The organism is Pseudomonas sp. 14P_5.3_Bac1 (genome assembly GCF_025466135.1).
In the GTDB taxonomy this organism is placed as follows: domain Bacteria; phylum Pseudomonadota; class Gammaproteobacteria; order Pseudomonadales; family Pseudomonadaceae; genus Aquipseudomonas.
The window spans coordinates 109823-220080 of record NZ_JANLOF010000091.1 but is presented as its reverse complement, the minus strand read 5'-3'; the positions used below and the strand labels follow the sequence as shown (position 1 = coordinate 220080).

General features: G+C 61.4%; 110 protein-coding genes, 1 tRNA gene and 5 pseudogenes (2 of these 116 running past the window's edge). 51 read left to right on the top strand and 65 right to left on the bottom strand.

The genetic code is table 11. The annotated features are described in order from the left end of the window. The 3 genes from NTD89_RS29240 to dctM all read left to right on the top strand — a co-directional run. Positions 1-105, top strand: partial view of a TRAP transporter substrate-binding protein gene (locus NTD89_RS29240; RefSeq protein WP_262211008.1) — the end only. The gene continues 879 nt to the left of window position 1, outside the view; 105 of the gene's 984 nt are visible here — the last part of the coding sequence; its start codon lies beyond the left edge, outside the window; the stop codon is at positions 103-105. A 193-nt stretch (positions 106-298) separates the two neighbouring features. Next, the gene (locus NTD89_RS29235) at positions 299-931 is read left to right on the top strand and encodes a TRAP transporter small permease (protein WP_262211007.1); all 633 of its coding nucleotides are present in this window, start codon (positions 299-301) and stop codon (positions 929-931) included. Further along, complete coding sequence (gene dctM / locus NTD89_RS29230; RefSeq protein ID WP_071487261.1) at positions 931-2211, top strand: C4-dicarboxylate TRAP transporter large permease protein DctM; 1281 nt, start codon at positions 931-933, stop codon at positions 2209-2211. The genes NTD89_RS29235 and dctM overlap by 1 nt, the downstream gene beginning before the upstream one ends. Before the next feature lie 132 nt (positions 2212-2343). Here dctM and ampC read toward each other — a convergent pair whose 3' ends face one another. Next, positions 2344-3498, bottom strand: coding sequence for a class C beta-lactamase (gene ampC / locus NTD89_RS29225; protein WP_262211004.1), 1155 nt, complete (start codon positions 3496-3498; stop codon positions 2344-2346). Between the two features lie 127 nt (positions 3499-3625). Between ampC and NTD89_RS29220 the strand changes: the two genes are divergently transcribed. Next, positions 3626-4504 carry a LysR family transcriptional regulator gene (locus NTD89_RS29220; RefSeq protein WP_262211002.1) on the top strand — a complete coding sequence of 293 codons (879 nt, stop codon included), beginning with the start codon at positions 3626-3628 and terminating at the stop codon, positions 4502-4504. 49 nt (positions 4505-4553) lie between these two features. Further along, positions 4554-5447 (top strand): LysR family transcriptional regulator, encoded by an 894-nt coding sequence (locus tag NTD89_RS29215; RefSeq protein ID WP_262211001.1) that lies wholly within the window; start codon positions 4554-4556, stop codon positions 5445-5447. On the opposite strand, the gene NTD89_RS29210 is transcribed toward NTD89_RS29215, so the two are convergent. Genes NTD89_RS29210 through NTD89_RS29195 form a run of 4 tightly spaced genes read right to left on the bottom strand, consistent with a single transcriptional unit; the run spans position 5448 to position 8838 of the window. Then, positions 5448-6023, bottom strand: coding sequence for a DUF1349 domain-containing protein (locus tag NTD89_RS29210; protein WP_262211000.1), 576 nt, complete (start codon positions 6021-6023; stop codon positions 5448-5450). Between the two features lie 57 nt (positions 6024-6080). Further along, positions 6081-7583, bottom strand: a complete 1503-nt coding sequence (locus tag NTD89_RS29205; protein WP_262210999.1) for an APC family permease — start codon at positions 7581-7583, stop codon at positions 6081-6083. After that, positions 7580-8575, bottom strand: a complete 996-nt coding sequence (locus NTD89_RS29200; protein WP_262210998.1) for an aminotransferase class III-fold pyridoxal phosphate-dependent enzyme — start codon at positions 8573-8575, stop codon at positions 7580-7582. The genes NTD89_RS29205 and NTD89_RS29200 overlap by 4 nt, the downstream gene beginning before the upstream one ends. Further along, positions 8530-8838 (bottom strand): aminotransferase class III-fold pyridoxal phosphate-dependent enzyme, encoded by a 309-nt coding sequence (locus tag NTD89_RS29195; protein WP_262210997.1) that lies wholly within the window; start codon positions 8836-8838, stop codon positions 8530-8532. The genes NTD89_RS29200 and NTD89_RS29195 overlap by 46 nt, the downstream gene beginning before the upstream one ends. Positions 8839-9093: 255 nt before the next feature. On the opposite strand from NTD89_RS29195, the gene NTD89_RS29190 reads away from it, so the two are divergent. Then, entirely contained in the window at positions 9094-10278 is a 1185-nt protein-coding gene (locus NTD89_RS29190) for a DUF2252 domain-containing protein (protein ID WP_145161167.1), read from the top strand. Between the two features lie 367 nt (positions 10279-10645). Here NTD89_RS29190 and yghX read toward each other — a convergent pair whose 3' ends face one another. Continuing rightward, positions 10646-11533 (bottom strand): YghX family hydrolase, encoded by an 888-nt coding sequence (gene yghX, locus NTD89_RS29185; protein WP_262210996.1) that lies wholly within the window; start codon positions 11531-11533, stop codon positions 10646-10648. Between the two features lie 44 nt (positions 11534-11577). Next, positions 11578-12072 carry a PaaI family thioesterase gene (locus NTD89_RS29180; RefSeq protein WP_262210995.1) on the bottom strand — a complete coding sequence of 165 codons (495 nt, stop codon included), beginning with the start codon at positions 12070-12072 and terminating at the stop codon, positions 11578-11580. A gap of 121 nt (positions 12073-12193) precedes the next feature. On the opposite strand from NTD89_RS29180, the gene NTD89_RS29175 reads away from it, so the two are divergent. Then, positions 12194-12760 (top strand): YceI family protein, encoded by a 567-nt coding sequence (locus tag NTD89_RS29175; protein WP_262210994.1) that lies wholly within the window; start codon positions 12194-12196, stop codon positions 12758-12760. Here the strand turns inward: NTD89_RS29175 and NTD89_RS29170 are convergent. Continuing rightward, positions 12757-13647, bottom strand: coding sequence for a DMT family transporter (locus tag NTD89_RS29170; RefSeq protein WP_262210993.1), 891 nt, complete (start codon positions 13645-13647; stop codon positions 12757-12759). The genes NTD89_RS29175 and NTD89_RS29170 overlap by 4 nt on opposite strands. Positions 13648-13736: 89 nt before the next feature. On the opposite strand from NTD89_RS29170, the gene NTD89_RS29165 reads away from it, so the two are divergent. After that, the gene (locus NTD89_RS29165) at positions 13737-15062 is read left to right on the top strand and encodes a PLP-dependent aminotransferase family protein (protein WP_262210992.1); all 1326 of its coding nucleotides are present in this window, start codon (positions 13737-13739) and stop codon (positions 15060-15062) included. Positions 15063-15091: 29 nt separating this feature from the next. Here NTD89_RS29165 and NTD89_RS29160 read toward each other — a convergent pair whose 3' ends face one another. Further along, on the bottom strand, positions 15092-15523 hold the full coding sequence (locus tag NTD89_RS29160; RefSeq protein WP_106578990.1) for a nuclear transport factor 2 family protein: 432 nt from the start codon (positions 15521-15523) through the stop codon (positions 15092-15094). 258 nt (positions 15524-15781) lie between these two features. Between NTD89_RS29160 and NTD89_RS29155 the strand changes: the two genes are divergently transcribed. Genes NTD89_RS29155 through NTD89_RS29145 form a run of 3 tightly spaced genes read left to right on the top strand, consistent with a single transcriptional unit; the run spans position 15782 to position 17212 of the window. After that, positions 15782-15991 (top strand): DUF6434 domain-containing protein, encoded by a 210-nt coding sequence (locus tag NTD89_RS29155; RefSeq protein ID WP_145161156.1) that lies wholly within the window; start codon positions 15782-15784, stop codon positions 15989-15991. Positions 15992-15996: 5 nt separating this feature from the next. Then, positions 15997-16467 (top strand): RidA family protein, encoded by a 471-nt coding sequence (locus NTD89_RS29150; RefSeq protein WP_119740019.1) that lies wholly within the window; start codon positions 15997-15999, stop codon positions 16465-16467. Positions 16468-16474: 7 nt separating this feature from the next. After that, on the top strand, positions 16475-17212 hold the full coding sequence (locus NTD89_RS29145) for a CPBP family intramembrane glutamic endopeptidase (protein WP_262211057.1): 738 nt from the start codon (positions 16475-16477) through the stop codon (positions 17210-17212). A 539-nt stretch (positions 17213-17751) separates the two neighbouring features. Here the strand turns inward: NTD89_RS29145 and NTD89_RS29140 are convergent. Continuing rightward, the gene (locus NTD89_RS29140; protein WP_262211055.1) at positions 17752-19461 is read right to left on the bottom strand and encodes an amidase; all 1710 of its coding nucleotides are present in this window, start codon (positions 19459-19461) and stop codon (positions 17752-17754) included. Between the two features lie 55 nt (positions 19462-19516). Next, positions 19517-20305 (bottom strand): helix-turn-helix domain-containing protein, encoded by a 789-nt coding sequence (locus NTD89_RS29135; RefSeq protein ID WP_262210991.1) that lies wholly within the window; start codon positions 20303-20305, stop codon positions 19517-19519. An 83-nt stretch (positions 20306-20388) separates the two neighbouring features. On the opposite strand from NTD89_RS29135, the pseudogene NTD89_RS29130 reads away from it, so the two are divergent. Further along, a pseudogene (locus NTD89_RS29130) lies at positions 20389-20691 on the top strand (DUF2834 domain-containing protein); the annotation flags it as partial. A 173-nt stretch (positions 20692-20864) separates the two neighbouring features. Here the strand turns inward: NTD89_RS29130 and NTD89_RS29125 are convergent. Both NTD89_RS29125 and NTD89_RS29120 read right to left on the bottom strand, forming a co-directional pair. After that, positions 20865-22031: a GGDEF domain-containing protein gene (locus NTD89_RS29125; protein WP_262210990.1), complete on the bottom strand. Its 1167-nt coding sequence runs from the start codon at positions 22029-22031 to the stop codon at positions 20865-20867. A gap of 111 nt (positions 22032-22142) precedes the next feature. After that, complete coding sequence (locus NTD89_RS29120) at positions 22143-23354, bottom strand: MFS transporter (protein ID WP_262210989.1); 1212 nt, start codon at positions 23352-23354, stop codon at positions 22143-22145. 97 nt (positions 23355-23451) lie between these two features. Here NTD89_RS29120 and NTD89_RS29115 point away from each other — a divergent pair, with 97 nt between their 5' ends. Together NTD89_RS29115 and NTD89_RS29110 are read left to right on the top strand one after the other, a co-directional pair. Continuing rightward, on the top strand, positions 23452-24273 hold the full coding sequence (locus tag NTD89_RS29115) for an AraC family transcriptional regulator (RefSeq protein ID WP_145161142.1): 822 nt from the start codon (positions 23452-23454) through the stop codon (positions 24271-24273). A gap of 117 nt (positions 24274-24390) precedes the next feature. Continuing rightward, a pseudogene (locus NTD89_RS29110) lies at positions 24391-24513 on the top strand (AraC family transcriptional regulator); the annotation flags it as partial. On the opposite strand, the gene NTD89_RS29105 reads toward NTD89_RS29110, so the two are convergent. Beyond that, a complete protein-coding gene (locus NTD89_RS29105; protein ID WP_145161140.1) occupies positions 24488-24994 on the bottom strand; it encodes a GAF domain-containing protein in 507 nt (168 codons plus the stop codon). The pseudogene NTD89_RS29110 and the gene NTD89_RS29105 overlap by 26 nt on opposite strands. 52 nt (positions 24995-25046) lie before the next feature. Beyond that, a complete protein-coding gene (gene proP / locus NTD89_RS29100; RefSeq protein ID WP_242198223.1) occupies positions 25047-26549 on the bottom strand; it encodes a glycine betaine/L-proline transporter ProP in 1503 nt (500 codons plus the stop codon). A 153-nt stretch (positions 26550-26702) separates the two neighbouring features. On the opposite strand from proP, the gene NTD89_RS29095 reads away from it, so the two are divergent. Together NTD89_RS29095 and NTD89_RS29090 are read left to right on the top strand one after the other, a co-directional pair. Next, positions 26703-27233 (top strand): GNAT family N-acetyltransferase, encoded by a 531-nt coding sequence (locus NTD89_RS29095; RefSeq protein WP_262210988.1) that lies wholly within the window; start codon positions 26703-26705, stop codon positions 27231-27233. 143 nt (positions 27234-27376) lie between these two features. Then, entirely contained in the window at positions 27377-28780 is a 1404-nt protein-coding gene (locus NTD89_RS29090; protein WP_262210987.1) for an MFS transporter, read from the top strand. A gap of 39 nt (positions 28781-28819) precedes the next feature. On the opposite strand, the gene NTD89_RS29085 is transcribed toward NTD89_RS29090, so the two are convergent. Both NTD89_RS29085 and NTD89_RS29080 read right to left on the bottom strand, forming a co-directional pair. Further along, entirely contained in the window at positions 28820-29737 is a 918-nt protein-coding gene (locus tag NTD89_RS29085; RefSeq protein WP_262210986.1) for a helix-turn-helix domain-containing GNAT family N-acetyltransferase, read from the bottom strand. A 119-nt stretch (positions 29738-29856) separates the two neighbouring features. After that, positions 29857-30879, bottom strand: a complete 1023-nt coding sequence (locus NTD89_RS29080) for an EamA/RhaT family transporter (protein WP_262210985.1) — start codon at positions 30877-30879, stop codon at positions 29857-29859. Between the two features lie 92 nt (positions 30880-30971). On the opposite strand from NTD89_RS29080, the gene NTD89_RS29075 reads away from it, so the two are divergent. Then, positions 30972-31880 (top strand): LysR substrate-binding domain-containing protein, encoded by a 909-nt coding sequence (locus tag NTD89_RS29075; protein WP_262210984.1) that lies wholly within the window; start codon positions 30972-30974, stop codon positions 31878-31880. A 30-nt stretch (positions 31881-31910) separates the two neighbouring features. Here NTD89_RS29075 and NTD89_RS29070 read toward each other — a convergent pair whose 3' ends face one another. From NTD89_RS29070 to NTD89_RS29060, 3 genes are all read right to left on the bottom strand, one after another. Continuing rightward, a complete protein-coding gene (locus NTD89_RS29070) occupies positions 31911-33203 on the bottom strand; it encodes a PQQ-dependent sugar dehydrogenase (protein WP_242198212.1) in 1293 nt (430 codons plus the stop codon). Then, a complete protein-coding gene (locus NTD89_RS29065) occupies positions 33200-33625 on the bottom strand; it encodes a DUF2231 domain-containing protein (protein WP_262210983.1) in 426 nt (141 codons plus the stop codon). Before NTD89_RS29065 ends, NTD89_RS29070 begins: the two co-directional genes overlap by 4 nt. Positions 33626-33712: 87 nt before the next feature. After that, on the bottom strand, positions 33713-34036 hold the full coding sequence (locus NTD89_RS29060) for a hypothetical protein (RefSeq protein ID WP_262210982.1): 324 nt from the start codon (positions 34034-34036) through the stop codon (positions 33713-33715). 253 nt (positions 34037-34289) lie between these two features. Here NTD89_RS29060 and uvsE point away from each other — a divergent pair, with 253 nt between their 5' ends. From uvsE to NTD89_RS29040, 4 genes and pseudogenes are all read left to right on the top strand, one after another. Further along, positions 34290-35318 (top strand): UV DNA damage repair endonuclease UvsE, encoded by a 1029-nt coding sequence (gene uvsE / locus NTD89_RS29055; RefSeq protein ID WP_262210981.1) that lies wholly within the window; start codon positions 34290-34292, stop codon positions 35316-35318. Positions 35319-35358: 40 nt separating this feature from the next. After that, positions 35359-35838, top strand: coding sequence for an AAA family ATPase (locus NTD89_RS29050; RefSeq protein WP_262210980.1), 480 nt, complete (start codon positions 35359-35361; stop codon positions 35836-35838). Then, positions 35835-36608 (top strand): nucleotidyltransferase domain-containing protein, encoded by a 774-nt coding sequence (locus NTD89_RS29045; RefSeq protein WP_262210979.1) that lies wholly within the window; start codon positions 35835-35837, stop codon positions 36606-36608. Before NTD89_RS29050 ends, NTD89_RS29045 begins: the two co-directional genes overlap by 4 nt. 107 nt (positions 36609-36715) lie before the next feature. Then, positions 36716-36820, top strand: a pseudogene (locus NTD89_RS29040) (alpha/beta hydrolase); the annotation flags it as partial. Here the strand turns inward: NTD89_RS29040 and NTD89_RS29675 are convergent. Together NTD89_RS29675 and NTD89_RS29670 are read right to left on the bottom strand one after the other, a co-directional pair. After that, positions 36817-37584, bottom strand: a complete 768-nt coding sequence (locus NTD89_RS29675) for a methyl-accepting chemotaxis protein (protein WP_370004774.1) — start codon at positions 37582-37584, stop codon at positions 36817-36819. The pseudogene NTD89_RS29040 and the gene NTD89_RS29675 overlap by 4 nt on opposite strands. A gap of 87 nt (positions 37585-37671) precedes the next feature. Then, positions 37672-38676: pseudogene (locus NTD89_RS29670) on the bottom strand (cache domain-containing protein); the annotation flags it as partial. Between the two features lie 305 nt (positions 38677-38981). Here NTD89_RS29670 and NTD89_RS29030 point away from each other — a divergent pair. Beyond that, positions 38982-39134 carry a hypothetical protein gene (locus NTD89_RS29030; protein WP_262210978.1) on the top strand — a complete coding sequence of 51 codons (153 nt, stop codon included), beginning with the start codon at positions 38982-38984 and terminating at the stop codon, positions 39132-39134. On the opposite strand, the gene NTD89_RS29025 is transcribed toward NTD89_RS29030, so the two are convergent. Then, positions 39126-39593: a MarR family winged helix-turn-helix transcriptional regulator gene (locus NTD89_RS29025; protein ID WP_262210977.1), complete on the bottom strand. Its 468-nt coding sequence runs from the start codon at positions 39591-39593 to the stop codon at positions 39126-39128. The two genes, NTD89_RS29030 and NTD89_RS29025, sit on opposite strands and share 9 nt — an antisense overlap. 79 nt (positions 39594-39672) lie before the next feature. Here NTD89_RS29025 and NTD89_RS29020 point away from each other — a divergent pair, with 79 nt between their 5' ends. The 3 genes from NTD89_RS29020 (at position 39673) to NTD89_RS29010 (ending at position 42325) form a co-directional block, all read left to right on the top strand. Beyond that, positions 39673-41175 (top strand): FAD-dependent oxidoreductase, encoded by a 1503-nt coding sequence (locus tag NTD89_RS29020; RefSeq protein WP_262210976.1) that lies wholly within the window; start codon positions 39673-39675, stop codon positions 41173-41175. A gap of 257 nt (positions 41176-41432) precedes the next feature. Continuing rightward, positions 41433-41879, top strand: coding sequence for an HIT family protein (locus NTD89_RS29015; protein WP_262210975.1), 447 nt, complete (start codon positions 41433-41435; stop codon positions 41877-41879). Next, positions 41879-42325: a bleomycin resistance protein gene (locus tag NTD89_RS29010; protein WP_262211053.1), complete on the top strand. Its 447-nt coding sequence runs from the start codon at positions 41879-41881 to the stop codon at positions 42323-42325. Before NTD89_RS29015 ends, NTD89_RS29010 begins: the two co-directional genes overlap by 1 nt. An 8-nt stretch (positions 42326-42333) precedes the next feature. On the opposite strand, the gene NTD89_RS29005 is transcribed toward NTD89_RS29010, so the two are convergent. Beyond that, on the bottom strand, positions 42334-43128 hold the full coding sequence (locus tag NTD89_RS29005) for an oxidoreductase (RefSeq protein WP_410017239.1): 795 nt from the start codon (positions 43126-43128) through the stop codon (positions 42334-42336). Between NTD89_RS29005 and NTD89_RS29000 the strand changes: the two genes are divergently transcribed. Together NTD89_RS29000 and NTD89_RS28995 are read left to right on the top strand one after the other, a co-directional pair. Next, on the top strand, positions 43033-43593 hold the full coding sequence (locus NTD89_RS29000; protein WP_262210974.1) for a TetR/AcrR family transcriptional regulator: 561 nt from the start codon (positions 43033-43035) through the stop codon (positions 43591-43593). The two genes, NTD89_RS29005 and NTD89_RS29000, sit on opposite strands and share 96 nt — an antisense overlap. Before the next feature lie 5 nt (positions 43594-43598). Next, on the top strand, positions 43599-44054 hold the full coding sequence (locus tag NTD89_RS28995; protein WP_262210973.1) for an NUDIX hydrolase: 456 nt from the start codon (positions 43599-43601) through the stop codon (positions 44052-44054). Here NTD89_RS28995 and NTD89_RS28990 read toward each other — a convergent pair. Beyond that, positions 44051-44611, bottom strand: coding sequence for a cysteine hydrolase family protein (locus NTD89_RS28990; protein WP_262210971.1), 561 nt, complete (start codon positions 44609-44611; stop codon positions 44051-44053). The genes NTD89_RS28995 and NTD89_RS28990 overlap by 4 nt on opposite strands. Positions 44612-44622: 11 nt before the next feature. Here NTD89_RS28990 and NTD89_RS28985 point away from each other — a divergent pair, with 11 nt between their 5' ends. Then, positions 44623-44991, top strand: a complete 369-nt coding sequence (locus NTD89_RS28985; RefSeq protein ID WP_262210969.1) for a hypothetical protein — start codon at positions 44623-44625, stop codon at positions 44989-44991. A 5-nt stretch (positions 44992-44996) separates the two neighbouring features. On the opposite strand, the gene NTD89_RS28980 is transcribed toward NTD89_RS28985, so the two are convergent. The 3 genes from NTD89_RS28980 to NTD89_RS28970 form a co-directional block, all read right to left on the bottom strand. Further along, positions 44997-46310 carry an NAD(P)/FAD-dependent oxidoreductase gene (locus tag NTD89_RS28980; protein WP_262210968.1) on the bottom strand — a complete coding sequence of 438 codons (1314 nt, stop codon included), beginning with the start codon at positions 46308-46310 and terminating at the stop codon, positions 44997-44999. A gap of 305 nt (positions 46311-46615) precedes the next feature. Beyond that, positions 46616-47431: a suppressor of fused domain protein gene (locus NTD89_RS28975; protein ID WP_262210966.1), complete on the bottom strand. Its 816-nt coding sequence runs from the start codon at positions 47429-47431 to the stop codon at positions 46616-46618. Between the two features lie 28 nt (positions 47432-47459). Beyond that, complete coding sequence (locus NTD89_RS28970) at positions 47460-48092, bottom strand: TetR family transcriptional regulator (protein WP_262210964.1); 633 nt, start codon at positions 48090-48092, stop codon at positions 47460-47462. Between the two features lie 111 nt (positions 48093-48203). Between NTD89_RS28970 and NTD89_RS28965 the strand changes: the two genes are divergently transcribed. Genes NTD89_RS28965 through NTD89_RS28955 form a run of 3 tightly spaced genes read left to right on the top strand, consistent with a single transcriptional unit; the run spans position 48204 to position 50925 of the window. After that, positions 48204-48860 (top strand): O-methyltransferase, encoded by a 657-nt coding sequence (locus NTD89_RS28965; protein WP_262210962.1) that lies wholly within the window; start codon positions 48204-48206, stop codon positions 48858-48860. Between the two features lie 13 nt (positions 48861-48873). Next, positions 48874-49740, top strand: a complete 867-nt coding sequence (locus NTD89_RS28960) for an SDR family oxidoreductase (RefSeq protein ID WP_262210961.1) — start codon at positions 48874-48876, stop codon at positions 49738-49740. Positions 49741-49752: 12 nt separating this feature from the next. After that, the gene (locus tag NTD89_RS28955; protein ID WP_262210959.1) at positions 49753-50925 is read left to right on the top strand and encodes an arabinose transporter; all 1173 of its coding nucleotides are present in this window, start codon (positions 49753-49755) and stop codon (positions 50923-50925) included. Here NTD89_RS28955 and NTD89_RS28950 read toward each other — a convergent pair. Beyond that, positions 50912-51532, bottom strand: a complete 621-nt coding sequence (locus NTD89_RS28950; RefSeq protein ID WP_145161091.1) for a LysE family translocator — start codon at positions 51530-51532, stop codon at positions 50912-50914. The genes NTD89_RS28955 and NTD89_RS28950 overlap by 14 nt on opposite strands. 134 nt (positions 51533-51666) lie before the next feature. Here NTD89_RS28950 and NTD89_RS28945 point away from each other — a divergent pair, with 134 nt between their 5' ends. Next, positions 51667-53865: an OsmC domain/YcaO domain-containing protein gene (locus NTD89_RS28945; RefSeq protein ID WP_262210957.1), complete on the top strand. Its 2199-nt coding sequence runs from the start codon at positions 51667-51669 to the stop codon at positions 53863-53865. Positions 53866-53992: 127 nt separating this feature from the next. Here NTD89_RS28945 and NTD89_RS28940 read toward each other — a convergent pair whose 3' ends face one another. The 9 genes from NTD89_RS28940 to NTD89_RS28900 all read right to left on the bottom strand — a co-directional run bounded on the left by NTD89_RS28940 (position 53993) and on the right by NTD89_RS28900 (position 62898). Next, positions 53993-55159 carry a cystathionine gamma-synthase gene (locus NTD89_RS28940; RefSeq protein ID WP_262210955.1) on the bottom strand — a complete coding sequence of 389 codons (1167 nt, stop codon included), beginning with the start codon at positions 55157-55159 and terminating at the stop codon, positions 53993-53995. Continuing rightward, complete coding sequence (locus NTD89_RS28935; RefSeq protein ID WP_262210953.1) at positions 55156-56532, bottom strand: cystathionine beta-synthase; 1377 nt, start codon at positions 56530-56532, stop codon at positions 55156-55158. The genes NTD89_RS28940 and NTD89_RS28935 overlap by 4 nt, the downstream gene beginning before the upstream one ends. A 141-nt stretch (positions 56533-56673) precedes the next feature. Beyond that, positions 56674-57537 (bottom strand): 4-hydroxy-tetrahydrodipicolinate synthase, encoded by an 864-nt coding sequence (gene dapA / locus NTD89_RS28930; RefSeq protein WP_262210951.1) that lies wholly within the window; start codon positions 57535-57537, stop codon positions 56674-56676. Between the two features lie 283 nt (positions 57538-57820). Continuing rightward, positions 57821-58798, bottom strand: a complete 978-nt coding sequence (locus NTD89_RS28925; protein WP_262210949.1) for an alpha/beta hydrolase — start codon at positions 58796-58798, stop codon at positions 57821-57823. 224 nt (positions 58799-59022) lie between these two features. Next, a complete protein-coding gene (locus tag NTD89_RS28920) occupies positions 59023-59484 on the bottom strand; it encodes a hypothetical protein (protein ID WP_106579039.1) in 462 nt (153 codons plus the stop codon). A gap of 110 nt (positions 59485-59594) precedes the next feature. After that, positions 59595-60632, bottom strand: coding sequence for a helix-turn-helix domain-containing protein (locus NTD89_RS28915; RefSeq protein WP_262210948.1), 1038 nt, complete (start codon positions 60630-60632; stop codon positions 59595-59597). Positions 60633-60647: 15 nt separating this feature from the next. Then, positions 60648-61034, bottom strand: coding sequence for an ester cyclase (locus NTD89_RS28910; RefSeq protein ID WP_145161078.1), 387 nt, complete (start codon positions 61032-61034; stop codon positions 60648-60650). Between the two features lie 51 nt (positions 61035-61085). Then, positions 61086-62195, bottom strand: a complete 1110-nt coding sequence (locus tag NTD89_RS28905) for an SEL1-like repeat protein (RefSeq protein WP_262210946.1) — start codon at positions 62193-62195, stop codon at positions 61086-61088. Positions 62196-62277: 82 nt separating this feature from the next. Further along, a complete protein-coding gene (locus tag NTD89_RS28900; RefSeq protein WP_262210945.1) occupies positions 62278-62898 on the bottom strand; it encodes a LysE family translocator in 621 nt (206 codons plus the stop codon). Positions 62899-63164: 266 nt separating this feature from the next. Here NTD89_RS28900 and NTD89_RS28895 point away from each other — a divergent pair, with 266 nt between their 5' ends. From NTD89_RS28895 to NTD89_RS28880, 4 genes are all read left to right on the top strand, one after another. Beyond that, on the top strand, positions 63165-63902 hold the full coding sequence (locus NTD89_RS28895) for an SDR family oxidoreductase (protein WP_262210944.1): 738 nt from the start codon (positions 63165-63167) through the stop codon (positions 63900-63902). Between the two features lie 94 nt (positions 63903-63996). Beyond that, the gene (locus NTD89_RS28890; RefSeq protein WP_262210942.1) at positions 63997-64908 is read left to right on the top strand and encodes an enoyl-CoA hydratase-related protein; all 912 of its coding nucleotides are present in this window, start codon (positions 63997-63999) and stop codon (positions 64906-64908) included. A 138-nt stretch (positions 64909-65046) separates the two neighbouring features. Then, entirely contained in the window at positions 65047-65457 is a 411-nt protein-coding gene (locus NTD89_RS28885) for an ASCH domain-containing protein (protein ID WP_262210941.1), read from the top strand. 252 nt (positions 65458-65709) lie between these two features. Beyond that, positions 65710-66189, top strand: a complete 480-nt coding sequence (locus tag NTD89_RS28880) for a DUF2867 domain-containing protein (protein WP_262210940.1) — start codon at positions 65710-65712, stop codon at positions 66187-66189. A gap of 9 nt (positions 66190-66198) precedes the next feature. On the opposite strand, the gene NTD89_RS28875 is transcribed toward NTD89_RS28880, so the two are convergent. Next, positions 66199-66417 carry a DUF4287 domain-containing protein gene (locus NTD89_RS28875; protein WP_262210939.1) on the bottom strand — a complete coding sequence of 73 codons (219 nt, stop codon included), beginning with the start codon at positions 66415-66417 and terminating at the stop codon, positions 66199-66201. Positions 66418-66596: 179 nt separating this feature from the next. Here NTD89_RS28875 and NTD89_RS28870 point away from each other — a divergent pair, with 179 nt between their 5' ends. From NTD89_RS28870 to NTD89_RS28855, 4 genes are all read left to right on the top strand, one after another. Then, on the top strand, positions 66597-66878 hold the full coding sequence (locus tag NTD89_RS28870; protein ID WP_262210937.1) for a hypothetical protein: 282 nt from the start codon (positions 66597-66599) through the stop codon (positions 66876-66878). Continuing rightward, complete coding sequence (locus NTD89_RS28865) at positions 66875-67114, top strand: hypothetical protein (protein WP_262210936.1); 240 nt, start codon at positions 66875-66877, stop codon at positions 67112-67114. The genes NTD89_RS28870 and NTD89_RS28865 overlap by 4 nt, the downstream gene beginning before the upstream one ends. Further along, positions 67114-67680: an FAD-dependent monooxygenase gene (locus NTD89_RS28860; protein ID WP_262210935.1), complete on the top strand. Its 567-nt coding sequence runs from the start codon at positions 67114-67116 to the stop codon at positions 67678-67680. The genes NTD89_RS28865 and NTD89_RS28860 overlap by 1 nt, the downstream gene beginning before the upstream one ends. A gap of 189 nt (positions 67681-67869) precedes the next feature. Beyond that, entirely contained in the window at positions 67870-68196 is a 327-nt protein-coding gene (locus tag NTD89_RS28855; RefSeq protein ID WP_242198143.1) for a helix-turn-helix domain-containing protein, read from the top strand. Between the two features lie 2 nt (positions 68197-68198). Here NTD89_RS28855 and NTD89_RS29420 read toward each other — a convergent pair whose 3' ends face one another. After that, complete coding sequence (locus NTD89_RS29420) at positions 68199-69692, bottom strand: methyl-accepting chemotaxis protein (protein ID WP_315975625.1); 1494 nt, start codon at positions 69690-69692, stop codon at positions 68199-68201. 181 nt (positions 69693-69873) lie between these two features. Beyond that, a complete protein-coding gene (locus tag NTD89_RS28845) occupies positions 69874-72033 on the bottom strand; it encodes a TonB-dependent siderophore receptor (protein WP_262210933.1) in 2160 nt (719 codons plus the stop codon). A 208-nt stretch (positions 72034-72241) separates the two neighbouring features. Here NTD89_RS28845 and NTD89_RS28840 point away from each other — a divergent pair. Continuing rightward, a pseudogene (locus tag NTD89_RS28840) lies at positions 72242-72493 on the top strand (molybdopterin-binding protein); the annotation flags it as partial. A gap of 153 nt (positions 72494-72646) precedes the next feature. Here the strand turns inward: NTD89_RS28840 and NTD89_RS28835 are convergent. The 20 genes from NTD89_RS28835 to NTD89_RS28740 all read right to left on the bottom strand — a co-directional run bounded on the left by NTD89_RS28835 (position 72647) and on the right by NTD89_RS28740 (position 97021). Then, positions 72647-73678, bottom strand: coding sequence for an alpha/beta fold hydrolase (locus NTD89_RS28835; protein WP_262210932.1), 1032 nt, complete (start codon positions 73676-73678; stop codon positions 72647-72649). Between the two features lie 140 nt (positions 73679-73818). Next, entirely contained in the window at positions 73819-74580 is a 762-nt protein-coding gene (locus NTD89_RS28830) for a PIG-L deacetylase family protein (RefSeq protein ID WP_262210930.1), read from the bottom strand. A gap of 178 nt (positions 74581-74758) precedes the next feature. Continuing rightward, positions 74759-75418: a glycosyltransferase gene (locus NTD89_RS28825; protein ID WP_262210928.1), complete on the bottom strand. Its 660-nt coding sequence runs from the start codon at positions 75416-75418 to the stop codon at positions 74759-74761. Beyond that, positions 75415-76014 carry a nodulation S family protein gene (locus NTD89_RS28820; RefSeq protein ID WP_262210926.1) on the bottom strand — a complete coding sequence of 200 codons (600 nt, stop codon included), beginning with the start codon at positions 76012-76014 and terminating at the stop codon, positions 75415-75417. Before NTD89_RS28820 ends, NTD89_RS28825 begins: the two co-directional genes overlap by 4 nt. Continuing rightward, a complete protein-coding gene (locus tag NTD89_RS28815) occupies positions 76011-76769 on the bottom strand; it encodes a PIG-L deacetylase family protein (protein WP_262210924.1) in 759 nt (252 codons plus the stop codon). Before NTD89_RS28815 ends, NTD89_RS28820 begins: the two co-directional genes overlap by 4 nt. Next, positions 76766-77764, bottom strand: coding sequence for an acyl-CoA dehydrogenase family protein (locus NTD89_RS28810; protein ID WP_262210922.1), 999 nt, complete (start codon positions 77762-77764; stop codon positions 76766-76768). The genes NTD89_RS28815 and NTD89_RS28810 overlap by 4 nt, the downstream gene beginning before the upstream one ends. A gap of 1 nt (position 77765) precedes the next feature. After that, complete coding sequence (gene glgX / locus NTD89_RS28805; RefSeq protein ID WP_145161049.1) at positions 77766-79922, bottom strand: glycogen debranching protein GlgX; 2157 nt, start codon at positions 79920-79922, stop codon at positions 77766-77768. A 133-nt stretch (positions 79923-80055) separates the two neighbouring features. Then, a complete protein-coding gene (locus NTD89_RS28800) occupies positions 80056-80325 on the bottom strand; it encodes a DUF2934 domain-containing protein (protein WP_106579064.1) in 270 nt (89 codons plus the stop codon). A gap of 24 nt (positions 80326-80349) precedes the next feature. Next, positions 80350-83106, bottom strand: a complete 2757-nt coding sequence (locus tag NTD89_RS28795; RefSeq protein ID WP_262210919.1) for a malto-oligosyltrehalose synthase — start codon at positions 83104-83106, stop codon at positions 80350-80352. Beyond that, positions 83103-85187 (bottom strand): 4-alpha-glucanotransferase, encoded by a 2085-nt coding sequence (gene malQ / locus NTD89_RS28790; RefSeq protein ID WP_262210918.1) that lies wholly within the window; start codon positions 85185-85187, stop codon positions 83103-83105. Before malQ ends, NTD89_RS28795 begins: the two co-directional genes overlap by 4 nt. Then, positions 85184-86929: a malto-oligosyltrehalose trehalohydrolase gene (treZ, locus tag NTD89_RS28785; protein ID WP_262210916.1), complete on the bottom strand. Its 1746-nt coding sequence runs from the start codon at positions 86927-86929 to the stop codon at positions 85184-85186. The genes malQ and treZ overlap by 4 nt, the downstream gene beginning before the upstream one ends. Before the next feature lie 19 nt (positions 86930-86948). Next, positions 86949-88505: a glycogen synthase GlgA gene (gene glgA / locus NTD89_RS28780; protein ID WP_145161041.1), complete on the bottom strand. Its 1557-nt coding sequence runs from the start codon at positions 88503-88505 to the stop codon at positions 86949-86951. 508 nt (positions 88506-89013) lie between these two features. After that, a complete protein-coding gene (locus tag NTD89_RS28775) occupies positions 89014-89967 on the bottom strand; it encodes a D-2-hydroxyacid dehydrogenase family protein (RefSeq protein WP_262210915.1) in 954 nt (317 codons plus the stop codon). Positions 89968-89993: 26 nt separating this feature from the next. After that, on the bottom strand, positions 89994-91007 hold the full coding sequence (locus NTD89_RS28770) for an alpha/beta fold hydrolase (protein WP_262210913.1): 1014 nt from the start codon (positions 91005-91007) through the stop codon (positions 89994-89996). Between the two features lie 102 nt (positions 91008-91109). Beyond that, entirely contained in the window at positions 91110-92123 is a 1014-nt protein-coding gene (locus NTD89_RS28765) for an alpha/beta fold hydrolase (protein ID WP_262210912.1), read from the bottom strand. Positions 92124-92337: 214 nt separating this feature from the next. Further along, positions 92338-92778, bottom strand: a complete 441-nt coding sequence (locus NTD89_RS28760) for a YqaA family protein (RefSeq protein WP_262210911.1) — start codon at positions 92776-92778, stop codon at positions 92338-92340. Between the two features lie 3 nt (positions 92779-92781). Then, positions 92782-93228, bottom strand: a complete 447-nt coding sequence (locus NTD89_RS28755) for a DUF411 domain-containing protein (protein WP_214246805.1) — start codon at positions 93226-93228, stop codon at positions 92782-92784. A gap of 111 nt (positions 93229-93339) precedes the next feature. Further along, entirely contained in the window at positions 93340-93798 is a 459-nt protein-coding gene (locus tag NTD89_RS28750) for an SRPBCC family protein (protein ID WP_262210909.1), read from the bottom strand. Positions 93799-93888: 90 nt separating this feature from the next. Then, a complete protein-coding gene (locus NTD89_RS28745; protein WP_145161025.1) occupies positions 93889-95880 on the bottom strand; it encodes a methyl-accepting chemotaxis protein in 1992 nt (663 codons plus the stop codon). Between the two features lie 145 nt (positions 95881-96025). Beyond that, positions 96026-97021 (bottom strand): aldo/keto reductase, encoded by a 996-nt coding sequence (locus tag NTD89_RS28740; RefSeq protein ID WP_262210907.1) that lies wholly within the window; start codon positions 97019-97021, stop codon positions 96026-96028. A gap of 119 nt (positions 97022-97140) precedes the next feature. Here NTD89_RS28740 and NTD89_RS28735 point away from each other — a divergent pair, with 119 nt between their 5' ends. Next, positions 97141-98055: a LysR family transcriptional regulator gene (locus NTD89_RS28735; RefSeq protein ID WP_262210906.1), complete on the top strand. Its 915-nt coding sequence runs from the start codon at positions 97141-97143 to the stop codon at positions 98053-98055. On the opposite strand, the gene NTD89_RS28730 is transcribed toward NTD89_RS28735, so the two are convergent. After that, on the bottom strand, positions 98046-98951 hold the full coding sequence (locus NTD89_RS28730; RefSeq protein WP_262210904.1) for an AraC family transcriptional regulator: 906 nt from the start codon (positions 98949-98951) through the stop codon (positions 98046-98048). The genes NTD89_RS28735 and NTD89_RS28730 overlap by 10 nt on opposite strands. Positions 98952-99053: 102 nt before the next feature. On the opposite strand from NTD89_RS28730, the gene NTD89_RS28725 reads away from it, so the two are divergent. Genes NTD89_RS28725 through NTD89_RS28705 form a run of 5 tightly spaced genes read left to right on the top strand, consistent with a single transcriptional unit; the run spans position 99054 to position 103471 of the window. Beyond that, positions 99054-99614, top strand: a complete 561-nt coding sequence (locus tag NTD89_RS28725) for a carboxymuconolactone decarboxylase family protein (protein ID WP_242198095.1) — start codon at positions 99054-99056, stop codon at positions 99612-99614. Positions 99615-99665: 51 nt separating this feature from the next. Then, on the top strand, positions 99666-100727 hold the full coding sequence (locus NTD89_RS28720) for an acyl-CoA dehydrogenase family protein (RefSeq protein WP_145161015.1): 1062 nt from the start codon (positions 99666-99668) through the stop codon (positions 100725-100727). Then, positions 100724-101527 (top strand): ABC transporter ATP-binding protein, encoded by an 804-nt coding sequence (locus tag NTD89_RS28715; protein WP_262210902.1) that lies wholly within the window; start codon positions 100724-100726, stop codon positions 101525-101527. The genes NTD89_RS28720 and NTD89_RS28715 overlap by 4 nt, the downstream gene beginning before the upstream one ends. Continuing rightward, positions 101514-102713, top strand: a complete 1200-nt coding sequence (locus NTD89_RS28710; protein WP_145161011.1) for an ABC transporter substrate-binding protein — start codon at positions 101514-101516, stop codon at positions 102711-102713. Before NTD89_RS28715 ends, NTD89_RS28710 begins: the two co-directional genes overlap by 14 nt. A gap of 11 nt (positions 102714-102724) precedes the next feature. Further along, positions 102725-103471 (top strand): ABC transporter permease, encoded by a 747-nt coding sequence (locus tag NTD89_RS28705; RefSeq protein WP_370004772.1) that lies wholly within the window; start codon positions 102725-102727, stop codon positions 103469-103471. A 41-nt stretch (positions 103472-103512) separates the two neighbouring features. Here NTD89_RS28705 and NTD89_RS28700 read toward each other — a convergent pair whose 3' ends face one another. Beyond that, positions 103513-103650, bottom strand: a complete 138-nt coding sequence (locus NTD89_RS28700; protein WP_164487942.1) for a hypothetical protein — start codon at positions 103648-103650, stop codon at positions 103513-103515. A gap of 173 nt (positions 103651-103823) precedes the next feature. Between NTD89_RS28700 and NTD89_RS28695 the strand changes: the two genes are divergently transcribed. Next, complete coding sequence (locus tag NTD89_RS28695; protein WP_053255884.1) at positions 103824-104018, top strand: hypothetical protein; 195 nt, start codon at positions 103824-103826, stop codon at positions 104016-104018. A 9-nt stretch (positions 104019-104027) separates the two neighbouring features. Here the strand turns inward: NTD89_RS28695 and NTD89_RS28690 are convergent, their stop codons facing one another. Next, positions 104028-104411, bottom strand: coding sequence for a fe2+ zn2+ uptake regulation protein (locus tag NTD89_RS28690; RefSeq protein ID WP_262210899.1), 384 nt, complete (start codon positions 104409-104411; stop codon positions 104028-104030). Between the two features lie 239 nt (positions 104412-104650). Between NTD89_RS28690 and NTD89_RS28685 the strand changes: the two genes are divergently transcribed. The 3 genes from NTD89_RS28685 to NTD89_RS28675 all read left to right on the top strand — a co-directional run bounded on the left by NTD89_RS28685 (position 104651) and on the right by NTD89_RS28675 (position 109882). Next, a complete protein-coding gene (locus NTD89_RS28685) occupies positions 104651-106930 on the top strand; it encodes an acylase (protein ID WP_262210897.1) in 2280 nt (759 codons plus the stop codon). Between the two features lie 212 nt (positions 106931-107142). Beyond that, a tRNA-Cys gene (locus tag NTD89_RS28680) sits at positions 107143-107216 on the top strand. 497 nt (positions 107217-107713) lie between these two features. After that, the gene (locus NTD89_RS28675; protein WP_262210896.1) at positions 107714-109882 is read left to right on the top strand and encodes a PAS domain-containing protein; all 2169 of its coding nucleotides are present in this window, start codon (positions 107714-107716) and stop codon (positions 109880-109882) included. Positions 109883-110041: 159 nt separating this feature from the next. Here NTD89_RS28675 and NTD89_RS28670 read toward each other — a convergent pair whose 3' ends face one another. Then, on the bottom strand, positions 110042-110258 hold the 3' end of the coding sequence (locus NTD89_RS28670) for a tyrosine-type recombinase/integrase (RefSeq protein WP_262210895.1). Its footprint extends 848 nt past the window's final position; the window shows 217 of its 1065 coding nt (coding positions 849-1065); the start codon falls outside the window, past its right edge; it ends in the stop codon at positions 110042-110044.

The window sequence follows — 110258 nt, the reverse complement described above, 5'->3', positions numbered from 1 at the left end:
GAGCAACGCCAGCTCTGGCGCGAAGCCATGCGCCCGGTGTGGCAGAAGTTTGAAGGCGAAATTGGCGCCGACCTGATCAAGGCGGCGGACGCGTCCAACCAGTAGTTGGGCCAGCACCCAAACCTGCTTTGGAAACCGCTTTAGGTGGGCGCTGGCTTGCCTGCGATGCAGGCAACTCGGTGTATCTGCAGAACCGAGCTGCTCCCATCGCGGGCAAGCCCGGCTCCCACAGAGGTTCGCTCCCACAGGTTGAGCCGATTTCCACCCCGACATCATTCCCGCTTCGCGAGGTTTTGCCATGCAAACGCTAAGGCGCGTCTGGGAGCACCTGGAGGAAGGTTTTATCGCCTTCCTGCTGGCCGCCATGACCCTGGTGACATTTGTCTACGTCATGCTCAACAACATCTACACGCTGTTCTTTTCCCTGGCGGACAAGTGGGCGTGGAGCAGCCACTTCTTCAACGCCCTGGGCGACCACACCATGACCTGGGCCCAGGACATGACCTGGAGCGTGGCGCTGACCAAGGCCATGTTCGGCTGGCTGATTTTCTTCGGCATCTCCTACGGTGTGCGCACCGCCGGCCACCTCGGCGTGGACGCGCTGGTCAAGCTGACCAGGCGGCCGGTGCAACGCTTGCTCGGCATGCTCGCGTGCCTGTGCTGCCTGGCCTACGCGGGGCTGTTCATGGTCGCCAGCTACAAGTGGGTGAGCGCGGTAATGACCGCCCATATTGGCGCCGAAGACCTCGACCAATACGGCGTGGACGTGGGCGATATTGTGATCATCGTGCCCATCGGTTTCGCCCTGGTGTTCATCCGCTACCTGGAAATTTTCTACCGCATCTTTACCCACCGTCAGGTCGGCTTGGGGCTGGCCGATGAGGCCGGCGAGGCCAGCAAGTTGGCCGGCAGCCATGAGGAGCGTCACTGATGGCCGTGCTCTGTCTGTTTTTGCTGCTGTTCGTGTTCATGTTCCTCGGCGTGCCGATTGCGATTTCCCTCGGGCTGTCCGGCGCGGTGTCGATCCTGATGTTCAGCCAGGACTCGGTGAGTTCGCTGGCGATCAAACTGTTTGAAACCTCTGACGCCTACACCTTTCTGGCGATTCCGTTCTTCCTGTTGTCCGGTGCGTTCATGACCACCGGCGGCGTGGCGCAGCGCTTGATCGACTTTGCCAACGCCTGTGTCGGCCACATCCGTGGCGGCCTGGCGATTGCGGCGGTGTTGGCGTGCATGCTGTTTGCCGCGCTGTCGGGCTCATCGCCGGCGACGGTGGCAGCGGTGGGTTCGATTGCCGTGGCGGGCATGGTGCGCTCCGGTTACCCGAAGGAATTCGGCGCGGGGATCATCTGCAATGCCGGGACCCTGGGCATTCTGATTCCGCCCTCGATTGTGATGGTGGTTTACTCGGCGGCCACCGAAACCTCGGTGGGCAAGCTGTTTATGGCCGGTGTCATTCCGGGCTTGCTGCTGGGCCTGATGTTGATGGTCGCGATCTACATCGTTGCGCGCATCAAAAAACTGCCGGCTCAACCGCGTGCGACCTTTCGTGAGTGGCTGACCTGTGCGCGCCGGGCATTCTGGGGCTTGCTGTTGCTGGTGATCATCCTCGGCGGCATCTACAGCGGCATGTTCACCCCAACGGAGGCCGCGGCGGTGGCGGCGGTGTACTCGGCGTTCGTGGCGTTGTTCATCTACAAGGACATGAAATTTCGCGACTGCCCCAAGGTGCTGCTGGAGTCCGGGCGCCTGGCGATCATGCTGATGTTTATCATCGCCAACGCCATGCTGTTCGCCCACGTGCTGACCACCGAGCAGATCCCGCAGGAAATCACGGCCTGGGTGATCTCTGAAGGCCTCACGCCGATCGGCTTTCTGATCATGGTCAATATCGTGTTGCTGGTGGCGGGCAGCTTTATGGAGCCCTCGGCCATCGTGTTGATCCTGGCGCCGATCTTCTTCCCGATTGCCATGAAGTTGGGCATCGACCCGATTCACCTGGGGATCGTGATGGTGGTGAATATGGAAATCGGCCTGGTGCACCCACCCGTGGGGTTGAACCTGTTCGTGACCTCGGCGGTGACCGGCCTGACCCTGGGGCAGACCATCCGCGCGGCGTTGCCGTGGCTGATGATCCTGCTGGTGTTCCTGATTATGGTGACTTACTTGCCGTTCATTTCGCTGGCGTTGCCGCACTGGCTGGGGATGTAACACTCAACAACACAGTAATACTTTGTGGGAGCCGGGCTTGCCCGCGATGAGGGCGTGCCAGACGCTGCATTTGGCGACTGGCGCACCGCTACCGCGAGCAAGCCCGCTCCCACAGTTGATGTGTGCGAGGCTTTAGTGACCTATCGCGCTCAAGATCGCGTGCGCCACCTTGACCCGTTCAGCGTTGGGGTAATTCTTGTTCGCCAGCATCACCACGCCCATGTCCTTGCTCGGCACGTACACCACGTACGCCCCGAAACCGCCAGTCGAGCCGGTTTTGTTGTACAGCACGTTGGCCGGTTGCGGCTGTGCGGGCGTCAGCCAATTGACCTTGTGCGGCTCCATTGCCATAGGCGTGGAGTTGCCCTCCAGCAAGGCTTGCAGCGTGATCGGGTAAGGGTAGCGCTCCCAGCCCAGGCCCTGGGTCATGCCGTTCACGGTGTAGTAGCCCGCGTGGGTGGTGGCAATCGCCTGTTGCAGCGGCTTTTCCAGGGTTTGCGGGTGCAGGTTGACCATCACGTAGTGAGCCAGGTCGTGGGCGCTGGTCTTGATGCCGTAGGCTTCGCTGTCCAGCGCGCCGGGGCTGACGCGTACGGGCTTCTGGTTGTTGTCGTAGCCTTGGGCGTACAGCGCGGATTTGTCCGCGGGCACGCTGACGTGGGTGTTGGTCAAGCCCAGCTTGGGCAGCAGGGTTTTTTCCATGGCCACGTTGAACGGCTGGCCGAGGCTTTGCGCCGCCAGATAGCCGAACAGCCCGATGCTCGGGTTCGAATACAGGCGTTGTGCGCCCGGTGCGTAAGTCGGCTTCCAGTGCTGGAAGTAGCCGAGCATGGTCTCGGCGCTGTCGGCCGCGTCGGGAAATTGCAGGGGAAGGCCGCCGGCGGTGTAGGTTGCCAGCTGCAGCAGGCTGATCTTGTCGAAGGCGCTGCCGGCCAATGCGGGCAAGTGCTGGCTGGCGGTGTCCGAGAGCTTGAGCTTGCCGGTCGCCTGGGCGTAACCGCCGAGGGTGGCGGTGAAGGTTTTACTCACCGAGCCGACTTCAAACAGGGTGTTTTCGCTGACCGGCTGCTGGGTTTCTTTTGAGGCCGTGCCGTAGTTAAAGTATTGCACCTTGCCGTTCTGGACCACGGCGACCGCCAGGCCCGGAATGGCCTGTTGTTGCATCAACGGTTTTACGCTGGCGTCTACCACGGCCTGCAGGTCAGTTGCCGCCACGCAGTTGCCGGCAGCGATGAATACGGCCAGGGCGGTTAAATTACGCACTCCAAACAGAGAAAGTTGGGGCATGATGTCGCTTCCATGAGGTGATCGATTAAGTAGAAAGCCTGCGCAGGCGGGGCAAATGTAGGCAGTTTGCCGGTCGCGATCAAACGATCATATCTCGCACCAGCCATTAGAAAATCTAGGGTCAAGCATGCTGCGTTCCCATCTGCCGCTCAATGCCTTGCGCGCCTTCGAGGCGTCGGCCCGCCACTTGAGTTTTACCCGGGCCGCCATTGAGCTGTGTGTGACCCAGGCTGCGGTCAGCCATCAGGTGAAAAGCCTTGAAGCTCAACTCAATGTCACCTTGTTCAAGCGCCTGCCACGCGGCTTGATGCTCACCCGTGAGGGCGAGACCCTGCTGCCAGTGGTGCGCGAATCGTTTGACCGCATTGCCCAGACGCTCAGCCAGTTCGAAGGCGGGCATTACCGCGAAGTGCTCACCGTAGGCGCGGTGGGCACCTTTACCGTGGGTTGGCTGCTGCCACGCCTGCCGGACTTTCAGGCGCGCTACCCGTTTATCGACCTGCGCCTGTCCACCCACAACAACCGTGTGGACGTGGCCGCCGAAGGCCTGGATTACGCGATCCGCTTCGGCGCTGGCGCCTGGCACGGCACCGACGCCTGTGAATTGCTGGCGGCGCCGTTGACCGTGCTGTGTACACCCACGCTGGCCGAGCAATTGCGCACGCCGGCCGACCTGTTGAAACACACGCTGCTGCGCTCGTACCGCGCCGATGAGTGGACCCAATGGTTCCAGGCCGCAGGCCTGCCCGCCGACACCGTCGTACCGCGCAGCATCGTTTTCGATTCGTCGCTGGCAATGATGGAAGCGGCGCTGCAAGGCATCGGCGTGGCGCTGGCCCCGGCGATGATGTTCTCGCGGCAATTGGCGACGGATGTGATTCGCCAGCCGTTCGACGTTGGCATTACCACCGGCAGTTATTGGCTGACGCGTCTGCAGTCGCGGGCCGAAACCTCGGCGATGCTGGCGTTCAAGGGCTGGCTGCGAGCCGTATCCGCCGACGCCTGACTCGTGCCATTCTCGACCTGGGCCATCGAACTGATCAACAGGAGAGCCGATGCAGACTTCCGGCGTGGACATCCGTCAACTCAAGGCCTTTGTGGTGGTGGCCGAAGAGCTCAGCTTCGTGCGCGCCGCCACGCGCCTGCATGTGTCGCAACCGGCCTTGTCGCAGACCATTCGCCAGTTCGAGGCGCTGCTGGATGTGCAGCTGTTCGAACGTAATACCCGCAACGTTGCGCTGACTGGCGCCGGCCAGGCGCTGTTGCTGGAGGCGCGGGAAGTTGTGAATGGCGTCGGCCGCTTGGTGCAAACCGCCCGCGAGCACGCGCGCGGTGTGCGCGGTTGCTTGAACGTGGGCTTCCTGATCGGCGCCGGGGTCGACCTGATGCCGCAGATCCTCAGCGTGTTCGCCAAGCGCTACCCCGAGGTCGAACTGGTGGTGCGCGAGTACGACTTCGCTTCACCTCTGGCCGGCATCGATGCCGGCATGGACGTCGCGGTGCTGCGCCCACCGTTGGGGCTGCCGGCAATCGAGTTGCACACGTTGGTCGCCGAGCCTTGCGTGGCCTGCCTGGCATCCAGCCATCGACTCGCGGGCGAAAGCCGCGTCAGCGTGCATGACCTGCTCGATGAGCCGATCATTGCCGCGCCGGGCAGTGGCGTCTGGCGCAGTTACTGGACCGTCGATGCCTACCGCAACGGGCAGCCGGCGCGGATCGTGCACGAAGCCTCGACGGTGGAAACCGAATTGCAGGCGGTAGCGTCGGAGCGCGGAATCAGCATCACGGCACTCTCCACCGCACGTTTTTACGCACGGCCCGGCCTGGCGTTCCCGGTGATCAGCGACATGCCGATGTGCGAAGTGGCGGTGGCCTTGCCGCCGCACCCGAGCATGGCCGCGCGCAACTTCGCCGAACTGGCCGTGGAAGTGGCGAGCAGTCGCACCTAGTCAGGACAGGTCGTGCAGCGATTTGCCGTTCGGCGCGCTGACCTGCCATTCGCAAAAGCGCACTTCCAGGCCGCCGCGCTCAGGCGTGCAGCAGTACGGCCCGACCTGATACGACGGCGCGACAGGGAAGGGTGCCAGCCGCACCAGCGGCCAGCTCACGCCGTCCACCGAGACCTGCACGCGTAATACGCCGTTGGCCACGGTTGCGCGAATCCAGAAGGCTTGCGGGTCACCGGGGAACACGCCAGTGGCCCAGTCCGACACGCCATCGGTCAACACGCTGCTGAGCAGCGTCACGCCATCGGACAGCTCGGCGCCGACCTTCACCCACTGCGTTTCATCAATCCGCACCATCAGCCCGGCCTGATCGTACAAGTGCGCAAAGCCGCCCTGGATTTTCACCTGGGCGGTGAATTCCCCCGGCGTTTGCACAAACAGAAAATGGCCGTTGTCACGCACGAAGCCGTAGTGGGTTTCGCGCCAGAAATCGGTGTGGGCATCGGTGGTGACCGTCAGCCTGTCGTCTTCGCGGGTCCACTGTTGTGGCGGGTTGAGCCAGGTAGCCTGGGCAAACATCGATAGACCTCCTTGAGAGTGACAAGCAAAACCCCGTTGCCGGGGTTTTGTTTGTGGCTAGTGATCGAGCAACTGACTGTTCGGCCCCGCGCTGCCATTGTTGAGGCGCGTACGCAGTGAGAACAGCCACCACAGCACGCCGACCCCCAGTGTAACGCCGGTGGTGATCGCGCCGGTGCGGCTTTCTTCAGGCACGCTGAGGGTGAGGATCACCGCGATGGCCCAGGCGCCGCCCAGCAGGATCATCGGCAACAGCCAGCGGCCCAGGCTGAACACACCGTCCGGGGCGCCGGGCATGCGGCCGTTGCGGTAAGCGAGGAAGGCGGCGATCAAGGTCAGCAGGTAGGTGCAGTAGTAGGTCAGGCCGACCATCGAGTAGATCGCCGTGACAAACCCGCCGCTGGCCAGGTTGAGCAGCACGGCGATGGCGGTGATCAGCACGATGGCCGCCACTGGCGTGCCGAAGTGCGGGTTGATCTTCGCCAGCACCTTGGAGCCCGGCAGCATATTGTCCCGCGACAGCGCGAAGGTCATGCGCGTGGCCACTGCCATATTGGCGATCAGGCACGCGAGGATCGAGGCGAAGGCAATCACGATCATGCCGATGCCCGCCGCGTCGCCCAGTTGCAGGCGCACGATATTGATCACCGGGTTTTCACTGTGGCTGAGCAACTCGCTGACCGGGCCCGGTATCGCAATGCTCAGCAGCGCAAACACCACGAAACCCAGCACGCTGGACACCAGCACCGCGCGAATCATCGCCCGGGGTGCGGCGCGGCGCGGGTCTTTGGTTTCTTCGGACAGGTCAGCAGCGCCTTCCCAACCCAGCAGCACCGACACTGGCAACAAGGTGGCGAGGGCGAGGGTGGTGAAGCTGATGTCGCCGCCACTCACGGGCTTCGCCGAGGTCAGGATCGCCACGCCTTGGGTGTGTTCGAAGAAGAAAAACACGCCAAAGAACAAGGCAATCGCCAGCAGCACCGTGCCGATGATTTCGATGATCGCGCCGATGTCATTGATCCGTGTAGCCAGGCGAATCCCGCAGATATTCAGCAGCCCTACCACCAGCGTCGCGCCGATGCTCAGGCCCTGGATCTGGCCTTGTGTAGGGTTGGCCCAAATCTCGGGGGCGAACACCGTGCCGATGGCGGCCGAAGTGGCCGCCGTGCCGGCGACAAACGAGGTGAACGCTACCCAGCCAGTGAACCAGCCGAAGTGATTGCCGGCCAGGCGGCTCGACCACTGATAGGCGTAACCGGTAAGCGGGATACGCCCGGCCAAATGGCAGTAGACCATCACGATGCAGCACACCAGCGGGATCACCAGCAGCCATAGCAGGATGCCGATGCCGCCGACGCGGTTGAACGGGTCGGCAAACAGCGTGACCACGCCGGTGTTGATCGAGACCATGGAGAAGGCCAGGGCAAACGAGGTGAAGGCACTCATGGTGCGGTGCATCTTTTGCTCGTAGCCAAGGCTCGCCAGGTCGGCGTCGTCGCTGGACAGCGTGGCTTGGGTATTCGGTGGGGCGGTGACGGGGCTTTCGACAATTGTGCTCATGGCCGCTGCTCCTCGATGATGCCGATCACTTCATCCAGCACGTCGAGTGCCTTGGCCAGCAGTGGGCGCTCGATGTCCAGCGGCGGCTTGACCTTGATCAGGTTGCCCAGGCCCGCGTAACGGCTCTCGCCGAACAATACGCCGCGCTCCAGCCCAAGGCGATAGACCTCTTGGGACTCACGGCATGCGGGCTCTTTGGTGGCGCGGTCCTTGACCAGCTCAATGGAGGCCATCAGGCCCGGGCAGCGCACGTCGCCGATCAGCGGGTGACGGGTTTGCATCTCTTTGAGCCGTGCGGTGATGTATTCGCCCGAGTCGCGCGCCTTGTCGCACAGACCGTCGGCGACGATGGCTTCGACGGCGGCGTAACCTGCGGCCAGCGAAACGGGAAAGTGGCCAAAGGTCAGCGCTTCTTCACCTTCGTCAAACCACTTGAGTGTGTCGTCGGCCAGGATGCCGGCCAGCGGAAAGCCGCCGCCCACGCCTTTGCCGAACACGATGATGTCGGGCAGTACGTCGTAATAGTCCGCCGCCCACATCGTGCCCATGCGCCCGAAACCGGTTTGCACTTCATCGAAAATCAGTAACACGCCGAGGCGATCACAGATCTCGCGCACGCCTTTGTAGTACGAGCGCGGAAACTCGATGTGCCCGCCATTGCCCTGAATGGGCTCCATCATCACTGCTGCCACACCGCCGTCGACGCCTTTGAGAATGGTGTCTTCAAGCAGACCCAGGCACAGCTGGGACTCGGTTTCCGGGTCCAGCCCGAGTCGGGTGCGATACGGGTTCGGGTGCGGCACGCGGGTAAAGCGCGGCTGAATCGCCAGGAATGGGTTATTCGGGTGCGGCCAGCTGGCGCCGAGGGTGGCCAGGGAGCGGCCGTGGTAACCGTCTTGCAGCACCAGCAGGTTCTGCGCGCCGGGACGGTTTTTGAACGCCAGTTTCATCGCCATTTCACCGGCGAGGCTGCCATGCAGGGCAAAACCCATTTGGTTGAGCGAGACCGGCGAGACTTCGCGCAGCTTCGCCACCAGCCGGGTGTGGGCGGGGAGCCGAAGTTGGGGCGGATGTGGGTCATGTCGCGCAGTTGCGCAATCGCCGCCTCCACCACGCGCGGGTCGTTGGCCCCCAGGTTGTTCGACCATGCCTGGGCGGTGCAGTCGATGTATTCCTTGCCTTGGTCGTCCCACACCAGCGAGCCACGGGCCTTGACCAGGTTGATCTTGGTGGGCGCCTGGAGTGCAGTGTTCATCACGTCATTCATCTGCTTTATCTCTTTTTTTAGGGCGGCAGTGTTTGTGGATGTGTGCAGTTAGGGTTGTGACTCGCTGCATCGAGTAGGCCGATGCTAGCGCGCAGGGGCGGGCGATTAGAAAGACGGATTAGCGACGGATTATTTGGTGTGGCTTATGAATTGAAACAGGCTTTTTGCCAGTTTTTTTGAAACATAATGAAACATTCCTTGTGGGGCTACGCTCTACCGCATCTCCCCGTACTGAGTTCATCCATGAAAACCCCGCGCCCCGCCGACCGCATGCCCCACCTCACGCAACTGCGCAACTTGAAGATGGCGCGCTCCGCCCACGCCTATGTGCGCGGCAGCACGGTGCAGTTTTACGAATGGCTGCACAGCCAGCCAGGCCGCCGCTTGCCGCACGGCCCGGCGATCTGGATCTGCGGCGATTGCCACGCCGGCAACCTGGGCCCGACCGGCGATATCAAGGGCCGTATCGACATGCACATCCGCGACCTTGACCAGACCGTAATCGGCAACCCGGCCCACGATCTGGTGCGCCTGGCCTTGTCGTTGGCCACCGCCGCACGCGGCTCGGACCTGCCCGGAGTGACCACCGCGCGCATGCTTGAAGAGATGATCGGCGGCTACGAACAAGCCTTCAAAGACAAGCCCGACGAAGTGCCGCCACGCCCATCCCAGGTCAAGGCCGGCATGCGCAGCGCGGTGGAGCGCACCTGGAAAAACCTGGCGCGTGAACGCATTGAAAACGTGCGGCCGACGATTCCACTGGGCAAGCACTTCTGGGCATTGTCGCGGGCAGAAAAGGGCGCCCTGCAAACCCTGTGCGCCTCGGATGAAATCCACCAGTTGGTCACCTCGCTCAAAGGCCGGCCCAAAGACGCCAAGGTTGAACTGCTGGACTCAGCCTATTGGGTCAAGGGCTGCAGCTCCCTCGGCTTGCTGCGCTATGCGGCACTGCTGGGCGTGGGCGACAAGGATGATCAGGAATATTGCCTGATCGATATCAAGGAAGCCGTCGGCGCCGCTGCACCGCGTACACCACGCGCGAAGATGCCCCGCGACAATGGACGACGGGTGGTGGAAGGCGCGCGCCAGCTGTCACCAGGCTTGGGTGAGCGCATGCTGGCGACGCGCTTTTTGGATCACGGATTCTTCATCCGCGAGCTGCTGCCCCAGGACATGAAGCTGGAGCTGGATGAGCTCAGCGAAACCGACGCCATGCACGCCGCCGGTTACCTGGCCCGCGTGGTCGGCATCGCCCATGCCCGGCAAATGGACCGCGATACGCGCAAGCAGTGGATGGCGGTGCTGCAGGAAAACCGCTCGAAACAGCTGGATGCGCCGTCGTGGTTATGGACCAGTGTGGTGCAGTTGGTGGGGAGTCATGAGCAGGGTTATCTCAACCATTGTCGGCGGTATGCGCTCGAACACTGATCTGGAAAACTGCGCGTACCCAATGTGGGAGCTGGCTTGCCTGCGATAACGGTGGGTCAGCCAGCCTATTGGTTACTGAAAGACCGTCATCGCAGGCAAGCCAGCTCCCAAAGTTTTTGCTGTGAAAATTGAAAATCGGGATCAGACCACGGTTTTGGATTAAGCGTGGTCTGCCCCTTATTTCTAAGCTGAGAGCTGGCTTGATGTGGCGAGCGGGCTTGCCCCGCGTTGGGCTGCGCAGCAGCCCCAGAACAGTCACCGCGCCTTTCCAGAATGATTGAGTCGTCAGGTTTTAGGGCCGCTCCGCGCCCCAACGCGGGGCAAGCCCGCTCGCCACGGCAAGACAGCTTCCAGATTTAGAGTGGGGTCAGGCCAGGTATTTGTGGAACCAGCCGAGGGTTCTTTCCCACGCCAGATTCGCCGCCGCCTCGTCATACCTGGGCGTTGAATCATTGTGAAACCCGTGGTTGGCGCCCTTGTAGATGTACGCCTCGTACGTCGTGCCCGCCGACTTCAAGGCCTTCTCATACGCCGGCCAACCTTCGTTGATCCGCGTATCCAGCTCGCCGTAGTGCAGCATGATCGGCGCCTTGATCCGCGGCACATCTTTTGCCTCCGGCTGCTTGCCGTAAAACGACACCGCCGCGCCTAATTCGGGGTAAGCCACCGCCGCGGCATTGGTCACGCCGCCGCCGTAGCAGAAGCCGGTAATCCCGACTTTGCCGGTGCTGTTGTCGTGGTGCATCAGCCATTCGATGGCGGCGAAGAAGTCGTTCATGAGTTTTTCGGGGTCGACTTTCTGTTGCAGTTTTACGCCTTTTTCATCGTTGCCCGGGTAGCCGCCCATGGAGGTGAGGCCGTCCGGCGCCAGGGCGATGAAGCCGGCTTTGGCCAGGCGGCGGGCGACGTCTTCGATGTAGGGGTTCAGGCCACGGTTTTCGTGAACCACCACCACGGCTGGCACCTTGCCGCTGGCCTTGGCCGGGCGTACCAGGTAGCCGCGCACCGTGCCGTTGCCTTTGGGCGAAGGGTAGGTGATGTAGTCGGCGATGATCTCCGGGTCGGTGAACTTGACCTGTTCGGCCAGCGCATAGTCGGGGCTCAAGGCCGCCAGCAGCGCAGAGGCGGTGAGGCCGCCGAAGGTGAACAGCGCGGCGCGGTCGAGAAATTCGCGGCGGTTGAGCTTGCCGTGGGCGTAGCCGTCGTAGAGTTCCAGCAGTTCGGGGGCAAAGTCTTTCGCGGTGAGACGAGTCATCGGTGCATTCCTCGATTAGCGGTGGCAATCAATGTAGACCAGGATCAGCCCGCGCGACCATGCGCGGCAGCGGCCAGTTGCCCAGTGTCGACGCGCACGAACACCGAGTCACCGATGGCAGTGAGCACGTCACCTGCGTACACCTCGCAGACCACGCGGCTTTTGCGTCCCACCTCGCCCTCAACCCACGCGCGCAGGCTCAGCGTGACGCCCATGGGCGTGGGCTTGATGAATTTGATGCCGAGGTTGCCGGTGACGCAATCGATGCGCGGCAAGCTGCCGGGTGCACGTTGCTCGGCGCGGTAGTGATAAGCCATGGCCGTCCAGTTGGAATGACAGTCCACCAGCATGGCGATCAGGCCGCCGTAGACCAGGTCGGGCCAGCCGCTGTATTTGGCCTCGGGTTGATGCTCGGCGATGACATGGACGCCATCGGCGTCCCAACGGCTTTTGATGTGCAGGCCATGCGGGTTGCTGCCACCACAGCCGTAGCAGATGCCTTCGGGGGCGGTGGTGTCCTGCAGAGAAGGGGTGGGCATGAAAAGTCCTTATTGTTTTTCGCGACTACTCTGTTTAGCAGGACGCGCGCCCGATGGGAATAAATCCATGCCATGGCGTGTTAGCTCAGCACGTGTGTCCTTTTCTCTCGCGGAGCGTTTCATGAAGCGTCGAATGTCCAAGGTGTTTTTGCTGGCCCTCGTCTTCTGTTGGTTTTCCAGCGCGCAGGCCGCGGAATACAAAGACGTCAACCGCACCGCCAGCCAGATCAGCTTTACCTTCCAGCAGTTCGGGCAGCGGGTGTATGGCACCTTCAGCGACTTTGAAGGCACCCTGACGTTCGATACGCAAAAGCCCGAGGCGGCGCATGCGTTGCTCAAAATCCAACTCGCCAGCATCGACGCCGGCAGCCCGGACGCCAATACCCAGTTGCAACAACCGGCGTGGTTCGACACCACGGCCTATCCGGTCGGCGTGTATGAGTCCAGCGGCGCCACCGCGTTGGGCGACAACCGCTACACGATCAACGGCAACCTGACGATCAAGGGCATCACGCGGCCGGTGGACATCACTGTGCTGCTCAAGGAGCAAAGCGGCATCGGTGTGTTCGACGGTGAGTTCGTGCTCAAGCGCGATGACTTCAAGATCGGCGAAGGTGAGTGGGCGGGCAACAGCGTGGTGTCCAACGACATCACCGTCAAGTTCAAGATGGTTGCGCCGCAGCGTTAGCGCGCGAAGCGCTTCGCGCCGGCCACGCAGCCGATCACCGCAACCGTCACCAGCACCATGCCCAGGCTGACCTGCTCATGCAGCAGGCCCGCTGCCAGCGCCAGGCCAAAGAAGGGTTGCAGCAACTGCAACTGGCCGACGGCGGCGATGCCCCCCTGTGCCAGGCCGCGGTACCAGAACACAAAGCCGATGAGCATGCTGAACAACGCCACATAGCCCAGGCTCAGCCAGGCCGGCAGGCTGATGCCGGTCAAGGTCGCAGGGGCGAGGATCAGACTCAGCGGCGCCACCACTGGCAGCGACACCACCAGCGCCCAGCAGATCACCTGCCAACCCCCCAAGGTGCGCGACAATTTGGCGCCCTCGGCATAGCCCAAACCGCATGCCAGCACTGCCAACAGCATCAGCACGTCACCCACGGGCGCGGCGCTCAAGCCTTGGGCGACGGCGTAACCCATCACCAACAGGCTGCCGAGCGTCGAAAACAGCCAGAACACCGGGCGCGGCCGCTCGCCGCCACGCAGCACGCCGAATACCGCCGTGGCCAGCGGCAGCAGGCCGATGAATACGATCGAGTGCGCCGAGGTGACGTATTGCAACGCCAACGCCGTCAGCAGCGGGAAGCCAATCACCACACCGAGCGCGACGACTGCCAGCGGCATCCACTGCGCGCGCGCGGGGCGTTTCTCCTTGAACACACCGAGCAGGCACAGCCCCAGCGCGGCGGCCAGGGTGGCGCGGATCATGGTCAGAAATACCGGGTCGAACTCCATCACCGCCAGGCGCGTGGCCGGCAGTGAGCCGCTGAAAATGAGCACGCCAATAAAACCGTTGATCCAACCTTGAGTGCTGCTGTCGAGGCTGTTGAGGCGAAGGGTGCGTTCCATGAGGGTGTGCCTGAAAAGGTTAGGTTGCGTTCGGCCATCCTAGGATCGAAGATTAAGACAATCAAAAAATTGTCATGGATACATCACCTATGCCACGTGCTCGCTACAAGTCGTTGGTCGATGCTTTTGCCGCGGATATCCGCAGCGGTGCGCTGCCACCCGGCACGCGTCTGCCCACCCACCGGCAATTGGCCGCCGACCATGGCCTGGCGCTGGTCACGGCCAGCCGGGTATACAGCGAGCTTGAGGCGATGGGCCTGGTCAGTGGCGAAACCGGGCGCGGCACTTTCGTGCGCGAGATCTCGTTGCCGCCGGGGCAGGGCAGTGGGCAGATGACGGTGGCGACGGGCATGCTCGACCTCAATTTCAACTACCCGTCGCTGCCGGGCCAGGCCGATTTGCTGCGCACGGCTTTGCGCCAACTGGCGCTGTCGGGCGACCTGGAGGCGCTGCTGCGCTACCAGCCCCATGCCGGCCGCCTGCACGAGCGCGCGGCGGTGGCGCGGCACCTGTTGAGCCGAGGGCTGGTGGTGGAGGCCGAGCAAGTGCTGGTGGTCAGCGGTGCCCAGCACGGCTTGGCGGTGACGATGATGGCATTGCTCAAACCGGGGGATGTGATTGCCGTCGATGCCCTGACGTATTCAGGCTTTAAAGTGCTGGCCGAAACCCTGCACCTGGAAATCGTCGCGATCCCGGTCACTGCCAGTGGCCCGGATCTGGACGCCCTGCAACGCCTGTGCAGCAAACGCCCGGTGCGCGCGGTGTACAGCATTCCGACCCTGCATAACCCGTTGGGTTGGGTGATGAGCCTGGAACAGCGCGAGGGATTAGTCGGCATTGCTCGACAACACAACCTGATGATCATCGAGGACGCGGCCTACGCGTTTCTGGCAGCAGAAGCGCCGCCGCCATTGGCAACCCTGGCGCCTGAGCGCACGGTGTACGTCGGCGGGTTTTCCAAGAGCGTCGCGACCGGGTTGCGGGTCGGCTTTATTGCCGCGCCCCCGGCCTGGGTAAAGAAACTGGAACGCACCATCATGGCCACCACCTGGAACGTGCCCGGTGTCATGAGTGCGATGGCCGTGGCCTGGATCGAGGACGGCACGGTCGACCGACTGGAAGCGCAGAAGCGCCAGGATGCCAGCGCGCGACAGGCCTTGGCGGCGCACGTGCTCAAGGGCGTGCATTACATCAGCCACCCGTCATCGTATTTTCTGTGGCTGCCACTGGGTGAAGAGGCCAGGGCCGATCAGATCGCCATGGCCTTGCAGCGCGAGGGTATTTCGGTGTCGACCGCCGAGCCGTTTGCGGTCTCGGCAACCGTGCCCCACGCGCTGCGTTTGGCGTTGGGCTCGGTGAGCATGTCGGCGCTGCGCGAGGCGCTGGTGAAGGTTCGCGAGGTGGTGCAATGGTGAGCTGAGGCGCGCCCGCTCACCGCCAGCCATCAGTATTTGTAAGCCTGACGCCCGATCAGCAGCCATTTGCCTTTTTGCTTCTGCCAGACCTGGAAGTTGTCGATGTCGGTTGGCGTGTCTACGCCGCTGTTCACCGCCAGTGCGTGAAAGTGGTTACGCACCAGGGCGGTGTCGCCGTCGAGGGTAATGGTCTGGTTCTGCATTTCGAGGGTCTTGAACGCGCTGGTGTGGGTTTCCAGATCAGCAATGAATTGCGCTTTGTTCTGCACCTTGCCGCTGGAGTGGCCGTAGGTGAGTTTGTCGGAGGTCAGCGCATGAAGCTGCTTGAGGTCCAGGTGCAACATGGCTTGGGTCAGTTGGTCGACCGCTTGGGCCACATCCTTTTCGGCGGGGGCAGGCGCAGCTGCAACGTAGCCGGTGAACAGGCACAGAAAACCGATCAGCACTTTGACGTTTTGCATGGGTGTTTCCTTATTGTTGTTGGGGGCGGGCACGATGATTTAAGTCGTCGTACAACCATGCAATATTTCTGATGGGGAAAGAAAGTGAAATTTCGAAATATCTTGAAAAGGTTGGGCATTGTTTCGTTATGAATCCGGCGAGGGCTTGTACGACATCTCAACACAGAAACTGATGGTGCGAGTTTTGCCTTGACGCTTCCTGCTCAAGTAGCACATCGCTATGCTACTGCCGACACACCATAAGCGCCCGAGGGGAAAATGGATTTCAACTGGCACAGCGACGTCATTACCCGCGCTACTCCCGTCACCCCCCACTACAAAAATACCCAGAACGTTCGCCGTTTCATGCTTGAACACTGCGGCCCGGGATTCAAGTTCGACCGGCCTTTCATGGCCTGGATTCGCAGCGACATCCCCAAGACCCTGGGCGATGTGGTGGATGAGTGGCAACGTCGCAACGAGGTTTGACGAGCATGACAGCAGACGAAAAATACCAGGCGGCCCAGCAGCGTCTCGGCTATCAACTGGATGAGTTCAAAATCGGCGGCAACTACACACCCTTGGTGCGCGATGGTCACCACCTGTACATCAGCGGCCAGATCCCGCGGGTTGGCGACACGATCGTGCTGCCTGGCAAAGTCGGCGAAAGCCTGACCCTGGCCCAGGCACAAATCGCCGCCGGCATCAGCGCGCTGCGTTGCCTGGGCTTGCTCAAGCAGGCATTGGGCTCGCTGGATCAAGTCAAGGCCATCGCACGTATCACCGTGTACGTGCGCAGCGCCGAAGACTTTGATCAGCAAAGCGAGGTGGCCAACGGTGCGTCGGACCTGCTGCATGAAATCCTCGGCAGCGCCGGCACGCACACCCGCACCTCGGTGGGGGTGATGCAGTTGCCGAAGTCGGCAGCGGTCGAGATCGACATGATTGCCGTCGCCCACGGTTGAAGCCGGCATGATCAGCCAAGGCATGGGCGTACTGATCAACTACGGCATTCACCTGGCCCCGGGGCTGGTGCTGTTTGGGCTGTGGTTTGCGCTGACGCCCAGAGCAATGCAGGCGATGCGCATCCTGATCCTGCTGACGGCATTTGTGTTGATGCGTGACGCGATGACGCCGCTGGGGATGTGGTCGCTCAGCAGTGAGGTGCAGATTGCGTTCAGCGCGAATGCCTTTGTGTTGGCGGCGCTGGGCGGGATGTCAGTGCTGCTGATCATGTTGCTTGCACGCACGGCGCCGCAGTTATGGCAGCTGATGCGCTGGACCATCGGCAATCCTGTGCTGGGCCTGGCCGTGGGGCTTGTGGTGGGCTGTTTGCTCGGTGTGCCGCTGCGGGTTTACCAGGGCATCGAGGCGTTCGAGATTCACGGCTACTGGGTCTGGCTGCCGGGTATGGTGGTCCTGGCTTATGGCGCGAATGCGTTGGAAGAGGTGCTGTTTCGCGGGTTTTTGCAGGGCTACCTCGAACAGCAAGTGACGCCATTGCGCGCGGCATTGATCAGCGGCGTAGCCTTTGCGGCCTGCCATGCGTTCCTGGCATTGAGTGTCACCCAACTGGGCTGGCCGGTATTGCTGTTCACCCTGATCGAAGGGCTGGCCTGCGCACTGGTGCGCATGCGCTACGGCGTGTTGCCAGCGACCGTGGCCCATGGCACGACCATCCTGCTGATTGCCGTGCCCTACCTGGCTTGATGTGAATGCAGGAAATGGCTTGCCTGCGAAGGCGGTCTGTCAGTGAGAAATAGGTTGGCTGATCCACCGCTATCGCAGGCAAGCCAGCTCCCACAATTGGACTGTGTTTAGCCAGCTGCTGATCGGCGTGGACTGAAATGCAATTAAAACTGTGGGAGCGGGCTTGCCCGCGAAGGCGGTCTGTCAGTGACAAATGGGCAGGCTGAACCACCGTAATCGCAGGCAAGCCAGCTCCCACATTTTGAGCGTGTTTAGTCTGCTGCTGATCGGCGTGGCCTGAAATGCAGCCAAAACTGTGGGAGCGGGCTTGCCCGCGAAGGCGGCCTGTCAGTGACAAATAGGTTGGCTGAACCACCGCTATCGCAGGCAAGCCAGCTCCCACATGTGGAGCGCGTTTAGGCTGCTGCTGACCGGCGTGGCCTGAAATGCAGTCAACACTGTGGGAGCGGGCTTGCCCGCGAAGGCGGTCTGTCAGTGACAAATGGGCTGGCTGACCCACCGCTATCGCAGGCAAGCCAGCTCCCACATTTGGAGCGTGTTTAGCCAGCTGCCAGCGGCGGCGTACGCGGCGGGATCAGGCGTTTGCTGCCGGTGGCTTCATACGCCGAGGCAAAACGCAGCAGCGCCGAATCGTCATAGGCGCGCCCGGCGAAGGTCAACCCCACTGGCATGCCGATGTCCGCCATTACGCCCATCGGCACGGTGACGGTCGGCACGCCCAGGTGGCGGATCGCGAGGTTGCCGTTAGCCACCCAGACGCCGTTGCTCCAGGCGATATCCGCCGAGGCTTCGTTCACGTCGGCATCGGCCGGGCCGACATCGGCCACGGTCGGGAACAACACCGCGTCCAGGCCCCGTGCGTCCATCCAGTCTTCCAGGTCGATGCGCCGGGTCTGTTCCAGCCCGCGCAGGCCATCCGGCACCGTGCTGATTTCGTTCCACGGTGTGATGCCGCGCTCGGCCATGCGCACGTACTCGTCCATGCCGGCGGCCAAGTCGTCTTCACGGTTGGGCAGGGTGCCAGGGTCGTGCGGGAAGATTTTCGGCCCGTCGACATCCGCCAGGCGGTTGAGCGCCGGGTCGTCGTTGGCGCGCAGGAAATCATCGAACGCCCAGGCCGACAGCTCCCACAATTCGTCGTGCAAAAATTCCTTGGAGACCAAGCCACGGGTAAACACCGTCGGCGCGCCAGGGCGGTCGCCTTCACAGTTGGAAACCAGTGGGAAGTCGACTTCAATCACTTCGGCGCCAGCCGCTTCCAACGCCTGGCGCGCGGCGTGCCACAGGTCGATCACGCTGGCGCGGGTGTTGATCTTTTGCCCGGTCGGCCCGCCGATCCCGGGTTTCTCGCTGGTGCCGGCCTCGGGGTCGGCATTGATGTACATGCGCGGCACGCCGAAACGCTTGCCGGCCAGGGATTCGCTGCCCACAGCCAGGTCAGCGTAAGAGGCCGGGCGCACCGACGCCACGCTCGGAATCGGCACCCACGGTTGCAGGCGCCAGAGGTCGCCGCGCGTGTCGGTGTCTTCGGCGACCACGACGTCGAGCACTTCAAGCAGGTCGGCCATGGTTCGTGCGTACGGCACCACCACGTCCATGGTTGGCGTCAGCGGCCAGTTGCCGCGTACGGAAATAATCCCGCGCGACGGCGTGTAGGCACACAAGCCATTGTTGGACGCCGGGCCGCGCCCGCTCGACCAGGTTTCCTCGGCCAAGCCGAAGGCGGCGAAGCTGGCAGCCGTTGCGGTGCCCGCGCCGTTGGACGAGCCGGAGGCAAACGGCGCCGTCAGGTAGTCAGCGTTGTACGGGCTTTCTGCACGGCCATAAACGCCGCGCTGCATCCCGCCATTGGCCATTGGCGGCATGTTGGTTTTGCCCAGGCAAATAGCGCCGCCGGCGCGCAGGCGTTCGATGGTGAAGGCGTCGCGCTGCGCCACCAGCGCGGCGAAGGCCGGGCTGCCGGAGGCTGCCGTCAGGCCTTTGACCAGGTAGCTGTCCTTGGCGGTGTAGGGAATGCCGTCCAATGGCCCCAAGGTTTCGCCCTTGGCCCGGCGCGCATCGGCGGCCTGGGCTTCTTCAAGCGCTTGGGGGTTACGCACCACCACGGCGTTCAACTGGGTCGCGGTCTGCGGGCCGTCATAGGCCTCGATGCGTGCCAGGTAAGCCTTAACCAGTTCAACGGCAGTGGTCTGGCCGCTTTCAAGCGCAGCGCGCAATTGGGCAATGGAGACTCCGGTAACTTGCATCAGGTTTTTTTCGCCGCCTTCAGGTGGGAGGTATGGCGGCAGTCTACGTACAGATATTTCACAAAACCAGCGCCGCATACTCCGCGTAAGCGGCGCGCATCACTTGCCACGTGGGCCCGTCAGCAGGAATCAGATGTTCGATGCGCAGTGACGTGAGGGTGATGTCCTGGGGCATGCCGAAGGTGGTGAAGGTCGACAGGAAATTCAGTTCACCGCGATGTGAGCGGATGCGCGTGAACACCAGCGGCGTCATTTCATTGGGCAACTCGGTGCTGCTCGGCACCGGCAAACGGGCCAGTAACCCCGCCAATGCAGGATTCCCCAGCGCTTCGCGGGTTGCGCGTTGCCAGGCGACGGTGCGGATTTCTTCGGCGTTGATCAGGTGATCGCCCAGGCCGCCGGTTTGCAACAGCGTGGTCAGCAGGTTCAGCCCATCGGCGGCATTCGGCTCAATCCCAACCAGCTCAAACAACAGGCCGGTGCTGGCGTTGGCGGCGAGCACTTGCCACTCGCTGCCCAGCAGAATCGCCGGGGCGGGGTTGTTGGCGTGCAGCACATGGCTGACGGCTTCACGGACGGCGGCCATGGCGGGTGCGGCGAGTGGGGTGGCGGTGTAACGCGGCGCGTAGCCGGCGGCGAGGAACACCTGGTTGCACTGCTCCAGCGGGGCTTCCAGCGCCGTCAGCAGGGTATGCAAAGTACCCGGGCCTGGTTTGGCCCGGCCGGTTTCGATGCAACTGAGGTGGCGCTGGGAAACGCCCGTGATCAAGGCCAGGTCCAGCTGGCTGAGCTTGGCCTGTCGACGCAGTTGGCGCAGGTGCTGGCCGGCAGTTAAAGGGGTGTCCATGGCCTGATCATGACCTCCGAGGTCATTGCGAGAGGCGCAACCTTATCACTATGTTGAGCCTCGATCCTTTCAAGGAAGGCACCATGCGCAGACCTTATTTCGCCCTGGCCGGTTTGCTGGGCTTTTCGTTGTACACCTTGGCTACGATGCTCACGGCCGAGCAATCACTGTTGGCATTTGGGCGGGAATTGATGTCGCGGCCGGACACCGCGCAGGTGGTGATTGACCTGTACCTGATGGCGCTGCTTGCGTGTGCGTGGATGTACCGGGATGCGCGCGGGCGAGGGCGCTCGGTGGCTTCGCTGGTGCCGTATTTTTTGCTGACGGCGGTGTTTGTGTCGGTGGGGCCGTTGCTTTACATCGTCGTGAATGGGGTTGCACACCGTCACCACCAAACCTTAGGCGAGCGGACTTGCAGTGGCGAGCGGGCTTGCCCCGCGTTGGGTTGCGCAGCAGCCCCAAAAAACTGCCGACGCGGTGTCCCTGAAACAATGCGGCGTCCTTTATGGGGCTGCTGCGCAGCCCAACGCGGGGCAAGCCCGCTCGCCACAGGACGCCATTAACCGTACGAACCGGTTCCCGTTCGGTCCACCAGCCGAATGCTGTCACGCCCGCCGCGTTTGCTTTCATAGAGCGTGGTGTCGCCTTGTTCGATCAGCGCCGTCAGGCTCGGCGGTGGCTGGTCGAACAGGTTGGCGCCGATGCTCAGGGTGACCGGTGCCGGGGTGGTGAAGGTGTGTGCGGCCAACTGCCGGAACTGCTCACGCAAGCGGCTGCCCAGCTCGACAATCTGGGCGGTCGAGGCCTTGGTCAACAGGATCACAAACTCATCCCCGCCCAGGCGAGCCGCCAGCGCGCCTTCGGGCACCACCGTGCGGATCATCTCGCTCAGGGCAATCAGCAACCGGTCGCCGGCGGTATGCCCGTAGAGGTCGTTGACCAGTTTGAAGTTGTCGATATCGATTAACAGCAAAGCGCCTGGGTGTTGCGGCGATACCTGGGCAAACAGCTGCGGCGCACGCACATCCAGGGCGCGGCGGTTGTACAGCGCCGTCAGCGGGTCGCGGGCCGCCAGCCGGGCGATCTGCTGTTCGCGCCGATAGCGCTCGGAGCCGGTCATCGACAACGCGATCAACATGATCGCCATTGCGCCCTCCACCAACGAAACCTGGATGATTTCGCCCTTGAACGCGGCAAGATCGATCAGCGTGCCGGGGATGATTACCGACAGCGCCTTGGCCACATAAAACGCGCCGTGAAGCAGCAATACATAGCGCAATTGCACCGCGCCGATGCTCAGGGATTTACCGTGGGGGCGCAGCAGGAAACTGGCGCGCAAGGTCGGCAACGCGACCAGCAATGAGTTGACCATCAGCATGGCTTTGGACCACGCCAGGTCGCCGGGCAACAGCAGCATGCCGAGCCAGGCGGCCAGCATCAGCAGCCACGCGCGCGACAGGCGCACGTGGGTAAAGCGGGCCACGCCGAGCAAAAACAGCCAGTGCGCGCTCACCAGCAAGCCGTTGGCAAACCAGATACCGATCATCAACAGGCCGCTGCTGCGCAGCAGGGCCAGGGTGGAGCCGACGCTGATGATCGCGAAACCTGCCGCCCAGAACAGCAGCGACGGCTCGCGCACGCTGCGCCATTCCACTGCCAGATACAGGGCAGCAGCAGCGGCCAGCGCGATGGTCAATATCAGAATCGTAGGAGGGTCGAGCGTCATGTCGTGCCGGGTCTGCCTGGGTGTGCGCTTGAATATCCGGATTGTAAGCGCACACGCAGGTTTTTCAGAGCACTCCGTGTAATAGCATACGGCCAGCCGATGATTGGCCGGTCAGACGCCTTTGGTTGAAGGCAGCAAGATCGTCAGGATGCCCGCCAGTGGCAGGAACGAACAGATTTTGTAGACGTACTCAATGCCATGGTTGTCGGCGAGCAAGCCCAGCAGCGCGGCGCCAATCCCGCTGAAGCCGAACATCAGGCCGAAGAAGATCCCGGCGATCATCCCCACGTTGCCGGGCACCAGTTCCTGGGCGAAGACCACGATGGCCGAGAAGGCCGAGGCGATGATGAAACCGATCACCACGCTGAGCACGGCCGTCCAGAACAGGTCGACGTAGGGCAGGGCCAAGGTGAAGGGCGCGGCGCCGAGGATCGAGAACCAGATGACTTTCTTGCGGCCGATCTTGTCGCCAATCGGGCCACCGGCAAAGGTGCCGACGGCCACCGCGCCGAGGAACAGGAACAGGTACATCTGCGAGCTGGCCACCGACAGGTGGAATTTCTCGATCAGGTAAAAGGTGAAGTAGCTGGTCAGGCTGGTCATGTAGAAGTATTTGGAGAACACCAGCAGCGCCAGCACCACCAGGGCAAATGTCACGCGGCCCTTGGACAAACCGTGGGTGGCCTTGCCGCCTTGCTTGAGCTTGAACAGGTTGAGGTGGTGGCGGTACCAGCGGCTCAAGCCATACAGCACCATGATCGCGAACACGGCGAACAGCCCGAACCAGGCGATATGGGTTTGGCCGTAGGGAATGATGATCGCCGCCGCCAGCAACGGGCCAAACGCGCTGCCGGTGTTGCCGCCGACCTGGAAGGTCGATTGTGCCAGGCCATAGCGCCCGCCCGAGGCCAGGCGTGCCACGCGTGAGGTTTCCGGGTGGAAGGTCGACGACCCGACCCCAACCAGCGCCGCCGCCAACAGGATCAACGGGAAGGTGCCGACAAACGCCAGCATCAGGATGCCGATCAGCGTGCACACCATGCCCGCCGGCAGCAGCCAGGGCTTGGGATGGCGGTCGGTGTGGTAGCCGATCCAGGGTTGCAGCAAGGACGCGGTCAACTGGAAGGTAAGGGTGATCAGGCCGACCTGGGTAAAGCTCAGCCCGTAGTTGGCCTTGAGCATCGGGTAGATCGACGGCAGCACGGCCTGAATCAGGTCGTTGATCATGTGCGCCAGGGCACAGGCGCCCAGGACACGCATGACCAAGGGGCTTATTTGCGGCGTAGCGGTTGCAGTGGCGGGTGGCGCGGTCAGGCTCGACATGCAGGCATTCCATACAAGGCAGCGAACAGGGGCAGTGCGTACTTTAGCGCGCTGCCCGTTTCTAAATGTTGCGGCGTTTATGCTAGATTCGCTGAAAATGCCTGTCTCGCGTAATTCGGGCGCCAACCATCGCAAAAAGGGCGAAATCATCAAACCACTGGATGTATTTCTGCGGGAGATCGACGAGGGCGACTGGGCTGTCATCAGTTCTGCGACCGATTACCCCGAAAACTGGGTGATCCCCGACCACAGTCACGAAAAGCATCAGCTGTTGTACGCCGTCGAAGGCGTGATGGTGGTGTATTCGGCGTTGAACCAATGGACGGTGCCGCCCAATCGCGGGTTCTGGATGCCCAGCGGGCAAGTGCATTCGCTGCGTTGCGTGGGCACGTTGAAGATGCGCAGCGTGTTTGTGCGCCCGGACTGTTTCCCCAACCTGCCGAGCGAGCCCAAGACCGTCAGTGTGTCGCCGTTGTTGAGCGAGCTGATCAAAGCCTCGGTGAGTTTGAAGCCGCCGTACGCCGAGGACTCGCGCGAGGCGAGGATCATGCACCTAATCCTCGACGAACTCGCGATCCTGCCGGCCTTGCCGTTGTCACTGCCCCAGCCGGCCGACCTGCGCATCAACCGTATCTGCCAGGCGCTGCAGCAGGAACCGGGTGATGCCTCGACGGTCGCCGATTGGAGTGATCGCCTGGACCTGGACCAGAAAACCATCCAGCGCCTGTTCCGCAAGGAAACCGGCCTGACCTTCGGCCAATGGCGCCAGCAGGCGCGGTTGCTGCTGGCGCTGGAGCGCATTGCGGTGGGGGAGAAGATCATCGATGTGGCCATCGAGCTGGGCTATGAAAGCCCAAGCGCGTTCACCAGCATGTTCAAGAAACAGTTTGGCAAAACCCCGAGTCAGTTTTTCAGGTAGCGCTGGGGGTACGTAGGTCGCTGTGGTACGCCGCGGGGTCAGGTAAGCCACGAGGCCTGCGATACCCAGGGTGGCACCCGAGGCGATTGCCGATTGGAAAGCTAAATCCACCAGCCTGCGGGCGCTGTGGGCTATGAAAGCACTTCACAGTTCAGCCGATTGTTTGGCATGCCGCCAAAGCGCGAGAGTGCTGCACGGCGGGGCAGGGCGGTGGTTACTGATCAGCTGTTGTCAGGTTAGCGAAAAAAATACAGCCAATCAGCCGCGCAAACAGGCTCAGGGTTTCCGGCAGGTTGGGGTCGTCAAACAGCATCGCCCGTGAGTCCAGTGCACACAGCGCGCCGAACAGGCGGCCGTCGGGCAGGAAGATCGGCGCACCGGCGTAACTTTCGATGGCGTACTGCTTGACCACCGGGCGGGTGGCGAAGCGGCCATTCTGGCTGATTTGCGGAATAAACAGTGCCTGCGGGTCGACGCAGAATTCACTGCACAAGGTAGTTTCCAGGTCGAGTACGTCGTCGACATGAATCCCCATGTGCAGCGGGTCATAGGCCGAGCACACCACCCATTTCAGGTCAGTGAATTTGGCAATGCCGGCAAAGCGCATGCCGGTCAGGCGGGTTACCAGTTGCAGGATGCTGGTAGTGGCTTCGATTTCGGCGATGGCGGCGCGTTCGTCCGCGCTGAGTAACGAGTGGGCTGCGGTGACGCTTGGAACCATGCTTGGGCACTCCAGTGGCGTGGCGGCGGGGGCCACCACGCATGGTCAGGTATCAGTTGATTCGCGGATGCTGTTGCACCAGGTTCTGGCGCTTGGCTTCCAGGGCGGCAATTTCGGCATCGATGTCTTCGATCTTCTGCTCGATATTGTCATGGTGCTCTTGCAGTATTTCCTTGGCTTCTTCCATATCGGACGCTGCTGGCGCCGCGCCGCGCAACGGCTTGTTCGCGGTTTCCTTCATGGTCAGGCCGGTAATCAGGCCGACCACCGCAAACACCATCAGGTAGTAAGCGGGCATGTACAGGTCGTTGGTGCTTTCCACCAGCCAGGCCACCGCGGTGGGTGTGAGGCCGGCGATCAGGACCGAGACGTTGAACGCGCTGGCCAGCGCACTATAGCGAATGTGGGTCGGGAACATAGCCGGCAGCGTCGAGGCCATTACGCCGATAAAGAAGTTCAGCACCACGGCCAGAATCAAAAGACCGGCGAAAATCAGGCCGATTTTACCGCTGGTAATCAACATAAACGCCGGGATAGACAGCAACAGCAGCCCGACGCTGCCGGCGATGATGAAGGGTTTACGGCCAATCTTGTCGCTGACAAAACCGATGAACGGCTGCACGAACAGCATGCCGACCATGATCGCGATGATGATCAGCACGCCGCTGTTTTCTTTGTAATGCAGGTTGTGCGACAGGTAGCTCGGCATATAGGTGAGCAACATGTAGTACGTCACGTTGGTAGCCGCGACGATACCGATGCAGGTCAGCAGGCTGCGCCAGTGCTGGGTAGCCACCTCTTTGAACGACACCTTGGGGCCGTGGGTCAGGCCCTGGCGGTCGCCTTGTTCAAGTTTGTCCATGTGCTGCTGGAACGCCGGGGTTTCTTCCAGCGCGTGACGCAGGTACAAACCGATGATGCCCAAAGGCAGGGCGAGGAAGAACGGCAGACGCCAGCCCCACGCCTCGAAATCGGCCTCACCGAGGATCGTCGAAATCAGCACCACCACACCGGCGCCGAGCACGAAACCGGCAATCGAACCAAAATCCAGCCAGCTGCCGAGGAACCCGCGTTTACGGTCCGGGGCGTACTCGGCGACGAAGATCGAGGCGCCGGTGTACTCACCGCCTACCGAGAACCCTTGGGCCATCTTGCACAGCAACAGCAGGATCGGTGCCCAGATGCCAATCGAGGCATACCCGGGAATCAGGCCTATGGCAAAGGTGCTCAACGACATGATGACGATGGTTGCGGCGAGGACTTTCTGCCGTCCGTATTTGTCGCCCAGCGCACCAAAGAACAGGCCACCCAGCGGGCGAATCAGGAAGGGCACCGAGAAGGTGGCCAAGGCGGCAATCATTTGCACGCTCGGTGAGGCGTCCGGGAAGAACACCTTGCCAAGCACATAGGCGACGAAACCGTAGACACCAAAGTCGAACCACTCCATGGCGTTACCCAGGGCGGCGGCGGTAATCGCCTTGCGCACCTTGGCATCGTCGACGATGGTGATGTCTTTCAATCCGATGGGTTTGACGCTTTTCTTACGTAATTTCATGCGGGCCACTCTAAAACAGAACAGGGGAGGTGCCATCGTTGCGATGGCACCGCTCTGTCAGTTCAGATACAAGCGGACATGAAATAATTCACCGCTATTTACCTTTTTTTGCAGATGAATTGAACTTCACGACCTGACCAGGGAATTATCAGAATGCCCGCCACCGCCTCACGCTTGATCTATCGCACGCCAGAGCCCAGCGATGTGCACCGATTGTTCGCGATCTTCGGCGACCCGCAGACAAACCTGTTCAACCCAAGTGGCCCAATGGCCAGCCTCGACGACGCACAGCGCCTGCTCAACCACTGGCTCGAACAATGGGCCAGCCAGGGCTATGGCTGGTGGGCCATTGCCCGTCGCGAGGCGCCCGATCACCTGATCGGCTTTGGCGGCGTGGCGCCGCTCAATTACCTGACCGAGCGGCGCATCAACCTGGGCTATCGCTTCGCGGTCGATGCCTGGGGGCAGGGCTATGCCACCGAGCTTGGCCACGACGCGCTGACGATGGCGTTTCAAACGCTGGGATTGCCTCAGGTATTCGGGCTGGTGCGACCGGATCACGCCGCGTCGATCCGTGTGCTGGAGAAGCTCGGCATGCAGCCCTTCGGCCTGCTTGATGATGTGCCCGGCAAAGCACCCAGCCGAGTATTCAGGATTTGTCATCCTACAACTGCGCGTAGTTAAGCATTTTCAGATCTGCGTAATCCCCTGTTAAAAGGCAATTTTGGAGATTGACACCGGGTAGGCGGCCCGATATAAAAGTCATAGTTGTACGACGACATATGACGTTACATATGTCTTATCTAACAAAAATAAAAAGTGATGCCATGAATTTGAATGAGCCCATCAACGCCCATCGCGTCGGCACGGCCGTCGGCAACTATCGCTGGACCATCTGCGCGATGTTGTTCTTTGCCACTACCGTCAACTACCTCGACCGCCAAGTCCTCAGCCTTCTGGCGCCGCAGTTGTCGACGCAATTTGGCTGGAGCAACACGGACTACGCCAACATCGCGGCGGTGTTCCAGTTTGTCTACGCGATTTCCATGCTGTTTGCCGGACGCTTTGTCGACAAGATCGGCACCAAGGCCGCCTACGTGGTGGCGATTGGCATTTGGTCCACCGGCGCCATCCTGCATGCGTTCTCGGTGCCGATGGGTGAGGGCATCGCTGCGGTGAGCGGCGCTATCGGCCTGGCGGTGATTCCGGTGTCGATTGCCGGTTTCATGCTGTCGCGCGCCGTGCTGGCGATTGGCGAGGCGGGCAACTTCCCCATCGCGATCAAGGCCACTGCCGAATACTTCCCGAAAAAAGAACGCTCGCTGGCCACCGGTATCTTCAACTCCGGCGCTAACGTGGGGGCGATCCTGGCGCCGATCTGCGTGCCCTTGATTGCCGGCATCTGGGGCTGGGAAGCGGCCTTTATGGTCATCGGCATGTTGGGCTTTGTCTGGGTGGCGGTGTGGGCGGCGGTTTACGAAAAACCGGAGCAGCAAAAACGCTTGTCGGCCGAAGAGCTGGCTTACATCCGTAGCGACCAGACGGTGCAGCCGTTCACGCCAGAACCTGCGGGTGCTGTTGCGAAAAAAGTCTCGTGGTTCAAACTGCTGACCTACCGCCAGACCTGGGCATTTGCCTTCGGCAAGTTCATGACTGACGGCGTGTGGTGGTTCTTCCTGTTCTGGCTGCCCACTTACCTGTCGGCGCAATACGGCATGAAAGGCGCGGACATCGTGATGCCGCTGGCCGTGCTGTACAGCATGACCATGGTCGGCAGTATCGGCGGCGGCTGGTTCCCCAGCTACTTCATGGCCCGTGGCGATGCACCCTACGACGGGCGCATGAAAGCCATGCTGGTGATCGCGCTGTTCCCGCTGGTGGTGTTGCTGGCGCAGCCCTTTGGCTACCTGAGCTTCTGGGTGCCGGTGCTGCTGATCGGTGTGGGCGCCTCGGCGCACCAAGCGTGGTCGTGCAACATCTTCACTACGGTGTCCGATATGTTCCCGCAAAAAACCGTCGCCTCGGTGGTTGGCATCGGCGGCATGGCCGGGGGCTTGGGCGGTGTGGTGATGACCAAGATCGGTGGCTGGGTGTTCGACTACTACAAGTCCATCAACGACATCCACACCGGCTACATGATCATGTTTGCGATCTGTGCCCTGGCCTACCTGGTGGCGTGGAGCGTGATGAAGGCGCTGGTGCCGCGCCATAAAGAAATCACTGACCTCTAACCGCGCAAACGCCCGCGCTGGCGACAGCGCGGGAACGCCTTACAGCTCGCGGGCCCAGGTTTCACTGATCAACGATTTGCCGAAGCTCACCGTCGCTTCTTGGTCTACCAGGCGGAACCCGGCTTTCTGATACAGCTTGCGCGCATCGGTCAGCGCGTCGACCGTCCACAACAGCATGCTTTTGTAACCGGCATTGCGCGCAAAACGCAGGCATTCTTCCACCAGCCGCTGACCGATGCCCATGCCCCGCGCACTGGCGTCCACGTAGAGCATGCGCAGCTTGGCGGTGGTTTCGTCATGGCGCACCACGAAGATTGACCCCACCACTTCACCGTCCTTTTCGGCGATCCAGCAGCGCTCGGCGCTCGGGTCGAATTCGCGCAAATACTTGGCGACAATCTCCGACACCAACGCTTCAAACTCCCAATTCCAGTGGTACTCACGCGCATACAGCGCCGATTGCTGTTGCACCACCCGGCCCATGTCGCCGGGCTGCGGATCGCGCAGCAGGTAACCTGGCGTGCCGCCTTGCAACAGTGTCTGGATACGCTGCATCGACGCCGTGAGTTGCTGCTGTTGCTGCTCGGGCAAGGCTTCGAGCAAGGCGATGACTTCCTGTTGGGTCTGGTTTTCCAGCGGCGCCAGCACTGATCGACCGAGGTCGCTGAGGTGCAGTTGCACCGCACGCGCATCGGTGACGGAGCGCACTTTCTGGACCAGACCTTTCTTTTCGAAGCCGCTGATCAGCCGGCTCAGGTAGCCCGCATCAAGGCCGAGCATCTGGCACAGGTCGGCGCTGGTCAGGTCGCCACGGGAGGAGAGTTCGTACATCACGCGGATTTCGGTCAGCGAGAAATCGCTTTGCAGCAAGTGTTCCTGCAGCACGCCGATCTGATGGGTGTAAAAACGGTTGAAACCACGAATGATCGCGGCGCGTTCGACAAGGGTCGTGGTCATGGCAGTGCTCGGTTGGTTGCCTTAAGCAAATATATAGTTGCCTAAGGCAATCAGGTCAACCGTTTTAACGCCCGACGATGGCTCTTCGCTGCTTTCACCAGACAGCCAGGCCGTGACACTCAAAGGTCTCGATGGGTGCAAGTGAGCCGATGCTGTGGGTCATCCTCGGCGCTCCCGTCAGTGTCGGGCGTTGCGGCGGGCTTTGTGCCTGTCAGGATAATACGCACCGCCATGACCACGCCGATCAGCACCGCCGCGAGGCCGGTGGCTTCCATCCAAGAAGGGCCGCGACCGTGGAACCACAGGCCGAGCAGGGTCGCGAAGAGCGATTCGAGGGCAATCAATTGGCCGCTGAGCACCATCGGCAGTCGTCGGGTGGCAGCATTCCAGGCCCAGGCGCCGACCACCGTGGACATCAGCGCGATGATCAGGCTCCAGGCATACAGTGCACCGGCCTGGGCGAAGCCAAATCCCAGGGTTGGCAGGCGCAGCAGGTTGAATACACAGAGCAACGGCAGCAGGCAAAGGGCAGTGCCGCCGGCCCCCACCAGCATCAACGCGGTCCAGAGGCCGGTGGCGGTTGCCGGAAGGGTTGTCAGGTGTTTTTGATTGATCACGCTGAATCCCAGCCACAAGGCAACGGCACTGAACGAAAAAAACACACCGGCCAGCCACGAAACGGTACTCAACGCCGGTTGGTGCAGGCTGCTGATGTTCGACAGCAAAAGCCCCAGCGTCAGGCACGCTAAAGGCGCCGCCAGCCGGCCCCACGCCATGGTCTTGTTCCGGGCATTGCCAACCAGGGCCAGTAGCACTGGCACCATGCCGACACACGCGGGCGTCAATACCGGGCCGCCCAACATCACGCCTGCGCCGATGCACACGCCGTACGCCAGGCAACCTGCCGCGCCAAGCGCTGCGGCCAGCCAGCATTGCCTTGGGCTGAGCCATTTCAGTTGGGCCCGGCACAGGATCACTCCGCCCACGCCCAGCACGCCGACACCCAGAAACCGTACGGCCATCAGGTCATAGAGGCTGTAGTCACCAGTGACATAAGGGGCGATGAAGTTCAGCGCCCAGCCCAATGTGGCGACACCCGCGAGCAGCACGCCGACAAAAACAGAGGTTCGTAGTGAGGTCATCCGAGGCATCCGTGAAGTCATGGATGAATGGTGCACACCCGCCGGGCTGTGCTACAAACGAGTTCTCGGCCCCGGATGCATAACCTCAGATTATGAATACGCTTGGTAAAAACCTGCCGCCGCTCGCCAGCCTGCTACCGTTTGAAGCGGCAGCCCGCCTGGAGAGTTTCTCCAAGGCGGCGGATGAACTGCACATCACCCAGGCGGCGGTCAGCCGGCAAATTCGTGGGCTGGAAGACAACCTCGGGGTGAAGCTGTTCTATCGACGTAATCGTGCGGTTTTCCTGACCCAGGAAGGGCGTGAATTGGGCCAGGTGGTCAGCCAGGCGCTGCACAGCATCAGTGACGGCGCCGCGGGTTTGCGTGCGTCCACGGCGCAGCGCCGTGTGGTGCTGCTCTGCCAGCTCTGCGAGGCGTTTTATTGGCTGATGCCACGTCTGTCGACGTTTCACCAGCAATACCCGCACATCGAAATCCAGGTGGTGACCTCGACCCGGCCCCTCACGGAGTTCAAGGACCACTTCGACGTGGCCCTGCAAAGTACCCGACGCCCCAGTGGCGCCCACCCGTTGATGCTCACCGCCTCTGACGAGGTATTTCCGGTCTGCAGTCCTGCGTACCTGAACGCTGAACACCCCTTGCCACTCACCGAATTGCACGCCCATACGTTTTTGCACCACAGCGCCGCGCCACCGCATTTGATGGAGTGGGACGAGTGGTTGCAGGCATTCGGTCAGGTCTTGGCCGCGGATGCGCGTGGCGCCACCTTCGATAGCTACCCGTTGATGTTGCAGGCCGCTGTGGAAGGGCACGGTATCGCCATGGGCTGGCGTCGCACCGCCAGCCGTTTGATTGAAAGTGGGGCGCTGGTAAGACCCTGCGCCGAGAGCGTGCAGCTACCCGAGGCGATTTCGGTCTACAGGCAGCAAGGCGCAGGCCCGCGCAGCGAAGTTGCGGCGCTGCTGGCCTGGCTTGAAATGCAATTGCACGGTGAGGGCTGACAGGGGCGAATCGCCCCTGTCATGCACGGGCTAGCGATTACGTGTTACGCGCCAAATGGTATTGGCCAGGTCATCGGCAATGATCAGCGCACCTTTGGGGTCCACCGTCACACCCACTGGGCGCCCACGTGTCTTGCCGTCATCGCCACGAAAACCGGTGGCAAAATCAATCGGTTCACCCGCCGGTTTGCCATTGCTGAAGGGCACGAAGATCACTTTGTAGCCCACCGGGTTATCGCGGTTCCAGCTGCCGTGCTCGCCGACAAACGCACCGTCGGCGAATTTCTCACCCATCGCAGGGCTGGAAAAGTCCACACCCAACGCTGCAACGTGGGAGCCCAGGCTGTAATCGGGCTTGATGGCGGCGGCGACTTTCGCCGGGTTCTGCGGTTGCGCGCGCGGGTCGACGTTCTGGCCCCAGTAGCTGTAGGGCCAGCCATAGAAGGCGCCTTCACGCACCGAGGTCAGGTAGTCGGGCACCAGGTCCGGGCCGAGTTCATCGCGCTCGTTGGCCACCGCCCACAATTGCCCGGAGCCGGGTTGAATCGTGAGCGCGGTCGGGTTGCGAATGCCGGTGGCGTAGGGTTTGTGCGCGCCGGTGGCGGCATCGATTTGCCAGACCATCGCCCGGTCGATTTCCACTTCCATGCCGCGCTCGGTGATGTTGCTGTTGGAGCCGATGCCCACGTACAGCTGGCGCCCGTCCTCACTCACCGCCAGCGACTTGGTCCAGTGATGGTTGATCTGCGCCGGCAGGTCGGTGATTTTGGTCGGCGGGCCACTGGCTTTGGTCTGGCCGTCGGCGTAGTCAAAGCGCACCAGCGCGTCCTGGTTGGCGACGTAGAGTTTGCCGTCGGCGTAGGCCAGGCCATAAGGCGCATTGAGGTTGTCGGCAAATACCGTTTTCAATTCATAGGTGCCGTCACCGTCGGCGTCGCGCAGCAGCGTCAAGCGGTTGCCGCCCTTGACCTTGGTGTTGCCCTCGGCCTTGATCACGCTGGCGATCACGTCCTTGGGCTTGAGCTTGGCCGCGCTGCCGCCACGGCCTTCGGCGACGAGGATGTCGCCGTTGGGCAATACCAGGGTCTGGCGCGGGATAGCCAGGTCGGTGGCAATGGCGGTAACGCTGTAGCCTTCGGGCACCTTGGGTTTCTGCTCGCCCCAGGGCGCGGGCTCGGCAATTTTCATGCTCGGCAACAGGCTGCTTTGTTGCTCGGGCAATTTCGGGTCGGGGCCGCGGGCCTGGGTTTTGTCGCCTTCGCCACCACAGGCGGTCAGCAACAGGGCGGCGCTCAATACGCTCAGGGTGTGGAATGGTTTCATTGGGCAACTCCCGAGCGCAGGTTAGTCAGGCCGATCCACGTTGCGGCGATGGCCAGCACCGTGACGATCACCGACAGGATCAGGCCGCCAGGCATCATCGCGTAGGCGTCCTTGGCGTGCTGAAAGGCGTTGACCAGTCCCAGCACCCAGGTCGCCAGCAGCAGCAGGAAATAAGCCGCTGGGCGCCCGGCCTTGCGTTCGGCGCGCAGCAGGTTGAACAGCGCAAACAACAGCGCAAAGCCACTGAACACCAGCGCGCCGGCGATCAGCCAGGACGCAAAGTTGGCCCACTGGATCTGGTAGGTTTGGCCGTAGGCAATGTCACTGAGCAAGGCACCCAAAAACAATGGCACGGCGCCGGCCAGCAAGATCGAGTGCAGCGGGCCAGGTCTGACGGTGGGATAGGCGGGGAGGGTAGTCATGCGGTGGCGGCTCCTTATCGTTCAGCACCCTGGGATCAGGGCACGGTGACTTCGCATAGGAAAGGAGCCTGGCATTTGTAAGAAAGTTCAGTGGGGCTTCGTGTCGAGATGTTTTTCAAACCACGCCGCATACGGCGTATTGGCCACCCGGTAACGGTTGTAGTCCGGGCTGCCATCACGCCACCACACCGGGCCACGCTCACCGAGTGCGACCTTGGCCTGCTGCACCTGCTGGCGAGCCGCCCGCAATTGGCTGGCGTCGCCGCTGGCCTTGGCCGACTTGACGGCGCGGCGCGCGTCCATCAAAGCGTTGACCCAGCGCTGTCGCGTGGCTTCATCCAGCTCGGGGTTGGTGCAACGCCACAGCTGACCCTTGACCACAAAGTAGCGCCCGTCGGGGGTGCTAAGCATGGTGCCAGCGCAGGACGCGCAACAGGCCCCACGTCATGGAAAACACAATTGCCATCCAGCCGGCAAACAGGCTGCAGAGTGTCATTGCAAGGTTCATCATCACCTCCATTGCGTTATCGTTCCTTATAGGTGACCGCCAGGTGAAACCGGGATTCAACTTGATTCACGCACGACGCGGGTTGAATGAACCCTTAGCGGCGCCATGCGCCTAACATTCTGTTGCCCTCACGCTCACTCATTACCTGGCCTTTCCATGACCCATCCTCGCATCGGCTTTGCCTGCCAGTACAAGCACCCTGAACGCCTGCCGTCAGCCAGTGCGCTCAAGTTAATCGAAGGCCCCTACAACCCGCGTACCACCACTTTGCGCTGGATGGAGAGCGTCGAACCTCAGGTCGCGCGCAGCAAATTGGTCGAGGTGGTGACCCACAACCTCGCAGCGCAATTGCGCCTGCTGACGTATGTCGCCGAGCTGCCTGCGACGCTGCGCATGCTGCGCTTGAGCAGTGACCTGCTGCCGTTTTACAGCCACCCGAAAGTGGCGGATGTCTACAAAGACCCGGCCCTTGTGCGTCAGTTGAGCGAGGGGTTCGCCGCCATCGGCGACCTGGCTCGCGCCTCGGATATCCGTTTGTCCTTTCACCCTGGGCAATATTGCGTGCTGGGCTCGGACAATCCCGGCGTGGTGGAAAACAGCGTGGCCGAGTTCGAATACCACGCCGACATGATCCGCATGATGGGCTACGGCCGCCGCTTTCAGGACCTCAAGTGCAACGTCCACATCGCCGGCCGCTTGGGCGTTGAAGGCACCCGCGCGGTGTGGTCACGCTTGTCCGAGGTGGCGCGTAACTGCATCACCTTTGAAAACGACGAAAAAACCTACGGCCTGGACCACTGTCTGCAAGTCGCCGACCTGGCCCCGGTGGTGCTGGACATTCATCACTGCTGGATCAACGAAGACGAATACATCGACCCCGATTCGCCACGGGTTGCCCGCGTTATCGAAAGCTGGCGCGGCGTACGCCCGACGATGCATTACTCCCAGCCCCAGGAAAGCCTGCAAGCGCTGGGGTTTGACGCCGAGCACAAGCTGGAAATGGACGCGCTCCTGAAGGTGGTCGCCAAGCGCGATCTGTACGCCCACAGCGCGCAAATGTGGAACTGCTGGACCAATGACTACGCGCTGCAGTTTCTCGAGCGCTTCGACATCATGCTGGAAGCCAAAGACAAGAACGTCGCGGCGCTGGCATTTTATGAGTATTGGCAGCGTCGTTCGGCGTGAAAAATGGCATGCTGCGTGGCCCGACATAACGAACCGTTCCATGCCAACCCTGCATCTGTTGTGCGGCAAGATTGCCTCCGGCAAATCCACCCTGGCTCAAACCCTGGCCGCCGAGCACGCCGCCCTGGTGCTCAGCGAAGACCAGTGGCTGGCGCAGCTCTATCCGGGTGAGATTCTGTCGATTGCCGATTACCTGCGCTGCGCCCAGCGTGTTCGCGCGGTGGTGGGGCCGTTGGTGATCAAACTGCTGCAATCAGGCATCAATATGGTGCTCGATTTCCCGGCGAACACACTGGCCAACCGTGAATGGTTGCTGGGCCTGGCGCAAGCGGCTCAAGCGGCGCACCGCCTGCATTACCTGGAACTGGACGACGCCACCTGCCGCGCCCGCTTGCATGCGCGCAATGCTCAGGGCGAGCATGATTTTGCCGCCACGGACGCCGAGTTCGACCTGATCACGCGCCATTTCTGTGTGCCCAGTGAGTCGGAAGGCTTGGTGATTGAGGTGCATCGCCCATGAGCGCGCCTCCAGGTATCGATGCCAATGGCTGTGTGCTGACCATTGCCAATGCGCCCATTCAAACTCAATTCCAACCGCTGCTGGCCGACGTGTGCGAGTCTCTGGCAGGCGCAGGGCTGGGCTTGCACAGCCTTTACCTCTACGGCAGCGTCGCGAGGGGCGATGCCAGCCCAGGCGAGTCCGACCTTGATGTGACGCTGGTGCTGACTAATCCGCCGGATGCGCACGTACTCGAGGCGTTGGAGCAGCTGCGCCAGGCCCTGGAGCAACGGCACGAGGTGGTGAGCAAGATCGACTTCGACATCGGCCACCGCGCCGCGGTGCTGGCGCCCGAGAACCGCAACCGCTGGGGCTTCTGGCTCAAGCACCATTGCCGTTGCGTGTGGGGCGATGATCTGTCGCTGCGCTTCGAGCCGTTTCGGCCCTCACGTGACATCGCCTTGGCGCTCAATGGTGACTTCGAGCCGGTGTTGAGCGGTTACCTCACACGCATCGAACACGCCAGCTCGCCACCCGAGCGACTTCGCCTGCAACGCGAAGCGGCGCGCAAGTTGATTCGGGCGACGCACACGTTGCGCGCGGCGGACGCGTCAGGCTGGCCGCAAACCCTGGAAGAGCATGTGGCTTTGTTCGTGCAGCATTACCCGTCGATGCGTGTCCAGATCGCCTACTTCCTGTTTGAGGCGCGTAACCCGAGTGCCGAATGCGCGGCGTTTTCCGCGCGCCTGCAGGCCTTTGTCAGCTGGATGGTTTCACCGCAGGCTAGATAGGTATATTGGCGCTGAGCCTATGATGAACTTTCGCCTGATTCGCCACCTCTGGCTGTTCCTTGCCGTTGCCGAAGAACAGCATTTCGGCCGCGCAGCCAAGCGTCCATGGCGTGCGGCTGGCGCCGATTGCCCGGTGCGGGCACTTCCCGATGTATTCCAACCCGGCGGCGATGTGGCACCAGATTGCAGACTTCCAGCGCCGCACGCTTTAGGACTTGAAGCGTCCCACCAAGGCGTTCAACTCATCCGACAAACCTGCCAATCGCCCCGAATCATCCTGGGCTGAGTTGGCCAGGCTTTCGACCAATCGCGCCTCGTCGTAAATCTGCTGGATGTGCCGGTTGATCTCTTCGGCGACGCTGTGTTGCTCCTCGGCGGCGGCGGAAATTTGCAGGTTCTGGTCGCGGATTTCATTCACCGACAGCTGAATGCCCTCAAAGCTGTCTCGCGCGCTTTCAATCGACGACACGCTGGCGCGTGACAGGTCCAGGCAACTGCTCATCTTTTGCGTGACTTCCTCGGTCTTGCTGCCCAGGGTGCCGAGCAGTTGCTCGATCTCGCCAGTGGAGTCCGAAGTGCGCTTGGCCAACGCGCGTACCTCATCGGCCACCACGGCAAATCCTCGGCCTTGATCACCGGCGCGGGCCGCTTCGATCGCCGCGTTGAGCGCGAGCAGGTTGGTCTGTTCGGCGATGGCGCGAATGGTGCCGAGGATCTGGTTGATGCTTCGGCTGCCGGCTTCCAGCTCGACCATCGCCTGGGACGATTCGGTCAGGCGGCGGCCCAGTCGATTGACGTTATCGGTGGTGACTTCGATCTGTTGCTTGCCCTCGGCCACGCGGCGATGGCCGTTCTCGGCAGACTCGGCAGCGCCACTGCAGGAGCGCGCGACCTCGTTGGCGGTGGCGACCATTTCGTTGAACGCAGTGGACACCAGTTCCACTGCCTCACGCTGGCGCCCAGCGGCGTCGTTCATGTTGTGCGCCACCTGGCTGTTGACCCGTGACGCGTCCTGCAAGTTGGTCGAGGCCGCGCCGATATGCTGGATCAGCTGACGGATAGCGGCGAGAAACTTGTTGAACCAGCCAGCCAGTTCGGCGGTTTCATCCTTGCCCTGCACCTGCAATTCATGGCGCAGATCGCCTTCGCCTTGGGCAATGGACTGCAAACCGGTGCTGACCTGGCCGATCGGTTTGACGATCACCTTGGAAAACGCCGCTGCAATCAGCCCGAAGATCAACACCAGCACCGCCACAATGGCTGCGGTCAGGTACGTCATGCGCGTGGCAGCCGCCATCACCTCGTTGTATTCGATCAGCCCGACGTAGCGCCAGCCGAGGCCGGGCGAGGTCCAGACGTTGGCCATGTAGCGCACGCCGTCGATGACCACCTCGGTGGAACCCTGGGCCGTTTCGGCCAGATGCGCGTAAGGCGCGCCGAGCGCTTTGAGCGGCTTGAAGTTGTGCGCGGCATCGCGCGGGTCGACCAGCACCACGCCGTCTTCGATCAGCATCACGTAGCCGCTTTCACCCAGCTTGATACTCTTGAGCAATTCGGTGAGGTTCTTCAGCGACACACTCACCACGAACACGCCCTTGGCCTTGCCGGTGGTGTCCAGCAGCGCGCGTGCGGTGCCCACCAGGGCCACGTCATCCTTGTCGTAATAGTAAGCGGGGGTGCGCACGGTTTTGTTGGGGCTGGCCATCGCGGCCTTGTACCAGGGGCGGGTACGAGGGTCGTACTGGGACAGTTGCGGGTCATCGGGCCATTTGGCGTAGGTGCCGTCTTCCAGGCCGATGGACAAAATGGCCGCCGAAGGGTGGGTGGCGCCGAAGCGCGCGAATTGGTCGATGACCTGCTGAGCCTGGGCCGGCAGCGGTTGGCTGGCCGCATTGGCAGGCCGGTAATCCTTGAGCGTGTTCAGCGAAGTGTATACAGGATCAGCGGACATCTGATCGACGTTTTGCAAGGTGCCATCGAAGAATTGCCGGATGTTGCCATCGATCTGGCGTATTTCACGGGTGCTGCCGTCGATGAATTGCTCCACCGCCTGGGTTCGTGTGTTCATCACGCAGATCAGCGCGACCAGGCTGACCGGGATAAAGGCCACGGAGACGAACGCGAGTACCAGCTTATTTTTTATCTTCATCGAGACGACCATCGGCAGGGAGGGCGACCAAATCATCGTCTCTATCAGCGAGACGGCGATTTGCTATCACTGCTTGTTTCGGCTCGGAGGCGGTAAATCTTTAGAAATATTTTGTGTACAACAAAAATAGCTTTTGTTCTGGGATTGCGAGCGGCAGCGCCCGCTCACTCGATTGATGGCGCGGTAGCTATCTGCTGGCCGCGCCCGGCGGGGGGCGCACGCGAATGGGCGGCCCCGGTGCGCGGCTCGAAATCGGCGAACGCAGCCCGCTGGTGGTGGAAATCGTGGAAGCACGCCGGTGTGCCGGGCCTGACGTTCACGAATCGTCACGGCGTGACGTTACCCTGGTGACCCTTGCCCGTGGGGTGTCAGCGTAGACCTTTGGTGGCCCGTATCGAATCGTTCTTGATGTCCTCGGCGAATTTACGCATCAGGCGTACCAGGTTTTCGAAATCGCCTTCCTCCCAGGTCGAGAAGATCGACACGCCCATGCGCTCGCGGGCGTCATCCACGCGGTCGGTCATGGCCTTGCCTTTTTCGGTGATGACTGACTCGCGTACACGCCGGTCCACGGCGCTTTCCTTGCGCAGGATCAGGCCAAGACTTTCCAGTTTCGCCACTTGGCGGCTCACGGTGGTGTAGTCGCGGCCCACGCGGTCGGCCAGTTCGACCACGCCAATCGGACCCAACCGTTCAACCAGCACCAGCAGCGGAAACAGCGCGCGGTCCAGGGAAATCCCGGCCTCGCGCACCATTGCTTCGTCACGCTGGGGGCGGTTCATCACCCCAACGATCTCCACGAGCGAGCCGTGCAAGTCACGCAGTTGTGCGCTCATATGTGCGTTTTGCACGCTTTTTGTTGACACTGTGTTTCTCCGTCATAATATGTGCGTATTGCACATATAGGTGATCCGTATGAACAAGCGATGCGCTGTCGATGTAGTGATTTGCGGTGCCGGTGCGGCCGGCCTGACCCTGGCGATCGACTTGGCGCGACGGGGTATCACGTTCCGCCTGGTCGAGAAAAACGCCGAGCCTTTTCACGGCTCGCGTGGCAAGGGCATTCAGCCGCGGTCACAGGAAATTTTCGAAGACCTCGGGATTCTGGATCGCCTGTTCGCTGTGGGTGGAGTCTATCCGACTGAGCGGCGCTACCGCGACGATGGCAGCTACACCGATGCCGATTCCATCGAGCGCAACGCCTCGACGGCGGCCGAGCCGTATCAACAACCGTTGATGGTGCCGCAATTTCTGACCGAGCGCGTGATGCGCGAACGCCTGCTCGAGCTAGGGCACCGGCCGGAGTTTGGTTGCGAACTGGTGGGATTCGAGCAGGATGACGAGGGCGTCAGCGTACAGCTGGCCAGCGCGGCAGGTACGCAATCGGTGCGCGCGCGCTGGCTGGTGGGCGCCGATGGCGGCCGCAGTTTTGTGCGTCACGCTCTTGAAATCGGCTTTCCGGGTAAGACGCTGGGCGCGCGTGCGCTGGTCGCCGATGTGCAGTTGTCAGGGCTTAGGCGCGACTGCTGGCACCGCTTCGGCGAAGGCGATCTGCTACGGCAGGTCGCCGTGTGCCCTCTGGCGGGCACCGAGCTGTTCCAGATTCAGGCGCCGATTGCGCTCCAGGCTCAGGTCGACCTCAGCGCACAAGGGCTGACGGCCTTCATCGCAAAGCGTACCGGGCGCGATGACATCCAAGTGCACGCCGTGTCCTGGGCGTCGGCCTACAGCATGAATGCCCGCTTGGCCGATCACTACCGCTTCGGGCAGGTGTTTTTGGTCGGCGACGCTGCGCACATTCATCCACCCACCGGCGGCCAGGGGCTTAATACCAGCGTGCAGGATGCCTACAACCTGGGCTGGAAACTGGCGGCTGTGGCCAACGGTGCACCTGAAACGCTGCTCGACACTTATGAACAAGAGCGGCGCCCGATAGCCGCTGCGGTGCTGGGCTTGTCGACCCAGTTGCTCCAGGGCATGCAACGCGGCGACATGCGCCGGGGCAGGGAAGTGCATCAACTCGACCTGGGCTACCCGCAATCGTCACTCGCGCTGGGGCACGCCGAACGCGTCGGCAACCGTGCGCCGGATGCGGGGCTTCGCGGCGCCGGCGGGCAATCACTGCGCCTGTTTGATCTGTTCAAGGGGCCGCATTGGACGCTGTTGGGATACGGCGTTGCACCCGGCTTGGTGTCGCCTCGGGCCGGGCTGCATATCCACCTCATCGGCGCACACGGTGAGCTAATCGATGACCAAGGGCAGTTTCAAGACGCTTATGAACTGGCGCCTGGCGAGTGGGTGCTGGTGCGTCCGGATGGCTATATCGGCGCGATTGTTTCGTCAGGCAGTGTCGAATCCTTGGAGGCGTACTTGTTGCAGGTCGGGCTATCGCCGGTGCTGCTGGAAAAGGCTTGCTGACCGCCGCGGGTTATCGACGCTTGAGGATGGCTTGCAGGGCGGCGATGTTGCCGCCTGCCTGAACCGCCGCCAAGGCCAGTGCTTGGTCAGTTCGTAGAATGGCTGCATTGCACTGTCCATCGGAGTCACTCCTCAGTCGGCATGGCGTGCGCCCGTTCGGTTGCTGGGCTGACAGGGTTAGCCCGGCCAATGTTTGCATGGATGCGTCTGTTTCACATAGCCTGCTGCTTTCTTCCCCGCGTCATTAAGGACAATGCATGCCGCTGATTTCACACCGCGTAGAACGGGCCCGCAAGGGTGCCAACGACAAGGTTATCTGCCGCATGGCCTCGGGTTGGGCAGTCATGGGCGACGTACAGTTTTTGCCAGGTTACTGCCTGCTGCTGCCCGATCCCGTGGTCGCCAGCCTCAATGACCTGGACGCCAACGCGCGCGCTACGTACCTGCTCGACATGGCGCGCATCGGCGATGCCCTGTTGGCCGCCACCGATGCGTTGCGCATTAATTACGAGATTCTGGGAAACTCGGAACCGCAGTTGCACAGCCATATTTTCCCTCGCTACTCCACGGAGCCGGACGACAAGCGCACGATGCCCGTATGGTTCTACGACTGGAAAACGGCACCGCCTTACGCTGAAGAGCAGCACGGTGACCTGCGCAAGAAGCTCGCGCAGTTGCTGACCTCCACACTGGACGCAGGATGATGATGCAAAGAAATAAGCTGGTCCCGGAATTGATGGTCACTGACCTGAATGCCAGTCTCGAATTCTGGGTGTCATGGGTAGGCTTTAACGTGGCTTACCAACGCTTGGACGAAGGGTTTGCCTACCTTGACCTCAACGGCGCGCAGGTGATGCTCGAGCAAATCGACCCGCGCGCCAATCAATGGCAAACGGCGGCATTGGACCTGCCGTTGGGGCGCGGTATGAATCTGCAGATTGATGTCGCGGCGGTAGGTCCGGTGATTGAGCGGCTGGATGCTGCGGCGTATCCCGTGTTCAAGCCCTGCAAGGATGTTTGGTACAGGGCCGGTGAGGTCGAGGTCGGGCAGCGTGAGTTTCTTGTACAGGACCCGGACGGCTATTTGGTCAGGCTGGTCGAACGACTTGGCGAAAGGGCACGCCGGCTCGATGACGGGGTGCCCACATAGCGCGTGGCTCAGTGCGCGATGGCATTCAGCTCAGCGACAGTCTCATCGGTCAATTTAAGTGCGCCCACCGCCAGGTTTTCATGCAAGTGCGCCACCGACGAGGTGCCGGGAATCAGCAGAATGTTCGGTGAGCGGCGCAGCAGCCACGCCAGCGCCAGCTGCTTGGGCGTCACGCCCAGCCGCTCTGCCACACGCGTCAGTGTCGATGACTGCACCGGCGTAAAACCACCCAGTGGGAAGAACGGCACGTAGGCAATGCCTTGCTGTGCCAGCTCGTCGATCAGGGCGTTATCGTGCTGGTGCGCGATGTTGTACAGGTTCTGCACGCACACGAACTTAACGATGTTGCGCGCCTCGGCCACCTGCGTCGGCGTCACGTTGCTGATGCCGATATGGCGCACCAGGCCTTGCTGTTGCAGTTCTGCCAGCGCGGTCAGTGGCGCTTCGTTCGAGCCTTCGCCGGGGCCCATCAGGTTGTGGGACGCGCGGAAATTGACCACGTCCAGTACATCCAGGCCCAGGTTGCGCAGGTTGTCATGCACGGCCTGTATCAGCGCTTCCCTGGAAGGCGCGGCATGCCAGCCACCTTCGCTGTCACGGCGGGCGCCGATCTTGGTGACGAGGGTGAGGTCATCGCGGTAAGGGTGCAGCGCCTCGCGAATCAGCTGATTGGTGATATGCGGCCCGTAGAAGTCGCTGGTGTCGATGTGGTTCACGCCGGCTTCGACGGCCTCGCCCTGATCCGCTGCACCACCACCCGAGTGGCTGAGCGCGCCGGCATGTCGGTGGGCAGCCTCTACCAGTACTACCCCAACCGCGACGCGCTGCTTGCCGCCGTACTGCAAAAACACCTCGAGTGGGTGGCCGAGGCGGTCGAGTTGGCGTGCGGCCGGCACCAGGGCAGGCCGGTGGCGGAAATGGCGTGCGGCCTGGTCAGCGCGCTGGTCACCGCCAAGTTGCGCGACCAGGGCATTTCCAAGGCGTTGTATGCCATTGCGGGCGAGCGGGGCGGTGCCGAATTGGTCGCCCGCATCAATAAGCGCATGGTAGCGGTGATCGCCGCCATGCTGGAGACGGCGCCGGATGCGCATTTCGAAGCCCCGATCCTGACCGCCGGGATTTCCCTGAGCGCTATCGTCGGCCCGGTACGGACCCTGCTCGAAGGCAACGCATCGCCCGCGTTCGAAGCCGGACTTGAGCAGCAGACCACGCTGCTGTTACGGGGCTATCTGCAAGCCCATCAGCACCCGGTTTCAAACAAGGAATAAAGCGAATGCGCGAGCGCAAGGCATCACGATTGTTGGTGATAAACCCGGCGGGTGAAGTCCTGCTGTTCAGGTTTGTGCATAAAGACGGCGCCCTGGCCGGCCGGGATTACTGGGCCACGCCCGGCGGCGGCGTCGAGGCGGGCGAAACCTTCCACGCGGCAGCCATCCGTGAACTGCGCGAGGAGACGGGCATTGTGGTCAGCGCTGTTCAAGCGCCTGTGGCACAACGCAGCTTTGAGTTGATGCTGCCCAGCGGTGAAACGGTATTGGCGATTGAGCACTACTTTATCGTTCACGTCGCGAGCGAGGCGCTTTCCAGGGCAGAGTGGACGCCGCAAGAGACGCAGGTGATGGCGGACCATCACTGGTGGTCCGCTCGGGCGTTGCGCTCGACCAAGGACACGGTATGGCCCCAGGGACTGGTTGAAATGCTGGTGAACGCGGGCATTTTTGCCGCTTAAGCAGCGGCAAGAATATCGAGTGTTTGCATGACCCTGGCGTAGTCCATCGCCAGGTTACTCAGCGACAGCGCATGCACATCCTCGGCAGGCCAGAGCCGCCCCGACAAGTCGGTTTGATCGAATGTATAGCAAGCGTCTGCAGCCACGATCACGTCAAAGCCCAGGTTGCCGGCGGACCGCGCCGTAGACTCGACGGAGTTGTTGGTGATCACGCCGACGATCACCAACTGCCTGATCGCGCGCATCTGCAGCCAGCGCTCCAGGCCGGTGACCGCGAACGCATCCGGCACGTTTTTCTCCAGCACCTGCTCATGCGCGAGCGGGGCCAGCGCTTCCTGGAATTCACAGCCTGGCTGGCCTGGCCAAAAGACCGAGTCGGGTGTGCGCGACATATGCCGGACATGCACGACCGGACGTTGCGACTGCCGCCAGGCGCCCAGAAGCTGCTGCATGTGCAACTCGGCCTCTGGGTTGTTGCGGCGCCCAAGCTTGGGATGGTGCATGCCCTGTTGCATGTCGATGATTACCAATGCTGCGTTTGTCGCTAACGGTTCCATGGCCCATCCTTTTGCTGATCTGGAGCGAACATATCAGCGATTGCAGGCATGCCAACAGGGATTTGTTCGAACCCGGCGCCGTTTGCCCTTACACTGCGGCCCCCAATTTCAGCAAGGATGCTCTGGATGCGCCGCTACTGGCAGAAATCACCCTCACCCTCAAAGACACCGCGAGCGCAAAAGCGACCGCGACGGCGCACTATACGGTGCCGATGGAAACCGAAAACCTGATTATCGTGCGCGAGCCGCTGGCGTCGCAGCGCGTTGGTCCGTACCACATCCAACGGGTGAAAAACTTCGCGGTGATCGAACGTAACTCGGCGCCGGACAGCCCGGACTACTTCACGGGCCTGTACCGCAAGCAACCCGCTCAACCCTGAGTGGGTCAGCGCAGCTTCTCGAGCATCTGGTAGTACCACATGCCCACCGCCAGCATCGGGTTGCCGAACACATCGCCCAGCGGCACCTTGATGTGTGCGCAGCCGGCAAAGGTGTCGTACTTTTCCAGCGTGCCGGTCAGCGCTTCGGCCATGATCTCGCCCATGATGTGGCTGGTGGCGATGCCATGCCCCGAGTAACCCTGGCAGTACCAGACATTCTCTGAGAGCTTGCCCAGCTGCGGGATGCGATTGATCACAATGCCCATCGCACAACTCCACTGGAACTCGATGTCTACCCCCCTCAATGCGGGAAACGTACGCTCGATGCACGGGCGCAGCTCCGCAGCGATGTCGCGTGAGTCGCGCCCGGAATAGTTCGCGCCGCCACCGAACAGCAAGCGCCCATCGCCCGTCAGGCGGTAGTAATCGAGCACGAACCGGCAGTCGTACACCGCCAGGTCCTGTGGGTTGATCTGCTGCGCCAGCGCGCCCAGCGGCGCGGTCGTGACAATGCCGCCCATGGCCGGGAAGATTTTGCCCTTGAGCTGTTTGGGTTCGAGCCTGTGGTACACGTCGCCGGCCAGCAGCACCTGGCGCGCGTCGATGCGGCCAAGGGCGGTGAGCACGCCAGGCTGCTCGCCGTGCACGATTTCCAGCACTTCGGAGTTCTCAAAAATCAACGCCCCCAGGCTGTGCGCCGCGCGGGCTTCGCCCAGGCATAGGTTGAGTGGATGCACGTGCAGGTTGCGCGTGTTTTTCAGCGCACCGAGGTACAGAGGGCTGTCCAGATGCTCACGCATGGCGGCCTGATCGAGCAGACTGACCTGATCGCCCATGCCGCGCCGTTGGGCTTGATCGTGGAAAGCACGCAGTTCGCTCAGGTGCGAGGGCTTCATCGCCGCGTGCAAGTGGCCGTGCTTGAGGTCGCAGTCGATTGCGTACCTGTTCACGCGTTGCTCGATGATCTCGTGGCCACGCCAGCGCAGGTGCCAGATGAAGTCGTCGACCTGCGTGCCCAGGCGGTTGCGCATTTGCGCGCGCATGGCCTCATCGCCCGACAGGCTGCCGGTGACTTGCCCGCCATTGCGCCCACTGGCGCCCCAGCCGATCCGGTTGGTTTCGACAATGGCGACCTTGAGCCCGCGTTCAGCCAGCTCGACGGCACTGGCAACGCCGGTGAAGCCGCCGCCGATAATCACCACGTCAACGCTGACCTGGCCTTGCAGGGTCGGGTATTGGGTAGCGTCGTTGAGGCTGGCGGTGTAATACGAAGCGCTGCGCTGGGCAGCACCGATGACAGGGCGCATGGCTGCGGTCATGGAATGATCCTTCTGAAAAATGAATGCCGGCGAGGCGTTTCAACTTGATCAGAGGGGTGCATCGGGCGGACGCGCATGACGGCAATGCCACAGCGCCCAGAAGGCCAGGATGATATTGAACAGCGGGTTTTCACAGGGACGCGCTTGCGCCTTCGGGAAGCAAGGTTGCAGGTGGCGAGAGAACACACGCAATAGCGAAATCATGGTTGCCGATGCTCCCACCACGCGCAGGTGCGTTAAATCGCCGTTTGTGTACCTTCAGTTATGGCTTCGTTAAACAATCGTCACGGCGGCGCAACGTCCCCTCATACCACGCTTTCGCGATACAAGGCGCTGGTATGCCCTACGCCAGCGGCGTTCAAACGCGCCACCAGGTCCTCTCGCGCCGCACGCCCACCTGTACGCACATACTCAAGCTCCGACGCGGTAATCAACACCACCGGCACCAGTCGCACTGGCGACAGCGGCATGTCTTCAAGGCGGGTAGGGAAGTCTGGTTGCGGCCCACCGAGCAGCACCCCGGTGGCGTCGTCTTCGGTGACGAACAGCTTGGGCACTTGATCGCTCATTTGATGTGACAGGCTGAATCCAGGCAGTTCCAAAGACAGTACGCCGTGAGTGTCCAGCTGGTGGGTAATGCCGCCCGCGTTGGCCACGGTCTTGGCGACGTGTTCGAGCAGTTCGAACGCCCAACTGCGGCGCAAAGGGTCGACATCACCCGGCGCGCCACGGGCGTCGTCGGGAATATCCGGCGTTTCCAGGAACAATTCCATCTCAAACCCATTGCCCAGCCCTTCTGCATCATCGAAGGGGTCGGACAGGCCTTCGGTGGCGAGGACGATGGATTCATCACGGCGCACCACACGGTACGCCTGGCGGGTGGAGGGCCAATGAGGACCGCCGGTAAAGCTTGGGCTGATCATGTACGTCAGCACGTCCTGCTCCACGCTCCCCACGGTCTGCCAGTGACGGTCCAGGCATTCACCGCTGGCAAGGCGCGCTGCGATATTGGCTGCATCTGCTGCAGTTTCAACCGGCTCAACAGGTTCAGTCGGCGCGGGCAGGGCCGCTTCGGCGTCGGGTTTTTTGGCAGTACCGAACAACTTCTTGAAGAAGTTCATGGGCATTCCTTTGCTGGAGATGAGTGCTTTACAGCTGATTGAGTGCGTTTACATAGGCGCGAAACATATCAGCCATTCCATCGGCGTAAACAGATATTTCTGCCGCCGTACGTGGGCTGCCGGAAAAATCCTTACCCACCGAACTGAGCGTGGTCAGGATCAAATCGCAGGCCAGTGCACGGCGTTCAGCAGGCACGTCGGGCAGCAATTCAAGCATGAACGTCTCAAAGGCGCGCTGACCTGCCGCGCGCACTTCCACGGCTTCGGGCGCGTCGCGGTACAGCGGCGCGGCGTCGCTCAGGGCGACGCGCATCTGCGCTTCTTCGCATTCGGAATGGATAAACGCATGCACCAGGGTGCGCAGGCGCTCAAGCGGCGCAACGTCGGTTTTATCCAGAATGTCGCGCAGCATCTGCGTGGTCTGCTGCCACTCATCGCTCTGCAGTCGGAACAGGATGGCCGCCTTGTTGGGGAAGTACTGGTACACCGAACCGACACTCACACCGGCCTTTTCTGCCACCCGCGCGGTGGTGAAACGCGTGGCGCCTTCCTTGGCCAAAACCTGAATAGCCGCTTCCAGGATCGCCGCCACCAGCTCGGTGGAACGCGCTTGTTGTGGCTGTTTGCGTGAGGAAATACGGGCGGTCTGGCGGGTTGTCATCTGGGGCTCCAGCAGCGGGGCTAACGCGAATAGCGAATGCGACGAATCACTCGCATACTTTTAATGCGACGAATTAGTCGCATCTTAGTCCCAACCTCACGGAAATCAATCATGTCGACCCTGACCACCGCGCCAATGGCGCCCCTGATCGAACGCCTCTACGCACAAGCCAACGCGGCCACCAGCCCTCTCATCAACAACGTATCGCGTGAAGAACGCGACCGTCTGATGCACAGCAAAACCGACTACCTTGCGCTCTACACGATGCTCAAAGACTTGTGGCTGCCGGTCTCCCGCGACACCGGCACCTTGCTGTACCTGTTGGCGCGCAGCACCAAGGCGCAGGCTATCGTGGAGTTTGGGACGTCGTTTGGCCTGTCCACCTTGTTCCTGGCCGCCGCGTTGCGCGACAACGGTGGCGGCGTGTTGATTGGCAGCGAGTTCGAGCCCTCGAAGATCGCCCTGGCACGCGAGCATTTCATTCAGGGCGGCGTGAGTGACCTGATTAAAATCCGCGAAGGCGATGCCTTGGTGACGTTGGCCACGGGCCTGCCGGAAGCGGTCGACCTGCTGCTGCTCGATGGCGCCAAGAGCCTGTATGGCGACGTGTTGAACCTGGTGGAAAAACACCTGCGGCCCGGCGCGCTGGTGATAGCCGACAATACCGACTATTGCCCGCATTACCTGGCGCACGTACGCGAGCCTGCGAACGGCTATCTGTCTGTACCCTTTGCCGATGACATCGAACTCTCGATCCGCTTGCGCTAACAGGAGTCACCTCATGCATGTATTTGTCACGGGAGCCACCGGCTGGGTGGGCTCCGAAGTGGTCAAGGACCTGATCGGCGCCGGCTACCTGGTCACCGGTTTAGCCCGCAGCGATGACAAGGCCCAGGCACTGGCGGCCACCGGCGCGAAAGTGCTGCGCGGCTCGCTGGATGACCTGGATGTTCTGCGCCGAGCGGCGTGGGGCGCGGACGCGGTCATCCATACCGCGTTCAACCATGACTTCACACGGTTCATCGAAAACTGCGCGCAGGACCGTCGCGTGATCGAGGCGCTGGAAAGTGTGCTCAAAGGTTCGGACACGCCGCTGATCGTGACCTCAGGCCTGTCGGGCCTGGCGCGCGGCGCGCTGGAGAGTGACTTGCCGAACGCCGGCGCCCCACGTCAATCCGAACCCGCCGCGCGGCTGTTGGCTGAGCGTGGCATACGGGCGGCAACCGTGCGGCTGGCGCCGTCGGTGCACGGAGTGGGCGACCATGGTTTTCTGCCGATTTTGATTCGGCTGGCGCGGCAGACGGGCGTGTCGGCCTATATTGGCGATGGCGAGAATTGCTGGTCTGGCGTGTACCGCACCGACGCGGCGCGGGTCTACCGCCTGGCGCTGGAGGAGGGCGTCAGCCAAGCGGTGTACCACGCGGTTGCGGACGAGGCCGTGCCATTTAAAGCTATCGCTGAAGTGATCGGGCGTCGCCTCGGTGTGCCGGTGGAAGCTCGGCCGCGTGAGCATTTTGGTTGGTTCGCGATGATGGCCGGGGCTGACATGGCCGTTTCCAGCGCGCATACCCGCGACCTGCTGGGCTGGGTGCCCAGCGGCCCGGACTTGCTGACAGACCTCGATCAAAGCGATTACTTCACCCTCTGACAGGCGGTTTTCATGAATCAAAATGTCGTGCTGAAACTGCTGCCGATCACCCTGGCGGTGTTCGTCGGTTTCCTGATCATCGGCCTGCAGTTGCCGGTACTACCGCTGCACCTGAACCACACGCTGGGCATGAGCACCTTGGTGGTCGGTATGGTGGTCGGTGCGCAGTTCGCCGCGGCGTTGCTGTCACGGGCCTGGGCCGGCAATTTTGCCGATATGCGTGGGCCCAAGCGCGCGATGTTGATTGGCATGCTGGTGGCGGCCAGTTCCGGCGTGCTGTACTTGGCGTCGCTGGCGTTTGTCGACACACCAGCGCTGTCAGTGTGGGTGCTGCTCGCCGGGCGCGTGGTGCTGGCCTTGGGTGAAAGCCTGATCATCACCGGCTCGATGGGCTGGGGCATGGGCCTGGTCGGGCCGCAAAACGCCGGCAAGGTCATGGCCTGGATCGGCATTGCGATCTATGCCGCATTTGCGCTCGGGGCACCGTTGGGCGTGGCGATCAATAGCCAGTGGGGGTTCAGTGGAATCAGTATCGCGACCCTGCTGTTGCCGCTGTGCGCCTTTGCCATCGTTGCGGGGGCCAAGGGCGTTGCGCCCACCAGCCAGCGGCGCACCTCGTTTTACAAAGTGCTGGGCACAGTGTGGTTGCCGGGCCTGGGGCTGGCGTTTTCCAGCATCGGTTTTGGGCTGATCACAGCGTTTATTGCGCTGCTGTTTGCGTCCAAGAACTGGGGCAACGCGTCGTTCGCCTTCACCGCGTTTGGCCTGGCATTTATTGGCGCGCGAATCTTCTTCGGGCACCTGCCGGACAAGCTCGGTGGCGCAGTCGTCGCGTTGGTCTGTGTGCTGATCGAAGCGGCGGGGCAGTTGTTGATCTGGGGCGCAGGCTCACCGCTGATGGCCTACCTGGGCGCAGCGCTGACCGGCTTCGGTTATTCGTTGGCGTTCCCGGGGTTTGGTGTCGAGGCGATCAAACGTGCGCCCCCGCAAACGCGCGGGCTGGCCATGGGTGCCTATGTGGCCTTCCTCGATATTGCGTTAGGGATCAGCAGCCCGTTGGCCGGCGCTTTGGCCGGCGCCGCCGGGGTAGGGTCGGTGTACCTGGCAGGCGCCGTGGCGGTGGCGATGTCGGTGGTGGTGGCGTGGGTGTTGTTGGCTAAACAGCCGGCACTCAGCGCTTGCTGAATGCCAGGCGCGCGGCAAATACAACAAAGATCAAGCCAGTGGTGCGGTCCATCCACTGGATGACCTTTTCTCGGCGCAGGAAGCCAGACAGTGGCCGGGTGGCGCCAATCAACGCCAACGACCATGCCAGCCCCAATACCACGTGAATGCTCACCAGGCCGAAAGTCCAGGCAATCAACGAATGGCCTTGGGGAATGAACTGCGGCAGGAACGACACGTAGAAAATCCCCACCTTGGGGTTCAGCACATTGCCCAGCATGCCCTTGAAAAACCAGTTGCCGCCGGGCCTGGCGTCAGCGTTGGCCGACGACAGTGAACGGCGCGGGCGCAGCAGCATGTTCACGCCCAACCAGGCCAGGTAAGCGGCGCCGCAGTACTTGAGCAGGTTGAACGCCACCTCCGACACTGCAATCAACGCGCCCAGCCCAAAAGCCACGGCCGCGCCCCACACCAGGCAGCCGGCGTTGATGCCGAAGGCGGCGTGCAGCGCCTGGCGCTTGCCTTCTACCGTGGCGGTGCGCAGCACCAAAGCGGTGTCGAGCCCCGGCGTGAGCGTCAGCACAGTGGCGGCGAAGGTGAAGGCGAGGAGGTTGTCAGTGATGGACATGGGCGCGCAAGTTCAACGAGAGGTTGGCGGGAACGTTAGCACCGATCGGCAGCCAATTCGGAAAACCCGGAGACTTCCCGGCGAAAATCTTCATAATGGCGGCCAATTTGTTTAGCTCGTTCTGGTGTGCCCGCATGGAAATTAAGGTCAACTTTCTCGACAACCTTCGGCTTGAAGCCAAGTTCGATGACTTCACGGTGATTGCCGACCAGCCCATTCGCTATAAAGGCGATGGTTCAGCCCCGGGTCCGTTCGATTACTTCCTGGCTTCGTCGGCGTTGTGTGCGGCGTACTTTGTGAAGCTGTACTGCGAAACGCGCAATATTCCCACCGAAAATATTCGCCTGTCGCAGAACAACATCGTTGATCCGGAAAACCGCTACAACCAGATCTTCAAGATCCAGGTCGAGTTGCCGGCGGATATCTCCGACAAGGACCGCCAGGGCATCCTGCGCTCCATCGACCGTTGCACCGTGAAGAAAGTCGTGCAGGCCGGGCCCGAGTTCGTGATTGAAGAGGTGGACAACCTCGACGCCGATGCCCAGGCGTTGCTGATGCCTGGTGCTAGTTCTGAGGCGGGCACCTACATTGCTGGCAAAGACCTGCCGCTGGAGCAGACCATCGCCAACATGTCCGGCATTCTCGCGGGCCTGGGCATGAAGATTGAAATCGCCTCGTGGCGCAATATCGTGCCTAACGTCTGGTCGCTGCATATCCGCGACGCCCACTCGCCGATGTGCTTTACCAACGGCAAGGGCGCGACCAAAGAGGGCGCACTGGCGTCGGCGTTGGGCGAGTTTATCGAGCGGCTTAACTGCAACTTTTTCTACAACGACCAGTTCTGGGGTGAGGAGCTGGCCAACGCGCCGTTCGTGCATTACCCGGATGAGCGCTGGTTCCAGCCGGGCCGCAAAGACGAGTTGCCGCCTGAAATCCTCGACGCCTACTGCCTGAAAATCTACAACCGCGATGGCGAGCTGCGTGGCTCGCACCTGTTCGACACCAATTCGGGCAATGAAGAACGCGGCATTGTCTCGCTGCCGTTCGTGCGTCAGTCCGATGGCGAGGTGGTGTACTTCCCGTCCAACCTGATCGAAAACCTTTACCTCAGCAACGGCATGAGCGCGGGCAATACCCTGGCCGAAGCGCAGGTGCAGTGCCTGTCGGAGATTTTCGAGCGCGCGGTCAAGCGCGAAATCATCGAAGGCGAATTCGCCCTGCCGGACGTACCGGCTGAAGTGCTCGCCAAATACCCGGGAATTCTTGCCGGTATTCAAGGCCTGGAAGCCCAGGGTTTCCCGGTGCTGGTCAAGGACGCGTCGCTGGGCGGTGAATTCCCGGTGATGTGCGTGACCTTGATGAACCCGCGCACCGGCGGCGTATTCGCCTCGTTCGGCGCCCACCCGAGCCTGGAAGTGGCGCTGGAACGCAGCCTCACCGAATTGCTTCAGGGCCGCAGCTTCGAAGGCTTGAACGACCTGCCGCAGCCGACCTTTGAAGGCCACGCGGTCACCGAACCGAACAACTTCGTCGAGCACTTTATCGACTCCAGCGGCGTGGTCTCGTGGCGCTTCTTCAGTGCCCAGTCGGACTACGAGTTCGTTGAGTGGGATTTCTCGGGCCAGGGCGAAGACTCGAATGCCCAGGAAGCCGCGATCCTGTTTGGCATTCTCGAAGGCATGGGCAAAGAGTCCTACATGGCGGTGTACGAACACCTCGGCGCAACCGCCTGCCGCATCCTGGTGCCGGACTACTCGGAAATTTACCCGGTGGACGACCTGATCTGGGACAACACCAACAAGGCGCTGTTTTTCCGGGCCGACATCCTCAACGTGCACAGCCTCAGCGATGACGAGCTCAAAGCACTGGCTGAGCGCCTGGTGGAAAGCGAGCTGGACGATTACACCGACATCACCACCTTGATCGGCATCGAGTTCGACGACAACACCGCGTGGGGCCAACTGACCATTCTGGAGTTGAAGCTGCTGATCTACCTCGCCTTGCAGCAGTATGAGGAGGCGAAAGAGTGCGTGGAGATGTTCCTGCAGTACAACGACAACACCGTTGATCGCGGCCTGTTCTATCAGGCGGTGAACGCGGTGTTGGAGATGCACTTGGACGAGGACCTGGAACTCGCGGATTACGAGGCCAACTTCCGCCGCATGTTCGGCAATGAGCGCATGGACGCGGTGATCGGCTCGGTCAACGGCACGCTGCGTTTTTATGGCTTGACGCCAACCAGCATGAAGCTGGAAGGGCTGGATCGGCATTTGCGCTTGATCGACAGCTACAAAAAGCTGCACGCGGCACGGGCGAATATCACCTCAGCCTGACGCGTAAACCCTGTGGGAGCGGGCTTGCCCGCGATGCAGACACCTCGGTGCTTCAGATGTACCGAGGTGATGCTATCGCAGGCAAGCCAGCTCCCACAGGTGGGGCTTTATTGTTTGGGTGATTGGGTCAGATCAGAGCCAATGCCCGCGCCAGGTCGGCCCGCAGATCTTCGACGTCCTCAACGCCCACCGACAAGCGCACCAAACCATCGCCAATGCCCAGTTGCGCCCGCGTTGCAGCCGGGATGCTGGCGTGGGTCATGATCGCCGGGTGTTCGATCAGGCTTTCGACGCCGCCCAGGCTTTCGGCCAAGGCAAAGATCTTCACGTTTTCCAGAAAGCGTGTGGCGCCGGCCAGGTCACTGTTCAAATCCACCGAAATCATCCCGCCAAACCCGCGCATCTGCTTGCGTGCCAGTGCGTGCTGGGGATGCGAGGCCAGGCCTGGGTAATAAACCCGTGAAACTTGCGGCTGTTGTTCCAGCCAGGTGGCCAACTCCAGGGCATTGCTGCAATGGCGCTCCATGCGCAGCGCCAGGGTTTTCACGCCGCGCAGCGTCAGGAATGCATCGAACGGGCCGGCAATCGCGCCGACCGAGTTCTGCAGGAAACCCAGGCGCTCGGCGAGCTCCGGGTTGTGGCCGACAATGGCGATGCCGCCGATCACGTCGGAGTGGCCGTTGAGGTATTTGGTGGTGGAGTGCACCACGATGTCGAAACCCAGCTCCAGCGGGCGCTGGATCCATGGGCTGGCAAAGGTGTTGTCGGCCACGCAGATGATGCCGCGGTCGCGGCAGATTCGCGCGATGGCACTCAGGTCAGTGAGGCTGAGCAGCGGGTTGCTCGGGGTCTCGACCCAGACCATGCGTGTGTCGTCTTGCAACGACGCTTCGAACGCTTGCAAGTCGCTCAAGTCGACAAAGCTGAAACGGTGCCCGGCGCTGCGCTGGCGCACCTTGTCGAACAGGCGGAAGGTGCCGCCGTACAGGTCGTTGCCGGAGACGATATGCGCACCCGCATCGAGCAGTTCCAGCACGGTGGAAATCGCCGCCAACCCGGAGGCAAAGGCAAACGCCTGGCTGCCGCCTTCAAGGTCGGCCACGCAGCGTTCCAGGGCAAAGCGCGTGGGGTTGTGGGAACGACCATAGTCAAAGCCCTTGTGCACGCCGGGGCTGTCTTGCAGATAAGTGGAGTTGGCATAGATCGGCGGCATCAGCGCTCCCGTGGTCGGGTCGGGTGATTGCCCGGCGTGGATCACGCGGGTGGCAAAGGCGCTTTTATCGGGCTGACTCATGCAAGGGATCTCCGTAGGTGATTAAGCAGGTCGACGCGGGTGATCAGGCCATAAAACCCTGAGGCGTCAGCAATGATGGCAACCAGGCCGCGATCAAGTTCCGCCTGCAGTTCGGCCAGGCTGGCACTCGGGGCCAGGGTTTGCAAGGTGTCGGTCATGGCGCTGGCAACGATCATGGAGAAGTCGGCGGCGTCATGGTGCAACCCCAGCAGGATGTCGGACTCGTCGATCACGCCAACCAGTTCGCGGCCTTCGACCAGCACCGGCAGTTGCGAGACATCGGCCAGGCGCATGCGCTGGGAGGCCGTGAGCAGGGTATCGTCGGGGCTCACGCTGATCACGCGGCCGTCTTCGAAGCGGCGGGCGATCAGGTCGCGCAGGTCGCCGTAGTGTTTGTACTGGAGCAGGCCCGCGTCGTTCATCCACTGGTCGTTGTAGACCTTGGACAGGTAACGCGTGCCCGTGTCGCAGACGAAGGTGACCACGCGTTTGGGTTCGGTCTGCTCGCGGCAATAACGCAGCGCAGCAGCGAGCAGGGTGCCGGTTGACGAGCCGCCGAGAATACCTTCGGCCTTGAGCAGTTGACGGGCGTGGTCGAAGCTTTCTTCATCGCTGATGGAATAGGCGTGGCGCACGCTGGAGAGGTCGGCAATCGAGGGGATGAAGTCTTCGCCGATGCCTTCCACGGCCCACGACCCCGGCGTTTCCATCCTGCCGCTGCGGCTGTATTCAGCCATCACCGAACCCACCGGATCGGCCAGCACCATGGCCAGTTCCGGCTGTACGCGTTTGAAGAAGCGGGTCAGGCCGGTGAGGGTGCCGGCCGAGCCGACGCCCACCACGATCGCGTCCACGTCATGCTGGGTTTGCGCCCAGATTTCCGGCGCGGTGCTGGTTTCGTGAGCCAGCGGGTTGGCCGGGTTGTTGAACTGGTCGGCAAAAAATGACCCGGGAATGTCCTTGGCCAGGCGCGCAGCCACGTCCTGGTAATACTCGGGATGGCCCTTGCCGACGTCGGAGCGGGTGATATGCACCTCGGCGCCCATGGCCTTCAAGTGCAGGACTTTTTCGGTGGACATCTTGTCGGGCACCACCAGCACCACGCGGTAGCCCTTGGCCCGGCCGACCAGCGCAAGCCCCAGGCCGGTGTTGCCGGCGGTGGCTTCGATGATGGTGCCGCCGGGGCGCAGGCGGCCGTCGCGTTCGGCGGCGTCGATCATTGCCAGGCCGATGCGGTCCTTGATGGAACCACCGGGGTTTTGGCATTCAAGCTTGAGGAACAGCGTGCACAGGCCGGTATCAAATCGGCTGACCTTGACCAGCGGCGTGTTGCCGATCAGTTCGAGTACGGCGGGGCGGGAAAGCGTGGGCATGTCGTCACCTGGTACGGAAGAGGCGTAGGGGAGGGACAGCAAAATGCAAAGCATGGCTTGGAACATAGGCCGGGATCGCGCCGGTCGCAACCGGGCGGTCCGTTGGATGTCTTTTTTTGGCGCATGAGCGCGTGTTAACGTTTAAACGCCGCGCATCGAAACCTGCTGCAACCGCTCTATAACGCCAGTGCTGGCGGTTTGCATCGGCGCGCGCAGCTCACTGGCGATCAAGCCTTGCATCGCCAGCGCAGCCTTTACCGGCGCGGGGTTGGGCTCCATGAACAGGGTGTTGATCAGGGGCATTAATCTGAAAAAAGTCGCCCTGGCCTCGGTGAGCTGGTTGTCGCGTACCTGCTGGTACAGCGCCACGAAGTCTTCGGTGTGCACATGGGCCGAGGCTGCAATCGCACCACTGGCGCCCTGGCACAGCGCGTTGAAGATTTGAAGATCCTCGCCACACAACACCTCCACGTCGCCACTGGCGAGCAGCGCCAAGGTAGTCGCCAGGTTGCCGCCGCAGTCTTTGATCGCGACGATTCGCGTGTGCTTGACGATGTTCAGCAAAGTGGCCTGTTCGAAGGTCACGCCGGTGCGGTAGGGAATGTCATAGAGAATGATCGGCACACTGGAGGCGTCGGCCACCGTGCGGAAAAACGCTTCAAGGCCGGCCTGGGAGGGGCGGATATAGCTGGGCGCCGGCACCAGCAAGCCGGCCACCGGGCGTTTGAGGATTTCGCTCTGGAACTGCAGCAGTTCACGCTGGTTGTTGCCCGCCAGGCCCATCACCACGCGCTGCGCCGGCACGAGTTGCAGCACCGCATCCAGCACGGCCAGTTGTTCCTGGCGGCTCAGTGACGCGGCTTCCCCGGTAGTGGTGCAGACCATGATGCCGGCCACGTGCTTTTCCAGCAGGTGGCTGACCAGCCGGCGCAGGCCGATGAAGTCGATGGCGCCGTCATGAAACGGCGTGACCACGGGAACCCAGATACCTTGAAACGATGACATGCACTTTCTCCTGATGGTTGACCGCTGGAGTCACCGTCAGAAGGGCAGAGGGATTGTGCAAAGGGAGGGAGGTCCGTCGCGCTCAATGTCCTGTCAGCTCATCTGACGGGACAGCGCGCCCCGGTCACATGAGCGACTGTTTCTTCGATTTGAGGGCGTGCGCCACGCAACCTTGCGCCTTGGCAATCAAGCCAATGGCACAAAGGTTAACGAAAGACGATGCAGACATGCGCTGACACACCCTGAATAAGGCCTCCATCTTCAGCGGACGTGACGGAATGTGTCAACCCCGCTTCAGCTGCTCACGCACAAATGCTGCGACCTCGGCGGCCAGCTCCGCATCTTCCGGTGCGCCCATGAAACCGCCGTGCGGCATGGCTTCGAACACATGCAGCTGCGCCGTTACCCGCGCCTGGCGCAAGGCGCGGTGCAGGCGCACGGTGTTGGACAGGAACAGATCACGGGTGCCGCTCTGCAGAAAAGTTGGCGGGAAACCCTGGGTGAAATCGCCAAACAGCGGTGACAGGTACGGGTGAGACAAGTCCGCACCGTTGGCATACAGCAGATTGACGTTCATCAGCGGATTGGGCAGCACCACGTCGACGGTGCGGTTGACCTGGAAGCTGTCGCCGGACTCGGTGAGGTCGACTTCCGGCGACAGCAACACCAGCGCGGCTGGCAATGGCAAACCTTCGTCACGCGCACGCAACACCATGGCGGCCGCAAGGTTGCCGCCCGCTGAGCGGCCACCGATCACGATCTGTTGCGGCGCGTGTTGCTTGAGAACGTGCCGATAGACAGCCAGGCAGTCATCCAGCGCTGCGGGGTAGGGATGATCGGGAGGCATGCGGTAATCCACGCCATAGCAGATCACGTCGTGCAGGTCGGCTTGTCTGCTAGCCGCGAGGCGGCAGTTTTCGCCGCCGCCGAACACCAGCGCGCCGCCGTGCAGGTCAATGTAGGCAAAGGGCGTGACAGACGCCGGTGTGGCGACATGCACGCTGGCGTTTTCAACCCTGATGGTGTGCAGGCTGACCCGCAGCGACGCCGCTTGCCCCGCGTTGGTGCTGGCGTAGTTTTGGGCCACGGCGGCCTGCAGACGGCGCCAGCCGTCATGGTCCTCGGGCGTGGGCATCGCGTGCAGTGCATTGAGGGGCACACCGTCAGCCCCGACCAGGCGTTGCAGTGTGGCCTGCGCTTGAGGGCTGATGGACTGCGGGACGGGCAGTGTACGGGGTTCAAGTTTGACGCCGTGGCTCATGGGCTTGCTGCTCGCGTTCGACGACTTTGGGAGCGTCAGGATGCCAGAACGTGGGCCGGTGTGGCGAGCGGGCTTGCCCCGCGTTGGAGTGCGAAGCGCTCCCAATGAGGCCGCCTCGGTACCACCGGCATACCCCATTGGCAGGTTGCGGGGCTGCTGCGCAGCCCAACGCGGGGCTAGCCCGCTCGCCACTACGAGCCTGCGTTCACTGCCGGGCGGTGCTGTTACAGAATGCTGTAGTCCCTGACCACGCCATTGTTGAGGTGGATGTTCAGGCGGCGGCTCTGTTGCTGCGGTGCAAGGTTGTCGATGGCTGTGCGCCGGGTGTCGAGGGCATTGTCGTAGGTATTGCCGGGGATACGGTTGGAAACCAGCCCGAGCAAGTGGCGCATGGACGCGTTCTGGGTGGTGGAGGGCGCGTAGTTCCAGGTTTCGGTGCCGTCGGATGAAATCGACTGGTCCTGCGGTTCGCCATACAGGGCTTTGAGCTGTTGGGAGGTGGTCTTGCCAGAAATGATGTGCGTCCTGACATACGTGGTGTCGAACAGCGAAATATCCGGCCCGGCTTTGCCCTGAATACCCGGCAATGACAGGTTGTTCAAGCTGCTGAGGCCGTTGACGCCATTGGCGCAACCCGTCAGCAAGAGGGCGGTGGCAAGCGTTGCGATAACAGTACGACGGGCCATGATTTTCTCCGTTTAGTCAGGGCTCTGGAACGTCGGCCAATCATAAAACGGTGAAAAACACGCGGAAAAAATCTTCCTGTCTGCGCGTCTCAATGACTTGCCTGGGTGTCTCAGACCGCGTTCATCTGCCCCAGGATGTTGCGTAACGAGAACCCGGTGTGGCGGCTCACGCGCTCCGGTGCCTGGGCAGCGGCGCTCAACTCCCGGGCCTCGCGCGGCGAATAGCCAAAGGCTTGCTTGAAGGTGCGGCTGAAGTGCGCATCACTCTTGAAGCCGAACTGGAAGGCCAGCCCCGACACCCGCTGCCTCGCGCCGGTATCACTCTGGATAATCACCCGCGCGCGGTTCAACCGGCGCTGCTGGATATACGCCGCCACGCCGGATTCCTGGCTGAACACCCGATACAGCTGCGCCCGCGAAATACCCAAGTGTTTGCACAGGAAAACCGGGGACAATTCCGGGCTGCGCAGGTGCTGTTCAATCAAGCGCCGGGCGCGGTTGAACAGGGTGTGGTCGATGGCTTGCTCGGCTGTTTGCAGGTTGGCCACTGTCGGCGCCAAAGCTGCCGATACCATGGCCAGCGTCGCCTGTTGGGCGTGCGGAATTTCATCGGGTGTCAGGCGCGGCAGGCGCTGTTGCAACGCGCGCATATGGTCTGCGAGCAGCTCGCTCAAGCCGCCCTGCAGCACCTGGCCATGCACGTCTTTGTAGCCGAGGCTTTGCGCCAGCAAGTCGCGAGGAATGGTAAGAATCACGGTATCGCCAGCCGTGATCAGGCAATCGAGTTCACGGGCCAGGTCCAGCATGTAGATCTGCGCGTTACCCGCCGCCAGCGTGGTGCGGCCTGCGGTGCCATTAATCGTGTGAGTCAGGCCCAGGCAGAGGTAGTAGTGGTCGAGGCTGTCACGGCGAATCATTTGTGTGGAACGCTTGACCCGATACGGCACCGGCTCGCCGGCACCGTCCCAGGCACCGCAGCCCATCAATAACGAACCCAGGTAACCGGTGGCCAGGCGGTAATTGAAGGCGGCGGATTCAGGCTCGCTGATGGTGATATCGAAGATCGCATTCACTTCCTCGCGCCACACTTCAAAGCGTTGGCGCGGCGGGTAGGGTTGAGTGGTAAAGGTGAAAAGCGGGTTCTCCACAAGCGGCTCCATCCATTAAAGCTGTTGTTTGATCGCCGCCTTATCGATCACGGACCAGACGTGCGCGATCTTCCCGTCGACGAATTCGTAGAATACGTTCTCATCGAAGGTCACCGTCTTGCCGTTGATCGGCAAGCCGAAAAATTCACCTTTGGGCGTGACGTGGAAGTTCAACCGGCTGGCGACGGTGGGCGGATCCGCGACCAGCAGTTGGATGCGGAACACCAGGTCGGGGATCTCGCGAAAGTCCCGCTCCAGCATCGCGCGGTAGCCGGCAAGGCCGACGGGGGTGGCGTTGTAGGTCACCTGCGGGTGCACGAAATCGCCGAGGCGCTCCCAGCCCTGGCGGTTGAGGCAGTCGATATACCCTCGGTAAAGGTCGGCGAGCTGGTTTCGGGTCATGGCGTGTTCTCCTTTTTGAAAAGCACTCATCGACTTTGCCCTTGTGTGTGCCTACGGCGCGCTGGTTATATCACCCAGCAATTGCCCAAGCCCTTGCGGGGTTGAATAGAGGGTTTCCAGCGCCGCGACGTCGGCCAGTTGTTCTACGGACAAGGCTTTTTCCTCATGCTCAAGCTGGCCGCGTAAATAGTCCTCGTACTCGGACAGCTTTTGATTCAGCGCCACGCGCACGAGGCCGCATGCCTTGAGCTTGTTAGGTTCAAAGCCCTTTCCCATATCCACATGCATGGCGAGGGTCGCCGTCGCGACAGCGTACCCTTGTATCGCGGCCTTGAGCAGCCATCGGTTCGCCGTTGGATAGTCTGCCGGCACTGCACCGCTGCTGCTGTACAGATAACCAAGCATGTACTGCGCTTTGGCCCGGCCCGCGTCGCCAGCGCGGGTATACCACCCAATGGCGGCGGGTACGTCTTTGGGAGTGCCGATGCCATTCAGGTTGGCCATCCCGAGCCATTCGTACGCTTCGCTATTGCCTGAGTGGGCTGCCTGGGTCAGCAGCTGGATGCCTTGCTGAGGGTTTTTCGGGGTGCCTACGCCCGTGAAATAAAAGGTCGCCAACAGCGTTTGGCCCTCAGCATCGCCTCGCGCCCTGGCTTTGCGCGCCCAGAAGAATGCCTTGCGGTCGCTTTGCTCAACGCCAATGCCTCTGAAATAGGCGTCGGCAAGCCGTTGCTGGGCGCGGGCATGACCTTGCAGCGCAGCCTTGCGATACCACACCGCGGCTTGAGCGCTATCGCGCGGCATTTCCACGCCGCCATAGTTTGCATCCCCCAAAAAAAACTGGGCTTCAGAGTTGCCTTTCTCGGCTGATAGCGTGATCCACTCCAGGCCCTTGCGGTGATCAACGGCCACACCGCGCCCGAAAAAGTAAAAAAAGCCGGTTTTGAACTGTGCGAAGGTCTCGCCTTTTTCCGCCGCGCGCAAATACCACTCTGCGGCCTTGACCGGGTTTTTATCGACGATGATGCCTTCGTCGTAGAAGGCGCCAATCAACAGTGTGGGGCTGTGGGGGCTGCGCCACAGACTGATCGCCAAGGCGACCAAGCAATAGGCCAGCAGGCCAAAGCACAGCAAAGCGAGGGGTAGGGCGAAGCGGCGCAATGTCGAATCCATTCGTGAGGTGCAGGTGGGCAGTGTAGCGGCGCTTGCGAGCGATGGCATCACTCGCTGTTTCGCAGCGACCTCAAGCGCGACGCGCCATCAACAGCACCGTTGCCGCTGCCGACAACAACCCCGCGCAGCATCGATTGAAAATTCGTTTACCGCGCGGCTCGGCAAACCAGCGACGCATGTGCAGGCCCATGTAGGCATAGGCGCTGATGGCGATCCATTCCAGCACCAGGAACATCGCGCCCAGCAGCGCAAATTGTGGCGTGATCGGCTGGCCTGGCACCACGAACTGCGGCAGGAAGGCCGTGAAGATCAAGATAGCCTTTGGGTTGCCCGCCGCCACCAGAAACTCCTGACGCGCCAACGCCCATAACCCCACCTTTTTCGTCGCCGATTCAGCCTCTGTCTGCGGATTAGCCCGCCACAACTGAAACGCCAGATAAAACAGATACGCCGCGCCCAGAATCTTGATCGCGTAAAACAACAACTCCGAGGTCTGCAGCACCACCGCCAGGCCCGCCGAGGCGAGGGCGATCATGCCGGCGAAGGCCAGCAAGCGGCCAACACCGGCGAGGCAAGACGTGCGATAGCCGTAGCGGGTGGCGTTGCTGACCGACAGCAAGTTGTTCGGGCCTGGCGCCATGTTCAGGGCGAAGCAGGCGGGGAGGAAGAGGGCGAGCGTGGCAAGGTCCATGGCGGCTCCGGGTTGGGCGGGGAGCGTTGAGGATAAGGGCAGTTGAGGCGGCTGGACAATCCGCGCGTTGCAGTGAAGGGCACAAGCGGACCGGCCTATGCCAGTAGCGGGCATTCCAATCCGGCATAAATGTTAGTCCCGGTTGCCGTCTACAGGGGGGTCATTGCCTCCTTCAATCTTCCCGCTGTGGCGCCAACCTGGCGCCCCGCCGCGTCGTTCTCACATGGGCGGGCGGCGCAATGCAGGCCAGATTGGAGGTACGCCACGTGAGCAAAAAACTTGAAGGCAAGGTCGCTGTTGTCACGGGTGCCAGCGCCGGAATCGGCCTCGGTATTGCCAAGGCGTTTGCCAACGAAGGCGCTCGCGTGTTCATCACAGGCCGGCGTCAATCTGAGCTTGACCGCGCGATCGCTGAGATTGGCCACGGTGCGGTGGGCATCCAAGGCGATGCGGGCAAGCTTGCCGATCTGGACGCGCTGTATGCAAGCGTCAAGGAAAAAGCCGGGCGCATTGATGTACTGGCATTGAACGCCGGGTTCTATGAGTTCATGAAGCTCGGCGAGATCACCGAGGAGCATTTCGACAAGACCTACAATGCGAACGTCAAGGGCCTGCTGTTCGGTCTGCAGAAAGCGCTGCCGCTTCTGGGAACAGGCGCATCGGTAATATTCACCGGTTCAATCGCCGCTTCCATCGGCATCCCCAGTATGTCCGTCTATTCATCGACCAAGGCCGCCGTCCGCAATCTGGCGCGCGGTTTCATACTGGACACCAAGGAACTGGGCATCCGCATCAACGTATTGAGCCCCGGCCATACGCTTACCCCGGGACTGCAGTCGTTGATTCCCGAAGCCGCGCGTGACGGCATTGTTGGCAGCATCCCTCTGTCTCGCTTGGGCAGCCCGGAAGACTTGGGCAAGGCGGCCGTATTTCTCGCCTCTGACGACAGTGCTTACATTACCGGCATCGAGCTTCATGTCGATGGCGGCGTCTCGCAGTACTGAACTGAAAACTTGAGCACCCGAGTTGGAACGGCCGCGTTATCTGATGGGCACGGCGAACCCATTCGCACAGCCAATTTCGCCAAAGGATGTATCGATGCAAAGATTATTCCGCAGGATCATCATGTTCTCAGCACTGTCCCTGTTCACGGGCGTTGTGATTGCGCAATGTGTAGACGACATCAAAACACGCCCTGACGACGTCACCCTGGTCGATATTCCGACAAGTGCCGCTCACAAAATTAGCGTCGAGCGACGTGGCAAGATCGTACTGATTGGTATCAACCGACCCTATATTCAGAACAGGCTTGATCCGCAAGCGTACCTGGCCCTCGCCAAGGCGTATTACGACTACGACCATGACCCTTCACTGCGCGCCGCTGTGTTGTTCGGCCACGGTGACAACTTCTCGCAGGGCCTTGACGTTGAGGGCTTCAAGGCCGTTGCCAGCTCGGGCGGACCGACGCTCGGTACCGGGCTGATCGACCCGCTCGGCAAGAAAATGCCCTATCTCACCAAACCTCTGATCGTGGCGGTCCACGGCGACACGTGGAACATGGCGCATGAGCTGTTTCTTGTCGCCGACATACGAGTTGCGGCGAACAACACTAACTTCGGTCAGGATGAAAACACGCATGGTCGTTTCCCGGGCGGTGGATCGACAGTACGATTCGTGCGCGAAGCCGGCTGGGCCAACGCCATGCGCTACATGCTGACAGGCGATCATTGGACCGCCCGTGAAGCCTATCGCATGGGTACTGTGCAGGAGATCCCCGATCCGCAGTCAGCCCTCGACAAAGCGATCGAGTTGGCAAACAGGATCGCCGCCAATGGCCCTTTGGGGATCAAGGCATCGCTGGCTTCTGCGCATCGCGTCATCGACCCGGTGCAAGCCGACGCCCTGTCCGCATTAGATGCGCAACGCTCAACGCTGTATAAGTCAAATGACTTCCAGGAGGGGCGCAACGCGGAGGCTCAAGGGCGGTTGCCGGTCTATCACGGAAATTAGAACCCTCAGGTATGGCGAGGCCTGCTGAGTGGGTCGCGCCATTACCGGCGGCGGTCAACTCGACTGAAGGTGCCGGGCTAATCATTCGCGAATGGTGCTGACGCTGCAGTCAACGATAAGGTTTAAACGGATTGAGTGATGCGCATGATTGACGATTTGAAGATCAGGTACCCGAAAGCCAGTGCATGGGCATTTGGGGATACTCCAGACATGGCAGATGAGCTGGCTGGACTTGTCGCTAACAGCATTAAAACAGCGTCATGTTGCTCACTTTCATCATTCAACCATCAAGATGAATCGTCAGCGATTGGTGGTTACAGCATCATCCTCAACAGTCGGGGCGAGCCGGTATGTGTCATTAGGCTTGTTTCGCTGCGTATCATTCGTTACTGCGACGTGAATGAAGCGTTTGCAAGAAAGGAAGGCGAAGGGGATCTCAGCCTCAGGTACTGGACGCAGGGCCATAAAGATTTTTTTCAACGGGAGGGCTCGTTCGACGAGGCGATGGAGCTTGTGGCAGAAGAATTCGAGTTGGTGGAAGTGGTGTAAAAGACAACGTTATCCAGCCAACATCCGGCAGGTGCTGCCAGCTCAGGAAGGTGACAGTCGCTCATTCTTGCGCTCACCTTCTTCAAGGTCATTTCGCGCTTTACTTGAACTGACGCGCAAAATAACCTCTGCCCGGCAGGCAGCGCCCCGCCTTTTTAAGCCACAGCCAGGTGCGTCAATTTTCTCGACGAATAGCGGTAAGGCTTGCGGCTGAGGGCATTCAACAGTGCCCACCTTTCAAGGAGAGAATGTTTGGCGACCACCGATGTTGTTCACACGCTGCGCCTGCCGGGCGACCTGGATTATTACGATCGCAGGTCGATCCTGCTGCCGGTAGATGTCACCGCACTTGAAGCCTGGAATATCATGACGGCCGAACCGGGGCCATTCCTGCACATGGCGTTTCGGATCAGGGATGCCATTTGCGCGTTGTTTGGGGTGAGACGTATTGGCGGGTTTTCCGGCACGCGGCGAGAGCATGTGCAGGTCGGCGAGCGGCTGGACTTCTTTTTGGTGGAGCACAGCGCTCCCAACGTGCTGGTGCTGACCGAGCGCGACCGGCATCTGGATGTGATGATCTGCCTGTCGATCAGCGATCGTATGTTCACGATCACCTCATCAGTGGTCACTCATAACGCCTTTGGCCGCTTTTATATGGTGCCGGTCGGTCAGGTGCACAAGCTGATCGTCAACCGTGACCTGAAGCGACTCAAGCGCGGCCTTGAAGGGTAGGACGGCGGCTCAGTCGCCTTTTTCCATCGCCGCGTAATACGCCACCAGCGCATTGACGTGGCCATGGCCCATGCGGTGCTCGGTTTTAAGCCAGGCGACCCTTTCCATGTGCTTCTGGGCATTGACGGTTTTGAGCAGCTCTAGCCAATGGCTGATGGGCTGCCCATACTTTTTTTCGATGGCGGGGAAGTACGACGCCGGCCCATTGGTTTTTGTGCCGTTGGTCATGCTGCAAGCTCCCTTTGGTGCCCACGGTAAGCGAGAGGTTCTCGCCTGGACTCAGGCTAGTAAAACGTGAGGGATTTCGCCTGCCTGACCGTGTCCATTCGACACGCAAGGAAGATAGCTAAGCAAGTTAGCTATATGTTGGCGTGGTCGCCACCTCACGATCCAGAGCACCCAAACGCATGAAGCCACCCGCATCTGTCCCCGCCCCAGACCACGACCCACGTGGCCTGCAGATCGCCAGCGATGTTGTCGCGCAGCAGCTGCAACAGATTGCCATCCTGACGCGCAGAGCCGACAGCCATCGTGCGGATGCCTTGTCCATCAACCAGACCGACATGGCGGCGCTGGAGCACTTGATCACGGACGGCCCGTTGCCACCGACCGAGCTTGCCTCGCGCCTGTCGGTGACGACCGCCGGCATCACCCAGGTCATCGCCGCCTGGAGCGTGCCGGCCATGTGATTCGTGAGCGCCAGCTTGATGACAAGCGCCGTGTGATGGTGTGTCCGGTCCCCGCCTCGGTGGCACTGGCTTATCAGCACATCGCGCCAATGCTCACTGGCCTGAACGCCGTGCTGGCGACGCTTGGGGGCCAGGAGCGCGCGGTGGTTGAGGCGTTTCTTGGCCAGGTGATTGAGGTTTACCGCAGCACGTCGCCGTGCAGCAGCGCCGCTTCAAATCAACTGCAGGAGGCCTGATGAAACCCCAAAAGATTCTTGTCACCGGCGCCAGTGTCGCCGGCCCGGTCCTGTCGTATTGGTTGTCCCGGCAGGGCGCACACGTCACGGTGGCTGAAAGGGCACCGGCTTTTCGCGATGGCGGGCAGACTATCGACGTGCGGGGTGCGGGCCGTGTTGTCGTGCAGCGCATGGGCCTGGAGGAACCGATTCGGGCGAATATAGCCCACGAACAAGGCATCGCGTTCGTTGACCGCCACGACCGGACAAAAGCTTTCATCGGCGTGAACGGCTTTGACGGCGCAGGGCCGATCGCTGAACTGGAGATGCTGCGTGGCGAACTCGCCAAGCTGTTGATCCGGCACAGCAAGGACCGGGTCACATACCGGTTTGGCGACAGCGTTGAAACCCTGCACGACGATGGCCAGCAGGTGCATGTGCGCTTTGCACAAGGTACCGAGCAGGTTTTCGACCTGCCGCGTGAGCCAAGCGATGGCCATATCATGCGCTGGTACAACAGGCTCAAGCGCAAGGCGTGCCCAAATGTGCGCCGCGGTTGGCGTCACCTCACTCACGCGTTGCAATAGCGCTCGGCCACGCCGTGTTGCGGCTGGCGACAGCGTCTGGTTTTAAAAAGCGGCTCGGCAGGTTTCTTTCCCCCAACGCTGACGCCATTGACCTGTCGGACTATGCCCTGAAAGGTCAACTCAAATGAGTGACCTTCTTTGAGGTGTATAGGCGTATGGTGGTTTATACCCTCATGGCAGGCATTCAACATGGACAGCAGTTTAGGCGGGCGCTTAAAGGAAGAGCGCAAAAGGCTTTTACTCTCCCAGCACGATTTTGGTGTGATAGGGGGTGTGGCCGAAAACGCACAGGGCCACTATGAAAGGGGCGAGAGGCTGCCCAAATCGGACTATCTGATGGCGATCCGTCGCAGGGGGGTCGATGTGCTGTATGTGCTGAGCGGGGAGCGTTCGCACATGAGCGCGGATGACCTCACGGTGGAAGAAACCGAAGTCGTCAATCAGTACCGCACGCTGCACGAGGCGGATCAGGGGGCGATTGCTCAGATCACCTCCTCATTGTCCCGAGACTCATGACTTCATTGATGAAACCTGCGCCCCAAGGCATCCAGGCGTACCGCAATCGGCGGTAACCGTTCACTGCTGCGGGCCAGCGTCTCCACATCATCCGCGGTGCTTTGCGCAATGCTCTGCACCGCTTGCAAGCGCCCGACAATCTCCAGGTTGGCCGTGGACTGCTCGCGCGTGGTGCTCACAATCCGCCCATTCAGTGCGTCGATGCGCGCGATATCGGCGCCTACTGCTTGCAGCATCTGTACCGCCAACTGGCTGTCTTGTACGCAACGCTCTACGCCTTGCTGGCTGTCATGCATTGCCTCGACGGCCTGACGGCTGCCGTGTTGCAAGCCTTCGATGATCTGTTTGATTTCCTGGGTGGACACCGCCGTGCGCTGGGCCAGGCTGCGTACTTCATCGGCGACCACGGCAAACCCTCGGCCTTGCTCGCCAGCGCGCGCGGCTTCGATGGCGGCGTTGAGCGCGAGCAGGTTGGTCTGGTTGGCGATGCTGCTGATCACTTCGAGCACCGAGCCGATCTGCTCGGCCTGCGCCGCGAGGTCTTGCACGGTGGAGTGGGTGCCGTGAATGCGTGAAGCCAGTTGGCTGATTTCATGCTGGGCGCGGCCGACGCTTTCCTGGCCGCGCACGATTTGTTGGCTGGCTTGGCCGGCGTGCTCGACAGCCTGTTCAACGTGCACGGTGATGTGGCCCATGGCGTCTTCCATGCGCTGCATCGAGCCGGTCATCTGGGTGATTTCTGCCAACTGATGGCGTGCGCCTTTTTCCAGGGTGCCGCTGGCACTGGCCAGTTCCTGGCCGAGTTGGCCAAGGCCCTGGGAGTCGCGGGTCACGCCGTCGATCAGGTGGGTGATTTGCTGCAGGAAGTGGTCGAAGCGCTTGGCCAGGGAAACGTGCACTTTGCCTTCACCCTGGGCGGTTTCGACGGTGAGCTGGGTGGTCACGGCGAGCATTTTCTCGAGCATTTCCTGGCTTTCGACCGCCTCACGCTGGCTGTGAATGGCCAGGTAGAGCAGGGCGACGGTCTCCATCACCACGTAAAAGGCGTGGACGAACACCATGCTCCAGCCGCCGTGGTGTTCCATCACAAACACCGGGAAGCCTTGATGTTGCAAGGCGTGGAAGACCACGTGATGCACGGCGATCGTTGCCGCCGCGACCAGGATCGGCAGCCAGTCGCGGTAGAACGTCAGCACCGCCAGCAACGCGAAAATGCCGAAGTGTGATTCGATCACGCCTTGCGCCTGGTTGATGTGCAGGGCGGCCATTACCATCAAGCCGGCGCCCAGCAGGCAGCGCATCAAACGTGTCCCGCCGAGGGCGCGATAGAGCACCGTCAGCACCACACTGGTGCCTGCGCCCACGGTCAATGCCTGAAGCCAGGTGTCGTGCCAGAACGCCAGCCCGAGTGAGAACAGAAACATCAGCCAGACCAACGCCAGCATGATGCGATCGGCCTTGCGGTAGTGCTCTAGAAAACGCGGGCGGGTGGGCATTCACTCTTACTCCATGTGTTCGGCGGGTAATAGGCAAGCATGCGGCGTGCCACGACGGGCCGCCGGTGGAGTGAAGCAGGTATTCGTGTGTTTTTTGATTCAGGGATGCCAGAACGTTATCGGCATCCTTGAACGGGACTTTAAGAACGGCTACCCGAACGGATAGCCGAGGCGATGACGATCAGAAGGTGTACTTGGCGGTCAGCATCATGTTGCGTGGGTTGCCGTACGCGTCACCGCCGTAGCTCACCGAGTTGGCGATGGTCGAGTAGTAGCGACGGTCGAAGATGTTGTTGGCGTTGAGCTGCAGGTCCAGGTGCTGGTTGACCTGGTAGCCGGCCATCAGGTCGGTGACGGCATAGCTGCCCTGTTTGAGCCGGTATTTACTGCCGTCCGCGAGGGCAAGGTCGTTGTACATGCGGCTCTGCCAGGAGACGTTGCCGCCCACGCGGAATTTTTCCAGCGGGCCCTGAAGGTTGTAGCGCGTGGTCAGTTTGAACAGCTGTTCTGGCGTGTCGGTGTCGTACTGCTTGTTGACCTTCTGCGGGTTGGCCTCGTCCTTGATGGTGTGCGTACGGGCGTAGGTGTAGCCACCGCCAACCTGCCAATTCTCGGTTAACGCGCCTTGCAGTTCGACGTCGATACCCTCGCTGCGAATTTCGCCGGAGGCTTCGTTGCAGGAGGCCTGCGGGCAGTTTGGCACGAACACTTGCACCGCCCGGTTTTCCTGGTCGACGCGGAACAGCGCCAGGCTCGCATTCAGCGCGCCGCCCAGGTATTCGCCCTTGATGCCGACCTCGTAGTTCTTGCCGACAATCGGCTTGACCGGCTTACCGGACGTGTCCTTTTCACTTTGCGGCGTGAAGATGTCGCTGTAGCTGACGTAGACCGAGTGATGGTCGTCCAGCTCGTAGATCAAACCTGCGTAGCGGGTGAGGTTGCGGGTGACATGATAATCACCGTCGCCGTCACGGTTGTCGTAGTCATACCAGTCAAGGCGCCCACCGAGGATCAGCTTCAACGGGTCGGCCAGGCTCAGGCGCGTGGTGACGTAGACGCCATCCTGAGTGGTGACTTCGCGCTGGTTGTCGGTGTGGACGAAGTCCGGCTTGCCGGCGGTGAGTGGCCAGTTGGTGTCGTACGGGCTGTAGCTGTGGGTGGTCAGGTCGTAGATGCGCTTGCTGGCGCCTACCACCAGTTCGTGGGTACGCCCGAACGCCTGGAAAGGGCCGCTGGCAAAGGCGTCGATGCCGGCCTGGTTTTCATCGTAGGCCGCCTGGTAAACCGTGCGAGCCGGGGTGTTGTTGACCCAGCGCGACTGGTAAGAGCCTGAAAACAACGCGTTCTGTTCGGCGTAGTTGGCGTTGACTTGAAGGCTCCAGTCGTTGGCCAGGCGCTGACGCAGCTCGGCGAACACCGTGTTGATTTCCTGGTCCTTGTTCTCCCAGCGAGTGCCGGGGTTGTAGGAGCGCGGCAGGTCCAGGTGATGGCCGTCCTGACCGACCATCGCCGATCCCCAGAAGTAGTTGGTCTTGTCCTTCTGGTTGGAGAAACCCAGGGTCAGGGTGGTGTCTTCGCTCAAATCCGCTTCGGTGACGGCGTAGAACAGGCCGTGATCTTCCTGGACTTTATCGATGAAACTGTTGGCATCACCGTAAGAGGTGACCACCCGGCCGCGCAATGTGCCGCTGTCGTTGAGCGGGCTGGAGGCGTCCAGTTCGCCACGGTAATTGTCCCAGCTGCCGGCGGCGCCGGTGAGGGTGACTTTCTGCTCGTCCAGCGGTCGCTTGCGGATCAGGTTGATGGCGGCTGAAGGGTTGCCGGCACCGGTGACCAGACCTGTTGCGCCGCGCACTACCTCGACGCGGTCGAACATGGCCAGGTTCGGCTGGGCGCCGACCGTGACCCCGTTGTAGCCGCTGGGAATACCGTCATACATCAGGTTGTCGATGTCGAAACCGCGCGAGGTGTACGACTGCCGGCCAGGGCCGCTGGAGAAATTCAGGAACAACCCGGGCGTGGCCTTGACCACGTCGTTGATGCTGGTCATCGCCTGGTCATCCATACGCTGTCGCGTGATGACGGTGACGGCCTGTGGGGTTTCGCGCATCGTCAGTGGAAGTTTGGTTGCCGTGGCCATCGAGCCGGTGGTGTAGGACGGGCTGCCTTCGGTGGTCGCACCGAGTTGTTGCTCGGTGTTGATCTGCGTTGCACCCAACTCGACGACGTCGGCTGGCGGCTGCGTATCGGCGGCGAAGGCCGCTTGTGAGCTGGCAATACAGATGGCCATCGCGATCAAATTGGGTGAAAAACCTTTACCGCCGTGTTGTTGCACAGACATGAAACCGACCCTCCCGAAAGCGCCGTCCCTAGCGAATAACAAAGATGATGATAATTATTCGCATCAGTGTGTCAGATTGGATCCGAGCAAAAAAGCCTTTGACGTTAAATGCTTAACAAATTTTTCACATTGTCGATTCAGGCTTGTCGCCAGCTCGGGCGACAACAGGTAGCCAATACAGGTGCACAACGCCGGCAGACGGGACACTGGAGTTGTTGCCGTGGCACTGATCAAGGCGTCGTGGGTCATGTTGATGACTGACGCGCAACTGCCTGGAAGGCACGGTACTGAGCGTCAACGACGGTGCGGTGAACGCCGAAGTGGTGCTCGAATTGGCCGGTGGTTCGAAGGTTTAGGCCATCGTCACCCGCGACGCGGTGGGGAGTTGGGTTTGGCGCCAGGCGTCAGCGCGACAGCGGTGATCAACGCCTCGCACATCATTCTCGGCGTGCCGGCCTGATCAACACACGGTGGCCCGAGCCCATTCGGACCACCGTGTTCAATTGGCAACACTGTTCAAGCCAGAGAGTGCCTTTCTCCTACAGCCGCGCGCTGAGCAGCAAAAAACACGCCCCGCCCAAGGTCGGCACCCGTGCCACTCGTCGCGATAAGGTCACAGGTGATCGGCGTCGAACACGGCCTTGGCGAACGCTGCCGGTGCTTCCTGCGGCAGGTTGTGGCCGATTCCGCCATTGATCAGGCGAAATTCGTACTTGCCGGTGAAGCGCTTGGCGTAGTCCTCGGGTTGCGGGTGCGGTGCGCCATTGGCGTCGCCTTCTAAGGTGATGGTTGGCACGCCGATGGTGGGCGACTGGGCCAGTCGCTGTTCCAGCGCGTCGTATTGCGCCTCGCCTTGCACCAAACCCAGGCGCCAACGGTAGTTGAAAACGGTAATGGCGACGTGATCAGGGTTATCCAGGCCTTTGGCGCTGCGTGCGAACGTGGCCTCGTCAAAGGCCCACTTCGGCGAAGCGGTTTGCCAGATCAGCCTGGCAAATTCGTGGGTGTTCTTCTGGTAGCCGGCGGCGCCGCGCTCGGTGGCGAAGTAGAACTGGTACCACCACTGCAATTCCGCCTTGGGCGGCAGCGGTTGCTGGCCGGCAGCCTGGTTGCCGATCAGGTAGCCGCTGACAGACACCAATGCCTTGACCCGCTCCGGCCACAGCGCCGAGACGATATCCGCCGAGCGCGCGCCCCAGTCGTACCCACCGAGTACCGCCTGCTTGATCTTCAGCGCGTCCATGAAGTCGATCACGTCCTGTGCCAACGCCGCCGGTTCACCGTTGCGCAGGGTTTTATCCGACACGAAACGCGTGGCGCCATAGCCGCGGGCATACGGGATCAACACGCGGTAGCCTTTGGCCGCCAGCCACGGCGCGACGTTGGCGTAACTGTCGATGTCGTAGGGCCAGCCGTGCAGCAGGATCACCACCTGGCCGTTGGCCGGGCCAATGTCGGCGTAGGCCACATCGAGCACCCCGGCCTTGACGTGCTTGAGCGCGCCAAAGGCGGACTGGTCATGGCTGGCCGGCGTTGGCGGCTCGGGCATTTCAGCGTGCGCCACGCCCAGGGCGCCGAATGGCAACAAGGCCAATGCCAGAAAAAGCGGACGGTGTTTGGCGCGACGGGTCAACAGCGTGTGCATGGCGAGCCTCCTGCGGCTGATGGGTGCCTGACACTCAGTTGACCGCTGCGCTGTATCGCGCATGTTTCAGGAACGGTCTCGGGTTAAACGTTGTGTATCGCCACGCCTGCTGTACACACTGCGATACATATCCGCCCGCGCTACGCGAACACGATCTCATACGGCTCGCGCATGCGCTCCAGCAGTTCCTGGGCGAGCATCGGCGCGAGCCCGATGGCCGGGTCGCCGACCAATTGGCTGGCGTAGGCATGAGCGGCGTGAAGTTTGCGCGCGACGCTCCAGCTGTCCAGACGCACCTTATGCGCCCGCTGCCAAGGCATCATCGCCGCTTCACGCGCCGGACTGTGCCAGGCCCAGATGGGCAGTTCATAAAGCCGCGCGCCGATCAGGCCGCAGGCCTTGGCGCTGGCACGGCCGACGGCGTCGTGATCGTCATTGCCGTCGTTGCGCCACGTGGTGAACACCACGTCGCCCGGCTGCAGGTAACGCGCAATGAACTGGCTCATCGGCTGTTCACTGCTCGCCAGGGCGTCGTCACGAAAACCGCCGCGAATCCACTTCAAGCTGTGCAGCGGCATGCCCAACCGGCGCAACGCCTCGGCGCTTTCCTGGGGGCGGATCACACTCAGGCGGCTCGCCGGCCATGCGTGAGATCCCGGATGGCTGGCGCTGCCATCGGTGATCGAGATCAGCAGCAGCGGGTGCTCCAGGGTACTGAACAGTTGCAGCAGCCCTCCACACGCCAGCACTTCATCGCCAGGGTGCGGAGCAATCACCACCACGCGTGCACCGGGCGGCACCAGCGAAGAAGGAGGGATAACGGGAATTTGCGCCAACTGTGGCGCGCTGTTCCAGATTTGCGCGGGACCGCGGCGGCCCTCGCTTAAGGAGGCAGGCTTCATGGGTGTCACATCCTTGTCGATTGATGCTGGGCCGTACCCCGTTGACGGGACGACGCTCTTTTTGTTCGCCGCAGACTCCGCTGCGGTGATGCGCGGTACTCCAACCCTGGAATACCGGCAAGGCGCTATCAGCATAGTCAAGGATTCATGGGTTTTACATCGTGAAATGTTGATTTTTTCAGCTGGCCTGCATGAGGCTCTTCAAATAGTCACCAAACCCGCCTTGGGCGCGGCAGTCGAGCCGGCCACTGGTAATCACCTGTGGCCTGTGACTCCAGGCGATGGACGCGCCGCAACGCTCCAGATTGCGCACCAGTTGCACATCTTCGTGGCACGCCAGGGGCTCGAACCCGCCGGCCTGCACATAGGCGCCAGCACTCACGCCCAGATTGGCGCCGTGAACATGCCGATGGCCGTCTCGGGCCTGGTAGGCCTGGGTGTAGCGAATTTTTGCCGCGGGGTCGAAGCCTTCACTCCAGGCGTCCACGGTCACGGTGCCGCACACCGCGTCGACACCCAGCGCCAATTGCGCCACCAGCCAGTCAGGGGCGACGCGGCTGTCGGCGTCCGTGCACGAAATCCAGCGTGCACCTTGATTCAGCAAGTGCCGCGCACCCACACCGCGCACCTGCCCGACATTGCGCGCCTGCACGTGCAGGCTGTGCACCGCATAGGCTTGCACGATCGCCGCACTGCCATCGTTGCAGCTGTCGAGCACCGTGAGGATCTGAACCGCTTCGCCGAGCAGCCCCGGATGGCGGGCAGCAACCAGGGCGGCCTTCAGGCATTCGCCCAGCAGCGCTTCTTCGTTATGCACCGGGATCAGAACGCCGATCATCGCAGCCCCTCCAGGGTGGCGACCGAGGTACTGTCGCGACTCCACAGGTCGAGCAGGAAATCACTTTCGTGATGCTGCACCACCGGCGGCATACCCAGCCGTTGCTGCAGCAGGGCATGCACCTGTTCAGCGGTCTGCGGGCAACCTTCAATGCGGGGGCGCCAGTGACAGGCAAGCAGTTGCCCATCTTCGGTCAAGGCGCCAAGGGCACAGTCAACCAGGCGCTGCAAATCATCGGCATCCAGGTAGTAGCACAGCTCGCTCAACACGATCAGTTCGAACGAGCCGGTCGGCCACTGTTCCGGCAAACGACTTTGCTGCACCTCGGCATGGGGGAACCCCAGCAACCGGGTTTTTGCCAATGCCACTGCGGCACTGGCCGTGTCACAACACACCAGGCGGTCACAGCGCGGCGCCAGTTCGGCGCTCAGCTCGCCGTTGGCGCAACCGGGTTCGAATATCGACGCATAACGCGGGCGAGTCAGTGCCGCCAGGGTCAGCGCGCGTTTGCGCTGTTCGTACCAGCGTTGGCGAAATGCCCAAGGGTCGTCATTGCCGGCAAACAGTTGGTCGAAATACGGCGTGGCCACGCTCATATAAACACCACTTCAAAAGGCTGCAGCAGGCGTTCCACCACATAAGGCGCAAGCACAGGCGGCAGGCCGATCTGCGGGTCGCCCTCCAGCTGGCTGGCAAACGCGTGGATGGCATGCCGCTTACGCGCCACCGTTTCGGGCGTCAGCGGGATTTTGCGCGCGCGGTGCCAGGGCACCTGGCTGTCTTCTGGGGTTGCCCAGTGCCAGGTCCATACCGGCAATTCATACAGGGTCGCGCCGACCGCATGCGCGGCCTTTGCACTGGCGCGGCCGACGGCCTCATGGTCGCAATGCCCATCTTCGCGCCACGTGGTGAACACCACGTCCGTGGGTTTGAGGTAGCGTTGGATGAAGGCGCTCAGCTGTGCTTCCTGCGCCGCCACCTGACTGTCGCTGAATCCTGCGCGCAGCCATTTGAGGCTGTGCAACGGCAAACCCAGGCGGTGCAATGCTTGGGCTGATTCCTGCGGGCGCACCACACTCAGGCGCTCCACCGGCCAGCGCTGGGAGCCCGGATGGCTGGCGCTGCCATCGGTCACCGAAATCAGCTGAATCGGCCGGCCGATGGCTGCCAGGCCTTGCAGCAGGCCGCCGCAACCGAGCACTTCATCGTCCGGATGCGGGGCAATGATGACTGCCCGATGCCCTTCGGGTACCAACTGTTCGACGCTGATGTGCGGCAGTTCGGCCATGTGCGACGAGGCTTGCCACTGATGCAGTGGCGTGCCCTGGCCTACGATCGGATTGGGTTTCATAACTGCCACCTCCCTGTGGGCTGCTCGGCCACCTGTTCGCCCAACGCCGCCAGGTCGCGTTCCGCATGGCTCTGGCGCACGTACACCGGCAGGTCGGCCATCAACTGGGCAAAGTGCGGGTCCCTGCAATAAGGCCCGGCACCTGCCGCGCGGCCCACATGGTGGATGACCTGCTCGACGGTATCTTCGATGCACGCACGCACCTGCTGCGCCAGCAGCCGTGCATCCGCCCGCGGAGCGCGGTCAACCTGTTCTGCACTGTCACGCAACACACAGGCCGCACTGTTGAGCACGCTGTCCACTGCGCCCAGGTGGGCGAGGGCATGGGGCTCGGGGCGCTTGCTGCATTGCTCGCGCAACACTTCGGCCAGGCGTTGCGCGCCGCCGTACCAGCAGGCGGCAATGCCAATCCCGCCTTGCCAGAAGCCAGGGCGGGACAGGTAATCACCCGGCCCGCCGACGGCAATACCCTTGGCCCCGTCGAACACAATCTCGACGCTGCCAGTGGCGGCCATGCCTACGGCGTTCCAGCCTTCATTGGTGACGGTAATGCCGGGCTGATCCATGTCCACGGCAACCAGTTGTTGACGGTCTTCGTCGTCCCAGGCGGTCAGCAAGCCATGACTGACCACCGCCGCCCCGGAACACCAGGCCTTGCGCCCCTCGACGATCAACCGATGGCCATCACGGTGCACGCGCACCTTGGCTGTCGGCGGTTCGGCGGCCCACATGCCCCACAAGCTGCCCAAAGGCGGCAGGGGGCTGTCGAGTTCGGCGATGATCGCCAAGGCATCGGTGTGGCCTTCGAACAATTTGCACAGGCGCAGATCGTGGCCCGCCACCTGGGCCAGACGACTGAATCGCTCCAGCGTCTGGCCACTGCCGGGTAACGGCAGCTGGTCCAGGCCTCCTTCCTGAAGTGCCTTCAGGGCTTGGCCCAAAGCGTGCGTGTCCGCATAGCCCCGGTAGCTTTGAAGGAATCCATGCAACGCCATTTCACACCTCGTCGTGCTGCAGTTCAAACAGCAACAGCGAGCGGCCGGTGACCGCGTACTCGTGCTCGAAATCAAAGCGCTCCTGGCCGCGAACTGCCGGCTCATTGGTGTCGAGCATGCAGGTCCAGAACTCGCCTTCCGGCACCGGTGGCAGGCGGAAATTGACCATGTCGTGGTGGGCGTTGACCACCAGCAGCAACGTCGCATCGCCACCCGGACGGCGAATCCCGGTTTCCTGGGCGCGGCCATCCATCAGCATGCCCAGGCAACGGCCATGGCTGTCTTGCCACTGTTCGGTGGTCATTTCGTTGCCATCCGGCGCCAGCCAAGTGACATCCTTCACCCCGATGTCTTCGTTGTAGTCACCCACCAGGAAGCGTCCACGGCGCAGGATCGGATACGCCAGGCGCAGCTTGATCAGGCGTTTCACGAACTTGAGCAGCGCCTTGCCGTCGTCGTCCAGCTCCCAGTTGACCCAGCCGATCTCGCTGTCCTGGCAGTAGGCATTGTTGTTGCCGTGCTGGGTGCGTGCGAACTCGTCACCGGCCACCAGCATAGGTGTGCCTTGGGCCAAGAGCAGGGTGGCAAAAAAGTTGCGCATCTGGCGCAGGCGCAGCGCGTTGATTTCCGGGTCTTCGGTAGGCCCTTCGACGCCATGGTTCCAGGACAGGTTGTTGTTGCTGCCGTCCTGGTTATTTTCGTCGTTGGCTTCGTTGTGCTTGTCGTTGTACGACACCAGGTCGTGCAAGGTGAAGCCGTCGTGGGCGGTGATGAAGTTCACCGAGCTGTACGGGCGTCGACCACGCTGGTTGAACATCTCGCCGGACGCCGTCATGCGTGCAGCGAAGTCTGCCAGCTGGCCGTCGTCGCCTTTCCAGAACGCGCGCACGGTGTCGCGGAAACGGTCGTTCCATTCCACCCAACCCGGCGGGAATTTGCCCACTTGGTAGCCACCGGGGCCGCAGTCCCAGGGTTCGGCAATCATTTTCACCTGGCGCAGCACCGGGTCCTGGCGGCAGGCCACGAGGAAGCTGTGGCGTTCGTCGAAGCCATCGCGGTAACGGCCCAGAATGGTCGCCAGGTCAAAGCGGAAACCGTCCACGTGCATCTCGGTGGCCCAGTAACGCAAGGAGTCGGTGACCATTTGCAGCACGCACGGGTGGCTCAGGTCCAGGGTGTTGCCGGTGCCGGAATCGTTGATGTAGAAGCGCTTGTCGTCAGGCATCAGGCGATAGTAGGAGGCGTTGTCGATACCGCGCATGGACAGGGTCGGGCCACGCTCGTTGCCTTCGGCGGTGTGGTTGTAGACCACGTCGAGGATCACTTCCAGCTTGGCTTCGTGCAGGTGCGCGACCATTTCCTTGAACTCGGCGATCTTGCCGCTGGCCAGGTAGCGCGGGTCCGGGGCGAAGAAGGCGATGCTGTTGTAGCCCCAGTAGTTGGTCATGCCTTTTTGCAGCAGGTGCTGGTCGTTGACGAATGCGTGCACGGGTAGCAATTCCACCGACGACACACCCAGCTGGCGGATGTGCTTGAGCACGTCATCTTCCATCAGCCCGGCGCAGGTGCCGCGCACTGACTCGCCAACCGAAGGATGGCGCATGCTGATGCCGCGCAGGTGGGTTTCATAAATGATTGTGCGGTCCCATGGCACCCGCACCGGCTGGTCGTTGCCCCAGGTGTGCGCCGGGTCGATGACCTTGCACTTGGGCACGAAGGGCGCGCTGTCGCGTTCGTCGAAACTGAGGTCGTCGTCGGGGTGGCCGATGGTGTAGCCGAACAACGCTTCGGACCATTTGAGTTCGCCCACCAGCTGTTTGGCATAGGGGTCGATCAGCAATTTGTTGTGGTTGAAGCGGTGACCATTGGCCGGGTCATATGCACCGTATACGCGGTAGCCGTAAATCAGCCCAGGGTGGGCGTCGGGCAGGTAACCGTGGAAGGTTTCGTCGGTGTATTCGGGCAGTTCGATACGTTCCAGCTCAACTTCGCCGGTGTCGTCAAACAGGCACAGTTCAACTTTGGTGGCGTTGGCCGAGAACAGCGCAAAGTTGACGCCCAGGCCGTCCCAGGTGGCGCCGAGGGGGAAGGGCAAACCTTCACGAATCCGCGACGGCTCGTTTTCCGGCGTCGGTTGGTTTTTATCTGGTTTGCTCATTGAGTTGCTCCTGCAAGGGTCTTTTTTCGGGCCGAGCGCGACCGTGCTGGCGATCGTTCAGCTGACGCAGTGGATATTCAAAAGGGAACCTCCTGCCGGCAGCGCCGGGAGGAGGCCCGTAAGGTCGTGACGCTTAAGGCTTGGGTTTTTTCGGCGCTGCGGGCTTTTTCGCCGCAGGCGGCGCCGGTTTGCTCGCCGCCGGTGCTGGTGGCTTGGCTTTGGGCGCAGGCTTGGGTGCGGTTTTCGGCTTGGCAGCGGCCTTGGGCTTGCTCGGCGTCAGCGCTTCGGCTTCGGCCAGTTTGCGCGCCATCTCCCAGTGGCGGGTGTCCTCTCCGTGGGGCTTGCCCTCGGATTCCCAGATCTGATGCGCCAACTCGCGAATACGTTTGTCTTCAGTACTCATCACAATGCTCCTCACAGAAAAGTTTCAGCTTTCTTGATCATCAGGATTGATAAAGACATTGACCGGGAAATCCCCCAGGGCAGCGCTGATCAACAGCTCCTTGTTTGGTGTGACTGCGCCTGTATGAAAAAGTCCCTTCCAGTTTTGCGTTGTCGCGGCGAACGGTAATTTCACCCGCGTATCGCCCCAAACCTGCGCGTTGATGTGGGGCCGCTCACCGTTTTCCAGCAGGCGATGAGGCCAGCGCGGCACCACCACCAGCAGGCGTTTGCCTTCATGTTCGCGACAGAATGCGACCACGTGTTCTGCGTGCGTGCCGGTGACCTCCAGCGGTGTGTAGCGGCCGCTGCGGAAGATATCGGGATTCGCCTTGCGCAACGCCAGCACTTGGGCAATCAGCGCTTGCTTGACGCGCCCGTCGCGCCAGTTGGACAACAGTTCAGGGATGTCCGGCGGTGTGTTCAGCGCTTGTTGCCGTGCGCTGAAGTCCACCGGACGACGGTTGTCCGGGTCCACCAGGCTGAAGTCCCAGAACTCATCGCCCTGGTACAAGTCCGGTACACCCGGCACGGTGATACGAAGCAAGGATTGCGCCAGACTGTTGACTGCGCCCGCCGCGGCAATGGCATGAGCGGCATTGCCCAGGGCGGTGCGCAACGCGCTGCCGGCCTCGCTGAGCAACAAGCGCGAGAGAAACGCCTCGACGCCTTGTTCATAGGCCTCGTTCGGCGCGCTCCAGCTGCTTTGCAACTTGGCTTCGCGCAGGGCCTTTTGCTGCCATTGCCAGAGGCGCTGCTGGTAGTTTTCGACGTCCAGGTGCAGGTCCAGCGGCCAACTGCCCAGCAGCACTTGATACAGGATCAGCTCGTCACCGGCCGACGGGCTATTGGCATCCTCGCGCAACGGGGCGGCGAGGGTGCGCCAATGCTCGACCTGTTCGACATACCACGGCGCGCATTCACTCAATACCGCCAGGCGTGCGCGGGTATCTTCGCCGCGCTTGTGGTCGTGGGTGGCGGTGGCCAGCAGGTTGTCGGGAAAGGTCTGCAAGCGCTGTTGGTTGACGGTGTGAAACGCCGCCACCGGCGCACTGAACTGCTCGGTGCTGAAACCCACGTCATTGCGCGACAGCAATACTGCCGAGCGATAGAACGCGGTGTCCTCCACGGCCTTGGCCGCGGCCGGAGAGGTCAGTTGCTGGAAGCGCACACAGGCATGCTTGAGTATCTTGCGCTCACGCCCGATCGGGCGATGGCGCCACGGCTGGCCGCCCAGCCATTTTTCCAGGTGGTCGAGCACCGGCCAGTCGCCTTCGCTCAAGGTGCTGCGGGCACCGGCCAGGGCTTGCAGGAAAAACACGTCATCGTTTTCGCTGCGGCCACGGGCGCTGATGTAAGTGCGGTACACCGGGAAGTGCACGATCAGTTCCTGCAAGGCGCGGCGGATCGCGCCCAGGGTCAGGTCACGGGTCATCACATCGTCACGGGCCACTTGCAGCAGGGCCTGGGCCACGCTTTCGAAGTCACCGGCCAGCGAGCCATTCAGGATCTGCTGGCGCGCCAGCCAGGCTTCTTCGATAAAGGCCGCTGGCCGTCCGCTGTGGCGGGTCCACAACTCGGCAAGCGGCTCGAAGCCTTGAGGATCGTGCTGCAGCAACGACAGCTGGTTCATGAATTCGTAGCCGGTGGTGCCGTCCACGTTCCAGTCTTCGCGCAGGGTTTCGCCTTCACCGAGGATTTTTTCCACGAAGATCGGCAGGTGCCGTTCGGGCGCCAGTGAATCAACCCGACGCCGCAGCTTGCGGCAGTAACCGCGTGGGTCGGCCAGGCCGTCGATATGGTCGATGCGCAAGCCATCGATCAGGCCCTCGCTGATCAGCTCGAAAATCTTGCCATGGGTGGCCTCGAACACCGCCTTGCGTTCGACGCGCAAGCCGCCCAACTCGTTGACATCAAAGAAGCGCCGCCAGTTGATATCGTCCGCCGCCGTGCGCCAGCTGGCGAGCCGGTAGACTTGTTCTTCGAGCAATTGATGCAGACGATTGAAACCCTCGGGCTGGCGTGCGTCGAACTCGCCCAGACGTTGCTCGATGGCCTGGCGCACATCGCTTTCGGTCGCGCGTTCGGCCAGCGCCTGCTTGAGCCAGGCGGCTTCGTGGTAGGCATCATCCTGACAGGCCAGCGCGCTGAAACGCTCGGCCAGCGGCCGGAGCGGCTCGTCGGCGCCAAGGATCAACGCGTAGTCGCGCGGGCAGATCGGGAAGCGGTGTTCGTAATGCTCGACGTAAAACGCCCCATGCTCGGCGTCAAAATGCAGCGTCAGCGTGCCGGTTTGCAGGGCCTCGCCGTAGTCGCTGCCCAAGAACGGCATCAGCAGTTGGCCTTTGAGCAACGGGTCTGGCGAGTGCCACTGAATATCGAAGAATTCGCTGTAGGGGCTCAGGCGTCCCCATTCGAGCAGGTCCAGCCACCACGGGTTGTCCGCGCCACCCACGGCCATATGGTTGGAGACGATATCGAGGATCAGCCCCATCTGGTGTTCACGCAGCGCAGCGACCAGGCGACGCAAGGCCGGCTCGCCGCCCAGTTCGGGGTTGACGGTCGTCGGGTCGACCACGTCGTAGCCGTGCATGGAGCCGGCGCGGGCACTGAGTATCGGTGAGGCGTACAAATGGCTGATGCCTAGCTGGGCGAAGTACGGCACCAGAGGCACCGCATCGTCCAGGGTAAAACCTTTATGGAATTGCAGGCGCTGGGTAGCGCGCAGGGGCAGTGCTTTCATCGGTCACGCTCATAGGCTTGGTTACGCGCAACGGCCAGCAGTTCGAGGCGGCGGGCAGCGCCGGCGTTGTCGAGCAGGCTGGCGGCTTCGCCCGGCAGGCGACGGCGCCAATTGGGATGGGTGTCGGTGGTGCCGGGCAAGTTGGCTTGTTCTTCGATGCCCAGCGCGTCTTCCAGCGGCAGCAATACCAGCGGCGCACGGGTATGGCCGAGGTAGCGCACGCTGGCGTCGATCATGTGGTCGGTGTCGTTGCGAATTTCATCGACAAAGTTCTGCGGGTCCTGGCTCAAGGCCTGGCGCAGTGCTTGACGTTCGCGCAGGCGGTGTTCGCTCCATTGCTCCACCGTCGGTGCGTCGATCAGGCCGAGCTGGATATTCCACTCGATGTCGCGGCTGTGCCACCAACCGTTGAGGGTCGGCAAGTCGTGGGTGCTGGTGGTTGCCAAGGCATTGTCCGGCCAGTCGAGGATCGGCCTGAACTGGCCATCGTGATTTTGTTCGAACAGCAGCACGCGCATGCCCAGAATCGAACGCGCGCTGAGTTTTTCGCGCAGGCCGTCGGGCACGGTGCCGAGGTCTTCACCCAGCACAATCGCCTTGTGGCGTTGGGATTCCAGCGCCAGCAGCCGCAGCAGGTCATCCACCGGGTAATACAGGTACGCACCCTCGCGCGGGGAGGCATCCATGGGGATCACCCACAGGCGTTGCAGGCCCATCACATGGTCGATGCGCAGGCCGCCGGCATGGGCGAAGTTGGCTCGCAGCATCTCGATAAAGGCGCGGAAGCCATTGCGTTTGAGGCCTTCGGGGGAAAACGCAGAGATGCCCCAACCTTGACCGGCGCGGTTGAGAATATCGGGCGGCGCGCCCACGGTGAGGTTCGCCAGCAATTCATCCTGGCGGCTCCAGGCCTGGCTGCCGCCGCCGTCGGCGCCGACGGCCAGGTCGGCAATCAGGCCGACGCCCATGCCGCTGCCACGCGCCGCTTGCTGCGCACGCTCCAGGCAACGCGCGATCAGCCATTGGCTGAACGCGTAGAAGCCGATTTCGTCACGGTGTTCAGCGGCGAACTCAACCAGTTCAGGGCTTTGCGGCGTGCGCCAGGCTTCGGGCCAGTGCCGCCAGTCGAGGTCCTCACCCGCGGCGGCGCGAACGGCCTGCACGGCTTCGAAACGGCAATGGTTCTCCAGGGCTTCACCGCCATTCTGGCGAAAGCTCAGGAAATCGGCATGCTGCGGGTGTCCGCCGTGGCGGAAGTCTTCATACAGGGCGCGCAACAGGCGCTGCTTGGTCTTGGCGGCGGCGGGCCAGTCGATCAGCGTGTGCTGTTCCAGCGTGTGCAGCTCTTCGGTCAAACCGCAGGCGTCGATGGCATTACGCACTTCGCGCTCGCCCAGAATGCAGGCAGGCGAGGCGTACAGGCTGTTCAGAAACAGGCGGCTGGACGGCGAGTAGGGGCTGAAGCGCTCGGTGTCCGCGCTGAACATCGCGTGCATCGGGCTGATCGCCAAGGCATCGGCGCCGCGTTCGGCGGCGGCGCGGACCATGTGCTCTAACGCCTGCGTGTCGCCAAAACCGCCGTCGCCGAGGCGACGCAGCGCATACAGCTGGGCGCTCAGGCCCCAGGCGCGCGCGGGTTGGGCGTCAACGGCTTCGGCCACGCTGTAGCAATGGGCGGGGGCCACGGCCAGGGTGAAGGTCTGGTCGTCGATGTGCACTTGGTGATAGCCCAGCGCGATGACGCCTGGCAGCACGGCATCACCGTCGAGGCGCAGCTCCAGGGTTTCGCCGGTTTCCAGACTGACGCGGCAGGGCGTGTCTGCGGCAAAGTAGCGTGCCAGGTCGAGGCCTTCGCCGCTGTCGACGGTCATCAACGGCGGCAGGTGTTTGTCTTGCTGCACCTGTTCGAGTTCGAGCAGGCTGGCGTTGATTTCGGCATCGGTATCGGCCGGGTGGCCCAGACCTTTGAGAACGGCGCGCAAGGCGCCGGGTTTAACATGTTGCGGACGGCCGTTTGCGTCGATCCAATCGACGGCCAGGCCCGCTCGGCTGGCGAGTATTTCCAGGTTCGCTTCGCTCAAAGGTGCTCTCCAACAGGGGATAGGGCAACGCGTGCGCTGAAGGGCGCCAATTGCGCCCCTTCACCGGCAGGCGTTTCAAATAGCAGGTGCGGCGGCGCGGGGTGATCCAGCGGTTCGGCGCCCAGGTTCAAGTCGATCTGCAACACACTGCCGTTGCCCAGGCGCCAGCGCGCGCTGACGGCGCCTTGCCCCAGTACTTGCGCACCCAAGGCCACGCTGCCGGGCAAGTGCGGCACGATTCGCTGGTGGCGCAAGCTCAACAGTTGGCGGTAGAACTGAGCGTGTTGGTTTTCGGTGAAGGCGGGCGCTGATTGCACAAAGGTGGGCAGGGCGTTCGGGTCGGGAATGTGTTCGCGCCTTTGCGGGTCCTTGAATGCGGCAAAATCGGCAAACTCGTTGCGCCGGCCTTCGCGCACAGCTTCGGCAAGCTCGCCATGGTGATCGGTGAAAAACAGGAATGGTTCCTCGGCGTTCACTTCATCACCCATGAACAGCAACGGAATCATCGGCGACAGCAGCAATAACGTCGTGGCTGCCTTGAGCGCCTGCGGCGAGCACAGCTGATGCAGGCGTTCGCCCAGTGCGCGGTTACCGATCTGGTCATGGTTCTGCAAAAACGCCACGAAGGCGCTGGGCGGCAAGTCCCCACTGGGTTCGCCGCGCTCATGGCCGTGGCGGGTGGTGTGGCCCTGATAGATGAACCCCTCACCCAGGCAGCGCGCCAGCTTTTCGGTAGGGTTTTCGGCGAAGTCGCTGTAATAGGCGTCGGTTTCGCCGGTGAGCAATACGTGCAGCACGTTGTGAAAGTCATCGTTCCACTGCGCGTCGAAATCGTTTTTCAACAGGCTGGCCTGGTTCAGCTCGTTTTCCAGCACCAGCCAAACGTGCCGGCCCGTGTCCACCTGCTGGCGAACACGGTGGGCCAGCTCCTTGAGAAAATCGGGATTGTCGATCGCGTGCACCGCGTCCAGACGCAGGCCGTCGAAGCGGTATTCGAGCAACCACATCAACGCATTGTCGAGGAAGAAGTCGCGCACTTCGCGACGATCAAAATCAATGCCAGCGCCCCAGGGCGTGTGCACGTCTTCTTGAAAGAAGCCTTTGGCGTATTGGCCCAGGTAGTTGCCGTCCGGGCCGAAGTGGTTGTAAACCACATCGAGCATCACCGCCAGGCCGTGTTCGTGGGCGCTGTCGATCAATTGCTTGAGCTGTTCCGGCGAGCCATAAGAGGAGTGTGGCGCATAAGGCAGAACCCCGTCGTAACCCCAATTGCGTTCGCCGGGAAATTGCGCCAACGGCATCAATTCAATCGCAGTGACGCCCAGTTCAGCCAGGCGTGGCAGTTGCTCTTGTACGGCGGCGTAGCCACCCAGCGCACCCACGTGCAGCTCGTAGATCACCGCTTCGTGCCATGGGCGGCCTTGCCATTGGCTGTGGCGCCAGTGATAGGCGAGTGGATCGACAACCACGCTCCAACCATGAACATCCTGGGCTTGCGCCCTGGATGCCGGGTCGGGTACATCGTTTTCGCCGTCGATGTTGTAGCGGTAGCGAGTGCCCGCCGGGCACTTTATCTCTACCTCAAACCAGCCATCTGCCTGAGGCAACATGGCGATGGACTTGCCGTCTTCCAATTCAACGCTGACATAAAACGCGTCTGGCGCCCACAGGGCAAAACGCGTGTGTTGCGCGTCCAGCATAATTGCGCCGTGGGGCCAGGTTTCCAGAGTCCGTGACGGCATCTATGAAGCCCTCCCTTGATTATTTGTTCGATTTCCCCAGTGCTTTAGCCACAAGCTGTTCATACAGTTCGGCGTAGGGTTCCACTGCCTGGGACCAGTTGAACGGTTGTGTCATGGCGCGGCTGCGCATCGCATTGAGCAGGCCGGTATTGGCAAATACCCTGAAGGCGCGGCTCAGCGCTTCCTTGTAGCTGTCTACCGTGGATTCATTGAACAGGAACCCGGTGACGCCATTTTCGATGGTGTCGGCCAGGCCGCCGGTATTGCGCGCCACCGGCAGCGAGCCGAAGCGCTGGGCGTACATCTGGCTCAGGCCGCAGGGCTCATAGCGCGATGGCATCAACAGGAAGTCACTGCCGGCGAACATGCGGCGGGCGTCGGTTTCATTGAAACCGATGCGCACGCCTACCTGGCCCGGGAAGCGCAGGGCCAGCTCACGCATGGCGTGCTCTTCTTCAGGCTCACCTCGGCCGATGATGGCAATCTGGCCACCGTTCTCGACGATAAAGCTGCTGACCGCCTCGGTGAGGTCCAGGCCTTTTTGGTAAACCAGGCGCGACACCACCGCAAACAGCGGGCCGGTGGAGTCGTGCAGGCCGAACAACTCGCGCACATGGGCGGCGTTGATGGCTTTGCCTTCCCAGTCACCAATGTTGAAGTTGTGGGTCAGGTGCGTGTCGGTGGAGGTCTCCCAGCTTTCATCGATACCGTTGGGGATACCACTGAGCAGGCCCTGTTGAGTCTTGCTCGCCAGGAAGCCATCAAGGCCGCAACCGAATTCCGGTGTGGTGATTTCCTGGGCGTACGTGGCGCTCACGGTGGTGATATGGCTGGAATACGCCATGCCGGCCTTGAGGAACGACATTTTGCCGTAGAACTCCATGCCTTCCTGTTGCAGGGCATGCGGCGGGATCCCCAGCTCAGGGGTGGAGGCCAGGCTGACCACGCCTTGGTAGGCGAGGTTATGAATGGTGAACAGCGTCGGCGTACGCGAACCACGCCAGTGCATATAAGCCGGAGCCAGGCCAGCGGGCCAGTCATGGGCGTGCACCAGGTCCGGGCACCAGTGGATCTGTGCGAGGTTGGCAGCCATGTCGGCGGCGGCCAGGCCCAGGCGTGCGAAGCGAATGTGGTTGTCCGGCCAGTCACGGCCGTTGTTGGCGCCGTACGGCGTGCCTTCGCGCTCATACAGCTCGGGGCAGATCAGCACATAGATGACCAGGCCATCCTTGAGATCCATGCGCCCGATCTTGCACGGCGGCAGCGCTGCGTGGCCACCCAGTTCGCCGATGATATGGATCGGGTTGTCGCTTTCCATCACTTGCGGATAACCCGGAATCAGCACACGCACGTCGTGCAAGTGCGCCATGGCGCGGGGCAGGGCGGCGGACACGTCGCCCAGGCCGCCGGTTTTCACCAGGTCGGCGAATTCGGAGGTGACAAACAGGACTTTCTTTCTATTAGGGTTCTGACTCACGATCGGCCGCACAGTGTTGGGCAGGTCGGTCAACGATGTTGGCCCCCCTACCGGCTGACTAAAACGCTCTCCCTGAGTTTCTACTGCAGCACTGATCATAGTTCTCTCCGACATATCTGGTTGGCTAATGGCCCGCTGCCATCGGCTCCGAAGACCGCATCCTGCGGCCAGGCGCACAAGCACTGTACAAACTGGCAAGGCGTATGCCAGTTGCACTCATTGCTAAAAAAGAGTGGATGGACGGGCATTTGGCGTGAACCGCGTGCACTCGCCTCCCTTAAAAACTGGACCTATGGCAGAGTTGGAAAGTTTCGATTTTTTGCGGGGTTTTTGTTTTGGAACGGACCCATCGGTCATGAGTCTAGGCCAGATCCCAGAGCCTGTAGGGTTTATGCGGGAATTTTGTAGGACAAAAAACTTTTAACGATATGCAAGGTTGAATGCTTGCGCTGATCGTCGGAGTTGTCGGGGAATGCGTGGCCTCAAGATGTGCTCGCGTTGAGCCGCACACTGCCCGGGGTTCTGCAGTCAAGCGCAGGGTCGCTTCGCACGCCCCAGTGGGTGCACGCACCTCGCCAGAGCAGTGCGTACGCCCCTGATTGGTGCGCTACCCGAGCACTCGAATGGGCGTGCCGCCGGCCCAGGCCTGGATATCCTCGATCATCTGCTGGTAGAACTGCCGGTAATTCTGCTCGCTCACGTAACCCACATGCGGCGTGGCCAATACATTGGGCAAGCGCCGGAACGGATGCTCCGCAGGCAGTGGCTCTTGGCTATACACGTCCAACGCCGCCCCGGCCAGGCGTCCGGTGGACAAGGCCTGCACCAGCGCCTGTTCGTCTACGATCGGCCCGCGTGCCGTATTCACCAGCCGTGCGGTCGGCTTCATCCAGCCCAGCGCCTGGGCATCCACCAAGCCGCGGCTGCGATCACTGAGTACCAGATGCACCGTCAGGATATCGGCCTGTTCAAACAGCTCGCGCTTGCTGACCCAGGTCACTCCCGACTCGGCCGCACGTTCTGGTGTGAGGTTTTCACTCCAGGCGATAACACGCATGCCGAACACCTGGGCAAATTGCGCGACCTTCTGACCAATGCTGCCCAGCCCCAGGATCCCCAGGGTCTTGCCGTACAGATCACCGCCCAGGCCAACCTGCCAGCCGCCGTCGCGCAACGCATTGGCCTCGACCAGCAGGTTGCGGGTCGAGGCCATGATCAGTGCCCAGGTCAATTCCGGCGCCGCCTGCTTATAGCTGTCGGTGCCACACACCTGGATTCCCAAGGCCTTGGCCGCCGCGATGTCGATGGCCGCGTTGCGCATGCCGCCGGTCACCAGCAATTTCAGCCCGGGCAGGCCCTGCAACAGCGCCTTGTCGAAGGTCGAGCGTTCGCGCATCACGCAAATCACTTCAAATCCCTTCAAGCGCTCAATCATCAACGCGGTGTCCGCCGGGTAGTCGTGCAGGAAATGCACCTGGCCCACCGACTGCAGCACCGACCAATCCACCACGCCACTGGCTACATCCTGCCAATCATCAATGACTGCGATCTGTACCGACATTCACGAGTGCCTCGAAAAAGGTTGGATTAAAGGGCGTTCAACCCCTGCAACAGCGTCTGATTAAACTTCACCGGCTCTTCCATCTGCGGCGCGTGCCCAAGGCCCGGGAATTCCACCAGGGTTGCGCGGGGGATCAACTTGGCCACTTGCTTGCCGAGCACGTCGTAATGACCGAGCCTGGCCTTGATCGCTGGCGGCGCGATATCGCTGCCGATGGCGGTGGTATCGGACGTGCCGATCAGCAGCAGCGTGGGCATATGCAAATCCTTGAACTCGTAGTACACCGGCTGGGTGAAGATCATGTCGTAAATCAACGCCGAGTTCCATGCCACCTGGGTGTGCCCCGGGCCTTTGTTCAAGCCGGCGAGCATGTCGACCCAACGGTCGTACTCGGGCTTCCAGCGCCCGACGTAGTAAGTGTTGAGTTCATACTGGCGAATGCCGTCGGCGCTCAGTTTCAGCTCGCGTTCATACCATTGGTCAACGCTGCGATAGGGCACGCCCAGCGCTTTCCAGTCTTCCAGGCCGATCGGGTTGACCAGCGCCAGCTGCTCGGTTTGCGCCGGGTACAGCAGCGCGTAGCGGGTGGCAAGCATGCCGCCGGTGGAATGGCCGACGATGGTGGCCTTTTGAATGCCGAGTTTTTCCAGCAGTTGGTGAGTATTGAGCGCCAGTTGCTGGAAACTGTATTGGTAGTGGTCGGGCTTGCTGGACGTGCAGAAGCCGATCTGGTCGGGCGCGATCACCCGGTAGCCAGCGCCGCTCAAGGCTTTAATCGATTCATCCCAGGTGGCGCCGCAAAAATTCTTGCCATGCATCAGTACCACGCTGCGCCCGTTGGCCTTGCCTTGGGCGGGCACGTCCATATAACCCATCTGCAGGCTTTTGCCCTGGGACTGAAAGTTGAAATGCTCAACGGGATAGGGGTACTTGAAGCCTTGCAACTCGGGCCCATAGGCGGGGCCTTCAGTGGCGGCAAAGGCGGGGACGGCAGTGCTCAGCAACAGGCTGGCAGCGCACAGTGAGCGGATCAACGTCATGGGGCAGGCTCCGAAAACAGTGTCTCGGATGCTGTGGCGAGGGGATTAAGCGAGGATTAACGGAGCGCTGCGTGACCAACCAGCGCCCCAGCGGTGATCGCTTCAAGGCGCGCTCAAACCCTGCAGTAGCGCTGCGTTGAACCGTTCAGGGTCTTCCACTTGCGGCGAGTGGCCCAGGCCGTCGAATTCCACCAGCGTGGCACGAGGGATCAACTGGGCGACTTGCTTGCCCAGCACCTTGTAGTTGCCGATTTTCGCCTGCACTTGTGGCGACGCCAGGTCACTGTTGAGGGCCGTGGTGTCCTCGGTGCCAATCAGCAGCAGCGTCGGCACCTGCAGGTTTTTGAACTCGTAGTACACCGGCTGGGTGAAGAGCATGTCGTACAGCGCCGCGGAATTGCGCACCACCTCTGTGTGACCGGAGCCATTGGTAAGCCCGACCAGCATGTCCACCCAACGGTCGAAGGCCGGTTCCCAGCGCCCCGCGTAGTAATGGCGCTGTTGATAGGCGCGCACGCTTTGGTAGGTCAGCCGGCTCTCTGATTGAGCCCACTGGTCGACGGTACGGTAGGGCACGCCGAGGGCTTTCCAGTCCTCCAGCCCGATGGGGTTGACCATCACCAGTTGCTCGATTTGCTGTGGGTAGAGCAAGGCGTAGCGGGTGGCGAGCATGCCGCCGGCGGAATGGCCCAGGACCGTGGCTTTTTGAATGCCGAGCTTTTGCAGCAATTGATGGGTGTTGATCGCCAGTTGCTGGAAGCTGTATTGGTAGTGATCAGGCTTGCTGGAGGTACAAAAACCGATCTGGTCCGGCACCACCACTCGGTAACCGGCTTCGCTGAGCGGTTTGATCGAGCCTTCCCAGGTGGCGGCGCAGAAGTTCTTGCCGTGCATCAGCACAATGCTGCGGCCATTGGGCGTGCCTTTGGGGGCGACGTCCATGTAGCCCATTTGCACGGTTTGGCCTTGGGACACGAATTTGAACCGTTCCACCGGGTAGGGGTATTTGAACCCCTGCAGTTCGGGACCGTAGGTGTCGTGTTTGCCGGTGGCGCAGCCGGTCAGGGTTGCGGCGAGTAACAGGCCGGTGAGATAGAACATACGCTTGGCGTGCATGGTGGGCTCCGCAGTGAAAATCGGATGCTGTCGGCAAGCGATTAATCGAGGATTAACCCCTTGGACCGGCCGATGGGCACAGCTCAACGGCGCGGATAAACAGAAGATTCTTACGGGGAATGTCCGCATAACCGTTCGTATGTGTAGGAAATTAAGGGCCGACCGGGCTCGCGTCTAGCTGTCAGATTTGACAGTGTCGACCAGTGGTCCCGCGTTACCGGTAGGTGAGCTGGCTCAGCGTCACCAGCGCCAGCACCGCGTATCGCGCGCCCTTGGCCACGCTGACCAGCAGCAGGAAGCGCCAGAACGGTTCACGCATGACGCCAGCCACCAGGGTCAGCGGGTCGCCGATAATCGGCACCCAACTGAGCAACAACGACCAATGCCCCCAGCGTTGGTAGTGCGCGCGCGCCTTTTCCAGGTGCCGAGGGCTGACCGGAAACCAGCGCCGCGCCTTGAAACGCTCGACCGAGCGCCCCAGCCACCAATTCACCACCGAGCCCAGTACGTTGCCAACGGTGGCGAGCGCGAGCAACCACCACAGGCCGTAATGGCCGCTGATCAACAGGCCCACCAGCACCGCCTCCGATTGCATCGGCAACAGCGTGGCGGCACCGAAGGCGGCGAAGAAGAGGCCCAGGTAACCGGTGAGCATGACTCAATGGGCCGGGTAGTCGGCCACCACCACGTCTTTGCCTTCGCGGGTCAGGCCAATGACCTGATAGGCGTCGCTTTTGCCGTCCATCTCCATGCCCGGTGACCCCATGGGCATGCCCGGCGCCGCGATACCGAGCAAGTCGTCGCGTTTGCGCAAGGCCAGCACCTGTTCGGCAGGCACATGGCCCTCGACGAACTTGCCGTCGATCACGGCGGTGTGGCACGAGCCCAGGCGCGGTGCCACGCCCAAGCGCTGCTTGACGGCACTCATGTCGGCTTCGACATGGTCGTTGACCTTGAACCCGTTGCTTTGCAGGTGACTGATCCACTTTTTGCAGCAGCCGCAGTTGGCGTCGCGGTGCACGTCGATAGGGATCAGCTCGGCAGCCTGGGCCAGGCTGGAGGTGAGCAGGGCTGAAAGCAGGGCCAGTCGCAATGGGTTTTTCATGCGGGTCTCGTGAGCAAGAGGACGTCGTCGGGAATGGGGGCGATCATGACGACGTCATCGCAGGCAAGCCAGCGTCTACAGGTCGGAGGAGGTGCCAGTAATGTTTCCAAATTATACGAAGGGCGCGTTTTCCAGCCGATGCTTGAGCTGGTCCAGGGCAACGTCGGACAGCTCGACCATGCGCTCATGCAAGGTGGCCAGTTGCAGCTCGGTTTCGTAGGTCAATATGCGCTTGAACAGCGTGCCACCGTGATGGGGCTGCAAAAAATAGTGAATGGCGCCGTCCACGGCCAGGGAAGTGAACACGGTCTTGAACTCAGTCGGATGGCGGGCGATTTGCACGCGATAGCTCATGGGCACACGCACACCCAGCAGGTCGATGACTTCGGTAAAGCGGGTGCCGGCCGGGAGTGAGCCGGTGGTGCCGGTGTCGGCACTGAGGGAAGTGGGGTGCCACTCGTGCCAGCGGTCAGGCTGGGTCACGTAGTCGTAAACGACGTCAATGGGGGCTTGGATAAACCGTTCCTGAATGATCCGCTCCAAGCGGCTCGAATGCTCGACAGCGTGCATGACACACCTCCTGTGTGGCGAGACTTTGCACTAGGAGCTGTCAGGATAGTCCCACTCCCGTGTTTTGCACGGGAGTGTTTCATGCATTTATCAGCGCACCTTGAAGCGACTCATCAACGCAATCACTCGGCCATTGGCATCCAGCAGGCTCTGTGTATTGGTTTCAGTGGCGTGGCCACTTTCCACCAGTTCTTCGACCATATGTCGGATCTGCACCATGCTGCGGTTGATCTCCTCGGTCACCGCGCTTTGCTGCTCGGCGGCGGTGGCGATCTGAGTGCTGAGGTTGTTGATATGGCTGACTGAGCCAGCCATCTCGTCCAGGCCCGTGTTGACCCGCGCGGTAGCATCTGCGGCCGACTGGCAACTGGCCTGGGTGTTTTCCATGGCGGTCACCGACGAACTGACCCCGGTGGTCAGGCGTGCGAGCATTTCGTTGATCTGCGAGGTGCTGGCCTGGGTGCGTGCCGCCAGCGCCCGGACTTCGTCGGCCACCACCGCAAAACCACGGCCTTGCTCACCGGCCCGCGCCGCTTCAATCGCAGCGTTCAACGCCAGAAGGTTGGTCTGGCCGGCAATTGCGCCGATCACCCCGAGGGTTTCGGTGATGCGAGCAGCGTCCTGGCGCATGTTTTCCACGGTGTGGGTGGCGCTGGCCACTTCGCCGATCAACGCGCTGACGCTGGTGGAGGCTTCTCCGACCACCACCCGTGAGCGGTCCGCGTGTTCGTTGGCGCGCTGGGTGAAGGAGGCGGTTTCAGCGGCGTTCTGCGCCACGGTGTCGGCGGTGGAGCTCATTTCGGTGATGGCTGTGACCGTTTGATCGGTCTCCGACGCATGCCGCACCAGAATCCGGTTGGTGTGCGCCGAGGTCTGCTGCAATTGCTCAAGCCCCGTCGACATGGCGCCCGTGGCCTGGGTCACTTCGCCGATCATGTTTTGCAGGTAGATGATGAAGCGGTTCACCGAGTGGCCGATGGCGCCCATTTCATCTTCGGCACGGATGGTGATGCGGCGCGTCAGGTCGGCATCGCCGGCAGACAGCGCGTCGATATTGATGCTCAGCGACTTCATGCGCTGCACCAGTTGGCGGATGGCATAGAACGCCAGCAGCACCAGCAGCAACACCATGGGAATTTGCAACAGGGCCAGGCTGCCGAGCACATCATCACGCTGTGCGGTGATCAGCGAAGTCGGCAGAGCGGTGGCGAGGAACCAGGGCGTGCCCTCGATCGGGCGCATGTAGAAGGTGCTGGCCACGCCCTGGTTGTCGAATTCGGCGCGCTGGGCCTGGTCGCGGTGGGCGAGGGCCTTGCTGACCTGAGCGGCAAACGCCGAGGTGCCAGCCAATTCGCTGATATTTTTCAACACCACCGGGCCGCTGAGGCGCGTGCTGTTGCTGATGATCTTGCCGTCGCCTTCGACGATCAGCATCTGCCCGCCGATGTCTTTCTCTTTGCTGGCGACCAGGTCATTGAAGAAACCCAGGGTCACGTCAATGGTGGCAACACCGTAGGCGGCACCGTCGCGCTGGATGGCCATGGCGCAGTTGGTGCGTGGCTCCTGGCTGGCGTCGTCTTTGTAAGCCGCCGCCCAGGCGCACTGGCCACGCGGTGAGGCGAGACCGCCTTTGTACCAGCTCTGATCGTAGTAATTGGGCGCCGCGTCGCTGTTCCAGAAGGTATTGACCGCCAGCTTGCCCGACGCATCGCGGTGCCAGAACGTGCTGTGCTTGTTGCGCCCCGGCGTGCGCTGATTCGGCAATGGCCAGATGCCGCCACCGAAGACTTTCAGCTCGCCGTACTGGTCCACCAGGCCGGGCAGGACTTTGTCGATGGCATCGCTGTCGAGCAGGGGAATGGTCTGGGTGATGCTGCGTTGCTGGGCCTGAACCTTGTTCAGTTCGCCCTGAATCTGTTCGGCGACTTCCGCGATGCGGTTGAGCACCACCTGTTCTTCAGTGTGCCGCAGCTGGGGCGCGACCAACTGGCCGATCCCCACAACCGTCAACACAGATAACACCAGGACGAACAGCACCAGAAACAGGGTGTAGCGGGTTTGGATGGAGCGCAGTGGGGGCATGAGGTCGTCCTTACGAAGCGTTTATTATTGACGCGGCTGTGTTAGAGCTTCATCGGGCTATCGGCTTGGCAAGGAGGAGCTTGAGGTACCATCGTGCAAGAAAAGTCAGGGCGCACCGTAAGCCGGTGCACCCTGACTACACAGGCTATTTATTCACCAGGCCCATTGATGCCTCGGTGTAGCGCAAACCCGCAGTAGCGCCCGCCGGGAAGATTGACGTCAGCGCCGCCAATTCAGCAGGGCTCAAGCTGATATCCAGGGCCGCCACGTTTTCTTCCAGGTATTTGCGCTGCTTGGTGCCTGGAATCGGGATCAGGTAATCACCCTGCGCCAGCACCCAGGCCAGCGCCAGTTGCCCGGCTGTCACGCCTTTTTGCGCAGCCAGCGCTTTCACTTGCTCCACCAGCAGCAGGTTTTTGGCAAAGTTCTCACCTTGAAAGCGCGGGCTTGAGCGGCGGTAGTCGTCGGCGGCGAAGTCCTCCGGACTGTTCAGCGCGCCGGTGAGAAACCCGCGCCCCAGCGGGCTGTAAGGCACAAAGGCGATGCCCAGGCGCTGGCAGGCCGCCAGGCAACCGTTGTCTTCCTGATCGCGGCTCCACAGTGAATATTCACTTTGCAGGGCGCTGATCGGGTGCACTTTGTGCGCGCGCTCCAGGCTGGCCGCCGAGGCTTCACTCAGGCCCAGGTAACGCACCTTGCCTTGCTTGACCAGCTCGGCCATCGCGCCGACGCTTTCTTCGATTGCCACGTCGGGGTCAACGCGATGCTGGTAGTAGAGGTCCAGCGTTTCGATGCCCAGACGTTTCAAGGTGCCGTCAATGGCCTCGCGAATGTACTCGGGGCGGCCATTCACACCGCGCGCCGACGGGTTGGCCGGGTCACGCACAAAGCCGAATTTGCTCGCCAGAAACACCTGGTCGCGTTTGCCGGCGATGGCTTTGCCTATCAGCGCCTCATTGGTGTGAGGGCCATACATGTCGGCGGTATCGAGCAAGGTGACGCCCAACTCCAGGGCGCGGTGCAAGGTTGCAATCGCTTCCTGGGTATCGGTGCCGGTGGTGTAGAAATCAGTCATGCCCATGCAGCCCAGGCCGATGGCGCTGACGTGAGGGCCGTTTTTGCCGAGTTGACGAGTATGCATCGGGGCAGCTCCTTGGAGGGGAAAGGCCCCATTGTTCTCCTCGACAACTGAGGGATAAAGCGGCTAAAACCGCTATCACTATTAGGATTTTCTAAACAATGCCCCGGGAGAACCTGGCTTTGGACCGATTTAACGCCATGCGCGTGTTTACCCGAATCGTCGAACTGGGTGGCTTTGCCAAGGCCGCCGACAGCCTGCAACTGCCACGCGCCTCGGTGACTATTCTGATCAAGCAACTGGAGGCGCACCTGGGCGTGCAGTTGTTGCAGCGCACCACCCGGCAAGTCAGCCCGACGCTGGATGGCGCCGCGTACTACCAGCGCTGCGTCAGCTTGCTGGCAGACCTTGAAGAGACCGAAGCGGTGTTTGCTACCCGAGGCAGCCCGCGTGGCACATTACGCATCGATATGCCCTCGGGCATCGGCCGATTTCTGGTCATACCTGCACTGCCGGAATTTTCCGCTCGGTACCCGAACATCGACCTGGAAATCGGCCTCAACGACCGCCCGGTCGACCTGATTCGCGAAGGTGTGGACTGCGTGCTGCGCGGTGGCCTGGCGCTGGACGACTCGCTGGTGGCGCGCCCGCTGGCAATGATGGATCAGGTGACTTGTGCCAGCCCCGCGTACCTGCAGCGTTTCGGCGTGCCCGCCAACCTTGAAGAGCTGGCCGGCCACCAGGTGGTGGAATACTTCTCCAGCAGCAGTGGCAAGCGCTATGGCCTGGAGTTTCAAGTAGGGCAGGCGCTGCGCCTGGTGGACCTGCCCAAGCAGGTTGCCGTCAACAGTGCCGATGGTTACCTCGCTGCCTGCGAAGCGGGCTATGGCCTGGTGCAGACGCCTTATTACCACGTCATGCAGCAACTGCAGGCGGGCAACCTGGTGGAGGTATTGGCCGCGATCAAGCCGCCGCAATTACCGCTGACGGCGCTGTACCCACCGCATCGCCAGCTGTCACCCCGGGTGCGGGTATTGGTCGATTGGCTGGTGGAGCTGTGCGCGCGACCGGGCAACGGGTTGCAACGTCAGGCTTGAGCCTTGCGGTAGGCGCCGGGTTGCTGCCCGGTAACTTTGTAAAAGGCTCGGGTAAACGCCGCCACCGATTGATAACCCACGGCCAGCGCCACATCCGCCACGGTCTGGTCTTCCTTGAACAGCTGGCAGGCGTGGCGCATGCGCATCATCAACAGCACCTGCCCTGGCGACTGCCCGCACAACTCGTTAAACCGCTTGAAAAACGCCGAACGCGACAGCCCGGTGCAGGCGGCCATGCTTTCCAGCGTCCAGGCATCGGCGGGGTGTGCGATCAATTGTTCCAGCAGGTTGGCGAACGCCGGTTGCCGGCCCAGTGCGGCGAGGCCGCCCAATTCGGTGTTGTCGATGACCTGTTGACGCAGCACGTACAGAAACAGCAGGTGGCAAAGCCGTTCAAGCAAGGCCGAAGAGGGTGCCGGCGTGCGCTCGCACTCTTGCAGGATCAGTTCGAACAGGTTGCGTGCGGCGATCAGGGACGGGTCGCCGGCACGCAGGATGATCCAGGCGGGCAGGGTGTCGACGATCATCGCCGACAATCCCGAATGAAAATGAAAGAACCCGCAGACCAGGCCCACGCCATCGCTGGCCAGGCTGTCCAGCGGCAGCATCGGCCGGCGCGGGCACTCTTGCGCGCCGGCGGCCGTGGCCTCGCCCGACAGGCGATAGGCCAAATCGCGCACCAGAAACACCGCGTCGCCATTGTTCAGCTGCAGGGGGGTGGATTCGTCATCGATATGCAGCCAGCATTGGCCCTGAACGATCAGGTGAAAGCTCGCCCTCGCCAGCCCATGCGTGCTCGCATGCCAGTCACCGCAATAGCGGCCGACATGGAACAAACTGGTGTTGAGTTCGAGGCTGTCTAATAACCAATCGACAAGTGCACTGGATGAATTCATCTAACGGAAAGACTCAAGAGCAAGTAATCGCTACTTTAGCCTATTGAGGCGATTTTTTATAACCAACAGACTGGATACACGAATCCATCAGGAGACCACTCCATGTCCCGTGTACCGTTGCTCACCCCCGAAACCGCGCCGCAAGCCGCCAAACCTTTTCTCGAAAATGCCCTGAAGGCCTCGGGTTTCATCCCTAACCTGCTCGCCGTATTGGCCAACGCACCGGCCGCGCTGGAAACCTACATCACGGTTTCGGGCCTCAACGCCAAGGCAGAATTGAGCCTGGCCGACCGCGAAGTGGTGCAACTGATTGCCGCCACCACCCACGGTTGTGATTTTTGCGTTGCCGGCCACACCGCCGTGGCGCGCAACAAGGCCAAGCTGCCTGAAGACGTGATTGATGCCCTGCGCCAGCGCGGCGAACTGCCCAATGCCCGCTATGAGACACTCGCCGCCTTCACGCGCGAAGTGATCGCCACGCGCGGTGACGTCAGCGATGCAGGCTTCGAGGCGTTCCGTGCTGCCGGTTATTCCGAAGGCCAGGCCCTGGAAGTTATTTTGGGCGTGAGCCTGGCAACCCTGTGCAACTTCGCTAACGTGTTTGCCCGCACGCCGCTGAACCCGGAGCTGGCGCAATACCGTTGGGAAAAACCGGCAAGCTGAAGCGCGCATGCGTCGGCGATGGTCCACCTGCTGTAACAAGGAGAAACATGAATGCTTGACCCAATCTTGAGCCGTTGGCTCGATGTTCAAGCGCAGGCCCTGGATGTGGGCAGTTGCGATCCACAGGAAGTGCTGCCAAGGCTGGCAGAGTCCAATGTCTTGCGTATCGGCGTGCCCAAAGCGCTGGGTGGCCTGGGCGGCGATGTCACCGGCGCGGTTGACGCCATCGCCAATGTCGCCAGCCATTCCCTGGCGGCGGCATTTGTCTGCTGGGGCCAGCGCTCCTTTATCGAATATTTGCTGCAAAGCCCCAATGAGCGGCTGCGCGAGCACCTGTTGCCGGACTTGCTCAGCGGCAAGCTGGCCGGGGCGACTGGCCTGTCGAATGCGATGAAGTTTTTGTCGGGCATCGAGACCCTGCAAATCAGCGCCGAGCCGACCGAAGACGGCTGGACCCTCAACGGCCGCCTGCACTGGGTGACCAATTTACGCAAGAACGGCTTTGTCGCGGCCGCCGCCATCGAGCATGCCGCCGGCGGTGCGCCGTTTATCCTGGCGATTCCCGATTCGGTTGCCGGCTTGCAACGCTCGCGCGACCTCGAACTGATGGGGTTGCAGTCGAGCAATACCGCCGCGTTGGGGCTCGAAGGCGTCGAGCTGAGCCGTGAGTGGTTGTTGCATGAAGATGCGCGCAAGTTCCTGCCGGCCGTGCGCCCGGCGTTTCTGGGCTTGCAATGCGGCATGTCCATTGGCCTGGCCCGTCGTTCGCTGGCGGAGGTGGCCAACCACCTGGGGTCGAGTCGCACGGTGTTGCGCGATGAGTTGGAAGCGTTGCGGGTAACCCTGGATCACTTGGTCAACGACCTGAAAAAGGGCCTGCTCGCCGGGCGCTTTGCGGCCGAGCCCGTGCCGCTGTTCAAGCTGCGGATTGCCCTCGCAGAAACCGCCGCCAGTGCCGTGCAGCTTGAACTGCAAGCCAGCGGCGGCAAGGCCTACCTCACCGCCCACGGCAGCGGTTTTGCACGGCGTTGGCGTGAATCGGCCTTTGTGCCGATCGTGACGCCAAGCCTGGTGCAGTTGCGCACCGAGTTGCATCGCCAGGCCAATCTATGAACCAGGCGGTATTGACGGCCCAGGGCATTTGCCTTGGGTATGCCAGCGGCCCGGTGTTGCAAGGGTTTGATTTGCAGCTGCAACCGGGCGAAGTGGTATCGATCCTGGGCCCCAGCGGCGTCGGCAAATCCAGCCTGTTGCGTGTGCTTGCCGGTTTGCAGGCGCCCCAGGGCGGTAGCGTGCGCGTGCTGGGCGAGCCCTTGAATGGCCCGCATCCACGCGTTGCAGTGGCATTCCAGGACCCCAGCCTGTTGCCCTGGCTGAGCCTGGAAAAGAACGTCGCATTTGGCCTGGATTTCGCCCGTCAGCCGCACTTGAGCACCGAGGAGCGGCGCCGTCGCGTTGACCACGCCATTGCTGCGGTGGGGCTGGAACACGCCCGCCAACAGTTTCCGGCGCAATTGTCCGGCGGCATGGCCCAGCGCACCGCATTGGCCCGCTGCCTGGCACGCCAGCCACAGGTGTTGCTGCTGGATGAGCCGTTCGGCGCGTTAGATGAAGTCACCCGCGCCGATATGCAACACCTGCTGCTCAAGGTCAACCGCGAGCAAGGTTCGGCGGCGGTGCTGATCACCCACGACATCGATGAGGCGCTGCTGCTGTCCGACCGTATCCTGCTTCTGGGCAACCGCCCAGCGCGCACTTTGGGCGAGTGGCAGATTGACCTGCCACAGCCGCGTGAAGAACAGGTCGAGGCCATCGGCACGCTGCGTATCGACATTCTGAAAACCTTACGGCAGGCGAGCCGCCCTCAACCCAACCCCCTTGAACTGCTGGAGCCCAACCATGTGTCTGGATGACCTCACTCACTCGCGCCGTGACTTTCTCAAACTCTCGGCGGTGCTCAGTGCCGCCGGTGCCATGCCGCTGCTGAGCAGTTTGCAGGCGCGCGCCGCCAGCGAGCCGGACGCGCCGGTGCGCATCGGTTACTTGCCGATCACCGACGCCACGCCGCTGTTGGTCGCACACAACAACGGTCTGTTCGAAGCTGAAGGCATCAAGGCCGAGCGCCCGGTGCTGCTGCGCAGTTGGGCCCAGGTGATCGAGGCGTTCATTTCGGGACAGGTCAACGTGATTCACCTGTTGTCGCCGATGACGGTGTGGGCGCGTTATGGCAGCAAGGTGCCTGCCAAGGTTGTGGCCTGGAACCACGTCGGCGGTTCCGGCCTGACCGTGTCGCCGGGCATTACCGACGTCAAGCAACTGGGCGGTAAGTCGGTGGCGATTCCGTTCTGGTACTCGATCCACAACGTAGTCGTGCAGCAGTTGTTTCGTGATAACGGCCTGACCCCCGTGGCGCGTGCTGCCGGCAGCGCGATTGGCGCCAACGAGGTCAACCTCATCGTGTTGCCGCCTTCCGACATGCCGCCGGCCCTGGCCAGCAAACGCATCGACGGCTATATCGTCGCCGAGCCATTCAACGCCCTGGCAGAAAACCTCAAGGTCGGCCGGGTGCAGCGCTTTACCGGCGACGTGTGGCGCAACCATGCGTGTTGCGTGGTGTTCATGCATGAACATGACCTGACCAACCGTCCCGAATGGTCGCAAAAGGTCGTGAATGCGATCGTAAAGGCCCAGGTGTGGACGCGCGACAACCGTGAAGAGGCGGTGAAGCTGCTGTCCAAAGACGGCCCGAACCGCTACACGCCACACGCTGAGCCGGTCTTGAGCAAAGTCCTTGCGCCGGCCGCCGCCGACCGTGCTGCCTATTTGGCCGACGGTGCGATCCAGCATGCCAATTGGGACGAACACCGCATCGACTTTCAGCCCTACCCATTCCCCAGCTACACCGAGGAACTGGTGCGACGCTTGAAGGACACGCTGATTGAAGGCGACAAAAAATTCCTCGCCGACCTCGATCCGGCGTTCGTTGCCAAAGACTTGGTCGACGACCGTTTTGTGCGTAACGCCATCGAATCGGTGGGCGGCATGAAGACCTTCGGTTTGCCGGATGGCTACGAACGGCACGAGGAGATTGGCGCTTGAGTAAAGGCAGAATCCCGGGCTGGTTGCTGGGGCTGAGTGGCTTGGCAGGCTTGCTGTTTTTGTGGTGGCTGGGCGTCAAGGTATTGGGCGACGCCGACGGGTTGTCGGCGCGCTTTTCAGTGGCAGCGACCTTCAGCAGCTTGTGGGAACTGCTCGGGCGCAGCGAGCTGTACCTGCACATCGCGGTCAGCCTGAAGCGTATTTTCGTCGGCCTGTTTCTGGCGCTGTGGGTGGGCGTGCCACTGGGCCTGCTGGTGGGCAGTTCGCGCAATCTGGAGGCGGCTACCACGCCGGCGTTCCAGTTTCTGCGGATGATTTCGCCGCTGTCGTGGATGCCGATCGTGGTGATGTTGATGGGCGTGGGCGACCAGCCGATCTATTTCCTGCTGGCCTTCGCGGCGGTGTGGCCGATCATGCTCAACACCGCTGCCGGCGTGCGTCAGCTGGACCCGCGTTGGCTGCAGTTGAGTAAGAGTTTGAGCGCTACGCGCTGGGAAACCTTGCGGCGGGTGATCATCCCCGGCGTGGTGGGGCATGTGCTGACCGGCGTGCGCCTGGCCATCGGTATCTTGTGGATCGTGCTGGTGCCGTGCGAAATGCTTGGGGTCAGTGCGGGGCTGGGGTACTACATCCTCGACACTCGGGACCGTCTGGCCTATTCGGAACTGATGGCCATGGTGCTGCTGATCGGGCTATTGGGGTTTGCCCTGGATGCGTTTGCGCGTTGGTTGCATCAGCGCTGGGTGCACGCTGGCTGAGCGCCCCGTTTTCCGGGCTGGAAAACGGGGCGCAGGCGCGATCAGCGGTGTTCGTAGCCTGGGCCGCCGTCGTAGCGATGATCGTGCCAGCCGCCACCGCCGCCGTGTGGGAAAAAGAAGCAGCCGCTCATGCTCAGCATGATCAGCAATGGAATCAGCAGTGTGATTCGACGTAACATTTGAAAATCCTCTAGGGTGCTCACAAGGTCAATCAGGCGTGGGACAAGCCAAACTTTTTCATCGCCTGTAACATACGACCCTGCCGACCCTCATCCATCCCCGTCACTGGGTATGTGCTTGGCATGTTCGGCGATACAAAGTGGATACATTTATCAGGTTCAGGAACCCCGTCATGACCCAAAAGCAACGTTTGAAATATTCGATTCTGATTTCCCTTGTGGTGCTGGGGACGATGTTCGGCCTGTCCTACCTGCAGAACACTGGGGTCATCAGCGAAAAAACGTTCCAGTACATCGCCATTGCCGTGGCGGTGACCGTGGTAGTGATCAACGGCATCATGCGCCGCAAGGTCAAGCCCAACTTCTGATCGCGCCAGTCAGGCGCGACCATCGAGCACTTTGGCAGCCTCTTCGTGGAGGCTGTAGCTTTTATCGGCATTGAGGGTGATCACGCCCTCGCTGCACAGGCGCTTGAGCACCTCACGCACGCTGAGAAACGACAACGGAATGCCCAGCTCCAGCAAATGGCTGTGCACGCCGCGCACCCCGAGGGTGCGCTGGTTGTCGGCAGCGGTGAGGAGGGCGTCGATGACCTTCAGCCGAATCAGGCTGGTGCGCAAACCGAAGTACTTGAGCAAATGGCGAATACGCTGGTTGCCTTGCTGTTCGGGCGCTTTGCCGAACGCGTGTGCGCCGCCGCTGCCGTAATTGGCGTCGGCGGCCGGTGAATGTCCGTCCGTGGGCAGTTGCGAGTTGTACATGCAGAAAACTCCTTATCAGAGCCTGATCAGGAAAATGATGGCGCTCTTACCTAATAAGACGAACGAGCGACAGAAATCATGAAGTGCTGGATGTAGAAATTTTGTCGGTATCGACTTTGTCACAGCGCGCACGCCTTAAATAAACGCGTCCGGCGGCTAAATTATTCCCGGTTCATTGCGTCCTTACGGTGGGGTAGCTGCCCCCTTGTGAGGGTGTTCAATTTGACTGTGGAGCTTGCGTGATTATTTCCAACCGGTTGTCCAGGGTGTGCGTGGCAGGGCTGTTGCTGGGGGCCAGTGTTGCCGCGTCGGCGCGCGAGCAAGTGACACAGGCGTCGGCGGACATTCGCCGCACCACGTTTGGTGTGCCGCACATTCGCGCCAACGACGAACGCGGCCTGGGCTACGGCATCGGCTACGCGTATGCCCAGGACAACCTGTGCCTGCTGGCCAACGAAGTGGTCACGGTGAGCGGCGAGCGCGCCAAGTATTTCGGCCCCGAACAGGCGACCCTGGAGGAACGCAACAACCTTGCCAGCGATGTGTTTTTCACCTGGCTGAATACACCCCAAGCGGTGAGCGCCTTCTGGAACGCCCAGACGCCACAGATACAGCAGCGGATTGAAGGCTACGTCGCGGGCTACAACCGCTACCTGAAAGAGCAGGGCGCGCCGGCACAGTGCCAGGCGGCGTGGGTTCGACCGATTGTGGCGCAAGACGTGGTCAAGCTGACGCGCAGGCTGCTGGTGGAAGGCGGTGTCGGTCAATTCGCCGAAGCCCTGGTTGGCGCCACACCGCCTCAGGCCACTGCCAGTGTGAAACCCGGTTTGAAAGCCTTTGAGCAGGCGTCGGCCAATCAGCAACGTTTCAGCCTCGACCGCGGCAGTAACGCCGTCGCGGTGGGCCGTGATCGCTCGTTCAATGGCCGTGGCATGCTGTTGGCCAACCCGCATTTTCCGTGGGTGGGCGGCATGCGCTTTTATGAGATGCACCTGACTATCCCCGGCCAACTGGACGTGATGGGCGCCGCGCTGCCAGGCTTGCCGCTGATCAACATCGGCTTCAACCAGCATGTGGCCTGGACCCACACGGTCGACACGTCCAAGCATTTCACCCTCTACCGCCTGACGCTTGATCCCAAGGATTCGACGCGCTACCTGCTCGACGGTCAATCGATTCCCCTGGAGAAAACCTCCGTCACCGTGCAGGTCAAGCAGGCCGATGGCAGCCTGAGGCCGCAGGCGCATACCCTGTACAGCTCGCAATTCGGCCCGGTGGTGCAATGGCCCGGCAAGCTGGATTGGGACAGCCACTACGCCTTCAGCCTGCGCGACGCCAACCTGGACAACGACCGCGTCCTGCAGCAGTGGGACGCCATGAACCGCGCTACCAGCCTCAAGGCGCTGCAAACCTCGGTGCACACCCTGCAAGGCATCCCGTGGGTCAACACCCTGGCCGCCGATGACCAGGGCCAGAGCCTGTACATGAACCTGTCAGTGGTGCCCAACGTCAGCGCGGCCAAACTTGCGCAATGCAGCGACCCGCGCGCCGGCCTGCAACTGATCGTGCTCGACGGATCCCACAGCGCCTGCGCCTGGGACATCGACCCGCGTGCCGCCCAACCCGGCATCTTCGCCGCCGCCGACCTGCCGCAGCTGGAGCGCACCGACTACGTGCAACACGCCAATGATTCGGCGTGGATGGCCAACCCCAAGGCGCCATTGACCGGGTTTTCGCCGGTGATCAGCCAGGATCACATCGGCCTTGGCCCACGCGCCCGATTCGCCCTGCAGCGCCTGCAATCGCTGGCCAAACAACCGATCAAGGTGACCGACCTGCAAAACATGGTCATGGACAACGAGGTCTACCTCGCCAGCCAAGTCATGCCCGACCTGCTCGCGTTCTGCGCCAACCACCTCGGCGCGGATGCGGCGACATTGCAGCCACTTTGCACCAGCCTTAAAAACTGGGACCAACACGCCAACCTCGACAGCGGCGTCGGCCTGGTGCACTTCATCAATCTGTTCGAACACCTGCAGGCACTTCCCGACGCCTGGCGCGTCGCCTTCGATCCGGCGCAGCCCCTGACCACTCCGCGTGGGCTGGCCACCGAGCGCGAACCCGTGGCCAACGCCCTGCGCGAAGCCATGCTGGCCTCGACGGCAGCGGTGAGCCAGCTTGGATTGACCCGCTGGGGCGACATCCAGGTCTCCGGCCAAACCCCGATGCACGGCGGCCCGCAGCAGCTGGGCATCTACAACGCCATGCAAACCGTGCCGCGTGCCGATGGCAAACGCGAAGTCGTCAGCGGCACCAGCTATTTGCAAATCGTCACCTTCGACGCCCTAGGCCCGCATGCCCTGGGCGTATTGGCATTCTCCGAATCCAGCAACCCAGCCTCCCAGTATTCGAAGGATCAGACCCGCGCTTTCTCCGAGAAAAAACTACGCCCGCTGCCCTTCACCGACGCCCAGATCCAGGCTGACCCGCAGTATCAGCAACAGCTCATCAAGGAGTAGGGCAGGTGCGCAACCCCTTGATGCCAATACGAAATATTTTTGAAATCAAGGGGTTGCAGGTAAAAGCAAATGAGTACATAATGGCGCCCATCGAACGCAACGAAGCATTAAAAACTTCAATGTATTCAATAAGTTAGAGTAGAGGCAGGGTTCTATAGCCCACTCAAGTTTTTATGCGGTAAATGTCAGCGGTCATGGCATTTGTCGTTTGAGGCCGAGTAGCAAAATGGTTATGCAGCGGATTGCAAATCCGCCTACGCCGGTTCGATTCCGACCTCGGCCTCCACTCTTAGAAACCCCGTAGATTAACGTCTGCGGGGTTTTTTATTTGCTGCGATATGCCTACCGCTTCCGCATCTTTTCGAATCACTTCCGCAACAACCTGCACGGCATTGATGAATTTAGGGCGTTTAGGGTACGGCTCAAGCGTTCAATTATTCTGCGGCTAGGCTTTCATAAATGGCTTAAAATTGAACGAAATGGGCTTTTCGCAAAAGAATGCATGACTTACTAGACGGTAATAAGTTGTCCTTTTAAGGTGCGACTGCTCAACTGTCAGCCGCATTTAATACTCAGTCAGCCTGACTACTCTTGACACGGAAACATGCGTGCTACCTAGCTAGCCGGCAGTAGAATGGGATTTTGGCCACGACAGGATTGTATTGGTCAGTGATGAGGGGGTTGCCCTCTATTTTCACTCGCAGTAGTGTGAACCTTCTGCGGTAAGACAAATCTCAATGGCGGCTTAATCTCTCCACCTGCAGGGCGACGCAGTGAACTCTAATGACTAGTGAGTTTAGTGAAATCGATTATCTGAGATCTGAGAACGAGGCGCTTCGCTCGAGATTAGCTGCGGCCGATGCACAAATGGAACGTGACGCGCGCGCTCGTCAGGACCTAGAGCATCTGAGTGTCGCCTTAACGGCTGGTGGAGTTATTGGGACCTGGAATTGGATCCCAAAGCGAGACTGTTTCACCGGAGACGCAGGATTCGCCAAAGCGTTTGGACTTGATCTAGCCCTGGTCAACGTTGAAATCCCCATCGGCAGAGTTCTTGAACACGTTCATCCTGAAGACAGGCCGAGCTTGGACGCTGCAATTGAAAGGGCCATCGTCCTAGGTGGTGCTTATTCTCATCAATATCGAGTGATGCGCTCAGACGGCAAATATTATTGGCTGCTCGCGAGCGGACGAGTTGATTACGATGAACAAGGAGAACCGATAAGTTTCCCAGGATTTGTAATCGATGTAACAGAACAACGGACAGCAGAGGAGCGTCTTCGCATTAGCGAAGCCCTTGCGCAAGAAAACGTGCAGAGGGTGCAGCTTGCATTAGATGCAGGTGCAATAATAGGAACGTGGAACTGGGACCTGCAAACGGACCTTTTCAATGTCGACCAAGCGTTCGCTAGCGCATTTGGGCTTGACCCAGCACTTGGACGAGTGGGCATCCCTTTCGCTCAAATTGTGGCCACTGTTCATCCGGATGATCAGCAAGGTTTGGCATCTGCCATTCACGACGCCAGAACGCGTGGAGGCGCGTACGCACATCAGTATCGCGTGAAGCGTAATGACGGACGTTATTACTGGCTAGAGGCCAATGGTTTCGTGGAGCACTCGCCTGAGGGTATACCCCTTCGTTTCCCAGGAGTTCTCATAGACGTTGAGGGTAGGCGGGCCATCGAAGCGGAACGTGATCGCGCAATAACAGAGCTGCGGGCTTTGAATGATACGCTCGAGCAGCGCGTCGCGGAGCGCACTGCTGAATTGATCAAGGCACAAGAGAGACTGCGCCAATCTCAAAAAATGGAGGCCGTTGGACAGCTGACTGGTGGCTTAGCACACGACTTTAATAACCTACTAGCTGGCATTTCGGGTGCGTTGGAAATTATGCTGATCCGACTACGCCAGGAGCGCTTTAGCGATATAGGGCGTTATATAGCAGTAGCTCAGGATGCATCAAAGCGTGCCGCCGCTTTAACCCATCGGCTACTTGCCTTTTCCCGTCGCCAGACACTCGACCCTAGACCAACAAATATCGGCCGGCTCGTTGATGGAATGCAGGACCTGATCCAGCGAACAGTTGGCCCTAGTATCACAGTGGAAGTCATCAGTGCGCCGGGGCTTTGGGTTACCTTGGTGGATCCATCACAGTTAGAAAATGCACTTTTAAATCTTTGTATTAATGCACGTGATGCAATGCCTGGTGGTGGTCGAATAACCATTGAAACGGCTAATCAGTTCATTGAAGGGCAAGATTCACATCTACACCAGGTCTCGACTGGAGACTATCTTTCACTCCGTGTGGTTGACACGGGTGTAGGCATGTCGCCTGAAGTAATATCCCGGGCCTTTGAGCCTTTCTTCACCACCAAGCCTCTCGGCGAAGGTACTGGTCTTGGGCTGTCCATGATTTATGGATTTGCTCAGCAATCAGGTGGGCAGGTTCGTATCAGTTCAGAGGAAGGGCATGGCACAGCGGTGCATATATACCTTCCCCGTTATGATGACGAAACAGTAGTTGAAGCGGATACACCCGAGTCTCCCCGATTGCATCTCCAGGAGCTGATAAAGGGAGGGACGGTATTAGTTGTTGACGACGAGCCCTCTGTTCGTATGCTGGTTTCAGATATTCTGGAAGATCTTGGCTACGTCTCGATCGAGGCGGTAGACAGCATTGCTGGCCTTAAGCTGCTGCAGTCCAACCTACGAATCGATCTGCTTATCACAGATGTTGGCTTGCCTGGTGGACTAAATGGACGTCAGATGGCCGATGCTGCTCGCGTGTTTCGTTCGGATCTCAAGGTTTTGTTTATCACGGGCTATGCTGAGAGCTCGATAATAGGGAGCGAACAACTTCCTCCAGGAATGTCCGTGCTTACTAAGCCTTTTCAAGTTGATAGCATTGTTTCGCACATCCTTTCCCTTATTGAAGGTCGGCCCGTTAACTGAGTTAACGTGATTGGACTCTTTTGCAAGCAATGTGCTTTTAGCCAATCAACGCTGGGCAGTGCGCATTCACTGGTTCATGATGTGCGATATCAAACAGTTATTTTTCATTCCTTTGAGTGAGTTATAAACGAGCCTAATTTATTTTTATTAAGCTCAAAGCTATCTCGTTGGCTTAACTATTTCACCCACCCGTCTATAAACTCTCTTGGTTATCTCTTCGGTTGAGTGGCCCAACAAACGGCTAGCATGAGCTAGCTCGATTTCGCTAGCGGCTTTTGGCCTGATATCCTTGAATTGGAACTGCCTAATGCTACTCGCTAGCGCGGGATCACCATCAGTGGCGGCTTTTATCGCAGCTTTCTCTCTCGCGTCGTCC

What these genes read in the sequence shown, in the direction of transcription:
- NTD89_RS28740 (WP_262210907.1), bottom strand. Translation starts at nt 97,021, where the DNA reads ATGCATACTCGTCAACTCGGCAAAAACGGCCCTCACGTCAGCGCCATC.
- NTD89_RS28995 (WP_262210973.1), top strand. Translation starts at nt 43,599, where the DNA reads ATGCGCGAGCGCAAGGCATCACGATTGTTGGTGATAAACCCGGCGGGT.
- NTD89_RS29045 (WP_262210979.1), top strand. Translation starts at nt 35,835, where the DNA reads ATGAGCGCGCCTCCAGGTATCGATGCCAATGGCTGTGTGCTGACCATT.
- NTD89_RS29135 (WP_262210991.1), bottom strand. Translation starts at nt 20,305, where the DNA reads ATGGACACCCCTTTAACTGCCGGCCAGCACCTGCGCCAACTGCGTCGA.
- NTD89_RS28690 (WP_262210899.1), bottom strand. Translation starts at nt 104,411, where the DNA reads ATGTACAACTCGCAACTGCCCACGGACGGACATTCACCGGCCGCCGAC.
- NTD89_RS29170 (WP_262210993.1), bottom strand. Translation starts at nt 13,647, where the DNA reads ATGGAACGCACCCTTCGCCTCAACAGCCTCGACAGCAGCACTCAAGGT.
- NTD89_RS28745 (WP_145161025.1), bottom strand. Translation starts at nt 95,880, where the DNA reads ATGCCCCCACTGCGCTCCATCCAAACCCGCTACACCCTGTTTCTGGTG.
- NTD89_RS28765 (WP_262210912.1), bottom strand. Translation starts at nt 92,123, where the DNA reads ATGCACGCCAAGCGTATGTTCTATCTCACCGGCCTGTTACTCGCCGCA.
- NTD89_RS29050 (WP_262210980.1), top strand. Translation starts at nt 35,359, where the DNA reads ATGCCAACCCTGCATCTGTTGTGCGGCAAGATTGCCTCCGGCAAATCC.
- NTD89_RS29155 (WP_145161156.1), top strand. Translation starts at nt 15,782, where the DNA reads ATGGATTTCAACTGGCACAGCGACGTCATTACCCGCGCTACTCCCGTC.
- NTD89_RS29015 (WP_262210975.1), top strand. Translation starts at nt 41,433, where the DNA reads ATGCCGCTGATTTCACACCGCGTAGAACGGGCCCGCAAGGGTGCCAAC.
- NTD89_RS28725 (WP_242198095.1), top strand. Translation starts at nt 99,054, where the DNA reads ATGTCCCGTGTACCGTTGCTCACCCCCGAAACCGCGCCGCAAGCCGCC.
- NTD89_RS29145 (WP_262211057.1), top strand. Translation starts at nt 16,475, where the DNA reads ATGATCAGCCAAGGCATGGGCGTACTGATCAACTACGGCATTCACCTG.
- yghX (WP_262210996.1), bottom strand. Translation starts at nt 11,533, where the DNA reads ATGACTCGTCTCACCGCGAAAGACTTTGCCCCCGAACTGCTGGAACTC.
- NTD89_RS28695 (WP_053255884.1), top strand. Translation starts at nt 103,824, where the DNA reads ATGACCCAAAAGCAACGTTTGAAATATTCGATTCTGATTTCCCTTGTG.
- NTD89_RS29010 (WP_262211053.1), top strand. Translation starts at nt 41,879, where the DNA reads ATGATGCAAAGAAATAAGCTGGTCCCGGAATTGATGGTCACTGACCTG.
- NTD89_RS29150 (WP_119740019.1), top strand. Translation starts at nt 15,997, where the DNA reads ATGACAGCAGACGAAAAATACCAGGCGGCCCAGCAGCGTCTCGGCTAT.
- NTD89_RS28870 (WP_262210937.1), top strand. Translation starts at nt 66,597, where the DNA reads ATGAAGCCACCCGCATCTGTCCCCGCCCCAGACCACGACCCACGTGGC.
- NTD89_RS28950 (WP_145161091.1), bottom strand. Translation starts at nt 51,532, where the DNA reads ATGTCCATCACTGACAACCTCCTCGCCTTCACCTTCGCCGCCACTGTG.
- NTD89_RS28815 (WP_262210924.1), bottom strand. Translation starts at nt 76,769, where the DNA reads ATGAAACCCAATCCGATCGTAGGCCAGGGCACGCCACTGCATCAGTGG.
- NTD89_RS28800 (WP_106579064.1), bottom strand. Translation starts at nt 80,325, where the DNA reads ATGAGTACTGAAGACAAACGTATTCGCGAGTTGGCGCATCAGATCTGG.
- NTD89_RS29195 (WP_262210997.1), bottom strand. Translation starts at nt 8,838, where the DNA reads ATGAACACTGCACTCCAGGCGCCCACCAAGATCAACCTGGTCAAGGCC.
- NTD89_RS29120 (WP_262210989.1), bottom strand. Translation starts at nt 23,354, where the DNA reads ATGTCGAGCCTGACCGCGCCACCCGCCACTGCAACCGCTACGCCGCAA.
- NTD89_RS28860 (WP_262210935.1), top strand. Translation starts at nt 67,114, where the DNA reads ATGAAACCCCAAAAGATTCTTGTCACCGGCGCCAGTGTCGCCGGCCCG.
- NTD89_RS28770 (WP_262210913.1), bottom strand. Translation starts at nt 91,007, where the DNA reads ATGACGTTGATCCGCTCACTGTGCGCTGCCAGCCTGTTGCTGAGCACT.
- NTD89_RS28845 (WP_262210933.1), bottom strand. Translation starts at nt 72,033, where the DNA reads ATGTCTGTGCAACAACACGGCGGTAAAGGTTTTTCACCCAATTTGATC.
- NTD89_RS28980 (WP_262210968.1), bottom strand. Translation starts at nt 46,310, where the DNA reads ATGACCGCAGCCATGCGCCCTGTCATCGGTGCTGCCCAGCGCAGCGCT.
- NTD89_RS28945 (WP_262210957.1), top strand. Translation starts at nt 51,667, where the DNA reads ATGGAAATTAAGGTCAACTTTCTCGACAACCTTCGGCTTGAAGCCAAG.
- NTD89_RS29070 (WP_242198212.1), bottom strand. Translation starts at nt 33,203, where the DNA reads ATGAAACCATTCCACACCCTGAGCGTATTGAGCGCCGCCCTGTTGCTG.
- NTD89_RS29085 (WP_262210986.1), bottom strand. Translation starts at nt 29,737, where the DNA reads ATGACCACGACCCTTGTCGAACGCGCCGCGATCATTCGTGGTTTCAAC.
- NTD89_RS29090 (WP_262210987.1), top strand. Translation starts at nt 27,377, where the DNA reads ATGAATTTGAATGAGCCCATCAACGCCCATCGCGTCGGCACGGCCGTC.
- NTD89_RS28760 (WP_262210911.1), bottom strand. Translation starts at nt 92,778, where the DNA reads ATGCTCACCGGTTACCTGGGCCTCTTCTTCGCCGCCTTCGGTGCCGCC.
- dctM (WP_071487261.1), top strand. Translation starts at nt 931, where the DNA reads ATGGCCGTGCTCTGTCTGTTTTTGCTGCTGTTCGTGTTCATGTTCCTC.
- treZ (WP_262210916.1), bottom strand. Translation starts at nt 86,929, where the DNA reads ATGCCGTCACGGACTCTGGAAACCTGGCCCCACGGCGCAATTATGCTG.
- NTD89_RS28925 (WP_262210949.1), bottom strand. Translation starts at nt 58,798, where the DNA reads ATGAGCCACGGCGTCAAACTTGAACCCCGTACACTGCCCGTCCCGCAG.
- NTD89_RS28965 (WP_262210962.1), top strand. Translation starts at nt 48,204, where the DNA reads ATGTCGACCCTGACCACCGCGCCAATGGCGCCCCTGATCGAACGCCTC.
- NTD89_RS28710 (WP_145161011.1), top strand. Translation starts at nt 101,514, where the DNA reads ATGTGTCTGGATGACCTCACTCACTCGCGCCGTGACTTTCTCAAACTC.
- NTD89_RS28750 (WP_262210909.1), bottom strand. Translation starts at nt 93,798, where the DNA reads ATGCACGCTGTCGAGCATTCGAGCCGCTTGGAGCGGATCATTCAGGAA.
- NTD89_RS29420 (WP_315975625.1), bottom strand. Translation starts at nt 69,692, where the DNA reads ATGCCCACCCGCCCGCGTTTTCTAGAGCACTACCGCAAGGCCGATCGC.
- NTD89_RS29025 (WP_262210977.1), bottom strand. Translation starts at nt 39,593, where the DNA reads ATGAGCGCACAACTGCGTGACTTGCACGGCTCGCTCGTGGAGATCGTT.
- uvsE (WP_262210981.1), top strand. Translation starts at nt 34,290, where the DNA reads ATGACCCATCCTCGCATCGGCTTTGCCTGCCAGTACAAGCACCCTGAA.
- NTD89_RS29220 (WP_262211002.1), top strand. Translation starts at nt 3,626, where the DNA reads ATGCTGCGTTCCCATCTGCCGCTCAATGCCTTGCGCGCCTTCGAGGCG.
- NTD89_RS28820 (WP_262210926.1), bottom strand. Translation starts at nt 76,014, where the DNA reads ATGAGCGTGGCCACGCCGTATTTCGACCAACTGTTTGCCGGCAATGAC.
- NTD89_RS29030 (WP_262210978.1), top strand. Translation starts at nt 38,982, where the DNA reads ATGGGCGGCCCCGGTGCGCGGCTCGAAATCGGCGAACGCAGCCCGCTG.
- NTD89_RS28700 (WP_164487942.1), bottom strand. Translation starts at nt 103,650, where the DNA reads ATGTTACGTCGAATCACACTGCTGATTCCATTGCTGATCATGCTGAGC.
- NTD89_RS28920 (WP_106579039.1), bottom strand. Translation starts at nt 59,484, where the DNA reads ATGGCCCGTCGTACTGTTATCGCAACGCTTGCCACCGCCCTCTTGCTG.
- NTD89_RS29210 (WP_262211000.1), bottom strand. Translation starts at nt 6,023, where the DNA reads ATGTTTGCCCAGGCTACCTGGCTCAACCCGCCACAACAGTGGACCCGC.
- NTD89_RS28720 (WP_145161015.1), top strand. Translation starts at nt 99,666, where the DNA reads ATGCTTGACCCAATCTTGAGCCGTTGGCTCGATGTTCAAGCGCAGGCC.
- NTD89_RS29175 (WP_262210994.1), top strand. Translation starts at nt 12,194, where the DNA reads ATGAAGCGTCGAATGTCCAAGGTGTTTTTGCTGGCCCTCGTCTTCTGT.
- NTD89_RS29020 (WP_262210976.1), top strand. Translation starts at nt 39,673, where the DNA reads ATGAACAAGCGATGCGCTGTCGATGTAGTGATTTGCGGTGCCGGTGCG.
- NTD89_RS28795 (WP_262210919.1), bottom strand. Translation starts at nt 83,106, where the DNA reads ATGAAAGCACTGCCCCTGCGCGCTACCCAGCGCCTGCAATTCCATAAA.
- NTD89_RS28955 (WP_262210959.1), top strand. Translation starts at nt 49,753, where the DNA reads ATGAATCAAAATGTCGTGCTGAAACTGCTGCCGATCACCCTGGCGGTG.
- NTD89_RS28890 (WP_262210942.1), top strand. Translation starts at nt 63,997, where the DNA reads ATGCAAAGATTATTCCGCAGGATCATCATGTTCTCAGCACTGTCCCTG.
- NTD89_RS29165 (WP_262210992.1), top strand. Translation starts at nt 13,737, where the DNA reads ATGCCACGTGCTCGCTACAAGTCGTTGGTCGATGCTTTTGCCGCGGAT.
- NTD89_RS29080 (WP_262210985.1), bottom strand. Translation starts at nt 30,879, where the DNA reads ATGACCTCACTACGAACCTCTGTTTTTGTCGGCGTGCTGCTCGCGGGT.
- ampC (WP_262211004.1), bottom strand. Translation starts at nt 3,498, where the DNA reads ATGCCCCAACTTTCTCTGTTTGGAGTGCGTAATTTAACCGCCCTGGCC.
- NTD89_RS29200 (WP_262210998.1), bottom strand. Translation starts at nt 8,575, where the DNA reads ATGGGTTTTGCCCTGCATGGCAGCCTCGCCGGTGAAATGGCGATGAAA.
- NTD89_RS29190 (WP_145161167.1), top strand. Translation starts at nt 9,094, where the DNA reads ATGAAAACCCCGCGCCCCGCCGACCGCATGCCCCACCTCACGCAACTG.
- glgX (WP_145161049.1), bottom strand. Translation starts at nt 79,922, where the DNA reads ATGAGCAAACCAGATAAAAACCAACCGACGCCGGAAAACGAGCCGTCG.
- NTD89_RS29180 (WP_262210995.1), bottom strand. Translation starts at nt 12,072, where the DNA reads ATGCCCACCCCTTCTCTGCAGGACACCACCGCCCCCGAAGGCATCTGC.
- NTD89_RS28885 (WP_262210941.1), top strand. Translation starts at nt 65,047, where the DNA reads ATGCGCATGATTGACGATTTGAAGATCAGGTACCCGAAAGCCAGTGCA.
- NTD89_RS28825 (WP_262210928.1), bottom strand. Translation starts at nt 75,418, where the DNA reads ATGATCGGCGTTCTGATCCCGGTGCATAACGAAGAAGCGCTGCTGGGC.
- NTD89_RS28835 (WP_262210932.1), bottom strand. Translation starts at nt 73,678, where the DNA reads ATGCACACGCTGTTGACCCGTCGCGCCAAACACCGTCCGCTTTTTCTG.
- NTD89_RS28970 (WP_262210964.1), bottom strand. Translation starts at nt 48,092, where the DNA reads ATGACAACCCGCCAGACCGCCCGTATTTCCTCACGCAAACAGCCACAA.
- NTD89_RS28715 (WP_262210902.1), top strand. Translation starts at nt 100,724, where the DNA reads ATGAACCAGGCGGTATTGACGGCCCAGGGCATTTGCCTTGGGTATGCC.
- NTD89_RS28675 (WP_262210896.1), top strand. Translation starts at nt 107,714, where the DNA reads ATGACTAGTGAGTTTAGTGAAATCGATTATCTGAGATCTGAGAACGAG.
- proP (WP_242198223.1), bottom strand. Translation starts at nt 26,549, where the DNA reads ATGAAATTACGTAAGAAAAGCGTCAAACCCATCGGATTGAAAGACATC.
- NTD89_RS28940 (WP_262210955.1), bottom strand. Translation starts at nt 55,159, where the DNA reads ATGAGTCAGCCCGATAAAAGCGCCTTTGCCACCCGCGTGATCCACGCC.
- glgA (WP_145161041.1), bottom strand. Translation starts at nt 88,505, where the DNA reads ATGATCAGTGCTGCAGTAGAAACTCAGGGAGAGCGTTTTAGTCAGCCG.
- NTD89_RS28935 (WP_262210953.1), bottom strand. Translation starts at nt 56,532, where the DNA reads ATGCCCACGCTTTCCCGCCCCGCCGTACTCGAACTGATCGGCAACACG.
- NTD89_RS29160 (WP_106578990.1), bottom strand. Translation starts at nt 15,523, where the DNA reads ATGCAAAACGTCAAAGTGCTGATCGGTTTTCTGTGCCTGTTCACCGGC.
- NTD89_RS29065 (WP_262210983.1), bottom strand. Translation starts at nt 33,625, where the DNA reads ATGACTACCCTCCCCGCCTATCCCACCGTCAGACCTGGCCCGCTGCAC.
- NTD89_RS28910 (WP_145161078.1), bottom strand. Translation starts at nt 61,034, where the DNA reads ATGACCCGAAACCAGCTCGCCGACCTTTACCGAGGGTATATCGACTGC.
- NTD89_RS28730 (WP_262210904.1), bottom strand. Translation starts at nt 98,951, where the DNA reads ATGAATTCATCCAGTGCACTTGTCGATTGGTTATTAGACAGCCTCGAA.
- NTD89_RS28900 (WP_262210945.1), bottom strand. Translation starts at nt 62,898, where the DNA reads ATGGACCTTGCCACGCTCGCCCTCTTCCTCCCCGCCTGCTTCGCCCTG.
- NTD89_RS28975 (WP_262210966.1), bottom strand. Translation starts at nt 47,431, where the DNA reads ATGAACTTCTTCAAGAAGTTGTTCGGTACTGCCAAAAAACCCGACGCC.
- NTD89_RS28810 (WP_262210922.1), bottom strand. Translation starts at nt 77,764, where the DNA reads ATGGCGTTGCATGGATTCCTTCAAAGCTACCGGGGCTATGCGGACACG.
- NTD89_RS29235 (WP_262211007.1), top strand. Translation starts at nt 299, where the DNA reads ATGCAAACGCTAAGGCGCGTCTGGGAGCACCTGGAGGAAGGTTTTATC.
- NTD89_RS28875 (WP_262210939.1), bottom strand. Translation starts at nt 66,417, where the DNA reads ATGACCAACGGCACAAAAACCAATGGGCCGGCGTCGTACTTCCCCGCC.
- NTD89_RS28830 (WP_262210930.1), bottom strand. Translation starts at nt 74,580, where the DNA reads ATGAAGCCTGCCTCCTTAAGCGAGGGCCGCCGCGGTCCCGCGCAAATC.
- NTD89_RS29215 (WP_262211001.1), top strand. Translation starts at nt 4,554, where the DNA reads ATGCAGACTTCCGGCGTGGACATCCGTCAACTCAAGGCCTTTGTGGTG.
- NTD89_RS29675 (WP_370004774.1), bottom strand. Translation starts at nt 37,584, where the DNA reads ATGAACGACGCCGCTGGGCGCCAGCGTGAGGCAGTGGAACTGGTGTCC.
- NTD89_RS29115 (WP_145161142.1), top strand. Translation starts at nt 23,452, where the DNA reads ATGCCTGTCTCGCGTAATTCGGGCGCCAACCATCGCAAAAAGGGCGAA.
- NTD89_RS28990 (WP_262210971.1), bottom strand. Translation starts at nt 44,611, where the DNA reads ATGGAACCGTTAGCGACAAACGCAGCATTGGTAATCATCGACATGCAA.
- NTD89_RS28855 (WP_242198143.1), top strand. Translation starts at nt 67,870, where the DNA reads ATGGACAGCAGTTTAGGCGGGCGCTTAAAGGAAGAGCGCAAAAGGCTT.
- NTD89_RS29105 (WP_145161140.1), bottom strand. Translation starts at nt 24,994, where the DNA reads ATGGTTCCAAGCGTCACCGCAGCCCACTCGTTACTCAGCGCGGACGAA.
- NTD89_RS28960 (WP_262210961.1), top strand. Translation starts at nt 48,874, where the DNA reads ATGCATGTATTTGTCACGGGAGCCACCGGCTGGGTGGGCTCCGAAGTG.
- NTD89_RS29125 (WP_262210990.1), bottom strand. Translation starts at nt 22,031, where the DNA reads ATGACGCTCGACCCTCCTACGATTCTGATATTGACCATCGCGCTGGCC.
- NTD89_RS29075 (WP_262210984.1), top strand. Translation starts at nt 30,972, where the DNA reads ATGAATACGCTTGGTAAAAACCTGCCGCCGCTCGCCAGCCTGCTACCG.
- NTD89_RS29060 (WP_262210982.1), bottom strand. Translation starts at nt 34,036, where the DNA reads ATGCTTAGCACCCCCGACGGGCGCTACTTTGTGGTCAAGGGTCAGCTG.
- NTD89_RS29095 (WP_262210988.1), top strand. Translation starts at nt 26,703, where the DNA reads ATGCCCGCCACCGCCTCACGCTTGATCTATCGCACGCCAGAGCCCAGC.
- NTD89_RS28775 (WP_262210915.1), bottom strand. Translation starts at nt 89,967, where the DNA reads ATGTCGGTACAGATCGCAGTCATTGATGATTGGCAGGATGTAGCCAGT.
- NTD89_RS28755 (WP_214246805.1), bottom strand. Translation starts at nt 93,228, where the DNA reads ATGAAAAACCCATTGCGACTGGCCCTGCTTTCAGCCCTGCTCACCTCC.
- NTD89_RS29205 (WP_262210999.1), bottom strand. Translation starts at nt 7,583, where the DNA reads ATGAGCACAATTGTCGAAAGCCCCGTCACCGCCCCACCGAATACCCAA.
- dapA (WP_262210951.1), bottom strand. Translation starts at nt 57,537, where the DNA reads ATGTCATCGTTTCAAGGTATCTGGGTTCCCGTGGTCACGCCGTTTCAT.